General features: G+C 62.3%; 84 protein-coding genes. 45 read left to right on the top strand and 39 right to left on the bottom strand.

Going from position 1 to position 95,034, the window contains the following annotated elements:
* On the bottom strand, positions 1-236 hold a 236-nt coding region (locus QM649_RS07415), incomplete at its 3' end, for an OsmC family protein (RefSeq protein WP_415198385.1).
* Between the two features lie 70 nt (positions 237-306).
* On the bottom strand, positions 307-1,467 hold the full coding sequence (locus tag QM649_RS07410; protein WP_415198384.1) for an MFS transporter: 1,161 nt from the start codon (positions 1,465-1,467) through the stop codon (positions 307-309).
* A 69-nt stretch (positions 1,468-1,536) separates the two neighbouring features.
* Here QM649_RS07410 and QM649_RS07405 point away from each other — a divergent pair, with 69 nt between their 5' ends.
* Positions 1,537-2,430, top strand: a complete 894-nt coding sequence (locus QM649_RS07405) for a LysR family transcriptional regulator (RefSeq protein WP_415198383.1) — start codon at positions 1,537-1,539, stop codon at positions 2,428-2,430.
* Between the two features lie 24 nt (positions 2,431-2,454).
* On the opposite strand, the gene QM649_RS07400 is transcribed toward QM649_RS07405, so the two are convergent.
* The 5 genes from QM649_RS07400 to QM649_RS07380 form a co-directional block, all read right to left on the bottom strand.
* Positions 2,455-3,297, bottom strand: coding sequence for a sugar phosphate isomerase/epimerase family protein (locus QM649_RS07400; protein ID WP_415198382.1), 843 nt, complete (start codon positions 3,295-3,297; stop codon positions 2,455-2,457).
* A gap of 283 nt (positions 3,298-3,580) precedes the next feature.
* Positions 3,581-3,967: a hypothetical protein gene (locus QM649_RS07395; RefSeq protein ID WP_415198381.1), complete on the bottom strand. Its 387-nt coding sequence runs from the start codon at positions 3,965-3,967 to the stop codon at positions 3,581-3,583.
* Positions 3,952-5,073, bottom strand: a complete 1,122-nt coding sequence (locus tag QM649_RS07390) for an alkaline phosphatase family protein (protein WP_415198380.1) — start codon at positions 5,071-5,073, stop codon at positions 3,952-3,954. Before QM649_RS07390 ends, QM649_RS07395 begins: the two co-directional genes overlap by 16 nt.
* Positions 5,074-5,234: 161 nt before the next feature.
* Positions 5,235-5,837 carry a cupin gene (locus tag QM649_RS07385; protein WP_415198379.1) on the bottom strand — a complete coding sequence of 201 codons (603 nt, stop codon included), beginning with the start codon at positions 5,835-5,837 and terminating at the stop codon, positions 5,235-5,237.
* Between the two features lie 43 nt (positions 5,838-5,880).
* Positions 5,881-6,477: a TetR/AcrR family transcriptional regulator gene (locus tag QM649_RS07380; protein WP_415198378.1), complete on the bottom strand. Its 597-nt coding sequence runs from the start codon at positions 6,475-6,477 to the stop codon at positions 5,881-5,883.
* A 121-nt stretch (positions 6,478-6,598) separates the two neighbouring features.
* Between QM649_RS07380 and QM649_RS07375 the strand changes: the two genes are divergently transcribed.
* The 11 genes from QM649_RS07375 to purK all read left to right on the top strand — a co-directional run bounded on the left by QM649_RS07375 (position 6,599) and on the right by purK (position 17,248).
* Positions 6,599-7,348 carry an SDR family NAD(P)-dependent oxidoreductase gene (locus QM649_RS07375; RefSeq protein WP_415198377.1) on the top strand — a complete coding sequence of 250 codons (750 nt, stop codon included), beginning with the start codon at positions 6,599-6,601 and terminating at the stop codon, positions 7,346-7,348.
* Positions 7,349-7,432: 84 nt separating this feature from the next.
* Positions 7,433-8,803 carry a bifunctional folylpolyglutamate synthase/dihydrofolate synthase gene (locus tag QM649_RS07370; RefSeq protein ID WP_415198376.1) on the top strand — a complete coding sequence of 457 codons (1,371 nt, stop codon included), beginning with the start codon at positions 7,433-7,435 and terminating at the stop codon, positions 8,801-8,803.
* A gap of 11 nt (positions 8,804-8,814) precedes the next feature.
* Positions 8,815-9,639, top strand: coding sequence for a lysophospholipid acyltransferase family protein (locus tag QM649_RS07365; RefSeq protein ID WP_415198375.1), 825 nt, complete (start codon positions 8,815-8,817; stop codon positions 9,637-9,639).
* Positions 9,636-10,412 carry a gamma-glutamyl-gamma-aminobutyrate hydrolase family protein gene (locus QM649_RS07360; protein WP_415198374.1) on the top strand — a complete coding sequence of 259 codons (777 nt, stop codon included), beginning with the start codon at positions 9,636-9,638 and terminating at the stop codon, positions 10,410-10,412. Before QM649_RS07365 ends, QM649_RS07360 begins: the two co-directional genes overlap by 4 nt.
* A complete protein-coding gene (gene rsmG / locus QM649_RS07355; protein WP_415198373.1) occupies positions 10,409-11,068 on the top strand; it encodes a 16S rRNA (guanine(527)-N(7))-methyltransferase RsmG in 660 nt (219 codons plus the stop codon). Before QM649_RS07360 ends, rsmG begins: the two co-directional genes overlap by 4 nt.
* A gap of 352 nt (positions 11,069-11,420) precedes the next feature.
* Positions 11,421-12,290: a ParA family protein gene (locus QM649_RS07350; RefSeq protein WP_415198372.1), complete on the top strand. Its 870-nt coding sequence runs from the start codon at positions 11,421-11,423 to the stop codon at positions 12,288-12,290.
* 68 nt (positions 12,291-12,358) lie between these two features.
* Entirely contained in the window at positions 12,359-13,288 is a 930-nt protein-coding gene (locus tag QM649_RS07345; RefSeq protein WP_415198371.1) for a ParB/RepB/Spo0J family partition protein, read from the top strand.
* Positions 13,289-13,350: 62 nt separating this feature from the next.
* Positions 13,351-14,424: an energy transducer TonB gene (locus QM649_RS07340; RefSeq protein ID WP_415198370.1), complete on the top strand. Its 1,074-nt coding sequence runs from the start codon at positions 13,351-13,353 to the stop codon at positions 14,422-14,424.
* A complete protein-coding gene (gene murQ, locus QM649_RS07335; protein WP_415198369.1) occupies positions 14,421-15,320 on the top strand; it encodes an N-acetylmuramic acid 6-phosphate etherase in 900 nt (299 codons plus the stop codon). The genes QM649_RS07340 and murQ overlap by 4 nt, the downstream gene beginning before the upstream one ends.
* 306 nt (positions 15,321-15,626) lie before the next feature.
* Positions 15,627-16,088, top strand: coding sequence for a 5-(carboxyamino)imidazole ribonucleotide mutase (gene purE / locus QM649_RS07330; RefSeq protein ID WP_415198388.1), 462 nt, complete (start codon positions 15,627-15,629; stop codon positions 16,086-16,088).
* On the top strand, positions 16,085-17,248 hold the full coding sequence (purK, locus tag QM649_RS07325) for a 5-(carboxyamino)imidazole ribonucleotide synthase (RefSeq protein WP_415198368.1): 1,164 nt from the start codon (positions 16,085-16,087) through the stop codon (positions 17,246-17,248). Before purE ends, purK begins: the two co-directional genes overlap by 4 nt.
* 192 nt (positions 17,249-17,440) lie before the next feature.
* Here the strand turns inward: purK and QM649_RS07320 are convergent, their stop codons facing one another.
* Complete coding sequence (locus QM649_RS07320) at positions 17,441-18,001, bottom strand: hypothetical protein (RefSeq protein ID WP_415198367.1); 561 nt, start codon at positions 17,999-18,001, stop codon at positions 17,441-17,443.
* A 232-nt stretch (positions 18,002-18,233) separates the two neighbouring features.
* Complete coding sequence (gene sucB, locus QM649_RS07315) at positions 18,234-19,898, bottom strand: 2-oxoglutarate dehydrogenase, E2 component, dihydrolipoamide succinyltransferase (protein ID WP_415198366.1); 1,665 nt, start codon at positions 19,896-19,898, stop codon at positions 18,234-18,236.
* A gap of 276 nt (positions 19,899-20,174) precedes the next feature.
* Between sucB and QM649_RS07310 the strand changes: the two genes are divergently transcribed.
* Both QM649_RS07310 and QM649_RS07305 read left to right on the top strand, forming a co-directional pair.
* A complete protein-coding gene (locus QM649_RS07310; protein WP_415198365.1) occupies positions 20,175-21,794 on the top strand; it encodes a Na+/H+ antiporter in 1,620 nt (539 codons plus the stop codon).
* Between the two features lie 181 nt (positions 21,795-21,975).
* On the top strand, positions 21,976-22,212 hold the full coding sequence (locus tag QM649_RS07305) for a hypothetical protein (RefSeq protein WP_415198364.1): 237 nt from the start codon (positions 21,976-21,978) through the stop codon (positions 22,210-22,212).
* 450 nt (positions 22,213-22,662) lie between these two features.
* On the opposite strand, the gene QM649_RS07300 is transcribed toward QM649_RS07305, so the two are convergent.
* The 3 genes from QM649_RS07300 to QM649_RS07290 all read right to left on the bottom strand — a co-directional run bounded on the left by QM649_RS07300 (position 22,663) and on the right by QM649_RS07290 (position 26,509).
* Positions 22,663-23,301 (bottom strand): AAA family ATPase, encoded by a 639-nt coding sequence (locus tag QM649_RS07300; protein ID WP_415198363.1) that lies wholly within the window; start codon positions 23,299-23,301, stop codon positions 22,663-22,665.
* A 134-nt stretch (positions 23,302-23,435) separates the two neighbouring features.
* Positions 23,436-23,741, bottom strand: a complete 306-nt coding sequence (locus tag QM649_RS07295; RefSeq protein ID WP_415198362.1) for a hypothetical protein — start codon at positions 23,739-23,741, stop codon at positions 23,436-23,438.
* A 272-nt stretch (positions 23,742-24,013) separates the two neighbouring features.
* A complete protein-coding gene (locus QM649_RS07290; protein ID WP_415198361.1) occupies positions 24,014-26,509 on the bottom strand; it encodes an endonuclease MutS2 in 2,496 nt (831 codons plus the stop codon).
* Between the two features lie 107 nt (positions 26,510-26,616).
* Between QM649_RS07290 and QM649_RS07285 the strand changes: the two genes are divergently transcribed.
* From QM649_RS07285 to QM649_RS07270, 4 genes are all read left to right on the top strand, one after another.
* A complete protein-coding gene (locus tag QM649_RS07285; protein ID WP_415198360.1) occupies positions 26,617-27,192 on the top strand; it encodes a zinc ribbon domain-containing protein in 576 nt (191 codons plus the stop codon).
* A gap of 160 nt (positions 27,193-27,352) precedes the next feature.
* Positions 27,353-28,342 (top strand): porphobilinogen synthase, encoded by a 990-nt coding sequence (hemB, locus tag QM649_RS07280; RefSeq protein ID WP_415198359.1) that lies wholly within the window; start codon positions 27,353-27,355, stop codon positions 28,340-28,342.
* A gap of 362 nt (positions 28,343-28,704) precedes the next feature.
* The gene (locus QM649_RS07275; protein WP_415198358.1) at positions 28,705-29,139 is read left to right on the top strand and encodes an antitoxin Xre/MbcA/ParS toxin-binding domain-containing protein; all 435 of its coding nucleotides are present in this window, start codon (positions 28,705-28,707) and stop codon (positions 29,137-29,139) included.
* Positions 29,139-29,606 (top strand): RES family NAD+ phosphorylase, encoded by a 468-nt coding sequence (locus QM649_RS07270; protein WP_415198357.1) that lies wholly within the window; start codon positions 29,139-29,141, stop codon positions 29,604-29,606. The genes QM649_RS07275 and QM649_RS07270 overlap by 1 nt, the downstream gene beginning before the upstream one ends.
* Here QM649_RS07270 and QM649_RS07265 read toward each other — a convergent pair.
* Positions 29,603-30,133 carry a Uma2 family endonuclease gene (locus QM649_RS07265; RefSeq protein ID WP_415198356.1) on the bottom strand — a complete coding sequence of 177 codons (531 nt, stop codon included), beginning with the start codon at positions 30,131-30,133 and terminating at the stop codon, positions 29,603-29,605. The genes QM649_RS07270 and QM649_RS07265 overlap by 4 nt on opposite strands.
* Before the next feature lie 122 nt (positions 30,134-30,255).
* On the opposite strand from QM649_RS07265, the gene lpdA reads away from it, so the two are divergent.
* On the top strand, positions 30,256-31,686 hold the full coding sequence (gene lpdA, locus QM649_RS07260; protein ID WP_415198355.1) for a dihydrolipoyl dehydrogenase: 1,431 nt from the start codon (positions 30,256-30,258) through the stop codon (positions 31,684-31,686).
* A 55-nt stretch (positions 31,687-31,741) separates the two neighbouring features.
* Positions 31,742-32,485, top strand: coding sequence for a lipoyl(octanoyl) transferase LipB (lipB, locus tag QM649_RS07255; protein WP_415198354.1), 744 nt, complete (start codon positions 31,742-31,744; stop codon positions 32,483-32,485).
* Between the two features lie 4 nt (positions 32,486-32,489).
* On the opposite strand, the gene QM649_RS07250 is transcribed toward lipB, so the two are convergent.
* Genes QM649_RS07250 through QM649_RS07235 form a run of 4 tightly spaced genes read right to left on the bottom strand, consistent with a single transcriptional unit; the run spans position 32,490 to position 40,942 of the window.
* Positions 32,490-35,162 carry an ADOP family duplicated permease gene (locus tag QM649_RS07250; RefSeq protein WP_415198353.1) on the bottom strand — a complete coding sequence of 891 codons (2,673 nt, stop codon included), beginning with the start codon at positions 35,160-35,162 and terminating at the stop codon, positions 32,490-32,492.
* A gap of 22 nt (positions 35,163-35,184) precedes the next feature.
* Positions 35,185-37,866, bottom strand: a complete 2,682-nt coding sequence (locus QM649_RS07245) for an ABC transporter permease (protein WP_415198352.1) — start codon at positions 37,864-37,866, stop codon at positions 35,185-35,187.
* Positions 37,867-37,870: 4 nt separating this feature from the next.
* A complete protein-coding gene (locus QM649_RS07240; protein WP_415198351.1) occupies positions 37,871-40,540 on the bottom strand; it encodes an ADOP family duplicated permease in 2,670 nt (889 codons plus the stop codon).
* Positions 40,541-40,585: 45 nt separating this feature from the next.
* Complete coding sequence (locus QM649_RS07235; protein ID WP_415198387.1) at positions 40,586-40,942, bottom strand: PadR family transcriptional regulator; 357 nt, start codon at positions 40,940-40,942, stop codon at positions 40,586-40,588.
* Between the two features lie 239 nt (positions 40,943-41,181).
* Between QM649_RS07235 and QM649_RS07230 the strand changes: the two genes are divergently transcribed.
* Both QM649_RS07230 and QM649_RS07225 read left to right on the top strand, forming a co-directional pair.
* The gene (locus QM649_RS07230; protein ID WP_415198350.1) at positions 41,182-42,276 is read left to right on the top strand and encodes a YXWGXW repeat-containing protein; all 1,095 of its coding nucleotides are present in this window, start codon (positions 41,182-41,184) and stop codon (positions 42,274-42,276) included.
* Positions 42,277-42,381: 105 nt separating this feature from the next.
* Positions 42,382-42,696 (top strand): hypothetical protein, encoded by a 315-nt coding sequence (locus QM649_RS07225; RefSeq protein ID WP_415198349.1) that lies wholly within the window; start codon positions 42,382-42,384, stop codon positions 42,694-42,696.
* Positions 42,697-42,775: 79 nt separating this feature from the next.
* Here the strand turns inward: QM649_RS07225 and dnaN are convergent, their stop codons facing one another.
* The 5 genes from dnaN to QM649_RS07200 form a co-directional block, all read right to left on the bottom strand.
* On the bottom strand, positions 42,776-43,969 hold the full coding sequence (gene dnaN, locus QM649_RS07220) for a DNA polymerase III subunit beta (protein WP_415198348.1): 1,194 nt from the start codon (positions 43,967-43,969) through the stop codon (positions 42,776-42,778).
* Positions 43,970-44,444: 475 nt separating this feature from the next.
* Entirely contained in the window at positions 44,445-44,669 is a 225-nt protein-coding gene (locus tag QM649_RS07215; protein ID WP_415198347.1) for a hypothetical protein, read from the bottom strand.
* Positions 44,670-44,695: 26 nt separating this feature from the next.
* Entirely contained in the window at positions 44,696-45,442 is a 747-nt protein-coding gene (locus tag QM649_RS07210) for a DUF4397 domain-containing protein (protein WP_415198346.1), read from the bottom strand.
* A gap of 250 nt (positions 45,443-45,692) precedes the next feature.
* The gene (locus tag QM649_RS07205; protein ID WP_415198345.1) at positions 45,693-47,003 is read right to left on the bottom strand and encodes an NCS2 family permease; all 1,311 of its coding nucleotides are present in this window, start codon (positions 47,001-47,003) and stop codon (positions 45,693-45,695) included.
* A gap of 182 nt (positions 47,004-47,185) precedes the next feature.
* Complete coding sequence (locus tag QM649_RS07200) at positions 47,186-47,452, bottom strand: hypothetical protein (protein WP_415198344.1); 267 nt, start codon at positions 47,450-47,452, stop codon at positions 47,186-47,188.
* Positions 47,453-47,612: 160 nt separating this feature from the next.
* Here QM649_RS07200 and hisS point away from each other — a divergent pair, with 160 nt between their 5' ends.
* Positions 47,613-48,878: a histidine--tRNA ligase gene (gene hisS, locus QM649_RS07195; RefSeq protein ID WP_415198343.1), complete on the top strand. Its 1,266-nt coding sequence runs from the start codon at positions 47,613-47,615 to the stop codon at positions 48,876-48,878.
* 74 nt (positions 48,879-48,952) lie between these two features.
* On the opposite strand, the gene QM649_RS07190 is transcribed toward hisS, so the two are convergent.
* Together QM649_RS07190 and QM649_RS07185 are read right to left on the bottom strand one after the other, a co-directional pair.
* Positions 48,953-51,682, bottom strand: coding sequence for an ADOP family duplicated permease (locus QM649_RS07190; RefSeq protein ID WP_415198342.1), 2,730 nt, complete (start codon positions 51,680-51,682; stop codon positions 48,953-48,955).
* A gap of 12 nt (positions 51,683-51,694) precedes the next feature.
* The gene (locus QM649_RS07185) at positions 51,695-52,039 is read right to left on the bottom strand and encodes a PadR family transcriptional regulator (protein ID WP_415198341.1); all 345 of its coding nucleotides are present in this window, start codon (positions 52,037-52,039) and stop codon (positions 51,695-51,697) included.
* A gap of 126 nt (positions 52,040-52,165) precedes the next feature.
* Between QM649_RS07185 and QM649_RS07180 the strand changes: the two genes are divergently transcribed.
* Positions 52,166-53,878: a M1 family metallopeptidase gene (locus QM649_RS07180; RefSeq protein ID WP_415198340.1), complete on the top strand. Its 1,713-nt coding sequence runs from the start codon at positions 52,166-52,168 to the stop codon at positions 53,876-53,878.
* Between the two features lie 65 nt (positions 53,879-53,943).
* Here QM649_RS07180 and QM649_RS07175 read toward each other — a convergent pair whose 3' ends face one another.
* The 3 genes from QM649_RS07175 to QM649_RS07165 are packed head-to-tail and all read right to left on the bottom strand — an operon-like array spanning position 53,944 to position 58,222.
* Positions 53,944-54,945: an aldo/keto reductase gene (locus QM649_RS07175; protein ID WP_415198339.1), complete on the bottom strand. Its 1,002-nt coding sequence runs from the start codon at positions 54,943-54,945 to the stop codon at positions 53,944-53,946.
* On the bottom strand, positions 54,942-55,727 hold the full coding sequence (locus QM649_RS07170) for an SDR family NAD(P)-dependent oxidoreductase (RefSeq protein WP_415198338.1): 786 nt from the start codon (positions 55,725-55,727) through the stop codon (positions 54,942-54,944). The genes QM649_RS07175 and QM649_RS07170 overlap by 4 nt, the downstream gene beginning before the upstream one ends.
* Before the next feature lie 35 nt (positions 55,728-55,762).
* On the bottom strand, positions 55,763-58,222 hold the full coding sequence (locus QM649_RS07165) for an ABC transporter permease (RefSeq protein WP_415198337.1): 2,460 nt from the start codon (positions 58,220-58,222) through the stop codon (positions 55,763-55,765).
* 260 nt (positions 58,223-58,482) lie between these two features.
* Between QM649_RS07165 and QM649_RS07160 the strand changes: the two genes are divergently transcribed.
* Together QM649_RS07160 and QM649_RS07155 are read left to right on the top strand one after the other, a co-directional pair.
* Entirely contained in the window at positions 58,483-58,938 is a 456-nt protein-coding gene (locus tag QM649_RS07160; protein ID WP_415198336.1) for an antitoxin Xre/MbcA/ParS toxin-binding domain-containing protein, read from the top strand.
* The gene (locus QM649_RS07155; protein ID WP_415198335.1) at positions 58,938-59,684 is read left to right on the top strand and encodes an RES family NAD+ phosphorylase; all 747 of its coding nucleotides are present in this window, start codon (positions 58,938-58,940) and stop codon (positions 59,682-59,684) included. Before QM649_RS07160 ends, QM649_RS07155 begins: the two co-directional genes overlap by 1 nt.
* 584 nt (positions 59,685-60,268) lie before the next feature.
* On the opposite strand, the gene QM649_RS07150 is transcribed toward QM649_RS07155, so the two are convergent.
* The gene (locus tag QM649_RS07150; protein WP_415198334.1) at positions 60,269-60,754 is read right to left on the bottom strand and encodes a DUF3455 domain-containing protein; all 486 of its coding nucleotides are present in this window, start codon (positions 60,752-60,754) and stop codon (positions 60,269-60,271) included.
* Positions 60,755-60,903: 149 nt separating this feature from the next.
* Here QM649_RS07150 and QM649_RS07145 point away from each other — a divergent pair, with 149 nt between their 5' ends.
* From QM649_RS07145 to QM649_RS07135, 3 genes are all read left to right on the top strand, one after another.
* The gene (locus QM649_RS07145) at positions 60,904-61,683 is read left to right on the top strand and encodes a DUF2461 domain-containing protein (protein ID WP_415198333.1); all 780 of its coding nucleotides are present in this window, start codon (positions 60,904-60,906) and stop codon (positions 61,681-61,683) included.
* A 19-nt stretch (positions 61,684-61,702) separates the two neighbouring features.
* Entirely contained in the window at positions 61,703-61,912 is a 210-nt protein-coding gene (locus tag QM649_RS07140) for a hypothetical protein (protein ID WP_415198332.1), read from the top strand.
* A gap of 138 nt (positions 61,913-62,050) precedes the next feature.
* Positions 62,051-62,347, top strand: a complete 297-nt coding sequence (locus tag QM649_RS07135) for an HU family DNA-binding protein (RefSeq protein ID WP_415198331.1) — start codon at positions 62,051-62,053, stop codon at positions 62,345-62,347.
* A gap of 97 nt (positions 62,348-62,444) precedes the next feature.
* Here the strand turns inward: QM649_RS07135 and QM649_RS07130 are convergent, their stop codons facing one another.
* The 3 genes from QM649_RS07130 to QM649_RS07120 all read right to left on the bottom strand — a co-directional run bounded on the left by QM649_RS07130 (position 62,445) and on the right by QM649_RS07120 (position 66,673).
* Positions 62,445-63,164, bottom strand: a complete 720-nt coding sequence (locus QM649_RS07130) for a methyltransferase family protein (RefSeq protein ID WP_415198330.1) — start codon at positions 63,162-63,164, stop codon at positions 62,445-62,447.
* A 72-nt stretch (positions 63,165-63,236) separates the two neighbouring features.
* Positions 63,237-64,904, bottom strand: a complete 1,668-nt coding sequence (locus tag QM649_RS07125) for a metallopeptidase TldD-related protein (protein ID WP_415198329.1) — start codon at positions 64,902-64,904, stop codon at positions 63,237-63,239.
* On the bottom strand, positions 64,904-66,673 hold the full coding sequence (locus QM649_RS07120) for a TldD/PmbA family protein (protein ID WP_415198328.1): 1,770 nt from the start codon (positions 66,671-66,673) through the stop codon (positions 64,904-64,906). The genes QM649_RS07125 and QM649_RS07120 overlap by 1 nt, the downstream gene beginning before the upstream one ends.
* Positions 66,674-66,796: 123 nt before the next feature.
* Here QM649_RS07120 and QM649_RS07115 point away from each other — a divergent pair, with 123 nt between their 5' ends.
* Positions 66,797-68,011, top strand: coding sequence for a M48 family metallopeptidase (locus QM649_RS07115; protein WP_415198327.1), 1,215 nt, complete (start codon positions 66,797-66,799; stop codon positions 68,009-68,011).
* Positions 68,012-68,033: 22 nt separating this feature from the next.
* Positions 68,034-68,384 carry a histidine triad nucleotide-binding protein gene (locus tag QM649_RS07110; protein WP_415198326.1) on the top strand — a complete coding sequence of 117 codons (351 nt, stop codon included), beginning with the start codon at positions 68,034-68,036 and terminating at the stop codon, positions 68,382-68,384.
* Positions 68,385-68,387: 3 nt separating this feature from the next.
* On the opposite strand, the gene QM649_RS07105 is transcribed toward QM649_RS07110, so the two are convergent.
* Positions 68,388-69,746, bottom strand: a complete 1,359-nt coding sequence (locus QM649_RS07105) for an EAL and HDOD domain-containing protein (RefSeq protein WP_415198325.1) — start codon at positions 69,744-69,746, stop codon at positions 68,388-68,390.
* 210 nt (positions 69,747-69,956) lie between these two features.
* Between QM649_RS07105 and QM649_RS07100 the strand changes: the two genes are divergently transcribed.
* Together QM649_RS07100 and QM649_RS07095 are read left to right on the top strand one after the other, a co-directional pair.
* Positions 69,957-70,721 (top strand): ABC transporter ATP-binding protein, encoded by a 765-nt coding sequence (locus QM649_RS07100; RefSeq protein ID WP_415198324.1) that lies wholly within the window; start codon positions 69,957-69,959, stop codon positions 70,719-70,721.
* On the top strand, positions 70,714-72,411 hold the full coding sequence (locus tag QM649_RS07095) for a hypothetical protein (RefSeq protein ID WP_415198323.1): 1,698 nt from the start codon (positions 70,714-70,716) through the stop codon (positions 72,409-72,411). The genes QM649_RS07100 and QM649_RS07095 overlap by 8 nt, the downstream gene beginning before the upstream one ends.
* Before the next feature lie 244 nt (positions 72,412-72,655).
* Here QM649_RS07095 and QM649_RS07090 read toward each other — a convergent pair whose 3' ends face one another.
* Positions 72,656-74,509 (bottom strand): coagulation factor 5/8 type domain-containing protein, encoded by a 1,854-nt coding sequence (locus tag QM649_RS07090; protein WP_415198322.1) that lies wholly within the window; start codon positions 74,507-74,509, stop codon positions 72,656-72,658.
* A gap of 88 nt (positions 74,510-74,597) precedes the next feature.
* Positions 74,598-75,323, bottom strand: coding sequence for a polysaccharide deacetylase family protein (locus QM649_RS07085; RefSeq protein ID WP_415198321.1), 726 nt, complete (start codon positions 75,321-75,323; stop codon positions 74,598-74,600).
* 108 nt (positions 75,324-75,431) lie between these two features.
* Between QM649_RS07085 and QM649_RS07080 the strand changes: the two genes are divergently transcribed.
* Positions 75,432-76,106 carry a deoxynucleoside kinase gene (locus QM649_RS07080; protein ID WP_415198320.1) on the top strand — a complete coding sequence of 225 codons (675 nt, stop codon included), beginning with the start codon at positions 75,432-75,434 and terminating at the stop codon, positions 76,104-76,106.
* Positions 76,107-76,242: 136 nt separating this feature from the next.
* Here QM649_RS07080 and QM649_RS07075 read toward each other — a convergent pair whose 3' ends face one another.
* Positions 76,243-77,229 (bottom strand): energy transducer TonB, encoded by a 987-nt coding sequence (locus tag QM649_RS07075; protein WP_415198319.1) that lies wholly within the window; start codon positions 77,227-77,229, stop codon positions 76,243-76,245.
* A gap of 17 nt (positions 77,230-77,246) precedes the next feature.
* Positions 77,247-77,735: an RNA polymerase sigma factor gene (locus tag QM649_RS07070; protein ID WP_415198386.1), complete on the bottom strand. Its 489-nt coding sequence runs from the start codon at positions 77,733-77,735 to the stop codon at positions 77,247-77,249.
* A 170-nt stretch (positions 77,736-77,905) separates the two neighbouring features.
* On the opposite strand from QM649_RS07070, the gene QM649_RS07065 reads away from it, so the two are divergent.
* From QM649_RS07065 to QM649_RS07055, 3 genes are all read left to right on the top strand, one after another.
* Complete coding sequence (locus QM649_RS07065; RefSeq protein WP_415198318.1) at positions 77,906-78,235, top strand: PadR family transcriptional regulator; 330 nt, start codon at positions 77,906-77,908, stop codon at positions 78,233-78,235.
* A gap of 27 nt (positions 78,236-78,262) precedes the next feature.
* On the top strand, positions 78,263-80,938 hold the full coding sequence (locus tag QM649_RS07060) for an ADOP family duplicated permease (protein WP_415198317.1): 2,676 nt from the start codon (positions 78,263-78,265) through the stop codon (positions 80,936-80,938).
* Between the two features lie 502 nt (positions 80,939-81,440).
* Positions 81,441-83,315, top strand: coding sequence for a 30S ribosomal protein S1 (locus QM649_RS07055; protein ID WP_415198316.1), 1,875 nt, complete (start codon positions 81,441-81,443; stop codon positions 83,313-83,315).
* 324 nt (positions 83,316-83,639) lie between these two features.
* Here the strand turns inward: QM649_RS07055 and QM649_RS07050 are convergent, their stop codons facing one another.
* Complete coding sequence (locus QM649_RS07050) at positions 83,640-83,990, bottom strand: carboxypeptidase-like regulatory domain-containing protein (protein ID WP_415198315.1); 351 nt, start codon at positions 83,988-83,990, stop codon at positions 83,640-83,642.
* Entirely contained in the window at positions 83,991-84,194 is a 204-nt protein-coding gene (locus tag QM649_RS07045; protein WP_415198314.1) for a hypothetical protein, read from the bottom strand.
* A gap of 133 nt (positions 84,195-84,327) precedes the next feature.
* Between QM649_RS07045 and QM649_RS07040 the strand changes: the two genes are divergently transcribed.
* The 4 genes from QM649_RS07040 (at position 84,328) to QM649_RS07025 (ending at position 89,036) form a co-directional block, all read left to right on the top strand.
* Positions 84,328-85,920 (top strand): M20/M25/M40 family metallo-hydrolase, encoded by a 1,593-nt coding sequence (locus QM649_RS07040; protein ID WP_415198313.1) that lies wholly within the window; start codon positions 84,328-84,330, stop codon positions 85,918-85,920.
* Between the two features lie 214 nt (positions 85,921-86,134).
* Positions 86,135-87,169: a VTT domain-containing protein gene (locus tag QM649_RS07035; RefSeq protein ID WP_415198312.1), complete on the top strand. Its 1,035-nt coding sequence runs from the start codon at positions 86,135-86,137 to the stop codon at positions 87,167-87,169.
* Between the two features lie 73 nt (positions 87,170-87,242).
* The gene (locus tag QM649_RS07030; RefSeq protein WP_415198311.1) at positions 87,243-88,061 is read left to right on the top strand and encodes a rhomboid family intramembrane serine protease; all 819 of its coding nucleotides are present in this window, start codon (positions 87,243-87,245) and stop codon (positions 88,059-88,061) included.
* A 315-nt stretch (positions 88,062-88,376) separates the two neighbouring features.
* The gene (locus QM649_RS07025; RefSeq protein WP_415198310.1) at positions 88,377-89,036 is read left to right on the top strand and encodes a hypothetical protein; all 660 of its coding nucleotides are present in this window, start codon (positions 88,377-88,379) and stop codon (positions 89,034-89,036) included.
* Positions 89,037-89,438: 402 nt separating this feature from the next.
* On the opposite strand, the gene aspS is transcribed toward QM649_RS07025, so the two are convergent.
* Positions 89,439-91,313: an aspartate--tRNA ligase gene (aspS, locus tag QM649_RS07020; protein WP_415198309.1), complete on the bottom strand. Its 1,875-nt coding sequence runs from the start codon at positions 91,311-91,313 to the stop codon at positions 89,439-89,441.
* Positions 91,314-91,466: 153 nt separating this feature from the next.
* On the opposite strand from aspS, the gene tilS reads away from it, so the two are divergent.
* From tilS to QM649_RS07000, 4 genes are all read left to right on the top strand, one after another.
* Positions 91,467-92,531, top strand: coding sequence for a tRNA lysidine(34) synthetase TilS (tilS, locus tag QM649_RS07015; RefSeq protein WP_415198308.1), 1,065 nt, complete (start codon positions 91,467-91,469; stop codon positions 92,529-92,531).
* Between the two features lie 570 nt (positions 92,532-93,101).
* A complete protein-coding gene (locus QM649_RS07010) occupies positions 93,102-93,632 on the top strand; it encodes an RNA polymerase sigma factor (RefSeq protein ID WP_415198307.1) in 531 nt (176 codons plus the stop codon).
* A complete protein-coding gene (locus QM649_RS07005) occupies positions 93,629-94,111 on the top strand; it encodes a hypothetical protein (protein ID WP_415198306.1) in 483 nt (160 codons plus the stop codon). Before QM649_RS07010 ends, QM649_RS07005 begins: the two co-directional genes overlap by 4 nt.
* Positions 94,098-94,784 (top strand): Spy/CpxP family protein refolding chaperone, encoded by a 687-nt coding sequence (locus tag QM649_RS07000; protein WP_415198305.1) that lies wholly within the window; start codon positions 94,098-94,100, stop codon positions 94,782-94,784. The genes QM649_RS07005 and QM649_RS07000 overlap by 14 nt, the downstream gene beginning before the upstream one ends.
* Positions 94,785-95,034: the final 250 nt, after the last annotated feature.

Raw genomic sequence — 95,034 nt, 5'->3', positions numbered from 1 at the left:
GTCTTCTCGACGTTCGCCGTCGCGCCTGCGATCTCCACGTTCAGCGTGCGCGCCATGATGCCCATCACGGTGAGCATGCAGCTGCCCAGCGCCGTCGCCACCAGGTCCGTGGGAGAAAAGCTCTCTCCTCGACCCTGGTTATCCTTCGGCGCATCCGTGGTCAGCTCGTTCCCGCTCGGACCGTGCACCGCCTTACAGTGCAGCTCGCCCTGATACTCAACAGCAATCGAAACCATTTCTATCTCCATCCGGCGCGATCACAAGCTGCGCCGTGTCTTGTCTATTATCGCGAACGCGGCTCTGGCATTACGCCACCGGCACCGCGTCCTGTTCGCGATCGCGATTCCGCGCCATCATCAGTGGCCCGCAGGCCACAGCCACACCGGAGAGCACCACAAGCCACAGCGCATATTCGAGGCCCACATGCACCGCGGCCCAGCCGATGAGCGGAGGTCCAGCCAGCAATCCGAAATAACCGACTGTCGCCACGGCTGAGATGGCAGGTCCCACCGCGCCGCGCGTCGTCTGCGCCACCGCGGTGAAAACCACCGGAACAATATTCGCCATGCCGAAGCCGGTGAGCGCGAGGCCTACCAGGGCGGCCGGCCAGCTATGCAGCGAGACCGCGCCACAGAAGCCCAGCGCCAGCACGCCGCCGCTCGCCAGCAATGCCTGCTTTGGCGACAGCCAGCGCAGCAGCCAGTGTCCCGAGAAGCGCGCCGCCGTCATCGCGATCGCGTAAGTCGCATAACCCGCGGCCGCCAGTGAGAGGCTTACCTTCAGGTTCGAGCGCAGAAAGACCGCGGCCCAGTCACCCACCGCACCTTCGGCAAAGAGTCCGAAGAAGGCGATCAGCGCCAGACGCAGCGTACTCGCATCCGGCAACCGGAACTTGCCTTCCTCCGAGCCGCCAGCCGTCTCGGTGATGATCCACGGTAGCGCCAGCAGCGCAGCCAGAACCATCAGCGATCCACCGCCGGTAAGATCGAACGTCAAAGACGCGCCGTGGCGCAGCGAGAGACTCGAACCGCTCGCGCCGACAAGGCCTCCCAGGCTCCAGCAACCCTGCAGCGGGCTCATGATCGACTTGCCGAAGTGGCGTTCGACGGAGATGGCCTGCGTGTTGATGGTGACGTCGAAGGCGCCCTTCATCGCGCCGAAGAGAATGGCGCAGACCAGCAGCATTGCGTAGGAGTCGACGAAGCCCATGGCCGCGATGACGAGGCTGTAGCCCAGCGCGACCACACGCGCCACCGGGCGGCTGCCCACACGCGCAATAAGCTGACCGATGAGCGGCATGCTGATGATGGAGCCCACCACCAGCCCAAAAAGCACGATGCTCAGTGCGCCGTTACTCAGCGCCAGCTTCTGTTTAAAGACCGGCACGTGCACTGCCCAGAGGCCAAAGCCGAAGCCGTCGACGATGAACAGCAGTGCCAGCGCAAATTTTGCTGCATTTTCCCGCATACTCTATTGGAACCGATTCGACCTGTGCAGGATCATGAATTTCCGTCGCCGCCTTGATAACCTTTGTGCATGAGCTTCTCGCTCGATGCGCTGCGGGCCTTCGCCATCCTTGCCGAAGAACTGCACTTCGGCCGCGCCGCCATTCGTCTGCACCTGTCACAGCCGGCACTCACGCGCCAGATCCAGCGCCTGGAAGATGACATCGGCGGACGTCTCTTCGAGCGCACCACCGGCCTCGTGCGCCTTTCACCCGCCGGCGAGGCGCTGCTAGAGCGAGCGCGCTCGCTGGTCCGCGAGAGCACAGCCTTTGAGGCACTTGCGTACCAGGCCGCGCGCGGCGAGGCCGGGAGTCTGCGTATCGGCTTTGGCATGGCGGCGCTGGGCGCATTGCTGCCGACCGCCATTCTTGCATTCCGCAAGGCGTTCCCGAATGTGCTGCTGGAGATGCGCGACCTGGGCACGACACGGCAGATCGATGAACTGGTGCAGGGCACGCTGGACGTAGGCTTCATCCGCCTGCCGAGTCCGTCTGAACAGATTGAGACGATCCCGGTGCTGGAGGAAGAGATGCTGCTGGTTGCTGCCCAATCCCGCCTTGCCAGTGCGAGGCTGCGCCTGCGGGATTTTCGCGAAGACCCTTTCGTACTCGTCTCACGCAGTGTTTCCAGTACCTATTACGACCACGCGATGCGGCTCTGCCATGCCGCAGGCTTCAATCCGCATGTGGTGCAGGAGGTGAACGAATGGTTCACCGGGCTGAACCTGGTGCGTGCCGGTATGGGCGTGAGCCTCGCCCCGGCCAGCACGCAGCGCATGCGCATTCCCGGCATCCGCTATCGCTCACTCGAAGACCCGCGCGCACGCTGGCGTGTCGGCATCGCGTGGCGGAAAGATCGCTGGCCGCTGGTAGAGCGGTTTGTAGAGATCGTGCGTGCCCTGCCGGGAAAGAGCACGCACGCATAATTGCGAAGTGAAATATCGGCGGCGCTACACTGCCGCCAGCGCAGCCTCGATACCGCGCTTTGACCGCTCCACCACGTCATCGAGGTTCTGCGACCACAGCGAATCGGGAACACCCTCCGAGAAGATTTCGACGACCAGCGGTCCGCGATAACCGAGAGCCTTCACACGGCGCAGGAAGTCGGTGAGCGGAATCCTGCCCTCGCCCGGCACGCGGCGATCGTGGAAGTTACGCGGCCGCTTCCAATCGGCAACATGCACGAGGAACAGCTTGTCTCCACACAGTGACACCTGATCGAGCGCACTGCTCTCCCACAGGTTGTAGGCATCCGCCGTCAGGCCGAAGTTGGGATGATTCACCTCGTGCACCATCTCAAGCGCCACTTCGATATTGCTCACCGTGGTGCTTCGATTCATCAACGATGCACCCAGCGGCTCGAAGGCTACCTTCACATCGCGCTTCGCGGCATAGTCGGCCAGTCGCTTATAGACTTCCACGCTGGTTCGCCACACCAGGTCCTCATTCCCGCTCGGGTCCGCACCTGTGTTCGTCGGAAAGGCCTTGCCGCGCAGCACGCTCTGAAAACGATCGATAGTGCGGCACATTAAACCCACACGCTCCTGCGGGTCCTTCGGTTCGAGGACGGACATGGAAGGAAACACCGTGAGCACATACGGCTGCACAGAACTCACCGCAATGCCCTGCTCCTCCACCCATGCCAACTCGCGGGCGTAATTGTCCTGGCTGAATTTCGATTCCCAGAGCTCGATGCCGACGCCGTTCCGCTTGTAGCCTTCCACATCCTGCCGCAATGTCCACGGCTTAGTGGTGATCTCGCTGATGCAGATTTTCGGCTCGTTTGTCGTCATTGTCTTCTCCGGGCTCCTCGTTGTTGCAGCCAGACTCGCCGGGCCGGCCGCAAGCGCCAGTCCGGTGAGCTGTATAAAGTCACGTCGATTGGTAATCATCTCTCTTGTCTGTCTGCCTGCTGCATATCCAGATAAAGAGATGTAAAGGAAGAGGCGCGTGTCGGACGTGATTTGTGATGGCTGCGATCAATTGCGCCTATCGATGGCGACGCGGAGGACAAGACAGCTTAGAGAATTCGCCCCGACAGGCAACAACAAAACCCGTCGGGGCGTGGTTCGGTCTTTACTTTTCTTTGAGATTCGCGGGCAGCGTCCATCCCTGCACGTTCTCTGACTTCAACAGCAGATAGAAGTCATACGTCTCGTTGTCTTCACCGTTGTTATGCTTGGCCTGCGCGACGGCCATTGCCTTCTGCGTATTCACCACGGTGCGAGGCGAACTGACCTGCGCAGCTGCGTTGCTCGTCGCAGTAGCAGTAGTCGTGCTGGTGCTCTTCGTGTCCAGCGATTCGAAGATATCGTCGAGCGTGCATGGATCGAGAGGCGGCTCCGCAATGACAGGTAATGTGGGCAGCGTCGTATCCTGCTGCGAGAAATTCAGCGCCAGCGCAAGATTTGCCACCTCATCCGAGGCATCGCGCGAGGTAAGCGGGCTCAGCCCCAGCGCCATTCGATCATCTTCAGCACCGAGGTGTGATCGTAGAGCAGCGAGTTGATTCTCGGCTTGGCAGCATTGCCTTTGGTAAACGGAGAGACCACGATCGTCGGTACACGGCAGCCCAGCAGAGCCTGACCATTCACGAGATCCGTGTCCACCGTATTCGGCGCAATCACACGCGGCGGCACCACGTGATCGAAGAATCCGCCCCATTCATCGCGATTGATCACCAGCACCGTGTTCTTCCATTGTGGACTCGCCGCCAGCGTGGTCACAATCTCACGCAGAAAGATCTCTCCCTTGCGCAGATCTGCGTGCGGATGGTCATCATTTCCGAGGCCATCGTCGAGAATCGTGAACCATGGATCGACGAAGGAGACCGCAGGCAGATTGCCGAGTGTCGCATCGGAGAGAAACTGCGCATACAGGCTCGAAATGCCCGTGTACTTCAATCCCCACAAGGCGAGGAACGGCACGTTCGAGTAGTAATAGCGGCAGCTCACGCCCGCTTCCTGTAACTTGTCCCAGATCGTCGGTAGCGTGGAGATATCGAGTGTGTTGCTCAGACGATCGGTCTGCGCGGCATGCTGAAAAACGCGATTCGGAAATGTCGACGAGAGGATCGATGCAAAGTAGTTGTTCAGCGTCGTGTAATTGCGCGCCAGCGTGCCGAAGAGCGGCAGGTCCGCTTCCTCGTAATAGCCGATGCAGAAGCTGTCGTTCGTGCTTGTGCGCAGCCAGCCGTCCATCTTGCCGTTGTCGTACTCTGACCGGCCACCCGCGTAGGAGTGATCCGGATCGGGATGCTCACAGCCCACGTAATAGTTGAGTCGATGCGTGGACTGCGGATTGCCGTTGTTATCGAGATACGTAAGCCCGGCCTGGCGTCCATTCGCGTTCGGCATCCATCCCAGCAAATGGTCAAAGCTGCGGTTCTCCATCATGACGACGACGATGTGCTCGATGCCTGAGCTGTCCGGCGATGGCAGCAGCTCTGTTGCGGCCTGAATGTCGGTTTGAGCTTTCGTGTCCGTAGCGGTGCTGGCAAGAACAGCAGCGGACAGGCTGGCTGCGCTGCGCAGAAAGGACCTGCGGTCTACGCTGGTTGCTGGGCTCATCGGCGGGGCTCCGTTAAGCAGATTCCGGCAGCAATCTGTCCTCACTACCTGCCCACGCTTATAGAAGTCCCGCGCTGAGACACGTCTCAATATCGTTTGAAAAAACGGTGAAAAGCCACATTCCCGTGCGCGTCATGAAAGCGCATTAAAGTGCACTCAATCTAAGTCCACAGACGCGGCAGCACGCCGTTCGCGCCCGTCACCGGATCACTTTTCGGATAGGGAAGATGCGACATGCGCTCGATGGCGGATGCATCCGGAGCGGCGCGGCAGATATCCCACTGCTGATCAGGCGGATAGGCACCGACGACAAGAAAGTCGTCGCTGGCCCATACCCGGCAATGCCCGGTGCCTGTCGGCAGTACTGCTACGTCTCCAGCCTCGACGCTGACCTCGTGTCCGCCCTCACCGCCCAGCATGATCCGTGCGCGTCCCGCAGCAAAGCCGAGCACCTCATGCGCAGTAGAGTGATAGTGATGAAAGCTGTAAACACCATTGCGCCACTGCGGAGGCCAGCCATTCCGCGTGAAGGCTGCTTCAAAAAGCGATGCCGGATCTTCCCCGCCTGCCGCGATCACGTTGCGGTAGAGCAGCACCGGCAGGTGTTCGTTGTTCGGCATCCATCCACTGCGCGAGAGGCGCAGCTGCTGCGGGTCGCTGACACCGCCGCTTGCGCCGGAGATCTCGCCCTCGGCGATCACTCGCCCTGCAATGGGAGCCAGCCCCATCGCCGTAAGCACCTGCCCGAATCTGCGCCGTGTCATGCTCATGGTGATAAGGATGTCACGCAACGCGCTCGCGATGTCCTTATTTCGGCCACGCGGCCAGCGCCACCTCCGCGACTCCCTCAAGCTCTTTGCGCGAAGCTCCTGAAGCAGCCTGCACCGTGATGCCGTTCGCCACGGTAGTGAAGTATTTTGCCAGTCGCGCCACGTCGCAGCTGGCAGGCAGCTCGCCCGCCTTTTGTCCCTCGCGCAGCCGCGCCCGGAGCCGTCCTTCGGAAGCCTGCCGCCGTGCGGCCATCTTCTCCCGCACCTCCTCGTTTTCCGGACTGCAGGCAAGTGCGGCATGGGTCTGCAGACAGCCCTTCGGGAAACCGCGGCGCGTCGTAACGTCGATGATGCCGCGCAGGGCCGCTGCAACAGCTTCCTTCGCTGTCGGTAACGCGAGCGCCTTTGGCCCGAAGCTGAGCGGTCCTTCCGCATATTTCTCTACCGCCGCGTCGAAAAGCCCGCGCTTATCGCCGAAGAATGCATAGAGGCTGGGCTTGTTGATGCCCATCGCCGCGGTGAGCTCATGCATCGAAGCGCCCTCATAGCCGCGCGCCCAGAAAACCTCCATGGCCCGCTCGGCCGCGAAGTCCGGATCGAACTCTCTCGGTCTGCCACCTTTTGCCGTACTCATTTTTGATTCCTCTGCTTTAATTCTATAACTTTCGGTACAAAATACTGCATCGCCTGCCCTCGGCAAGCCATCTCTTTGACGCAACCATAACAAACGGTACAAAACATCAAGGAGTTCAAGCATGGGAAAGCTCACCGGAAAGATTGCCCTCGTCACCGGAGCCAACAGCGGCCTCGGTTTTGCCACAGCGAAGGAATTTGCCGCCGAAGGCGCACATGTCTTTCTCACCGCCCGCAGGAAAGACAAGCTGGATGAGGCCGTCGCGAAGATCGGCCCTGACGCCACCGCCATTCAGGCCGATGTCTCGAAGCTTGAGGACCTCGATCGCATCTTCGAACAGATCCAGAGAGAAAAAGGCCGCCTCGACATCGTTGTCGCCAATGCCGGCATCGCCCGCTACGGCGTCCTCGGAACCATCACCGAGAAAGACTATTACGACATGTTCGATACCAATGTGAAGGGCACTCTCTTTACCGTCCAAAAAGCGCTGCCGCTGCTTCCGGAAGGCGCGTCGATCATCGTCCTCGGTTCTGTTGTAGGCAGCAAGGGTTCGGGATCCAACAGTGTGTACGCCTCGACCAAGGCGGCGATCCGATCCTTTGCACGCACATGGACCACCGATCTGAAGGCCCGTCAGATTCGCGTGAACACCATCAGCCCTGGTCCTATCGACACCGAAGGATTGCGCGGTCTCTTCGAATCGGCCCCTGCGGGCGAGGCGAGGCGAAACAGCATCTCCGCCACCGTGCCACTCGGCCGCCTCGGTCAGCCGCAGGAGATAGCAAAGGCTGCGGTGTATCTTGCTTCCAATGACAGCAGCTATGTCACCGGCATCGAGCTCTTCGTCGACGGCGGTTACGCGCAGGTCTGATCCAGCGTGGTTGGCGCTCTGCTGCCGAAAATGAGCCGAGCGCCAACGCCTGGACTGCCACTCCCCTCCTACTAAAATTGAGGTATGTCCTACGCAGCCGCTATTGAGGGCCTCTACGCACTTGCGGGAGAGCTCCATGCACCCGCGCCGGGCCAGCCGCGCCGCAAGTTTGAGCTCGACCAGATGCGGACTCTTGCTGCTGCGCTCGGCCATCCCGAAAAAACTTTCCCATCCGTGCTCGTTGCTGGCACAAATGGCAAAGGCTCGACCTCATCCACACTGGCCAGCATCCTCGCGGCTTCGGGACTGCGAGTCGGCCTCTACACCTCGCCGCACCTCACCCGTGTGAACGAGCGTATCCAGATCCTCGCTCCCGGCCAGGCATCTGCAGAAATATCGGACGATGCCTTCGCTCGGCGCTATTTCCAGGTGGACGACACCGCTCGCCGCCTCGTTGCCGAGCGTGCGCTACCCGGCTATCCCAGCTTTTTCGAAGCGATGACTGCCCTCGCTTTCCTCAGCTTCTCTGAGGAAAGTGTGGACATCGCCATCCTCGAAGTCGGCATGGGCGGCCGTCTCGATGCCACGAATATCGTTGAGCCGCTGGTCTCCGTCATCACCGACATCTCTCTCGACCATACCGAGTGGCTTGGCCCTACGATCACCGACATTACCCGCGAGAAGGCTGGCATCCTGCGTGAAAACGGCACCCTCGTCACGCTGCCGCAGCATCCCGAGGCGAATCAGGCCATCGGCGAGATTGCTGTCGCACGCAACGTTGAAGGAGTGAACGCAGCCGACTACATCCCGTCGCGCACCACCGAGAGCGGCACTTATCCGGTTCGCGTACTGGATGAGACCATCGAGGTCGCTTCGCCGCTTCCCGGGGCGCACCAGCAGCGCAACGTCGCGCTAGCCATTGCGACAGCGGTAGCGATTCGTAACCGTATCAGTGACAATTTAGGGAACAAATTCAGGATCACCCCCGCTTCCATTGCGGAAGGCATCCGCAAGACAAACTGGCCCGGACGTCTCGAGCAGATCGGCCGCCTACTCTTCGATGTCGCGCACAATCCCGCGGGCGCCTGGGCGCTGCGTGCCGCGATTTCGCGTCTCGATCCTGAGCCGCGGCCGCTGGTTGCCGTCTTCGGATGCCTCCGAGACAAGGCCATCGCAGAAATTGCGCAGGTACTTTTCCCTCTTTTCGACAGGGTTATCCTCACCGAGGTTCCTTCCCCGCGTACGGCCACGCTCGCCGAGCTCTCTGCTGCCGCAGCTACAACCGGAACCATCGCGGAAACCGCTTCAAGTCCCCGGGAGGCACTCGAGAGAGCCTATGCCCTGGCCGGGGAATCCGGTCTTGCCGTAATCACCGGCAGCGTCTACCTCGTAGGCGAACTCCGCCCTGCTGCTCTCGCGCACCTCACAGCCCCGGAAGCCAATCCGGAGGCCTGAAAGATACCTATATGCCTCGCTCGCTCCAGCCTCGTCCCAGTCCGGTGCCATTTGGCACGTGGCTCTTCAGCTATGCCTTCCGCGCCCCGGCTTTCTTTCTGAGCACGGGATTCTTCGGAAGTCTGTCCCTCCTTTCCTCGCTCTGGGATAAATCCGGCCGTCAGCAGCACGCCATCGCCCAGAGCTGGGGACGCGTCATCACCCGGATCAGCGGGGCAAAGGTCCGAATCCTGAATCCGGAAAATCTGGATGGACGCATCGCCGTCTATTGCGCGAACCACCTGTCCTATATGGATACGCCGGTCATCTTCGGTTCGCTGCCCTTCCAGTTCCGCATCGTTGCCCGGCATGAGCTCTTTGGCCTGCCTTTCATCGGCTGGCACCTCACCCGCTCCGGACAGGTACCCGTCAATATCAGCAATCCCCGTGCCTCCATCGGTAGCCTCAGCTCCGCGGTCCGCACCCTGAAGTCCGGCCTGCCGCTCTTTATTTTCCCCGAGGGAGGCCGCTCCGAGTCCGGACATACGGATGAGTTCCTGAACGGCCCTGCCTTCATGGCTCTGAAAGCGAAGGCTCCCCTCATTCCCATGGCTCTTATCGGGACCTGGGAGCTTCTACCCATGCACAACAAGGTCTTCTTCCCGGTGGAAGTCATACTGGCCGTGGGAGAGCCGATCGAGACAACCGGCTATTCCGTCCGGGAACTGGATAAGCTTACGGCCCATCTCCGGGCGGAGATTAGCCGCCTTTATTATCAGCACTCCTGGCTCGAGGCCCCCGCCCTCCCCGCAGAGGCCCAGTTTGAGACCATCACCCTCGAAGGAACCGAACAATGAGCACCCCCCGCATCGCCATCCCTGTTCCGCACAGCTCGGACGCTGAATACAACAGCCGCGCCCTGCCTCAGTATCTCCACGCCATCGAGGCCGCCGGCGGAATTCCGGTCGAAATCCCACTCTCGGCCTCCCCTGTCGAGGTCGCGCGCCTTGTTGCCTCCTGCCAGGGAGTGCTTCTTCCGGGTTCGAAGGCGGATATCGATCCTGAAAAATACGGCCATCCCCGCATTTCGGCCTGCAATGAGGCTGATTCTTCCCGGGAAGCCGTTGACGAGTTGTTGATCCAGGACGCGGCGAACCTCGACAAGCCGATTCTTGGTATCTGCTACGGTCTGCAGTCGTGGAACGTATGGCGGGGCGGCTCGCTGATCCAGGATGTCCCGACGCAACACCCGACAACGATCAACCATGCCCCGGGGCGGACCGTGGTTGACGCACACACGGTCACAGTGGAATCCGGAAGCCGGCTGGCAGCGATTCTGGGCCTCAGCGGCGCCGAAACGCCTCTGACGGTCAACAGCAGCCACCATCAGGCCATCGATCAGCCCGGAGATCGTCTCCGCGTCGCTGCGCGGAGCACCGAGGACGGCATTCTTGAGTCCCTCGAAGGCACTGGAGATACGTTTGTGCTTGCCGTGCAATGGCATCCCGAACGCACCTACGACATTGACGCCGCTTCCCGGGCGATTTTTGCCGCGTTTATCGAGGCTTCCGCCTCATGGCAACCCCGCGCGATTCGAGAGTCCGTCGCGCCCCAGGCCTCTGCCCAGTGAATACTCCTACAAACTGGGCTGAGAGGCTCACCGAGGCTGTCCGAGAGGCCGGCCTCGAATCCCTTCCCGACGGCGCTTCTGCACAATTCGCCGCGTATCTCGAACTCCTCCTCAAGTGGAACTCCAGGCTGAACCTCACCGCGATCCGGAATCCCGAAGAGATCCTGCGCCGCCATTTCCTCGAGTCCATCGAGTGTGCCCTTGCGCTTCCCGCCGTAGCCGAACTTCCCGCCGCTACGGTGCTCGATCTTGGCTCAGGGGCAGGTTTTCCCGGAATACCGGTCGCTATCCTCAGACCGGAGATCACCGTAACCCTCGCCGAGTCCCAGGCAAAGAAGTCGTCCTTCCTCCGGGAGGTTGTCCGCACCCTCGGCCTCAACGCCCGGGTGCATGACGGCCGCATCGAGACGATGCCGGAGGCCCAATATTTTGGCGCGGTGACCCTCCGCGCTGTCGACAAGATGGTGGAAGCCACGTCTTTGGCCGCGAAGCGGGTAGCAAGCGGCGGATACCTGGTGCTGTTCGCCACGGAGACGACCCAGGCAGCGGTAAAAGAGGCCGTCTCGGCTGTTCAGCCCGGCCTTATCTGGCTTGAGAATTTGCCCATCCGCAGCAGTGGGCACGGATTTCTCCTCAAAGGCCATCTGCCAGCCTGATTCCACCGTGTTCCACGTGGAACATGGCTTTTTTGAGCCTACCTCTGGCTTGAGCGTTCCATGTGGAGCAAATCGGCTTTCGATTCCTATCCCAAATGTTCCACGTGGAACATCCTCCAACACAGCCTGCACCCCTCCAATGTTCCACGTGGAACACGCCACGATTTCCACCGATTCCGGTGCACTTACCCACAACCACCCCGAAGCGGCGAAAATCTTGCAAACCCGCTCCAGACGCGCACTCCACGCACTCTCCCTTGTGCATGCCTGAAAACTTTCCACAATTTTCCTCCGCTTTCGCACAGCCTTTCCCGTTGCACCCCAGGCCTTCGGATCGATACCCTTTTTCTTCATGGCAGACGCCCCAGCAACCAGCACAACCACCGTCCTCGCTGTCGTCAATCAAAAAGGCGGCGTCGGCAAATCCACCACCGCTATCAATCTGTCGGCAGCACTGGCCCTCGAAGGCCTTCGCGTCCTTCTGATTGACTGCGACCCGCAGGCCAATTCGACCGGCGGCTATGGCTTTCCTCGCGATGATGAGCGGAAATCGACCTATGACGTCCTCGTCGGCGAAGCCACCATCGCTGAGGCGCTGCAGGCCACCGAAATTGACACGCTGAAGCTCGTTCCATCCAGCAAGCACCTCATCGGTGCCAATGTGGAACTTATCGAGCATGAGCGCCGTGCCTATCGCCTGCGCGAGGCTATCAATGCCGTCCGCGCCGACTACGACTATGTCGTGCTCGATTGCCCGCCGGCCCTCGACCTGCTCACCTTAAACGCGCTGGTGGCTGCGGACCGCCTTCTGGTGCCCATGCAGGCCGAATACTTCGCCCTGGAGGGCATCAGCGAGCTGATGCATACGCTGGAACGCGTCCAGGGCTCGCTCAACCCCGAGCTCCAGATCGAAGGCGTGCTGCTCACCATGTACGACGACCGCACGAACCTTGCCCAGCAGGTCACGGAAAATCTGCGCGAATTCTTCAAGGACAAGCTCTTTAAGACCACGATCCCGCGCAATATTCGCCTTGCTGAGGCTCCGAGCTACGGAAAGCCTGTCCTTACCTATGACCCACGCTCACGCGGCGCTGAGAGCTATGCCGAGCTGGCGGAGGAGATCCTGGGGCGCCACAAGCGCGTAAGCCCAAAGGCAAAGGAACGCAAGGCAGCAGCAGCGCAAAAGCCCGCGGCCAAGGTCCGCTTCTGGCCCTACGGATGAGGCGCTAGCGCCAAGCCAGCCTCACCGCCCGCAACCCCAAATGACTCCCCCGCTCGAAGGATCTGCTCATGCCGCCAGCCGCCCCAAAAGATGCCCCTAAGCGCCGCGCCCTTGGCCGCGGACTCGACACCCTGCTGCCCCGCGCCGCCGCACCGGCACCCGCCAAGCCGGAACCCGAGCCCGAGGCAAAACCGCAGGTCATCGAAGGCACGCCGCGTGAGGTTCCTGTTGGCGATATCGATCGCAACCCCTACCAGACCCGCACGCGCTTCGATGAGGCCCAGCTCAATGAACTGGCCGCCTCTGTCGCCGCCACTGGTGTCGTGCAGCCGATTCTGGTCCGTCCCCTGCCCAATGGCCGCTTCCAGCTGATCGCGGGCGAGCGCCGCTGGTTGGCATCGCAACGCGCCGGCAAGGAAACCATCCCTGCCATCCTGCGCACCGTGTCGGATGAGCAGGCGATGGAGATGACCATCGTCGAAAACCTGCAGCGCACCGACCTGAACCCGATGGAACAGGCTCGCGCGTATGATCGCCTGGCAGGCGAGTTCAAGATGACGCAGGAACAGATGGCCAAGCGCACCGGCAAGGATCGCGCCTCGGTCTCGAACTTCCTCCGCCTGCTGCGCCTGCCGGAGGCGATCCAGACCCGCGTGGAAGCTGGCGAGCTCAGCTTTGGCCATGCCCGCGCCCTGCTTGCGCTGGAGAACCCGGAGACCATCCTCTCTGCCGCGCAAAAGGTCATGGCGCTCTCCATGTCCGTTCGGCAGACGGAAAGCTATGTACAGGGCATCCTGAACCCGGAAAAGAAAGAAAAGGGCAAGGAGAAAGAGAATCGCCAGGCCGGCGACCCCAATGTGCGAGAGGCCGAGCTGCGCCTGCAGCGCGCCCTTGGCCTGAAGGTTCGTATCGAAGACAAGAAGGGCCGTGGCCGCGTCATCATTGAATATGCGCGTCTGGAAGACTTCGACACGCTCTTCGAGCACTTCGTCGACTAACTCCTAAGCGTCACAAATTCCCTTCGGGGAGCGGTTCCCTATCGCATAGCATGGCTCTATCCATGCACGCCCGCTCCCTTTCTGCTCTCCTCGGCTTTGCGTTATTGACTGCCTACGCCGCACCAGCACAAACTCCCGCCGCAACTTCTTCGACGCAGGATATTTCGATACCGAAGGATCCTAAAGAGCTGCTGTCGCTTGCTCGTGAGGTCAACGGCCTGTCCTCCTCGGACATGAAGCCCTGGCACATCAAGTACAGCTACCAGACCTTCGACAGCGACGGAAAACAGGTAAACCAGGGTACCTTCGAGGAGTGGTGGGTCGCGCCGGATAAGTACAAGCGCGAGTGGGTCAGTACTCACTTGAATCAGACCGAATATCACACCCGGGATGGCTATTTTCGCGTTGGAGATGAGGGTTCACCATCCGTTGCCGAGCTCACCGTTCTGAATAAGGTCGTCACGCAGATTCCGCCAGAGGCAAAGCTCGCCGACTATACGATCCAGCACCGCGATAATCCCTACCCTCACGCCAATCTCACCTGCGTTGAAACGGCAGGACACCTGGATCACATCATTCCGGGTGCGCCGGAAGGCATCTTCCCTTTCTACTGCTTTGACCAGGATAAGCCGATTCTTCGTTCCGCAGGCTCCTACGGCAGCCACACTGCTCTCTACCAGCGCATCGGTAGCCTCGGAGGTCATTACATCCCTATCGATCTGCAGATCATGGATGCAGGCAAGAACTACGCCACGGCTCACCTTGAAGAGGGTAACCTCATCCCGACAGTCAATGAGACAGCCTTTCAACCACCTGCCGATGCGGTTCCGGAATCAAAAATCAAGATGATTGCCGCCAGCGCGGCGGTTTTGAAAGGGTCGAGAGTAGGCGGCGCTCAGCCGATCTATCCGGTAGGGTCGAAGCAGGACCGCATCCAGGGCAAGGTCATCCTGCCTGCCCTCATCGAGGAAGATGGCTCCGTACAACAACTTGAGGTGCTTACCGCACCCGACTATCGGCTAGCGATCGCAGCGATTATCGCCGTACACAGCTGGAAGTACCAGCCCTACCTGCTCAACGGCAAGCCGGTCAGCGTAGAGACACAGATCAACGTGATCTATACGCTAGGAGGATGATCGAGAACCTCGCCGCCCTCACCACGGAAGCCCGCAACCCGGCCACTGCCGACCTCGACAGCCGTTCGACCGCTGACCTTGTCCGTGCGCTTCACGTCTGTGATCAGGAAGCGGTGGAGGCTGTCGGGCGCGAGTCGGATCGCATTGCCGCCGCCATCGATGCCATTGCCGCACGGCTGGGACGCGGTGGGCGGCTCTTCTACTCCGGCGCAGGCACCTCGGGGCGGCTGGGCGTGCTCGACGCCTCCGAATGCCCTCCGACCTACAACACCCCGCCGGAAATGGTTCAGGGACTGATTGCAGGCGGCGACCATGCCCTGCGCCACCCCGTGGAAGGCGCGGAAGACGATGAGCAGCAGGGGCAGCGCGACCTTGAGGCGCGAAGCTTCTCCGCTAAGGATGTACTGGTCGGCATTGCCGCCAGCGGGCGCACGCCGTATGTTCTCGGCGGCATCGCCTACGCCCGCCGGCTCGGAGCCCTTACCGTCGGCCTCAGCTGCGTGGCAGGCTCGCGCGTCGCGCAGGCTGCGGAACTGGAGATCACGCCCGTCACCGGCCCCGAAGCAGTCACCGGCTCCACGCGCATGAAGGCCGGGACCGCGACCAAGCTGGTGCTGAATATGCTCTCCACCGGCGCGCTGGTGCGCCTCGGCTACGTCTACGGCAACCTGATGGTGAACGTGCAGCCGACCAACGCCAAGCTGCGCGACCGGTCGGCCCGCATCGTCTCAACCCTGACCGGCCTTGATACCCCGGAAGCGGCGGCTCTGATTGAGCAGGCCGGTGCAGTAAAAACGGCAGTCGTCATGCACCGGCTCAAACTCGACCGGGCTGCCGCCGAAGCTCACCTCCGAAAAGCGAACGGAAATCTGCGGCTCGCGCTCGGAAGCGCCTAAAGGAAGGCTCGCAAACCCCTATTATTCCTAAACAAAACTCATTTCGTAACCGATACAGATACATATGGATCGATTTCCGTCGAATACGTAATAGTTACAGTTACGATATATACCGATTTTGCGCTTGATCCAATAAACACGCGGCCATGCACGCCGCTCACACCAAAATCCCCGTTTCGATTACCCTGAAGGGTTGATCAAAGCTACGGAGCGCCGTCTCTCTTGAAGAAACAATCGAATCTGAAGAAAACCACCACCGCGCCGAAGGCGCGGAAAACGGAAAGCCCAGTCCTCATCGGCATCGTGATGGGCTCGAAGAGCGACTATGACGTGATGGCTCCGGCCGTCGAGATCCTGAAGGAACTCGGCATTGCGCATGAAGCCCGCGTCGTCTCGGCCCACCGCACGCCCGACTGGCTCTTCGAGTACGCCGAACAGGCGGAAGGCCGCGGCCTGCGTGCCATCATTGCCGGAGCCGGCGGCGCGGCGCACCTGCCAGGTATGCTCGCAGCCAAAACGACCGTGCCGGTCCTCGGCGTGCCCGTGCCTGCCACGCTGCTCAACGGCCTCGACTCGCTGCTCTCCATCGTGCAGATGCCCAAGGGCATTCCCGTGGGCACGCTGGCCATCGGCAAGCCGGGAGCCGCCAACGCCGCGCTCTTCGCCGCGCAGATGCTGGCCACCACCGATCCCGAACTCCGCGCAAAGCTGAAGGCCTGGCGCGAAGCCCGTCGCGACGAAGTGCTTGCGCAGGAGCTGCCCCAGTGACTCTGAAGACTGCCAACCCCATTCTTCCCGGCGCGACCATCGGTATCCTCGGCGGCGGCCAGCTGGGCCGCATGATGGCCATGGCTGCGCGCTCGCTCGGCTACCGCGTGCAGGTGATGGACCCCGATCCCTCCTGTCCGGCGCGCTTCGTTGTGGATGCATGTTTCGAAGGCGGATGGAACGATGCCCGCGCCGCAGCCGACCTCGCGCGCGGCTCGGACGTTATCACCCTTGAGATCGAACAGGTTTCGCTCGCCTGCCTGGACGCCGCGCAGAAGTATGCACCTGTGCGCCCTGGCCGCGCACTGATGGGTACCATCCAGGACCGCATCCTGCAGAAGACGTGGCTTGCTGAGCACGGCTTCCCGATCGGCGCATGGCGTGCGATCGAGTCCGAAGAAGATCTCGTCAAGGCAGTGGCAGAAATCGGTCCGCGTCTCTTCGTGAAGAGCGCACGCGGCGGCTATGACGGCCGCAGCCAGGTGAAGCTCGGCTTTGGAGACGCGACCCCCCCCGCAGAAGCCTGGAAGCTGCTCGGCGGAAAGCCGTGCGTTGCAGAGCAGGCCGTCGATCTCGACAAGGAGATCTCGGTGATGGTGGCGCGCGCGCCCAACGGCGAGACGAAGAGCTTCTCGTCCGCGATGAACCACCACGAGAACCAGATCCTCGCGTGGAGCGTGATTCCTTCGTCCATCCCTGCTGATCTTGAGAACAAGGCTCAGGGCATCGCTGCACGCATCGCGAAGGAGTTCGAGCTTGAGGGCCTAATCGCGGTCGAATTGTTCATGACGAAGTCCGGCGAGCTGCTGGTGAACGAGCTCGCGCCGCGCCCGCACAACAGCTATCACGCGAGCGAGCGCGCCTGCGTCACCAGCCAGTTCGAGCAGGCGATCCGCGCGGCGTGCGACCTGCCGCTGGGCGATGTGTCGGTGGTGCAGCCTGCAGCGATCTCGAACCTGCTCGGGGACCTTTGGTTCGACGAGGACGGTAACTGCCGCGAGCCTCGCTGGGATGCGGCACTCGCGGTTACCGGAGTTAGATTGCACTTATACGAGAAGCACAGTGCGCGTCCGGGAAGAAAGATGGGGCACTTATCGGCGGTGGGTGCAACGCCGGAAGAAGCTGTTGCGCGAGTGCTGGAGGCTCAGGATAAGTTATAACTTCAGCGAGTCTTTCAGGAGCTGGCAAGCTAGCAAGCCAGCGGTCGGGCACAAAGACGGTTAGTGATGAAGCGGCCAGCTGGGAATGTCTCCCTTCTGGCCGCTTTACTTAACCTATCAACAAACAGATTGTCATCCCGACCGGAGCGCAGCGAAGTGGAGGGACCTGCAGTTCTTATTAAGCAGCCTCTTTCAATAGATATCTCGCTTCGGCACTTCGAGACCAGCTAAATCAAATACCATCTCCCAACCGAGTTCGCGCGCAACACCGCTCTTTGGCGACCATCGATCCACGATGTGATACCTGCCATTCTTAACGCCCTCGATAATCCATTGCGATCCATCCAGGCCGCCTTGATCGCTAATAGGATTCGGCGTCGTCCAAAAACCCTTCGCCTCCACCTGAGCCAAGAACGCTTTCACATCAGCTTCCTTCATAGGCCAAGTATCATTCTCTAGCAACGCACCGGGTGGGTAGCCTCCAGCACCTCCTCCAATCTTTAGAGCCAACATCCATTGCTTCTTTTCGTTGCGAAATAAACGCACGGAGACTGGGTGATTGAAGGAGCGCAGCCAGAGAAACCGATAGCACTCCGCATCGTGATCTTTGGCCAGAGGATAGATCGGACCTTCCTGCAGCGCATGAAGGCTACCCGAATACCATTGGTTTTTGAATGCATCCAGATCGCTTTTTGCACTCAGCGATCCCACAGGAAACATCTGTGCCTGACCAAGACAAACAGGACTCATCAATGCCAGGGCTCTTCACTCTTCCTCCGGATATAAGCCTTCACGTTGTCTCGATACGAACTTAGACACCAGAGCCATATCTAAGTTCCAGGCATATCCGAGCTGCGTGAGATAAGAAGAACCGCAGGTCCCTCCACTTCGCTGCGCTTCGGTCGGGATGACATGGGTTAAAAAAAGACGGCCAACAGGAGCAACCTCCCGCTGGCCGTCTTTATGACTAACTGCTAACCGCGAACTAACCGATATCTTCCGACCAGTTCTCTAGCGTCTTCTTCACTTCCGACATGAACTTACCCGCGTCGGCGCCGTCGATAGTGCGGTGATCGAAGCCGAGGGTCAGGTGCAGGAAGTGGCGGATGGCGATCGACTCGGTGCCGTCCGGAGCGGTGACGACCGCGGGCTCCTTGAAGAGACCGCCGACGCCGAGGATGGCGCTCTCCGGCTGGTTGATGATCGGCGTACCGAACTGCTCGCCGAAGATGCCGGGGTTGGTGATGGTGAAGGTGCCACCGCTCACTTCATCCGGCTTCAGCTTCTTGCCGCGTGCGCGCTCCGCCAGGTCGGCGATGGAGCGGGCGATACCCAGGAAGCTCTTCTCCTCTGCCTGCTTGATGACAGGCACGATGAGTCCCCACTCGAGCGCGACCGCGATGCCCACGTTAATGTTCGCGGGGTAGCGGATCGCATCGCCTTCCATCTGCGCGTTGATGATCGGCAGCTTTTTCAGGTTGGCGATGACGGCGCGAGTGATGAACGGCATGTAGGTGAGCTTCACGCCGTTACGCTGCTCGTACTTGCTCTTTTCCTTCTCGCGGAGCTTCACGATCTTGGTGAAGTCGATCTTGAAGACGGTGTGGACGTGCGGGCTGGTGCGCTTGGAATCGACCATACGCTGCGCGATGATGGAGCGCATCTTCGAGAGCGGAACCAGTTCGCCCGGCGTGGGAGCAGGCGCGGCCGGTGCGGCCTTCGGCGCAGCAGCGGGAGCCGGTGCGGCAGGCGCGGCGGCAATAGGTGCCGGGGCAGCCACCGGAGCCGCGGCAGCAGCCGGCTTCGCCAGGTAAGCTTCCACGTCTTCCTTGGTGATGCGTCCGCCCGCGCCGGTGCCCGTCACCTTGCTCAGGTCGATGTTCTTGTCCTTGGCGATCTTGCGGACCAGCGGCGAGGTGCGGCCGTACTCGGCCGAGCCAGCGGCCTCGTCTTCCTCGGCGGCAGCGGTGGAAGCAGCAGCCGGAACCGGCGCACCGGGGGCAGCAGGGGCAGCCGTCGAAGGCGCCGGAGCTGCAGCAGCCGGGGCCGAAGCGCCAGCCGCGCCGCCGATGGTCGCGACCACAGTGTTGATCTGCACCGTCTTGCCCGCCTCGACCTTGATTGCCGTCAGCGTGCCGGCCGTGGGCGAGGGGATTTCGGCATCGACCTTATCGGTAGAGATTTCAAAGAGCGGCTCATCGCGCTCCACCTTGTCACCTACCTGCTTGAGCCACTTGGTGATGGTGCCCTCGAAGATGGACTCGCCCATCTGCGGCATCACCACGTCGGTCGCCGGACCGGCGGCAGGAGCCGCGGGGGCTGCAGGAGCGGCCTGAGCCGGAGCAGCAGCGGCGGGCGCAGGAGCCGATGCCGCGGGAGCAGCCGCAGCAGGAGCGGGAGCCGATGCACCGCCCTCCTCCTCGATCACCGCGACCACGGTGTTGATTTGCACCGTCGCGCCGCCCTCGACCTTGATCTCCTTCAGGGTGCCAGCCGCAGGCGAGGGAATCTCCGCGTCCACCTTATCGGTGGAGATTTCAAAGAGCGGCTCGTCGCGCTCCACCTTGTCGCCCGGCTTCTTGAGCCACTTGGTAATCGTTCCCTCGAAAATCGACTCGCCCATCTGGGGCATCAGTACATCGGTCGGCATGGATTTCCTTTCGATCGCGAAGCTGAAAAATGAGATACGGTGTGATGATCCGACCCACGCAACGCCCAGGCTCGAACCACAATGTGAACTGCGTGCGCAAACCCCTCGCTCCCAGCCGGTCCGAGAAAAACACGCGTCCCGGCTGCCGAGGCAGCCAAACACATTAGTCTAATCCACGCCGGGTACACTTGGCATCGCACAGGCCGCAAAGCCTTTCCAGTCAACCGAAAACGGCCCGCAAGCCGTCTCATCACCAACCGCCCCTGAGGAGATACGTTGGGCTCACGGATTCACAGCACCGAACTCACCCTGCTCATCCTGGTCGTCCTGGTGGCGGCACTGGCAGCGCTCGCCCAGCGGTTGCGTACGCCTTACCCCATCGTTCTCGTCCTCAGCGGACTGGTGCTCAGCTTTTTCCCGCTCATCCCGCACGTCTCCATCAATCCGACCTTCGTCTTCCTGGTCGTGCTGCCGCCGCTGCTCTTTGCCAGCACGCTGAACACAGCCTGGCGCGAGTTTCGCTTCAACCTGCTGACTGTCTCCACCCTGGGCATCGGCCTGGTGGGCTTTACCGTTCTGGGCGTGTCGCTGATCGCCCACCTCTTCATGCCGGAGTTTGACTGGCGCATCGGCGCGCTCCTCGGAGCCGTCGTCTCCACCACCGACGCCATTGCTGTCGGGGCCATCGCCACGAAAGTTGGCCTGCCCGCCGAAGTCCTCGAAATCATCGAAGGCGAAAGCCTGCTGAATGACGCAGCCGGCCTGCTCGCCCTGCAGTTCACCATCGCGCTGGTCACCGATAACGAGATCCCCACCATCCGCGGCGGCGTCTCCGAATTCCTGTGGCTGATGCTGGGCGGCATCGTAGCCGGTCTCATCATCGGCTTCTTCGTCCTGCGCTTCGAGCGGTTCATCATCCGCCACTTCCCCCGCCAGAGCGAGGTGCCGCTGCTGGTCACCATCGCCACGCCATACTTCGCCTATCTCCTCGGCGAAGCGATCCATGCCTCCGGTGTGCTCGCGACGGTCGTCTGCGGACTCTACCTCGGCCGCGCTACCTCGGAGACCTTCAGCATCCAGGCGCGCCTCGATGCGCGCACCGTGTGGAGGACCATCGACTTCGTCCTCAACGGGCTGGTCTTCATCGTCATCGGTCTGCAGCTGCCCACGGTGCTCAACGCCATGCGCGGACCCGGCGGACGCCTGCCCTGGGCCCACATGATCGCCGGCGCTGCGCTGGTTTCGGCTGTGGTCATCGCCGTGCGCATGATCTTCATCTTTCCGGGAGCGCGCATCTCCTGGTATATCCGCACGCGCCTGCTCGACCACCACATCGTCAAGCCGGGACGCAACGAGTTGCTCGTCATGGGCTGGAGCGGCATGCGCGGCGTGCTCACGCTGGCCGCGGCGCTCTCGCTGCCGGAGTACATCTCGAACGGAGACGCCTTCCCGCAGCGCGGGCGGATCATCTTCTACGCCTTCGCCGTCATCCTCGTCACGCTGGTCGGCCAGGGACTCACACTGCCGGCCATGATCCGCAAGCTCGGTGTAGTCGAATCGCAGGAAAGCCTCGACCAGGAGCGCCGCGCCCGCGCCGTCCTGCTCAAGGCCGCGCTCAAGGAGCTGCGGTCGCTGCAGAACGGCGACGAGGAAGGGGAGAACAGCCCCAATGCCATCCTGACGCGTTACTACCGCCAGCGTCTCGAAGATCTGAAGCCGCGCGATGGGCAGACCGAGCCCACGCATCTGCGGCGCTATCAGGAGCTGGCCGCACGCATACGCCGCGTCGAGCGCGATCAGATTCTCAAACTAAGAGCGCAGGGGGCCTTCCGCGAATCCACGCTACGCGATCTGGAGCGCGAACTGGACCTGCTGGATCTGCGGTGGGAGGGATAAGGGTGAAGCCGGAGCTTGGGACTTCACGCGGCTCTGCGGAGGAGTATTCGACGTTAGCAGCTCCTCACGCGGGTGCCCCATGTCTCGCAGAGACGTGGGCAGCACGATGCCGAGTCAGCCGAAGAGATTGGGTCGAGATCGACTGATCCCATGTCTCAAGAGCGAGACATGAAGCACCCGATTGGCAAAAGCAGCGTTGGGTATGATCGAACCGGAAAAGGCTAAGATGAGAACGCTCAAGCAGATATCTATCGTCGTCTTCTTAATTTTAGTTCTGCCCTTTTTCCTAATACTCCTCCTTTTGGGCTGGCGCCCGCAGGGGCAGAACACGATTCAGTCTCTTTTCCCCCGTGAGCCTGAAGGCTTTGCGATTGTGACCTCCGAGCAAAGCGAGGGGAACCCTACGCTTATGTTCTAGTCAATGACGACGGTAGTGCGCGTGAACTTCACAAAACAGAACGAGAGTATTTAGAGACGCCATTCTTGGGATCTGACAGCGGAAGGCCGTATGTGAAATGGCGTTACGGCCAGAAAAATGGGTGGGGAGCATTAGGTGGTTTTCTAAAGAGAACTAGGCTGCCAAAGCGCGTCCACATTGCCCCCGCTCCCCTTGAAGAACGGAAACAAGATGCAAAGGGGGAGATGATCCGGCGAGCGCGTGAGATGGGGTGCGACATCATTGAGAACGCCAATGGTGGCTACACGATCGTGCCGTCGAAAATGTTCCGGTCTGATTTTTAACATCTGAAGACTATCGCGGTGCCGCGACTTTATTGCACACAGGTTGAGTAGTAATGAGAGACGCCGATCGCACCGCTGGACAAGAACACGGCACATTTTCAACTGAAGCTCAACCCCTTAAGAAAAGCTAAGCGGAGCGAACAGCAGCCGGCGTCGCCAGTCCCGCGCCATCCGTCACCGCACGCATCATCGCCTCAAAGCCCATGCAGGAGTTGATCATCATGTGGTACAGCCGGCGATCGCCCCAGTCCTGATCGTAGTAGCGGCGGATGTAGGCCGCACGCCGGCGGTCCGCTGTCGCCAGTTCATGTTCGGCCTCGGCGGCACGCTCGGGGAAGCTCTCCTCAAACCACTTGATCTTGCGCCATTCCGAGGCAAAGACAAAGACGTGGAAGGCGCCGGGAGCCCGCGCCAGCATGCAGGCCGCGCCACGGCCGACAATCACCGCGCCGCCCTCGCGGGCGACCTGTTCCAGGTATTTCTGTACGAAGCTTTGCATGCTCTCGCTGTCGAAGACCTCGGTCTCCGGAGGTGCGGGGAGCCGTTCGACGGAACCATGCCAGAAGGCTTTACTGATGCGGTAGTACCAGGGGTCCAGGCGCTCGTCGCAACGCTCGACCAGCGTTTGCGTCACACCTGCCTTTCGGGCCACTTCTTCCACGAGGCACTGGTCGACCAGCTTCCAGCCCAGGTGCTCCGCCAGGTGATGCGCGAACTCTGCGCCCCGGCTGCCATATTCCCGCTCTACCGTGATCACCCGGATCATGGCCGATCCTCCCTTTGGGGGAAACGTGCGGACTATACGGCTGGGCGCAATCGGCCGTCAATGACTATTGCCGGGACTATCGCCAGTGACTCTTGCCAGATCAACACTCCCGGGTTGAGATTCCCGGGTTGCAGCTATTCCCACATCGCCGGGAATTCGAATTCGCTCTCCGCCTTCGGCAATGCTTTGCCCTGGATCCGGGCAGTCAGGCTGACTGCGCCTTTGCGCACGGCCCAGCCGAGCAGAAAGACCAGACCGACAACCATGCCGGGAATCGCCAGTAATGCCATCCCGACGCATAGCGCGCGCGAGATCATCCGGGAAACCCAGGTCTCCTTGTGCAGCTGAACCAGATCGGACTTCGGAAGACGAGGCAGGGACATCTGCGGGAGAGTGCCTGCGGTGCTGGCATGACGTACGGAGAAGGCAGAGGTGTGCATGGTGTTTCCTTTCAACGAATCCTGCTGACACTCTCCGTGCGGAACACGTTCCAAACCTTCGAGCGGCGTCTTACAGAACTCTTAACAACGTGAATCCTGCTCCTCTCTGCCCTCTACTGGCAATGGCATCAAAGTACTCCCTGAGTCACATCTTGGTAACAGTGACCAATTCCAGTACAGGGGTAATCCCGAAACAGGCCACGGCATGGGAATGGCTCCTCCCACCTTCGTGGGAGGCTTTCGTCATATCTACTGATTTTTGGGAATATTTCCTATTGTTTGAACTCGACTACGGTAGCCCCGGCCCCGCCTTCGTTCTGCCCCGGCTCGGTTACCGATGCGACCTGCGGATGCCGCTGGAGCCATGCGCGCAGTGTCCGCCGCAGCACGCCCATGCCCGTCCCGTGAACGATCCGCACGCGAGGCAGACCATTCAGGAACGCCCGGTCGATGAACTTCTCCACCTCGTCCTGCGCCTCGTCGGCCGTGCGTCCAATCACATTGATCTCCCAGCTGATCGCCGCATCGGGCTCGGCCATGGCTACGCGCACGCCGCTCTGCTTCTTCACCGCCATCAGCGGTGACGTCCTGCCCCCCGCCGTGTTCCCCGGCGCATGGATCACCTCGGCGATCTCGTCACGCGAGACGCGCATCTTCATCGGCCCGATAGCGACCTCAAAGGTGCGTTCGTCCACCTGCCGCTGCACGATCGCCGTTTTGCCCAGCGTCTTCAGCTTCACCGTGTCGCCAGCCGAAACGTTCTTCGCCACGTGCGGTTGCGCGTTGGCGTCGCCTTTATCAGCGCCCGTATGCCGCGCCACCACATGCGAGTTGAAACTCTCCTCGAACTCGCGCCGCAGCCGCGCAATGCGCCGCTCCGATTCCTTCGAGAGCTTCTGCTGCGCGGCCTTGTCGTCGATGGCCTTGATCGTCTCGCGCGCCTGATACTCGAAGTCCTTGAGCAGAGAGGTGAGCTGCTGCTCCATCTCGCGGACCTTTACGCGCCACTCCTTCATGCCCTCGGTTTCGAGCCGGTGCCGCTCACGCCGCAGCTCCGCTTCGAGCTGATGGATCTTCAGCCGCTCTGCGCTCACTTCGCGAATCTGCTCGTGCAGCCGGTCGAGAAAGCGCCCGATGTCGAGCGTCTGCGAGCTCAAGCGTCCGCGCGCCGAGGCAACGATCTCCGGCAGCAGTCCCAGCCGCGAGGCGATGTTGATGCCCGCCGACGCGCCCGGCACGCCCTGCCGCAGTTCATAGGTGGGCGCGAGCGTCTGCTCGTTGAAGCCGACCGCCGCGTTGATGACGCCGTCCGTCGTCTCGGCATAGACCTTCAACGAAGTGTGGTGCGTCGAGATGATCGACCAAGCCCGCGCATGCAGGAAGTGCTCGGCAATGGCCACGGCGAGCGCCGCACCCTCTTCGGGATCAGTGGCCGAACCCAGCTCGTCGAGCAGCACCAGCGATGCGGCATCCGCGCGCGCCGCGATGCGATTCAGGTTGACGATGTGCGCGGAGAAGGTCGAGAGGTTCTGCTCGATCGACTGCGCATCGCCGATATCGGCGAGAAAGGCGTCGAAGATGGGGAAGACAGCCTCGTCCGCCGGCACAGGCACGCCGCTCTGCGCCATCATCGCCAGCAGCCCCGTCGTTTTGAGGCCGACGGTTTTGCCGCCCGTGTTGGGGCCACTGATGATGAGCTGCCGCTCGGCATCGCTGAGCGCGATGCTCACCGGCACGACGCGCCCACCTTCGCCGCGCAGCCGCTTTTCGAGCAGTGGGTGCCGCGCGTTCCTGAGGAGAAGCTCAGGGGCTCCAGCCTCGGCAAAGCGAGGCGCCGCACAGGCGTACTCCCGCGCGAAGCGAGCCCGCGCCTGCAGCGTATCGACCTCGGCGAGCACTTCAGAGCCTTTCTGGATTTCGCCCGCAAACTGGCCAATCTGCCGCGTCATCTGCATGAAGATGCGGTGGATCTCCGCCGTTTCTTCTTCGAAGAGGCGGACAAGATCGTTGTTCAGCTCGATGGTCTCGAGCGGCTCCACGTAGACCGTCTGCCCGCTGGAGCTGGAGCCGTGCACGACGCCGGGCACGCGCCGCTTCCACTCGGCTTTGACGGGGATCACGAAGCGTTCGCCGCGGATGGTGACTACATCCTCTTGGGTCGATCCGCCTTCGGAGTAGCGCCGCAGCGCCGAGCGCAGGCTGTCTTCGATCGCACGCTGTTGCCGCTCCATCTCGCGGCGGATGCGCCGCAGCTCGGGAGAAGCGTCGTCGGTGAGCGAGCCGTCGGGTAGCAGGCGCGATCGCATGGATTCGACCAGCGGGACCAGCGAGACAGTCAGTAGCTCACCGGCCATCGCCCGCAGCCCGTCGAGGCCGTCAGCGAGCGCCTGCGGAGGCGCATTCAGCAATGTGCTCCATGCGGCCACGTCCTCGGCCAGGTTCACCACGCGGCGAATCTCGTCGGCTTCAAGCGCCGCGCCTTCGATGCGCGACTTGGCCAGCAGCATCGAGGCGTCGAACAGAGAGCCGATCGTCGGTCGCGCGCCCTCGCCCAGCAAAAGCTCCATCTCGACGACCAGCGCCAGTTGACCGTCGATCCAGGCGCGGTCCGTCGACGGCGCCAGCTGCTCCAGCCAGCCGCGCCCCATCGAAGACTGGGCGTAGCCAGCCAGAAGGCCGAGAAAACGATCCCATTCGAGAGCCGCAGGGCTACAATCGCTCACGACAGAAGGCACGGAAGACGCGGGGTTCCAAACACTCGCAGACACAGCTTCATCCTACTGCTTTGCCGCTGTCCGGAACCGGACGGCCTGTGTCTGCGTATTCCATACCAGCGCATCTGTTTCCGTGCATTTGCCGCGAAAGGAGATCTCCTATGTTTTGCAGCGCATGTGGTCAGCCCATCAGCCCCGGTCAAGGCTTTTGCACCCGGTGCGGACGACCTGCCGTAGCCGCGGCTGCCGGAACTCCGCCTGCCAACTGGCAGGCCGCGCAAGCGTATGCGGCCCAGCCGTATCCCACGCAGGCTGGCGTCATCCTCGGCCGTGTTCAGCGTCACCTGCAATCGCTCTCGGTGCTATGGATCGCCTATGCCGTCTGGACCCTCTTCCAGTGGGGCATCGCCATGTCCTTCTTCGGAGGGTTCTTCGGAAACTACTTCGGCCACTGGCACCACGGACCCTTCGGCGACATGCCGATGGCGCACATGGCCTGGCTCGGCCCGGTCATCTCCATCACGCTCTTCGGACGCGCCGTTCTGTACGTGGTCACCGGCATCGGCCTCTCGCGCCGCGCACCCTGGGCAAGGGTGCTGGCCATCGTCACTGCGTTTCTGACGATCTGGAAGCTCTTCCTCGGCACGGCGCTGGCCATCTACACACTTTGGGCACTGATGCCCTCGGCCTCGGGCGAGGAATACCGGCAGATCGAATCGCACCAGCCGGTGCTGTGAGCTGGCGATAAGTAGTGAGTCACAAAGACGGTTAGGGATAAAGCGGCTAAGCAGGGTATCGCCCTGCTGGCCGTTTTTGTGACTGCATGCTGGCACGGACACGAAGCGCCGTGCGCACTCGCGCAGTGAAGCCGCGCCGCTGACTCGCTAAACTAGACAGATGGACTTCCCTGTTACCCGCCTGCGCCGTCTCCGCCGCACGGAAGCGATGCGTCGCTTCGTCCGCGAAACCTCCCTCGAGCCCGGCGCGCTGGTGTATCCGCTGTTTCTCTGCCCTGGGGAGGGCGTCCGCCGCGAGATTTCGTCCATGCCCGGCGTCTTCAATCTCTCCATCGACGAAGCCGTGAAGGAAGCCGAAGAGGCCGCATCGCTCGGCATCGGAGGCCTGCTGCTCTTCGGTCTGCCCGAGTCCAAGGACGAACAGGCCACCGGCGCATGGGACAACAACGGCATCGTGCAGCAGGGTCTGCGCGCGCTCAAGCAGAGCCGTTCGGCCAAGGATCTGCTGCTCATCGCCGATGTTTGCCTCTGCGAGTACACCTCGCACGGACACTGCGGCATCGTGCACCAGAACGGCGACGAATACGAGATCGAGAACGACGCGAGCGTGAACCTGATCGCGAAGACCGCGGCTTCGCTGGCCGAGGCCGGAGCGGATATCGTCGCCCCCAGTGACATGATGGACGGCCGCGTCGAGGCCATTCGCGACGAGCTCGATGCCGCCGGCAAGGAGCAGACGCCGATCCTGTCCTATGCCGCCAAGTTCGCCTCGGCCTTCTACGGACCCTTCCGCGAAGCCGCCGACTCGGCGCCGCAATTCGGCGACCGGCGCAGCTACCAGATGGATGGAGCGAACCTGCGAGAGGCCATGCGCGAGATCGAGCAGGACCTTGGCGAGGGCGCGGATATGATCCTGATGAAGCCCGCCATGCCGTATCTCGACGTGATCCGTGCGGCCCGCGAGCGCTTCGATGTGCCCATCGGCGCCTACCAGGTGTCGGGGGAGTACTCGATGCTGCACGCCGCCTTCGCCAAGGGCTGGCTCGAACCCGAGCGCGCCATGATGGAGTCGCTGCTGTCCATCCGCCGCGCCGGCGCAGGGTTCATCGTGACGTATTTTGCCAAGGACGCGGCGAAGGTGCTGGCTTAGGGTCAATCATGTACGAGGAAGACTGGAAGGAATACCGAAGATATCGCCGTGATTTCTGGGTGGCCTTCCTCGGCTATGTTCCAGTTATGTCCACGATAGCCATGCTTTCCTTTTGGCTTTTCCACTCATACACACCCGCTTTTGCTGCCGCGATCTTGTACATGCTCCTATTCGTCGGCGCAGGCATCAGGGCCAGTAGCTTTTCCTGCCCTCGCTGTGGCGAATGCTTTGCTGGCCGAGGATGGTACAACCTCGGCTTTTTTGCGCGAAAGTGCCAGCATTGCGAGCTGAGAAAGTTCGATTTGCAGTAGTCATCTTGCGTGTCGCGCCAAATGGCGCAAAAATATAGCCAGGTGGCCCCTATGTCGATCGCTGAAATTGCCGAGGTTCTGGGCGGAGCGAAGATCTTCAAACGCGCCGTGGAACATCAGGATGAACTTGCATCCTCGATCCGCGCCGGTCTGCCCACAGATACGATCAATATCCTGGCTAACCGGCTCACTATGCCACGCACCGATGTCGCTGCACGCCTCGGCATCCCGCAGCGCACCCTGACGCGCCGTCTTTCTCAGCACGCACGCCTTACGGCGGAAGAATCCGACCGGGCCGCGCGCATGGCCCGCGTCATCGCCCTCGCTTCCGAGGTCCTGGGCTCCGACGAAAAAGCTTCTTCCTGGCTGAACACGCCAAACCGTGCTCTTCGTGCGAAGGCTCCTATCGACGAGATCGGCACCGACCCCGGCTATCGCGCCGTCGAAGAAGTGCTCTACGCCATCGCCTACGGCATGTACAGCTGATGCAGGTTTTCCGTCTTTCGAGCGGGCGCTACGCCGAGCAGGCATTCTCCGGCGTGGGCGGGATGTTCGCCGCTCGCCGCTGGAACGAGAAGGGCCACCTCATCGTCTACACCGCAACGTCGCAAGCGCTCGCAGCGGTCGAATATTTCGTCAATCTCGAACCGAATCAGGCTCCGGAGGATCTCGTCATGCTCGAAGCTTTCGTGCCCGACGATCAGGTCGAAGAGCTCGATCTCAACGCATTGCCTCAAAACTGGTTCGAGCTCGATAGCCGCAAATGCCGGGCCATTGGGACAGACTGGCTCAAGAGCCGACGGTCTCTGGCGCTGAAGGTGCCGTCTGTGCCAGTGCGCGGCGACTGGAATGTGCTGCTCAATCCGGCATATCCTGATTTTTCAACGACCAAGATCGTGGCGCGAGAACCATTTTTCTACGACGAGCGTATGTTTTTGCCTCGCGGCCGTTAAACCTCGTCCAACTCAACAAACAGCTCGCTAAGTGCCACTGCAATCTCGGAGCCGGGGATGGCCAGCACGCCATTCTCCGGTTCCTCAAAGCCGCGCGACGAGCAGACATAGCCCTTACGCAGCGCCGGGTCGATGACCCAGACATGCGCGGTGCCCATCGCCAGGTAGTCGTCCACCCGCTGGCGGATGCGGGCCATGGTGTCTTCGGGCGAAAGAATCTCAACACACAGCAGCGGAGCCTCGCGCAGAATCCGCTCCCACTTCAGGCCTGCGCGGGTCACCGTGATATCCGGCACACGGAAGCGGTGCGGGTTCACCTGCACGCGCAACTCCGGATAGACCTCGACCTGCCACCGCTTCCGATTCTGGCGAAACAGGAAGTAAAAGGCGCCCTGCAGTATGGAATGCTCTTTTTCGCCTAAGTTGCGCTCCTCGATCACCCCGTCCACGTAATCGCAGTCGGGTCGGAAGGACGAGGCTAGATACTCCTCCACCGGAACCTTCACGGGCTGGGGAATCGCGCTCACGCCACCAGTATCCGCCCAAACGCAGCACAATCCAAGCCCTCCCCTCCCTCGCTTACAATGGAATGTTCGGGCCCGGCCGATGCCGTGTCCATCAGTTGGTCACCCTCAGAACGGAGCTAGCTTTGGCAGAGACCATTTACGACGTAGCCGTCATCGGCGGAGGACCCGCCGGATACACCGCAGCCATCCGCGCCGGCCAGTACGGCCTCAAGGTCGCCCTTATCGAAAAGGACAAGGCCCTTGGCGGCACCTGTCTGCTGGTCGGCTGCATCCCGACCAAGGCCCTGCTCTTCAATGCCGAGGTCTATGACCACCTGAAACACGCCAAGGAATACGGCATCGATGGCCTGGGCGAAGGCAAGCTGAACTGGAAGGCCATCCTCGAGCGCAAGAACGGTGTCGTGACGCGCCACACTAAGGGCCTCGACTTCCTGATGCGCAAGAACAAGGTCACGGTCGTCCCCGGCTGGGGCAAGCTCACCGGCGCAGCCAAGGACGGCATCCACACCGTCGAAGTAGCTCCGCGCGAAGGCGAGAAGACCGCGCCGACCGCCGTCAAGGCGAAGAACATCATCCTGGCGACCGGCTCCACCGCCCGTATGCTGCCCGGCCTCACTCCCAGCGACCGCATTCTGACCAACATCGAGATCCTCTCGATGGAGAGCATTCCCAAGTCGCTCATCGTCATCGGCGCAGGCGCCGTGGGCGTCGAATTCGCCTCCATCTTCAAGAGTTTCGGCACCGATGTCTCGATCGTCGAGTATCTCCCGCGCCTGGTTCCGGTCGAAGACGAAGAAGTCAGCAAGGAGCTGACCCGCTCCTTCAAGAAGCGCGGCATCGACATCAACACCGGCGCCAAGGTCGAGAAGGTCGAGACCACGAAGGACGGCGTGAAGGTCACCTTCACCGATTCGAACGGCAAGACCGTCGTGAAGGAAGCCGACCGCGTCCTCGTCGCCGTCGGCCGCGCACCGCGCACCGAAGGCATCGGACTTGAGAAGACCAAGATCGCTCCCGACCGCGGCTTCATCAAGGTGAACGAGTACATGCAGACCGATGAGCCGGGCGTTTACGCCATTGGCGACATCGTCGCCGGCATGCCGCAGCTGGCGCACTCGGGTTCGATGGCCGGCCTGGTCGCAACCGCGAAGATCGCCGGCAAGTACGCGCGCCCCATCAAGCGCAACCGCATCCCCGGCTGCACCTACACCGAGCCGCAGATCGGCTCCGTGGGCCTGACGGAAGCCAAGGCGAAGGAGCTCGGCCACAAGGTGAAGGTCGGCAAGTTCCCGTTCGTCGGCAACTCCAAGGCCACGATCCTCGACGCGCACGACGGCTTCATCAAGGTCGTGTCCGACGAGCAGTACGGCGAAATCCTCGGCGTGCACATCATCGGCCCGCAGGCGACGGAAATCATCGCCGAAGCCGTGACCGCGATCGAGCTCGAAGCCACCATCGACGACATGATGTGGATCATCCACGCTCATCCCACCCTCGCCGAGGCCATGTTTGACGGCTTCGCCAGCGTGGAAGGCAAGGCGATCAACGTTTAACCGCACCAACAGCGAAGCCCGGCCTCTGCGCCGGGCTTCCTGCATTTGAAATGCCATGATCCTCAATCTCGTCCATCTCGGCCGCATCGACTACGCCTCCGCGCTTCGCATCCAGCAGCAGCTCGTCGAGGCGCGCCACCAGCAGCGCATCGGCAATACCCTGCTGCTGCTCGAGCACCCACCTGTGCTCACGCTTGGCCGCAATTCGCATCGCTCGAATGTCATCGCATCCGATGAATTCCTCGCTTCTCGTGGCGTCGAGCTGCATGAGATCAATCGCGGCGGCGACGTGACTTATCACGGCCCCGGGCAGCTTGTTGGCTACCCGATCATGGACCTGCGCAGCTTCACCGTCGGCGGCTCGGAGAAGCGCCTCGGCGCGGTCGATTATGTCCGCCTGCTCGAAGAGGCGTTGATCCGCGCCTGCGCCGACTACGCCGTCCGCACCGAGCGCGTGGCCGGGCGCACCGGCGTCTGGACACTCCCCGGCGGCTCCATCCCCGAGAAGAAGATCGCCGCCATCGGTGTGCACATCTCGCGCGGCATCACCTCGCACGGCTTCGCGTGGAATATCACCACCGACCTGCGCGACTTCCAGCTCATCGTGCCCTGCGGCATCACCGATCGCGATGTCACCAGCCTCGAACTCGAAGCCGATGAAGACCATCGGCCCGCTCCGACCATGGAGAACGCTGTGAACTCCATCGCACGGCACTTCGGCCGCATCTTCGAGCACCAGGTGCTGTGGATCGAATCGATCGAAGAGCTGCTCGCCACACCGCAGCCCTCCGCGATCTAATTTTTTACTCTGCTCGCAGTGCTGTCATCGGATCGATTGACGCAGCGCGACGCGCAGGCAGGAAGCCTGCCAGTATCGACGCTCCAGTCAGCAGCAATACGACCGTGCATAACGTCACCGGATCGTAAGCCTTCACTCCAAAGAGATAGCTGCTCAACACGCGCCCCACGCCCAGTGCGGCGACTACACCCAGCGCAGCGCCCACGGCGGCAAGGCGCAGGATGCGCGTCAGAATGATCTGAAAGACACCCGAACGCGATGAGCCCAACGCCATGCGGATACCGATCTCGCGCGTCTGCTGCGTCACCGAGTAGGACACCAGTCCGAAGATACCTACCGCTGCAAGCAGCAGCGCGAGCCCTCCAAAGAAGCCGAGCGTCAGCATGGAGAACCTTTCACTCGCAGAAGCGCTGCTTTCGAGAGTCGAGAGCGTCGTCACCTTTGCCATCGGCAACCCCGCGTCGAGCGAGCGCAACGCAACGCGCATGCCACCAATGACCGAGGCTGGATCGGACTGCGTGCGAATCACTACCTGCATCCTCGCCATCGACGGCCACACGTTCTGCGTATAAGGCTCGAACATCTCCGGCTCAGGAACTTCGCGCAGCGAGGTACGCTTCACATCCGCAACCACGCCGACGACCGTAGCCGGCACGCGCTGCGAAGGCACGATCACCTGTTTCCCCAACGCACTCTCGTGCGGCCATAGATGCTCTGCCATCGCGTGATTCACGATCGTTACCTGCGGCGCCGTAAGCGTGTCAGAGTCCAGGAACTCGCGTCCCGCAAGCAGAGGCGTACCCATCGCGGCAAACAGCTCCGGAGAGCCGATCGTGTAGTTCACGATCGGATAACTCGTGCCTTTCTTCGGAGCCGGCCTGCCCACCACGCGGATCACCGTCGACTCCGTTGCTCCACCCATCGGCACAGCCTCCGTGATGCCGAGCGCGCGCACACCTGGCACCGCGCGCAGCTGCGGCAGCGCCTTCTGGTAGAAGCGTGCGATCGCGTCGCGAGCCGAATAACCGCTCGTCGGCAGCGAAAGCGAGAAAGTCAGCACATGCTCCGGCCGGAAACCCGGATCGGTCGCGAGCAGCAGTGAAAAGCTCCGCACCAGCAGGCCTGCCGAGAAGACCAGCACAAGCGCAAGCGCCATCTGTGAGACCACCAACAGGCCACGCAGATGCGATTGCTTCGCGCCGGCACCCTGTCGTTGGCCACCGTCCTTCAACCCTCCTGCAAGATCCACACGCGTCGCTCCCAGCGCAGGAGCGAATCCGAAGATGATCCCGGTCAGCAGCGTCAGAGCTGCTGCAAAGCTCAGCACATGCAGATCGAGCGAGACCTCATGAAGACGCGGCAACTGCTGCGGACCGAGCCTCTTGATCGCCTCGATACCCAGCGCGGCCACAGCCACACCTAGCCCTCCACCGAGGAAGGCGAGCAGCAGACTTTCGACAAGCATCTGCTTCAGCAGCCTCGTCCGCCTTGCGCCCAATGCAGTGCGCAGCGTAAACTCGCGGCTCCGCGCAATGCCCCGCGCCAGCAGCAGCCCTGCAATGTTGAAGCACACCACCAGAAGAACCACGCCCACTGCGCCCAGAATCAGCAACAATGGCCGGCGCGCATCGCCTGCTATCTGCTGTTGCATCGGTGTCACCCGCGACTGCGACCATCCCTTCATCACCGGCCATGCGCGATCGATACGCCCGGCGAAGAGATTCATCGCGGCCTGCGCCTGCGGCACGGACACACCGCGCTGCAGGCGCCCCACAAAAGCCAGCTCGGAGGGAGTGTACGGGGGAGTCACAGCGGGCATCGCCATCGGCACCCATAGCTCACTCTCGGCGCCGAAGTCATAGAGAGCCGGCATCTCGCTGGCTCGAGGAAAACCGAACCCAGCCGGCATCACACCCACGACCGTATACGGCGCACCGTCCAGAGCGATGGTCTTGCCGACAACCGAGGCAGCCCCGCCGAAGCGACTGCGCCACACCGCATCGCTCAGCACCACCTCGCGCGCATTGCCGGGAGTATCCTCCTGCTGCGTGAACGTGCGTCCCAGCTCCGGCTTTACGCCAAGCGCGGGAAAGAACTCCCACGTCACCAGCGCGCCCTCAAGCGTTAATGGATCACCGTTGCCCGTAAGGTTGAAACGAGCTCCCTGGAACGCCGACAGGTACTTGTAGGTCGCCCGTTCCTTCTCCATCCAGCGAAAGTGATTCTGACCCCACGGATACACATCGAAACCACCTACATCGACACCCGCAGGAGGAATATTCCACGGGATCACCAGTGAGGCAGTATCTGGGTACGGCAGCGGCTTGAGCAGAACGGCGTTCACCAGGCTGAAGACGGCTGTCGTTGCGCCGATGCCCAGCCCCAGCAACAGGACCACCGTCACGGCAAAGCCCGGTGACGAGCGCATCTGTCGCGCTGCATACTTCACATCGGCAAGTATTTCTTCGAGCGTCCTCCATTGCCATACCTCGCGGCTGCGTTCTGCTGCCAGCGTGGCATTGCCGAAGGCTCTTCGTGCGCGCAGCTCAGCCTCTTCGCGACTCATGCCTTCCTCGCGCATAAGCTGCTCGCCGCGTTCCTCCATATGCTGCCGTATCTCTTCGGCAAGATCCTCTTCCACAAAACGGCGCTTCAGAAAAGCTGGAATCCTGAACATCGCAACCTCCGCAACAATGGGATTATTCGGAACGCAAAGCCCTCATCGGATCCACGCGTAGCGCCCGCAGTCCAGGCACAATCAGCGCCAGCACCGCAACCAGCAGGATCATCCCTGCCGCCAGCAGAGCGCGCCCCATGCCGAGCGGGGACTGCGTCGCGAGCATTCTCGCAATCGCACGGCCCAGCAGCGTCGCGCCCACTGCGCCTGCCGCAAGCCCGGCCAGCACTTCCAGCACAGTCCGACGCCCCAGCGCAATCAGGATCGACCCGCGCTGCGCGCCCAGAGCCACACGAATACCGATCTCCCGCGTACGCAGCGTCACCGCACGCATCACCAATCCGTAGAGACCGAGCGCCGTCAGCAGCAACGCCAGCATGGAGAATCCTCCCGAGAGCCACACCAGCATGCGCTCGCGGCTCAGGTCGTCGTCCGCGCGTGCGGCAAAGCTTCTGGCATTCACCACTGCTGTCGCTGGCAATACGTCCGTCGCAGCGCGATGCACGGCTTGCAGCGCCAGCTGCGTCGAAGACGCACGCACCAGCAGATCCGCATCCGTCGAAGGCGCATAGTCGGACAACGCATTGAGCCGAAAAAGCTCATAGAGCACGGGCGTCATCGGGCGACGCAGCGATACATATTTCGCATCTTCCGCAACGCCCACCACGCGGCACGATGCCTTCGGATCGAGCACCGTTCCATCCGGCTTGCCTTGCGTCGCGAAGTACACCACCCGCCCAAGCGCGTCCTCATCGGGAAAGAAGAACCTGGCAAGAGATTCACCCAATACGCAGACCCGCGCATCGCTCAGCATTTTTGGAGATTCTCCTTCGAGGAGCCGCGTGCCTGCCGCCGCAAAGTATCCCGGCGTCACGCTGGCGAAGAACATACTTCCGTCGCTGTGCACCGCTCCATGTCCATCCAGAGAGAAGGTGCGGCTCACTGTGTAGTGGCTCGCCAGCGGCAGCATGCCTGTGAATCCCACGGATTGCACTCCGGGCTGAGCCTCCAGCGCCGCCGCAAATCGCTGGAGAAATGCGTTCCCCTGCACGTCGGTCAGTTGCAGCGGTGTAAGATCCACCGTCACAGCCGCAGTGTTCTCGAAGACGAATCCCGGATGGCCCATCGTCAGCCGCATCAGCGTGCGCCCCAACAGCATCGCCGTGCTCAGCAGGCACAGGCTCAATGCCACCTGCAATGGGATAGCCCATCCTCCGGTTTGTCCACGGGATACGGTGCGGCTGGTCATCTGTGTCTCTGTCGCCGGCTCTGCGCCCGCGGCACGCACTGCAGGAATCAGTCCTGCCCCCAGTGCGACCAGGAGTGCGGCGCCCACATTCACCGCAACGATCACGGCGTTCGGCCGCAGCGCCAGTTCCTGCGGCCCGCCATTGCTCGACAGCATGCCGCTCAGCGCGTGGGCTCCAAGCCAGCCCGGCAGCACCCCGCCAGCCAGCCCGGGAGCGATCAGCAGCAGCGTCTCCACCAGCACCTGCTGCACGATGCGCCCACGCCGCGCTCCCAGCACCATGCGAAGCGCATATTCCTGCTGCCGCCCACTCACGCGCGCCAGCATCACCAGCGCGGTGTTGATCGAACACAACAGTAAGAGCAGGACCACCAGCAGCTCCAGCACAAACAGCGGGCTTCGGTACGTCGTCTTCATCCAGGAGAAGCCGCTGCTGCCGTCCTCGACTGCCAACCGCAGCATTTTGAAGAACTGCGCGAGATAGGTTCCGGCAGGATCGGCATCCTTTCGAAGCTGCGGCTCGAGCGCCGCCAGCTCCGCCTGCGCCTGCCTCAGCGATGCGCTGGGCTTCAGCCTGCCCATCACATAGAAGCCGAAGTGCTCGGGCCACACTCTCGTGGTGTCGTCCTTCTCCCAAAGCTGGTTGGCAAAATCGAACGGAACATACACTGCGGGGTGCGTGTTTGCCGTCAGCCCCTGGAAGACCGCAGGCATCACACCTACGATCGTCACCACGTGTCCGCTTACGTTCAGCGTCTTGCCGATCACGTCCTCGCGCGCGCCGAAGCGGCTGCGCCAGTAGGCATCGCTCACGAGTGCGACTGGCCTCTGCGCATCCTGTGCGGAAAATGCACGCCCCAGCTGAGGCTGGAGACCCAGCATGCCGAAGCTGTTGACCGTGAGCAGCTGCAGCCGCTCCAGGCTGGTCTGCCCATTCCTGGAGACCGGAACCTTTGCGTAGTCGGTCCACGCCAGCATATCCGTGCTGGTCTTCTGGCGCGCGCGCAGCAGTGTATAGAGCGGACCGCTCAGCCCGTGTACGGTATCGCCGTTGCGTAGCTCATAGACCACCAGCCGCCCGGGATCGCGCACCGGCAGGCCGCGCAGCACAATGTTCCACGTCAGCGTGAAGATCGCCGTGTTCGCGCCGATGCCGAGCGCCAGCGTCAACACCGCAACCAGCGTAATGCCGGGAGACTTCGCCAGCTGCCGCAGCGCATACTTCACATCGGCAAGCAATTGCTCCGTGCGCGGCCACTGCCAATGCTCGCGGCTGCGCTCCGCCGTAAGCGCAGCGTTCCCGAAGGCCCTCCGCGCACGCAGCTCAGCCTCTTCGCGCGAAAGACCTTCGCTCCGCATCAACTGCTCGGCGCGCTCTTCCACGTGGAGCCGCATCTCTTCGGCGAGCTCGCGTTCCATGCGCTTTCTTCCAAAGATCCGGCCCCAGATATTCATCGCCTTACTCCGACCTGAGCGCCCGCATCGGATCCACGCTCGCCGCGCGCAGCGCCGGCAGCAGCGATGCGAAAAAGGCAATCAGGCACAACGCCGCGAGCGCCGCCAGCAGCACCCATGGATCACGCGCGGAGGTGCCATAGAGGAATATCGCGATGGCCTTCGATGAAAGCACGGCCGCAATCAGACCAGCCACGCACCCTGCGCCCGCCACCCACGCATTCTCCTGGAAGACCAGCCGGATGACATTGCCTCGCGCCGCACCCAGCGCCATGCGGATGCCAATCTCGCTCGTCCGCCGCGCTGTGGCATATGCCAGCACGCCGTAAAGTCCGATACCCGTCACCAGCAACGCGCACACACCGAAGAAGCCAGCGAGCGTAGCTGTTGCACGCTGTGCCTGCGAGGCCTCGGACACCACCTCTTCCATCGAATTGAATTCCTCGACCGGAACTCCAGGAGCCACGGACCGGAGCACATCGCGAATCGCTGCGGCCAGCGGACCCACCGGCCCCGTGTAGCGAACCATTAGCGTAAAGTCAGGCTTCTTGAATGCGCCGTCTGCATTGATCGGCGAGTACACCATGGGAGGAGACGGTGCATTAAGGAGCGCATACTTCGCGTCTTCCACCAAGCCGACGATCGTTTGATGGCTCTCACTCTTACCCGTCCCTGAGAACAGCATCTTGCCCAGTGCATCCTGCCCCGGGAAAAACATCTGTGCCGCGGTCTGATTGATCAGGACATTCGTGTTCTTGCCGTTTAGTTCATCGGCTTGAAAGTCGCGTCCTTCGAGGATGCGTGTGCCCATCGCGGCAAAATATCCCGGCCCAATCGAATTCGTATAGTCATCACGATCGCCGCCACCGGGAGCGCGGTTCGTGCCCATCATCATGGTGCCGGAGAGAGGAGGCACGTTGGTATAGCCCACATGCCGCACCCCGGGGAGCACAGCGACCCTCGCCGAGATCTCGTCATAGAGATGCATCAGCGACGCTCCTTGGAGCGGCTGCTTATCGACACTCAACGTTACCTCGAGCAGGTTGTGAGGATTGAATCCCAGCCCGGTATGCACCATGCGATAAAGGCTCGTCCCCAGCAGGCCCGCGCCCGTCACCAGCACCATCGCCAGCGCGACCTCGAAGGTCAGCAGCACCTTGGGCAGCAGGCTGCTGCGCTCGCGCTTACCAGTACCCTTGGCGCCGTCTTTCATATGCTGCATCAGGTCGCCTGCCGTTGCCTGGAAGGCCGGAAGCAGCCCCACGAGCAACGTGGAGACCAGCGCACACCCCACAGCGAAGGCCGCCACACGCCAATCCAGGCTTGCATCCAGATGTACGCCCTTTCGCGCAAACAGATGCACCAGGGAGTGCCCAGCAAGCGGTGCAACAGCCAGCCCTGCCGCGCCTCCCAGCACTGCCAGCAAAAGGCTGTCTGCCATCAGTTGCTGCACAAGCCGCATGCGTGATGCGCCGATCGCCAGCCGTGTCGCAATCTCACGTTCCCGCGCCGTAGAGCGCGCCAGCAGCAGGCTTGCAAGGTTCACACAGGCGAGCACCAGCACCAGCAGACACAGCGCGAAAATCATCATCAAAGGGGCACGATATTCCGTGCGGAGCATCGAGAAGCCACCCGCGCCCGGCTCGATCAGGATGCGCATGGAACTCCGCGTCAACTTGAAAATCATCACGTCCGCAGGAATGGCTTCAGCAATCGCCGAAGCCGAGATGCTGCCCATCGCCGCGTCGGCCTTTGCGAAACTCACGCCCGGCTGCAGGCGCGCTCCCATGCGGATCCACCAGGTGCTAGCGCCACCCGTTATACCATCGAACGGCGCATCGATCAGCGATTCCGCGGTAATCGGCACATAGATCTCAGGCCGCTGCGAGGGATCCGCTCCGATGAAGGAAGCAGGCATCACTCCCACAACCGTGAATGTCACATCGTTGAGAATCATGTGCCGCCCCAGCACATAAGGGTCTTGCCCGAGGCGAGTCTTCCAGAATCCATCGCTGACAACGGCCGGATAGCCACTCTCGTGACCGTCCTTGCGATCGTCGTTCGGAGTCAGCGTACGGCCAAGCTCCGGCGCGACACCCATCGCGTGGAAGAACTGTCCACTCACCAGCGTGCTCTCCACTCGCGCGGTGGCCGAACCGTCACGGTATTTCAAATCACGCTTTGAGAAACCGAACACATCGCTGAAGACCTCGTGCCGCTTCTCCAGCGCCCGCAACAACGGTGCGCAGAAGCTGTACTTGAGCTGGTCGCCATTCAGCTTGAAAAGCACCAGCCTATTCGCCTCCGGCACCGGCAGCGGCTTCAGCAACAGCCCATTCAGCAGGCTGAAGACCGCCATATTCGCGCCGATGCCGAGCGTCAGCGTCAGCAGCGCAACAGCCGTAAACCCCGGCGTGCGGCGCAGCAGCCGCGCCGAGTAGCTCAGGTCGCGCAGCAGGTTCTCGATGCCCGGCCACTGCCAGGCCTCGCGCCCGCGCTCTTCGATCAGCGTGGCATTGCCGAAAGCCCGGCGTGCGCGCTGCTCCGCTTCTTCGCGAGAAATCCCATCATCACGCATCAGTTGCTCCGCGCGTTCTTCCAGGTGCGAACGCAGTTCTTCGGAATAATCGGCATAAATACCGCGGCGGCGAAATATACGTGAGAACCAGCTCATGCTCGCACCCTTGCTCTTTCTTAAAAAAAACTGTCACAGTTACAGTTACGAATTTGCGTTGCCGACTGTACCCAGAACCAGCGCGATGCCTTCGAACATCCGTTCAAAGCTCGTCCGTTCCTGCTCCAGATGTTTCAGTCCTGCGGCGGTAATGGTGTAGGTCCGCACCCGGCGGTTGGTCGACGAGATGCCCCACTCCGCCTTCACCAGCTTGTCTTTCAGGAGCCGCTGGAGAGCCGGGTACAGCGATCCCTCCTCGACCTGCAGGATCTGGTTCGAACGTTGCTGAATATGCTGCACCAGCGCATAGCCATGCGCCGGCTGCCGCCGAAGCGACTCGAGAATCATCATCTCGAGTGCGCCAGGAAAAAGATCACGGGAAGGTCGCTTCTTCGAAAACATAGGCATGGTGATAGTAGGCATAGACTAAAAAGGGGTAAGAAAGCTGTCAAGGTGACAATTTTGCGACCACCGGAGGCAACCACTCCGTCGCAGCCCAACTCCGAGTAATCGCTACCCGCAGCCCGTCCCCTGTTCTCCCGTCGTAGCAAGGATTTAGCATTCGCTGCACATTGTTTCGAGCTGCGAGACCATTTGTCCGCAGCCGTGTTTACCGGAAGGCAGTCGAAAAGGATACCCACATGAAAACCCTCCGCCGTCTCCTCCGCACCGCGGCCCTCGCACTCTCTGCTGCCGGGCTTCTTGCCGTGCATGCTGCGCCCGCACAGGCGCAGATCGGTATCTCGATCACCATTGCGCCGCCCGTGCTGCCCGTCTACGAGCAGCCCATCTGCCCAGAGCCGAACTACATCTGGACACCCGGCTACTGGGCCTGGGGACCCATCGGCTACTACTGGGTGCCGGGAACATGGGTCCTCGCGCCTTCACCCGGCCTGCTCTGGACGCCCGGCTACTGGGGATGGGGCAGTAACGCCTACATCTGGCACGCCGGCTACTGGGGACCGACGGTCGGCTTCTACGGCGGTGTGAACTACGGCTTCGGCTATCCGGGCACCGGCTTCTACGGCGGACGCTGGAACGGCGGCTATTTCAGCTACAACACCGCAATCGTGCGGGTGAACACCACCATCATCCGCAACACCTACATCGACCGCACGGTCATCGTGAACAATAACAACAACCGGGTCAGCTTCAACGGAGGACGCGGCGGCATCCAGATACGGCCCAACGCCGACCAGATGCGCGCCGAGCAGCAGCGCCGCTTCGGACCCACTGGCGCACAGAGCAACCAGGAGCGTTTCGCCCGCGATAACAAGGCCAACTGGGCCTCACAGAATCACGGACGACCCGCCGTTGCCGCGCTTGATCGCCCGGCCAACTCCGCTGCCGAATTCAACCGCGCGCGCCCTGGGGGCAATCCCGGAGTAAACCGGCCGGGAAATGCAGCACGCCCAGGAAATGAAGCGCGGCCCGGCAACAATGCCCGGCCCACCCCTGGAAACAACAACAACCGGCCGGGGAATGAACGTCCGGGTGGCGCTGTCCATCCGGCTCCGGGAAGCGGCGGCACACAACGCCCCGCACCGGGAGGCACAGCCAACCGGCCAGCACAGCGGCCCGCTCAGCCGCAGGAACGGCCACAACAGCAAACCAGACCTGCACAACAGCAGGCTCGGCCCGCTCAGCCGGCTGCCCGGCCTCAGCAACAGGCCCGGCCGCAACAGCAGGCAAAACCCCAGGAGCAGCGGCCTGAAGAGAACCGTCGTCCCCAGTAACTCGCTCGCAGTCCTAACCAGAAGCCCCGGCCACCAGCTGGGGCTTTCTGTTCGCGCGCGATCTCTCCTGCATCTCACTTCCTATCGACATCGAGGAGAGAGCCCGTGTTTTCAAAGAAGTCGCTCGTTATCAAGATTGCCTGCCTGTCCGTCTTCACCGTTGCACTGAGCCACGCGCAGCAGAGCACCCCACCCAGCAGCGATACCTCCGCCGCTCCGGCCCAGTCATCCCAATCCCAGCCGATGAGCAAGGACCAGCTCAAGGCGCAGAAGAAGCAGCAAAAGACGGAAGAAAATGCAGCCAAGCAGAACGCGAAGGCCGCAAAGAGCGCCGCAAAGGCCAAGGAAGCTCAGGACAAGGCAACACAGGAGCAGGAAAAGGCCGACCAGGCGAATAAAGCCGCTGCCCCGCAAAAGTAAATCAGAGACAGAAATGAAAACAGGCATCCAGGAGAAGCTGGATGCCTATTGTTTTGTTCTTTAAGCCTGATCTGTGCGATCAGATACGCATCGGCATGATGATGTAGCGGTAGCGATACTCGTCTTCCGCATCTTCCGGCCGGATCTGTCCTGCCGACTGAGCATCCTTAAACTCGAGCCGCACCTCGCCCGTGTTACCGATTGCCCGCAGAAAATCGATCAGGTAGGAGGAATTGAAGCCCACCACCAGCGGATCGAAGGCATACGGCGATTCGATGACGTCTTCCGATTCGCCCGAATCCGTCGACGAGGACGAGAGCTTCAGCTCATTCTGCTCGAGCCGCAGCTTGACCGCGCCCGAACGCTCATCGGCAAATTGCGCCACGCGCTGGATCGAGCCCATCAGGTCTTCGCTGCGCACGATCACGAACTTCGTATTCTCGCGCGGCATCACCGCTTCGTAATTCGGAAACTGCCCGGTCAGCTTGCGACTGGTCAGCACGCGGTGTCCTACGCGGAAGAAGAGCGTGTGGTCATCCTCGGCAAACTCGATCGTCTCAGCCTCCGTGTTCGAGAGCAGCGACTGCAGCTCGGCAAGAGCCTTGCGCGGAATCAGAGTCTTGCGCTCACCCGACACATTCGAAAGGGTTTCGCCGCCTTTTTCAATGAAAGAGAGACGATGTCCGTCGGTCGCAACCATCGCCAGCGATTCGGCCTTGAGGATCATCAGCGCGCCATTCAAGGTGTAGCGCGACTCCTCATTCGAGATGGCGAATATCGTCTTGGCAATACAGTTCTTGAGCGACGCGGCAGGGATGCTGGTCGCCGCGGTCTGCGGAAACTCCGGCACCTGGGGGAAGTTTGCGCGCGCCATGCCCACCATCTTGGTGTTCGAGCGGCCGGAGCGGATCTGCACCCAATGGTTGTCCATCAGTTTGATGGAGATGTCGCCGTCGCCGAGCAGCTTGATGTAGTCATACAGCTTGCGCGCCGGGATGGTGCACGAACCGGGCTTCTTCACCTTGGCCTTGCATGAGGTCTTCATGCTCTGGTCCAGGTCGGTCGCCGTGATGGTGATCTGGTCCTCGTCGGCCTCGATCAGAAAGTTCGAGAGGATCGGAATCGTCGTCTTGCGCTCAACAACGCTCTGCGTCGCGGTCAATTCCCGCAGCAGATCCTGACGGCTGATGCTGATCTCCATATTGGCACCCTGGCCGGTCACCGGCACTGAATTTTCGCTCTCGATACCCAGTCCTGTCGCTGCGCCTGACATACGGAACCCCCTCTGCGATTGCGCCCACTCTACACCACCCAGGGATGCCGCCGAAGCAGCTTCTGCCAAATGGGGCTGGCCACGGCTTCATTCTAGTAACAAACCGCTTTTCACCGCCCGGTGGAAAACTCGCTTTCAATCAGGAAATACAGACACTTTCCCGAACCGCCCTTCAGCGGATTCCGCCTTTCTCGCTGCCCGCCCGGAAACGGCTACGGGTACTACGAGTTTTTAGGGATATTTCCTCCGCAGTAACAGCAGATTGGCTAGGAAAAGTGGAAATTCAGGCCAAACCACGTTTCTGCACGCAGATAGGTTCGGTACAAGTTTTCCAAAACTCGTCTGGAAATTTCGCAAAAGCGGGAAGACCGGGTGGAAACCCTTCACACCCTCCCCGGGTTTTCCTTCTTCCACACAGGCCAGTTTGAAAATCGCGTGGAAAAACCTGTGGGTATCGTGGAAAACTCTCAAATCGTCAGATTTCATGCACGTTGCGGATATCCACTTCTTCCACAGAAAACGCCTTATCCGAACCTTTCACAGCCACCTGTGGGATCTTTGGAAAAATTTCCCCCGCTTCGCGGGAAAGCAAACCCAAAAAATCCAAAAAAAATCGCCCGGACCTAAAATCAGGTCCGGGCGATGGATCCAGCCTCGCCATTCCTAAGGCGGCGGCAAGGCTATTTCTTTTGGATTGCACTACTTCCAGTGCATCTATTTGGCGGCCTAATCCACGTCGTCCGCAATCACCGTGGTCATCTTGGAGGTGCTGGTGGCTGAGGCATTTGCCACCAGCATCGTGCGGACCGCACCGCTCGAAAAGGTAGTCGAGCTGATGGTGTAGGCCTTGGTAAGGTCGGTCACGCCTGTCGGCTCGATCACGATTTCGTAGGTTCCTGCTGGCTCATCCGTATACGCCATGGTGGAACCGGCTCCCAGGTCGGTCACCAGCGGCGTCAGGTCAGCCAGAGTGGTGGTCGTAGTGGTGGAGGTGGAAGTCGTGGTGGAAAGTGTTCCCGGCGTTACCAGGTAGACGTCCACGCCGCCCACGGCGCTGGCCTCCTGCACAATTCTTAGTGCAAAATCGCTGGAGGGAGCCGTTGCTGTCTGGTCGGTCAGCAGCGTGGCCGTCTCTCCTGTACCGTTGTCGGTCAGCAGCAGAGAATACTGCCCGCCTGCGGCCAGCGTGCCCGTCACCTGCGCATCCACGGGCGTGGTCTTGCCCGTGGGATAGACCTTGATCGTCGTCGAGCCCGAGGCCACATCGCCGTAGTTCGAAATTCCGGGTGCGCCCTGATTGCTGACAATCTCCGTGCCGTTGACGTACATGTCCACGCCCTGGGCGTTTGTGCTGGCATCGATCATGCGCAGCAGCGTCGACTGGGAGGTTGTCTGGACCGATTCGCATCCGGCGAGCGCCATCGCGCCCACTGTCGCCAGCACCGCTGCTGCCTGCCTCGTTGTTCTGCTCATCCGCACCGCGCGCCAGCTCCCGGAAAAGAAAGTCCTCCCCGGCAGCCTTTGGCCTTTGGAAGGACCGGCATTTCGGGGTTGCGCGCTTATGTTACCGAAGTTTCCAGCGAAGAGATATTCCCAACTTGGGGGATGAGGCGAAGAGCCTTGTGCGCGATCAAAATCAAGCAAAATCAACCGATTCCGCTCGCATGAGCAGGTGCTGGCATAGCTCAAACCTTGCACCGAAGTAACTTCTTCTGCCGAGTGCTTAAGCCGCGTTGGCCATGTAGACGAACCGCGCCAGGAAGAGCACGGCCAGCAGGTAAAGCAGCCAGTCCTGTTTGCGGAAACGCCCCGTGAGCAGATGGACGCAGGCATAGGCGATAACCCCGAAGCCCAGCCCGTTCGCGATCGAGGCCGAGAGCGGGATCATGATCAGCGTCAGGAAGGCGGGAATCGCGGCCAGGGGATCGGTCCATTCGATCTCGGTGACCGTCGCCAACATCAGGCTGCCCACGATGATGAGCGCGGGCGCCGTCGCCGCCGTAGGTATGATGCCGACCAGCGGCGCAGCTCCCAGCGCCAGCAGGAAGAGCAGCCCGGTTACAATGGCCGTCACGCCGCTGCGTCCACCCGCAGCCACACCCGCGCTAGACTCCACATAGCTGGTCACGGTCGAGGTCCCCGTCAGCGAGCCCAGGACCGTCGCCGCCGCATCGGCAAAGAGGATGCGGTTCAGCCGCGGAATCGAGCCGTCTTTTTCGATCAGCTCGGCCTTCTTCGCCACCGCCACCAGCGTGCCAAGGTTGTCGAAGAGGTCCACGAAGAAGAAGACGAAGATGATCTCAAGCAGTCCCACGTGCAGCGCCGAACGGATATCGAGGCGAAAGGCGGTCAGGGTCAGCGCCGAGAGTTTGTATGAGGACACCTTCCAGTGCACGAGATGGAAGGGTACCGCGGCGATGGTGATCGCCAGCACGCCAATCAGGATAGCCCCGCGCACCCGCCACACCTGCAGTACGCCGATCACGACAACGCCGATCAATGCCAGCGCTGTCTGCGGATCGCGCACGTTGCCCAGAGTTACCAGCGTCGCCGGAGCCGCAGTGATGATGCCTGCGTTGTGCAGTCCGATAAAGGCAATGAATAGCCCGATGCCGCCAGCGACCGCCGCGTACAGCTCCTTGGGAATGCTGCGCAGGATGAGCTGCCGGATGCCGACCGCCGTGAGCAGAAGGAAGGCGATGCCCGAGATGAAGACCGCGCCCAGCGCCGTCTGCCATGGGACGCCCATCTTCAGGACTACCGTGTAAGTGAAGTAGGCGTTTAGTCCCATGCCCGGCGCGAGCGCCACCGGGTAGCGCGCGATGATGCCCATCAGCAGGCATCCGAAGGCCGCTGAGAGGCAGGTGGCCGCGGTCACCGCGGGCAGCGGGATACCCGCCTGGGCGAGAATCGCCGGGTTCACCAGGATGATGTACGCCATGGTGACGAAGGTCGTCAGACCGGCAAAGAACTCTGTCCGCCAGTTCGTCCCCAGGCGGGAAAACTCAAAATAGCGTTCGAGAGCAGCGCGCATGGGCTTCAATAAGGCCCATCAGAACACAGCGGGGAGGAAATCCAATGCGGAATTCTTATCCTGAAGATCTGTCATTCCGACCAGCGTGAGCAGCGTGAGCAGCGCGAGCAAAGCGGGGAACCTGCTGTTCTCCTGCATCCACAAGGATGAATATGCTCATCCAGGCTCCGCTTGGGCGTGAACTAAAACCCCGCCCGCCCCAGCAGCCGCTGGTTATAGCGATGCGCGGCCCACGCGCCCCAGATCATCGAAACCGGCCAGATGATGAACCCCGCATGCCCCAGCGTGATCACGAACAGGGGAATCGAAACGATGATCATGAGGATGGCGCCGGGGATAGTGCTGTAGAGCATCCCCAGCGGGCCAAGGAAGAAAGTCAGCACCAGGCTCAGCGCCACGCTTTTGGTGCGCGCCACAATCACCGGCGGATACGGCGGAATCTGGCTCATGCAAGCTCCTGCGGGTAAGAGTACCGCAGACTCGTGCCGGTTGCCGCAACTCATCGCTTATCGCGACCAGTGGGTGCGGGCGCCAATGGCGAATGGCCTGGACAGCCAGTCCCGCGCCATGCGCAGTGGCTGGTAACCTTGAAACAAGGCCTTTTATCGAATGAGCACATTGAAAGCCGTGCGCGGCACACGCGATCTCCTGCCGCCGGAAACCGAACTCTGGAACCACGTCGAAGCCACTGCCCGCCGCGTCTTCGGCCACTATAACTTCGGCGAAATCCGCACCCCTCTCTTCGAGGACACGAGCCTCTTCGCCCGCGGCGTGGGCGAGGAGACGGACATCGTCTCGAAGGAGATGTACACCTGGGAGGACCGCGCGCGTGCGCAATCGGAAAAGGCGCAGTCGCTCACGCTGCGTCCCGAGAACACTGCCGGCGTGGTCCGCGCCTACATCGAGCACAAGCTCGGCGATACGGGCCTGCTGCAGAAGCTCTTCTACATCGGACCGCAGTTCCGCCGCGAGCGCCCGCAGAAGGGCCGCTATCGCCAGTTCTGGCAGATCGGCGCCGAGGTTATCGGCCCCATCAGCGCCGGTTCCGAATCGCCGCTGCGCGATGCCGAGGTCCTCGAAATGCTCGCGACCTTCCTGAACGAGCTGGGCATCGAGGGATGGACGCTCGAGATCAACTCCGTCGGCTCAGCCACTGATCGCCCGCGCTACATCGCAGCGCTGCGCGAGGCGCTTGCGCCGGTCAAGCACCTGATGTGCGAGGACAACCAGCGCCGCGCCGAGACGAATCCCCTGCGCGTGCTCGATTCGAAGGACCCGAACGATCAGGAGCTCATCAACAACCTGCCCAAGATCGCCGACTATCTCGATGAGGAGTCAAAGGCGCACTTCGAGCAGGTGCTGGCCGCGCTCGACGCCTGCGGCGTGCCGTACCGCGTAAATCCGCGCCTGGTGCGCGGCCTCGACTACTACACGCGCACGACATTTGAGTTCACGCACGGTGGCCTCGGCGCGCAGAATGCGCTGCTTGGCGGCGGACGCTATGACGGGCTATCCGAGAACATCGGCGGACCGAAGGCTCCGGGCATCGGCTTCGCTATGGGCGAGGACCGGCTGATTCTCACACTGCAGGCAGAGCGGCAACAGACCGCGACGCTCGCCGACTACTACATCGCGCCGCTCTCCATCGCGCAGAACCCCGCAGCGCTGGAACTCGCGCGCGAGCTGCGCCGCAAAGGCCTGCGCATCGAGATCGGCGATGGCAGCTTCCGCCTGAAGAAATCCTTCGAACTGGCCAACAAGCTGGCAAAGAAGATCATCCTCCTCGGCGAAGATGAAGCCAGCACCGGCATTCTCACGGTGAAGGATTTTGCGACGGCGGAGCAGACAAAGGTGGCACGCGCGGAGATTGTCTAAGAGAACGAATGTTGTGACACAAAGCAAACGGCGGAGCCAAGAGGCTCCGCCGTTGTGTTTGTCCACGCAAGCCCTCACTCACACCGGATCGCCCGTATCGGATTGATCCGCGCGGCCCGCACCGCCGGCACCAGCGATGCCGCAGCGGCCACGATGGCCAGCGCCAGCACGGCCAACGCCAGCACCATGGGATCGTGCGCGCTGGTGGCGAAGAGAAAGTTCAGGTGCGTGAGTACCCGCGCCGCAAACAATGCCAGCAGGAGGCCCGCAGCCACACCGGTCAGTGCGAGCATCGCGTTCTCACGGAAGATCAGGGCCACTACCCGCTCCCTCTGCGCGCCCAGCGCGATCCGGATGCCGATCTCGCTCGTGCGCCGCGCGGTCGCGTAGGCCAGTGTGCCGTAGAGCCCAATACCTGTAACCAGCAGAGCTACAGCGGCGAAGTAAAGCGCCAGCAGCACCATCACGCGCTCGGTGGCGAGAGCGTTGTCCACCGTCTGGTACAGCGAGGTCAGCGTGGGCGCTGCAATATCCGGTGCCACGCGCCGCGTCACATCGCGGGCCGCGGCCAGCAGCGGTCCCAGCGGAGCCTTCGTGTCGGCCATCCTCACCATGGCGTTGTACGAGCTGAAGGGGTCGATATTCTGCGCGATCGTCAGGTACACCGTTGCCGGAGCAGGCGCATGCACGTCGTTGTACTTCGCATTCCCCACCACAGCGATCACCTCGTACGCAAGCATCTTGTCGCTGTGGGCGTCTTTGCGCGTGATGTGCAGTCCGATTGGATTGCGATTCGGAAAGAGCAGCTTTGCTGCCTCCTGGTTGATCACCGCTTTCAGGCTGGAAGAAGCGCTGTCCGAAGCCGAGAAGTCATGCCCGGTAAGCATCGCGATACCCGAGGTCGAAAAATAACCCGGAGCCACCACGTTCATCCAGATGTCCTTCTCTGTTTTCTCGCCCTGCGGAGTGAATCCCTGGTCCCAGCTCATCCCCATGAAAGGCGAAATCAGAACGAAGCTCACGCTACGGACACCCGGCTGCCGCGAGAGTCCTTCGCCGATCTCCTGGTATCGTCGCGCCAGCGCGTCTCCGTGCAGCTTCTCCGTCTCCATGTTGAAGCTGAGCAGCTCGAGTCCCTTCGGGTCGTAACCGATGCCTGAGCGATAGAGCCGTACCAGGCTCGCCGCCAGCAGTCCTGCGCCGATCAGCAGGATCAAAGCAAGGCCGACCTCCGAGGCCATCAACATCTTTGGCAACAGCGCTCGCCGCGTGTAATCGCGCGATGCATGCTGGCCTTCTTTCAGATGTTCGTTCACGCTGCCGCCAGTCGCTCGCAGTGCCGGCAACAGGCCGGTCAAAAGCGTCAGCACCGCCACCAGTAGCACCGCGAAGGCGAAGACTCGCAGGTCGAGCGAGGTATCGAGATGCGGAGCCGCAATGGAATTGTTCGCCAACAGGATGGCAGAGAGCGAGTGGCTGACCAGGGGTGCGAAAGCCAGGCCGATCGTCGTGCCCGCGATGCCCAGCAGCAGGCTCTCGATCAACATCTGCTGCACAAGCCGTATGCGCGCCGCGCCCAGCGCCAGCCGCGTGGCCAGCTCACGCTCGCGCGAGGCGCCGCGTGCCAACAGCAGGCTTGCAAGGTTCAGGCATGCCAGCAGCAGGATGCCGCCGCACATGGCGAAGACGACGTAAAGCGGATTTGCGAACTGCAGACGCATGTAGGTGAATCCGCGATTGCCGGCTTCCGCATTAAATTGGAAATGGTCTTTCAGAGACTGCTTGATCCACCCCGCATCCGGCACACCTTCGCGAAGAATAGGCTCTGTCTCGGTCTGCAGTGCCGCACTCGCCTGTTGCAGAGTGACGTTTGGCTGACGACGCCCCATCACCGAGAGCCACCACCCGTGATAGCCGGCCTTTGTCATGCTGTTTTCCGGGTTGAATAGCGGCTCGGTCGCCAGTGGGATAAAGAAGGCCGGCCGGTCCGTCGGGTCCGCGCCATAAAAGCCCTTCGGCATCACGCCTACGATGGTGAACATGAGTTTGCTCACTTCGAGCGTCTGTCCAAGCACGGCAGGGTTGCCACCGAAGCGCTGCTGCCATGTGTCGTAGCTCAATACGAGAGCCTGCACCGGTGCGCCCGGAGTGTCATCCTGCGGTGTAAGTGCGCGGCCCAGCACAGGCCGCACCTCGAGGCCGGAAAAATACTCTCCGCCTACCATCTGTCCCGGCATCGCTTCGATGCCGCCGTGCATGCGTACATTAAACGGATAACGGCTGAAGGCGAAGACCTGCTGGAACACGTCATGCCGGCGCTCCAGGCTGCGGAAGAACGGCGATGCAAGGCTGTACTGTGGCCCTTCGTCCCGCGGTCCCGCATCGATGCGAATCACCGCCAGCTCGTCGCTATGCGGCACTGGCAGCGGGCGCAGCAGCAGTGCGTTAATCATGGAAAAAATGGCCATGTTTGCGCCGATGCCCAGCGCCAGTGTCAGCACGGCCACGGTCGTGAAGACGGGTGACTTCCGGAGCAGCCGCAGCGAGAAGACCACATCCCGCTTGAGCTGTTCGAAGCTGCGAAACTGCCAGAGTTCGCGCAGCCGCTCGTGCCAGCGTGCCTCGCTGCCGAAGCTGCGCCGTGTTGCGGCCTCGGCAGCGCCCGGCGGCACGCCTTCGCGCAGCATCTTCTCGCGCATCATCGTCTGGTGAAAGGCAAGTTCTTCAGCCATATCCCGATCCATACGCTGCTTATGGAAGAGCGCCTTGAGCCTGAGACGGAATCCGTGCATGCCGTGGGACATGGTGATCTCTCCTTAGGAAGCCTGCATGACAAACGCAACAGCCGCGGAAAGCCTTGCCCAGCGCTGCGTCTCCGCATCGAGCCGCTTCTTTCCCTCTGCCGTCAGCTGGTAGAACTTTGCCCGCCGGTTGTTTTCCGATGTGCCCCACTTCGCCGCGAGAAGCCCGCGCAGCTCCAGGCGATGCAGCGCCGGATACAGCGCGCCCTCTTCCACGCGCAGCACCTGCTGGGAAGTGTTGTGAATCCACTCGGCGACTGCGTATCCGTGTTGTGGGCCGCGTATCAGCGCTCGCAGCACGAGCATTTCGAGCGTGCCCTGGATGAGTTGTCCAGCGTCGGTATCTTTTTCCCTAAACATATTAGGGGTGAGAGTAGGGCGGAAGCCCACGGCATGTCAATAGACTTTTGTTTCCCGCCGGTAGAGAGACCGCTGTGACGGCTGCCATGGCGCTCGTTTACGCTTAATGGCATGTTCCCGTCCGCCTTGTCTTTGCGTGCCCTGCTCGCCTCTTTTCTTGTTCTCGGATCGTCCGCATTTGCGCGGGCCCAGAATGCTCCCGCGAACGCGCCGTCCGCCGCCGCGTCTTCCGGCCAGACGGCTGCCATGCCGCCCGCAAAGCCTCGCAAGAGCGAAGGCCCGCCGGCTCCCGTCACCCGCGCGGACATTCTGCGCGGGATGTACGGTCCTTATCGTGCAAACAACGACCTCATCTCCTATCACCTCGACATTCGCGTCGATCCCGATAAGCAGACGGTCAGCGGCAAGAACACCATCACCTTCCGCATGCTCTCGGACGGCAACCGCATCCAGCTCGACCTGCACCAGGCGATGAACGTCGACAAAATTTTGCTGGGCACGACGGAACTGAAGTACGAGCGTGATTCAGGCGCCGTCTTCATCGATTTCCCCGAGACGCTGCACCAGGGCGCGACCTACTCCATCGACTTCTATTACTCCGGCCATCCGCTCAAGACCGGCCGCTTCGGTGGATTCGTCTTCGACAAGGACCCTACCGGCAAGCCCTGGATTTATACCTCCTGTGAGGACGAGGGCGCGAGCCTCTGGTGGCCGAACAAAGATCAGTGGCGCGATGAGGTCGAGAACATGGAGATCAGTGTCGCGGTGCCGAACAACCTCGTCGATATCTCAAACGGCCGCATGCTCGGCCACAAGGATCTGGGCGACGGCTACACGCGCTGGGACTGGGTCGTCCACTACCCCATCAACAACTACGATGTGGCGCTGAACATCGGCGATTATCAGCACTTCGGCGAGCGCCTTGGCGGCCTTACGCTCGATTTCTACGCGCTCCCCGGCGATCTCGAAAAGGCACAGAAGCAGTTTGCGCAGTCGGGAGAAATGCTCAACGCCTACGCGCACTACTTCGGCCCTTATCCTTTCATTGAAGACGGCTATAAGCTCATCGAAGTGCCCTACTCCGGCATGGAGCACCAGAGCGCCGTTGCTTACGGCAATCACTTCGAGAATGGTTATCTTGGTAAGGATTGGACGGGTGTCGGCATCAGCCCGAAGTTCGACTTCATCATCATCCACGAGAGCGGCCACGAGTGGTTCGGCAATGCCGTTTCTGCGGCCGATCGCTCCGATATGTGGATCCATGAAGGATGGACGACGTACCTCGAGGCGCTCTATGTCGAATACCGCTGGGGACGCGACGATGCGATCCGCTACATCAACGGCATGAAGCCAAAGATCTTCAACGAGCGGCCCATCATCACCGAGCGCGGCGTCAATGGCAACCCCACAGAGGACCAGTACTTCAAGGGCGCGCTCATGCTCAACACGCTGCGCTCTGTTGTCGATAACGATGACAAGTGGTGGCCGCTGCTCTACAACTTCTTCCAGGAGTTCAAGTACCACAACATCATGACGGAAGATGTGGTGACGTACTTCAACCACGAGACCGGCATGAATCTCACTCCAATCTTCAACCAGTACCTGCGCCATGCCGACATCCCCACGCTTGAACTCTTCTTCGATCCTTCGCAGGGCACGGTCAGCTACAAATGGCGCGTCGACGAAGCAGACTTCGCCATGCCCATCCTCGTTGGCGAAAAGGGCAAGTGGCAGCGCATCACGCCCACCGAGCAGTGGCAGACGATGAAGACCTCGCTCACGAAGGATCAGTTCGATGTCGCGACCGATCTCTTCTATGTGAACGTCGCCAAGTACTGACGCATCGCTGGTAAAAAAAGAAGGGCCGTCTTCACGACGGCCCTTCTTCTGCGCAGAGTAGGTATTTACCAGTTGCGCGCCCAGCTATGGCGTTCGAGGATCGCGATCTGCTCCGGTGTAAGCGGAGGCAGATCGCTGATGGCACAGTTGCGCTCGGCATTGCGCGGCGAGCGCATTCCGGGAATCGTCGCCGTGACCGCAGGATGCGCCAGCGCAAACTGCAACGCGATGCGCGGCAGTTCCGCCAGCGTGATGCTCTCATCAGTCGCGTGCAGATCGTTCACGATTGCCGCGCAGCGCTCGGCAACCTCACGCTTGCGCTCCCCCTGAAAATAGCCTGTGCGGAAGTCGCCCTCGGGGAAAGCAGTCTCTGCGGTGATGGTGCCGGTGAGGCCGCCTTCGTCGAGCGGCACGCGCGCCAGCACGCCAACATTCCGCTCAAGGCATAGCGGAAACAGCCGCGTCACCGCGCGTTGGTCGAAGATGTTGTAGATCACCTGCACCGCATCCACCTGGCCGCTCTCGATCAGCGCGACGCCATTCTCCGGATTGCTGCGCAGGATCGAAATGCCGAAGGCGCGGATCTTGCCCTGCTCGCGCAGCCGCGCGATCGCTTCGAAGAGCGCATCGCGTTCGGCTGTGCTCGCGAGCCATGCATCATGCCAAAGATGCAGCTGCTGCAACTCCAATGTCTCGCGGCGCAGATTGCGCAGGCTCTCTTCCGTTGCGGCGATCACATGCTCCGGAGGAAAGGCCGCGGAGAGCGGCGTCTCCGGCGAGCGCGCATTCTGGAACCCGTTCTTCGGCGGAATCTTCGAGGCGACCATCACCTGCGCGTCCGGCTTTGCCGCCAGCGCCGCGCCGATCAGCCGCTCGCTATGCCCTTCGCCGTAAGAAAGCGCCGTGTCGATAAAGTTTAGTCCCAGGTCAAGTGCGCGATGGATGGCAGCCGTGCAGGTCGCGTCGTCCGCGCCATGCCAGCCGGTAACCGCGCCGCCCATGCCCCATGTGCCCAGTCCAATTCCGGAGATGCGCAGCCCGCTGCGCCCCAGCGTGCGCAGCTTCATCGCGATCCTCCCTCGGCCGCGTTGCCGCGCTTGCTCAATCGCAGGCGCTCCCAGCTCGCATCGGCTGTCCAGCCTCCGTCGACGACCAGTGTGTGCCCGTTCACGAAGCCGCTCCTACGGCTATCGGCGAGATACGCAATCGCCTGCGCAATGTCTTCCGGCGTTGCGAAGCGGCCCATCGGCACACGCTGCGAGATGTCCTCATCGGAGTAGCTGCCGCCTGCCTGGTCGGCCTCGTCCATCTCCGTCTTCACCCAGCCCGGACATACCGCATTCACGCGCACTCCACGTCCGCCCCACTCGGCAGCCAGCGTGCGCGTGAGCCCGATCAGCCCATGCTTCGATGCGTTGTACGCGGCGCGATCGCCAACACCGGCGATACCTGCGATCGAGGCTACATTCACGATCGACCCGCTGCCCGCATCGAGCATCTGCTCGCCGAATTCCTTCGCCAGTAGAAACGGCGCGACGAGGTTCACCTCGAGCACGCGCCGGTAGTCCGCGGCGGAGATCGTTTCTGCCGGTGCGATGTGGCTGATGCCGGCGTTGTTCACCAGTACATCCGCACGCCCGTAGCGCGTGAAGACGGCATCGACGAAGGCCTCGACCGTGGCTTCCTGCGTAATGTTGCCAAGGTAAAGCAGCACATCGCTCGAGAAGGCGTGCGCGGGTGCGTGCAGGTCGATGACCGCTATCCGATAGCCTTCAGCAGCCAGCAGATCGGCGGTGCGTCGGCCGATGCCCTGCGCGGCCCCGGTGATCACAGCAACAGGTTCGCTCATGCCACGATGCTATCGCGGCCGCGTGACGTTGTCGTTTACTCCACGCGCAATGCCTGCATCGGGTCCAGCCTGGAGGCGCGGGTGGCCGGCATCCACACTGCGGCCAGAGCCACCAGCGTTAAGATCACCGGCACAGTTACAAATACGGCTGGATCGTAGACCTTTACTCCGAAGAGGAAGCTGGCCAGCAGCCGTGTAAGGCCGAAGGCCGCGCCTACGCCGATCACGACGCCCGCCAGCGTCAGTCGCATGCCGTGCCACACCACCAGATTGCGGATACGCGCACGGTCCGCGCCCAGTGCCATGCGGATGCCCATCTCCTGCGTGCGCTGTTGCACCGAGTAGGCCATCAGGCCGTAGATGCCGATTGCCGCCAGCAGCAGCGCTGAAGTGCCGAAGATCGTCAGCAGCAGCATGTTAAAGTCCTCGCGCGCCGTCGATCGCACCACGACCTCATCCATCGTGCGCACCCGCGCCACCGGGAAGCCGCCGCTCGCCTGGCGCAGTTGTTCGACGATGGCCGAGGAAAGCTGGTGCGGATCTCCCTGCGTGCGCATCACCCATACAATCGGCCCGATGGTGGCGTTGAGCGCGGTCATGCCGTCCGTCACCTGTGCCTGTGGCACGATCATCATCGGGTCGGGATCGCGGTTCAGGCCATGGTCGTGAATATCGCCGACAATACCGATGATCTGTCGCGCTGGTTCTTCGAACTGCGGCCCCACACCCTTGCCAATGATGATCTGCTGGCCCACCGGGTTTTCCTTCTGCCAGAACTGCTTTGCCATCGCCTGGTTGATGAGCACCACGCCCGGTGCGTCAGCGGTGTCCTGATCGGTGAAGTCGCGCCCCCGCAGAATCGGTATCTTGAAGGTCGAAAAGTATCCGGGCGATGCGCTCATCCAGCCTCCGCCGCCGGTCTGCTGATCCTTGCCGAGCGGCCGCCCCACGACAATAAACGGCAGCCCGAAGCCGCCCTCGAGCGGCAGGCAGCAGGTCGAGGCCGATGCCTCGACGCCGGGGATCGCATTCACCCGCTCGCGCCCGTTGCGCACCAGCTGCGCGATCGCCGCCGTCTTCGAGAAGCGGTCGCCTGTCACCGACATCTCCATCGTCAGCACGTGATGCGTGTCGAAACCCGGCTGCACGCTGCGTGTCGCCACATAGGTGCGGATCAGCAGCGCTGCGCCGATCAGCAGCACCAGCGCCAGCGAGACCTCGCTCACCACCAGCAGCGAGCGCGCCACGCCCTGCCGGAAGCCAGTGCCTGAGCGGTTGCTGCTCTCCTTGAGCGTGGTGTTCAGATCGGGCCGGGCCGCGCCGATCGCTGGAAACAGCCCAAAGAGAATGCCTGTCAGCAGTGAGATGCCCAGCGTGAATGCCAGCACCCGCCAGTCGAGCCCGAGCTCCGAGCCGCCTTCACCCACGCGCGGCAGATCCGCCGGGCTGATGGCCAGCAGCGCGCGCACACCTACGTAGCCAAGGATGAGTCCCAGCACACCGCCTGCCGTCGCCAGCAGCACACTTTCTGTCAGCAGTTGAAGCACGATCCTGCCGCGCCCGGCGCCCATCGCCGCACGGATCGCAAACTCCCGCCTGCGCCCCGTGGCACGCACCAGCAGCAGGTTCGCCACGTTCGCGCAGGCGATCAGCAGCACAAAGCCCACCGCGCCCAGCAGGATGAACAGCGACGACCGCACTCCGCTCACAATCGTGTCCCGCAGCGGCTCGGCGGTAAAGGTGACCTGCGGCTCCATCGCGCCCGGATACCGCCGCCGGAACGTATCGGCGACCACCTTCAGCTGTGCGTTAACCTGCGCCAGCGTGATGCCCGGCTTCATCCGCGCCGAGGCCTGAAAGTAGTGCCCCTGGTTAGTGCTCTGCGGATCGAGCTGGAAGGGCACGAAAAGCTCCGCCTCAGGATCGGATTGGAAGCTCTGCCCCAGCACGCCCACCACCGTGTACGGCTCATTGCCCAGCGAAATCGACCGTCCCACGATCTGCGGATCGCCGCCATAGCGCTTCTGCCACAGCCCGTAGCTCAGCACCACCACCTTGCCGCCGTTCGGAGAGTCTTCCTGTGGTGTGAAGGTTCGTCCCAGCATCACCGGCGCGCCAAAGAGCCGGAAAAAGGCCTCGCTCGCGTGGATGCCGTGGACCTGCTCCGGATGGTCGCCCGTCAGGTTAAAGCCAGGTCCGCCGAAGTCGTAAGCGGCCATGTCCTGCAGCACTGAGCCGGTCTCCGTGCGCCACATGTTGTATTTTGTCGGCGAGGCGGCCCACCCGCTGCCGTCCGGCCCTTTCTGCATCATGTGCACAATGCGGTCGGAGTCCGGATAGGTGAGCGGCTTCAGCAGCACTGCGTTCACCACGCTGAAGATGGCGGTATTCGCCCCGATGCCCAGCGCCAGCGCGCCCACGGCCGCCAGGGCGAAGCCCGGACTCTTCACAAACATGCGGAGCGCGTGGCGGAGATCGCCAAGAAAAGTGCCCACAGGATCCACCTCGATGCAGACTATGTCGACAATCCGGCCCGGCGGCCGCGCAACGGCCTCTGTCCTCGTGCGTGCGCCTCTTGGCCTGACGATAGTACGCCCGCAGCGCAGCCCGCGTTCCGTCAGACGGAATCGGGCTGGAGCTGGTGAGCACTGTGTCTCAAAAAGAACGAGGGATAGCTCCATTCACAAAAAAGCGTGGAAAAGCGAGGATTCATCAAATATGATTTCTATGGAATTCAAATTTGGAGAGTATCGGTATGGCAGCATCCCTGGCTTTGCCGAATGTTCCTGGCTATCGCAGCGAAGTAGCGGCGGATCTTTCCGACCCAGCCGTGCGCCGCAGACTGAGCCCGGCCGCGGTCAAAGGCTTCCTCGCTATCGTTGAAAAATGGGCTCTGAAAGACCCCGAAGCCCGCGCCCTGCTTGGCGGAATCTCGACCGGCTCGTATTACAGCTGGAAGAAGGATGCGAAAACCCGCTCCCTGGCGCGCTCGCTCGATCAGGACATGCTTACACGTATTTCGATCCTGGTCGGCATCTTCAAGGCGCTCAACATCCTCTATAGCCGCAAGCTGGCCGACTCCTGGATCACGCTGCCGAATACGAACCCTATGTTCCGCGGTTCGACGCCTCTGGCCTACATCATTCAGCGGGGCCAGCCCGGCATGCTCCATGTGCGGCAGCTTCTCGACGCGCGGCGCGGCGGTCAGTAATGGCAGAAGCCATCCCCCTGCCTCTGCCTCCATTGTTACCCCCGGTCGATACCGTTCGCCTCCGTAATACGCATCGGCTCATCCCTTCAAAATTCAGCGAGAGCGGCTCCGTCCTCTCGCGGCTCTCCGACGATGACGCGGATATCGCCGATCTGTTGGAACTCGACAGCGCCACCAATGACCGTCTTCTCGGCGAGGAGGGTCTGCTGCCCGGCATCAGCGTGCTGGAGTTGGTCTATGGCGTCGACTACGCGCACATCGTCAACGCCGCCTTCACGCATGCTTCGCCCGACGGTGGCCGCTTCAATGGACCGGACCGTGGCGCCTGGTACGCGGGTCTCACCCGGGAGACCTCGCTTGCCGAGGTCGGCTTCCATAAGCTGCGCCAGCTGGAAGAGGTGAACTGGCCCGAGCCCGAGGTCTCCACCTTCGATGACTATCTGGCCGATTTCTCGATGCCGGCGTACGACCTCACCGGCGGTCAGCCGGCGGTACAGAAGTATCTCGAGAAGGAGCCGATCCCGGAGTGCTATGCCGAGCCGCAACGCCTGGCGGACACACTCCTCGCGCAGGGCGGAAACGGCATCCTGTACCCTAGCGCACGGCTTTCGCGCGGAACCTGTGTGGTCTGTTTTCGTCCCGCGCTCGTCTATCACGTGCGGCGTGGAGCGCGTCTGGAACTCACACTGCGCGCCGGTGAGAAATTTTCACCCCGACAGGCGCGGGAAATCACTCCGGAAGACTAGCGGGACGCATTTTGTGGGCTATCTGTTGTGTGGTGGTTACCATTTACGTTTTGACATCATTAGGTGGTTGCTTTATCACAACAAGAGCGATTTCCGGTGACGCGTGGAATACCACGAAAGTGGTGCATCATAGTTATCAGGAAATACCAGAGCGCAAAGTGATTAACACTTCTGCCGGCACATCCTCCGGTGCAACCCACGCTGCGGATGAGCTCACTTCCGCGCTTCTCCATGGATAGATAAGAAGACCGGCCAGACCGAAGAGCCGGAACCCCACATTGCCCAGTGGAGTAAAAAACGCATGATCTCCCCCGAACGTGGTTTGCGCGATTCGCGCTATGCTTCGTTTTTCTGTGTCCTGGCAGGTGCTCTCTTGTGGTTGGCCTCTGTCCCGCTTGTTCTCTCCCACAGCCTGCGCTGGGCCGGAGCGCTGAGTTTCGTCTGCGGCCTCGTGTTCATTTTGCGCTGGCAGATTGCCTGTGGCCCCAGGATCGCCGTCAAGTGGTCGGCTCCCCCGGCCGGAATTTCGGTCCGCGAGTAGAGACGGCTTCTCGATCGAGAAGCCGTGTCCTCAAGCGACAGGACTACCGGGAATAAAAACTGTAATTTGCAGAGTAAGAGATAGGCATCGTACCGCTGCTGCAAGCTGCGGTGGGTGCCTTTCCTCCCTTTGTCTCCGTCCTTCGGATCCACGCCACGGTGGCCAACTGGCCTGATCCCGAGCCGGGCACGGCTTCCAGCAGCAGCCAGGGAACGGAATCCGCATCCGGCGAAGCTTGCGAGCCCACTGCCTTGCCCTTCACTTCACTGCCATCCGTCAGCTTCCATGTGGGTCCGGCAAAGTGTGTGCCGATCTGCGTTCCATGCGCATCGAGGAGCTTGGCATCCGGCGCCTTCAGCGTCCAGTGCCCATCGACGCAGGTATACACCTGCGAGCCTTCACCATGCGCGCTGAGCACGAGATGCGCTCCCTCTGGAACATCGATCGAAGCAGACGCGGGGGACTGTGCCAGGGCCTGGCCTGCGCAGACAAATGCGCACAGGGCCAGAAGCGTGCGGTGAGCGGACATCGGAAAGCCTCCACGGTGAAACTGAGAGCCACACCTCATACAAACGGCTTCAGTCTATACCCCTGTCATCACAGGACTGTGAGCGCTGGATGCGTCGCCATAAGCGTTCTAAGAAAATCCACCGCCGCTCTCCGCATACAATCACCCGCATGTGTGCTCAGGCTGCAAAGAAGACAGCGCGGAAAAAGTCCGCTGCGCAATCGGAAGCAAAGGCTCCGGCCGTACCCTATCTCCGCGAAGCGGGGATGAAGTTCCTGCGCGACTTGAAACGCAATAACCGTCGCGAGTGGTTTGAGGCGCGCCGCGATCTTTACGAGCAGGAGCTGAAGCAGCCCATGCTCGCGCTCATCGAACGGCTCACCAGCGGCATGATGGACTACGCGCCGGGCCACATCCGCCCCGCGCACAAAAGCCTCTTCCGCATCTATCGCGATACACGTTTCTCCTCGGACAAGACGCCGTACAAGACGCATGTCGCCGCCTGGTGGTCGCGCGACGGACTCGAGAAGGTGTCCGGCGGGGGCTACTACGTGCAGATCTCACAGGAGAGCGTGCTGATCGCAGCCGGCGTCTATCTGCCACAGAAGGAGCAGCTCTTCGCCATTCGCACGCATCTGCTCACGCATCATGAGCGCTTCCGCGAACTCATCGAGGACAAGAAACTGCGGCGCTCTCTCGATGTGTACGAGTCGCTGCCGCTTACACGTTCGCCGAAAGGTTTCCCCGCCGAACATCCTGGCCTCGAGTGGATTCGCTGGCGGCAATGGGGCGTCGCGGTCGAACTGCCCGCTGCGGCAGCCTTCGAACCGAATCTGTCGAAGGTGATCGAGAAGCACTTTCGCCTCGCTACGCCTCTGGTCGACTTCCTCAACGAGCCTCTGCTGGCGGCAGCGCAGCCGAAGCGAAAACCACTCTTCGGCTTCTCCTAGAACAGAGAAGGAAGAGGGAATGGAATCGCTCGCGCCCGCTGTTTATCGCATGTTTCGCAACCTTCGCGCCGGGCGCGCGTTCGTATCGGACAAGGTGTTTTTTACAAAATCGGTTACGAAAGGCGTCAAAATCGGGCAAAAACTGCAAAATGCAGCCAAAAACCCACAAAAACCTGTGGAAACCGGGGTTTTGCTGTTGACAACGCCCCCGGAAAAGCCGCAAGGTTAACGGCGGTAGGTCTCTCGGACCCGCATAAACAAAGGACGAACGCAGTTCCGGCGAGCGGGGATGGAGATCGGCAAGGCGTTTGGAGAGCGCGCAAAAACCTCTCCACTCGCGATTAAAGAAATCTGAGGAGGAAACACAATGGCAGCAGCTCTTACCAAGACCGCGCTCGTCCGCCTGCTGGCGGAGAAGCTCGAACTGACCAACAAGCAGGCGGCGGCCTTCCTGGATCTGCTCGCGGAGACCGCGGTTAAGGAGACCAAGAAGAACGGCGTGTTCGTGATCCCCGGTCTCGGCCGTCTCGTCAAGGCTGAGCGCAAGGCTCGCATCGGCCGCAACCCGCAGACCGGTGAGCAGATCAAGATCAAGGCAAAGACCGTGGTGAAGTTCCGCGTGGCCAAGGCCGCCAAGGACACCATCGCTCCGCCGAAGAAGTAGTTTTTGCATTGCAGGCAGCCGCCGCCTGAAAAAAACACGACGCGGCAATCAACTAATTAGGGAGAGGGAGACGGATCTGAGGCCCGTCTCCCTTTTTTCATGCTTTGCGGACGAACAGCGCACGCACCACCAGCGAAAGCCCGAAGCACACCAGGAGTGCCTGGGTCAGCAGCTGTGCGTTGTAGCGCCATGCCAGCGCCAGGAAAGCCAGCGCCATCGCGAGATAGAAGCTCTCTGCCACAGCAGCCTGTGGCCATGCCGGATGCAGCGCTGAGGCCTCCAGGCGCGCCCTAAGGCTCGGTAGGAAGCGCGGCACACGCGCACGGTAGTCCAGGTAAGCCTGTCCCTGCTGCTCGGCGAGGTAGGGTTCTTCGCGCAGGATCAGCCGCAGCACCTGCACCAGGCTCAGCACGATGAATACGAGTGCGCCGCTCGCAGGCATCAGGATGGCGACGCCTGCACCAAAGAGCCATGCTCCAAAGTAAAGCGGATTGCGCACGTGGCGATATGGACCGCCGGCGACCACGGCGCGCGCATGCATCGTCGCCGACTGCACAACAGAGCCCCCGAGGTAAGCCGTGCCCCACAGGCGAAACGCCGCACCCGCCAGCAGGCATACCAGTGCTGCCAGCGTCACGGTCAGCGACGCGGCCTCAAGCGGCATCACGCGGCCCAGCTCACCGGAGAGTTCGAGCCACGCCGTGGTCGCGTGCCCTGCTTCACGCCCATAGCGCAGCCATGGCGCCCAAAAGCCGAGGACATAGATCAAAAATCCGATCCAGATACGAAAGCGAAATTCGAAGCCGGTTGCTTTCATGCGTGCGATTCTCTCGCTTTCGTCGTCGCTGCGATTCCGGATTCTCCTGCGCCCACCTGCTTCTGCAGAGACCTATTGCGGCGGAGGATAGTACGGCAGCTTATCGTTCCGCTGCTCTGCCTTCTTCACCGTTACATCGTCGAAGAGCACGGGGGGCGCAATTACGGAGCTCGGAATATCGCCAAAGGTGTTCGCGACATACGGATTATTGCCTACCGCCAGAATGCCCGAGCGCAGCAGCCGCAGGTCCACGTCGCCCAGCTGCGCGCCGCGCACCAGCTCACGTGAGCCGTCCGCCACTTTGATGCGATAGAGGGTGCGTGGCCGTTCCGTGCCGCTGAGCGTATCGACGAGATACACCGAGTCGAGTCCCTGGTCCTTGCCCATCGCCACCAGTTTTTTTTCGAGCTCATCTGGCGCAACGGTCTCGGATGACTCGACGTGCAGCACGCCCACACGCGGCGCGGCAGCGCCTGCTGTGGCCGCGCGCGCATGTCCGTTCGACACAGCGAAATCGCGGATCGGCTCACGTCCCATCAGGTAGCTCTGCAGGCGGCCGCTATCCACGACTGTCACCGCCTGTGCAGGCACGCCTTCATCGTCAACCGCATATGCGCCCAGCAGCGGCTTGCCGTCGAAGCTCGCGAGTGAGGGATCGTCAGTCACCTTCATAAAGTCCGGCAGCACGCGCGTGTGATAACTCGAAGCGAATGGCCCAACCGTGCGCGCCGAAGATCCAAGCTCCGGCCGATGCGCTGCAAGCGCCCGCGCGAACAGCTCGTCGAAGACATGCGCCGAAGCATTGCCTGAGAGCAGTACCGGCCCGTGATACTCGTCCGCTATTACCGGAGCCTGCCGCAGGTCGTTCAGTCCGGTCAGCATGCGCACGATGCCGTTATGGAAATGCTCCGCGGTGCCGAGATCGGCATTCGTCTCGCCGCTCACGCTGTATGAGCGCTCGAGGCGCATGCCGTCGGTCGCCTGTGCCTGCGCCTGCACCTCGGCGCGATACTCCACGCCGCTCTTGCGCACGATCGTGCCTTCGGTGTTCACCAGATATTCCGTGCGCAGACGCGATTGCAGCGAGCCTTCGCTGGTCTGGACCTCCGCGGCAAAGGCTTTCGTCTTCGCGTCGCTCTGGTAAAGGCCCGTAGCCTCTACTGTAAGCTGCTTCCACGCTTCGCGATCGAGATCGGAGTGCGCCAGTGCCGCGATGGAAACCACCGGCTTTTCGTGCGAGAAGTCATCGGCCTGCGGCGGAGTCTGCACGGACTTCAGGGTGGCTTGCTTGGCCGTCAGGTTATTGAGCGCATTCTTGTACGCCGCATCGGTCGCCGCCCACAGCGCGTAGCGCAAGGCCATCGGATCGTTATCGAGCGCCGCGATCTGTAGAGACGCATCTCCACGCTCGCCCGAGGAGTCGAACTTGTAATCGCCGACTCGCACCGTCACACGCGCCACGCGGCGATGTGTCTCATGCTCTCCGACCAGCGCGCCGTAGCCCGCAGTCGCCTCGTACTGCGTCACGTCGTCGATGCGATATTCGATGAAATATGGTTTGTCGAAGCTCTGTAACTGAAGTTGTGACGCATTGCGATGAAGTTCCGCGAGCATCGCGGCCAGCACCGGGTCCTTCTGGGCATCGGCGGCATTGGAGGAGGGCTGCGGTACCTGTGCTGATGCGAAAACCGGCAGCGCAAGCGTTGCACCAAGCAGGCCATATGTAAGTGTCCGGATCATTACCGCACCTCCTGCGTGGTGGCGGCGGAAGGAGCCGAGGAGGCTGCAGTCGGCGGTGGCAGAATCGGCGGTCGTGCCGTGCCCTGTTGCTGGCGCTGTGTCTCGATCTCGCTCACCAGCATGGCCGGCGCAATGGCTGAGACCGGAATGCTGCCTGACTCGGCGCCGCAATCGCCGTTGAAGATCTCCGGATGATTGCCCGTGGCTACGATGCGCGTGAGCGCGGCCTGCGGCGTGCCCACGATACTTACGCCGCGCACCAGCTCATCCGGACGTCCGTCGGTATACACGCGATACACCACCAGCGGAATCACCTGAAAGGCCTGCGGTGCGGCGCGGTTTGTCACCGCGAAGCCCGAAGAGATGTCGTCGAAGTAGAGGCCGTAAGGCTTGTTCTGCTTCTTCGCTTCCTCGATCAGCATCTGCCGCAGCTCCTTGTCCGAGACCGTCTTCGTCGAGGTCACGATCAGGTTGCCCTGTCGTCCCGTAGGCATCAGCCCGATCTGCGCGCGCCCGTGGCCGTTCGAATTGGCGAAGCTGGCGATGGGAAGACGCGACATCAGGAAGGTCTTCAGCACGCCGTCCTGGATGAGCGCCACCCGCTCCGCGCGCTGTCCTTCATCGTCATAGGTGTAATAGCCGCTCAGGTAGGTGCCATCGAAGGTCGCCATCGTGGGATCGTCCGCGACCGACAAAAACGGCGGCAGGATCGGTTTGCCGATGTCCTTGGTGAAGGTCTGTCCCTCCTGGTCGCCGCGCTGCCGCTGGCCTTCCAGTCGATGTCCCAGCACTTCGTGGAAGAACACCGCCGCTGCACGTCCCGAGAGCAACGCTGGCCCATCGTAGGGCTGCGTCACCGGAGCCTTGCGCAGGTCCTCGAGGCTTGCGCCAAGCTTACGGATCGCAGATTCGAGCTCCTTCTGCGACGGCAGATCCGCAACCGTGCGCGCTTCGAAGGTCTGCGCACGGAAGAGATCCATGCCGTCATCGGCGCGTGTGCTGGCAAACACGATGACGCGCGCCAGCTGATGCGGCGTCACCACCTTCGCGCCATCGGAGGAAACGAAGTATCCCGTCTCGTTCTGTGCCGTCAGCATCACGATGTTCGAGTACACATGCGGATATTCGCGGAAGATCGCCGAGAGTGCCCGCATCCGCTCGCTCCATGCAGCGCGGTCCACCGTCAGCGACGGGGCCGGAGAAGTGAGCTCGGTCTGCGCCGCGTCTTTCGAGAAGTCCGGAGACTTGTCCTCCTCGGCTGCGCGCACACCGGTCTCTGTCTTCACCTGCAGATAAGTCTGGAGCGCCTTGCCGTAGCCCGCATTCGTTGCGTACCAGAGCGACCGCGCCAGCGCGATCTTGTCGTCGGCCAGCGGCAACGGCACCGTGGTGATCGCAGACGAGCGGTACTGCCCGTGGGTGTTGTCGAGCGACGGGCTGCCGACGCGGATCACTACATCGACCACGCGGTTGTGCTCGGCATCGTCGCCCAGCAGTGCGCCCTGCTGCGCCGTGATCGACACACTCGAAACATCGTGCGCGTCATAGCTCAGGAAGTACGGTGCAGGCTGCGTGCCGTCATCCGTCTTACCCGGCGTGCTCGTCCCCAGGCCCGTCACTGCCCGATGCAGCTCCGTGGTCATGGCGTCGAGCAGGGGCGAATCCGGTGGCGGTGCAGGGGCAGCCGGCGCCGCAAACAGCGGCGAGGCAAGCAGAAGCGTGGAGGCGAGAGCAACAGGCGGGAGCAGACGGCGCGAACGAAGCAGCATGCGGAAAGATGCCCAACACAGACCGGGTCAGAGATGGGCCTGAGTGTCGCCAGTGTACTTGCCCGCATACACCAAAGCAAAGTGCATTCCCCGCGCCCATCCGGCAGGCTCTATGCTGGCGTTATGCCGAGCTTCCCCACCGTCTATACCCTCCCGCCGGACAAGCTGCTCAAGGCCGAAGCACTTGGCCACGCCCGCACCCTCGCGCACTTCGGCGGCACCGCGTGGACGCTCATTGCTCTCTGGCTGCTGGTGCAGTCCGGCCTGGGGGCGCGCATCGCTGGCTGGGCTGCTCGCATCACGCCGCGCCGCTGGCTGCAGGGGATTCTCGTCGCACCGCTATGGCTCCTCGTGCTCACCGCGCTCGATCTACCGGCATCGCTCTACCTCCACCTCCAGTACCGGCTCTACGGCATCTCGGTGGAGAGCTGGCAGCTCTGGCTCAGCGACTTCGCCAAATCCACCGCGCTCACGCTCATTGTCGGTACGGCCGCGCTCGCTGTGCTCTATGCGCTGTTTCGCAAATCGCCGCGGCGCTGGTGGCTCTGGTTCTGGATCCTCGCCATCCCCTGCGAAATCGCAGCTGTCTTCGTCGTGCCCATCACGATCGATCCACTCTTCGATCACTTCTCGCCGCTCGCGCAAAACAACCCTGCGCTCGTTCGCTCGCTCGGCCGCGTTGTGCAGCGTGGCGGCCTCCAGATCCCGCCTTCGCGCATGTTCGTCATGGATGCCAGCCGCAAGGTCGCCGCGCCCAACGCCTACGTCACCGGCTTCGGAGCGTCGAAGCGCATCGTTGTCTGGGATACCTCGCTCACCATGGAGACGCCCGACGAGATCCTCTCCATGTATGCGCATGAGCAGGGGCATTACGTCCTGCACCACATCTATCTCGGCATGCTCTACTCGTTCGCCGTCATGCTGGTGTTCTTCTGGATCGGTGCGCGTCTGCTGGCCTGGGCAAGCGCACGATTCGGCGCGCGCTGGCGCATCCGCTCGCTCGATGACTGGTCATCGCTCGGCCTGTTGTTCCTCGCCATGTCCTTGTTGGGATTTGTAGCGGAGCCGGTTGCAAATGCCTTCAGCCGATGGGAAGAGCACGCCGCGGACGTCTATGGGCAGGAGGCTCTGCATGGCATTGTCGCCGATCCGCAGGCTGTCACCGCGGAGAGCTTCCAGCGTCTGGGTGAGCTATGGCTCGAAGACCCGGCTCCGAATCCCCTTGTCGGCTGGTGGACGGACAGCCATCCATCCGTCGCTGAGCGGGTGCGCTTTGCCGCGCACTACGATCCCTGGCAGCCCGGCAGCCACCCGCGCTACTTTCCGCCCTCGCCGTAGCGTAGGGATGCTGCCGCGTGGCATGCTGGTGTCCATGGACTGCATCTTCTGCAAAATTGCGGCGGGAGAAATTCCGTCGAAGCAGCTCTACTCGGATGAGGCGGTCTACGCCTTCGCCGACATCGACCCCAAGGCGCCTTTTCACGCGCTCATCATTCCGCGCGAGCACCTCACGTCGCTGGCTGATGCCGCGGAGCATCACAAGGCCGTGCTGGGGCATATGCATTACACGGCAGCCGAGCTTGCCCGCAAGCACGGCCTCGACAACGGCTATCGCGTTGTCATCAACACCGGTGCCGATGGCGGCCAGACTGTCTCGCACCTGCATCTGCACCTGTTGGGTGGGCGGCTCATGGCCTGGCCCCCAGGCTAGAATTCAACTCGCTGCATACACGGGCGGAGGCTCGAGCGTCGACGATTTCTCCGCCCACATCAGCGATTGCCGGTAGATATCGCTTAGCATCTCCTCGCGTAGGCCCAGGCTCGCGCATTCTTTCAGGCAGTACATCCAGTCCGTATCGCGATAATGCTCGAAGAGCCGTAGCGCAGTGCCCGCGGGATGCGGATCGCCGCGCAGTGCCGCGCGCAATTCCCGCCGCAGCGGCAGCTCCAGCAGCAAATCCTCCACTGGCTGATCCAGCAGCACATCCATCAGCGAGAGCAATCCCAGCAGATACTGCTCGGCTGGGTCCTCATGCGTCCACTCCGCCATCATCTCCAGGAACTGCGCGCGGTGCAGCACCTGGATCAGCAGCTCCGAGCAGCGGTTGCGGCAGCTCTCCGTCGCGATCGCGTTGATCAGCAGCTTGCGGAACTGGTCTTCGCCGGCCAGCATCAGCGCGTCCTCTAGTGACCGTACCTCTCGGTTCACACCGTATCCTGCCGAGTTCACCAGTTGCAGCAGCTGATAGCTCAGCGAGACCTCCGAGCGCAGCAGCAGCGCAATGCGCGAGATGTGGAAGTCTCCCTGACAGAGCGCCGAAAGCAGGTAAAGGTAATTCGCGCCGTTGGTCGGCATGCGCCGCTTGGAGAACATCGTCGGGCGGCAGAAAAAGTAGCCCTGGAAGAGCGAGAAACCTTCGTCCAGCGCGGAGGAAAACTGCGCCTGGGTCTCGATCTTCTCTGCCAGCATCGTGACATTAAGTCCCTTCAACGATGCGAAAATGTGCCGCCGCTCGCGCGCATCGGAAAGAGTGAAATCCACCTTGATGAAATCCGCCAGCGCGATCAGCCCGTGCATTCCCTCGCTCATGCGAAAGTCATCGAGAGCCAGCCGGTAGCCCATCGCTTTATACCGCATGCAGGCCTCCAGCACCTGGCGGTCCCCCGGCACGGTCTCCAGAATCTCCAGTACAGTCGTGCGTGGCAGCAGTGTCACCAGCCCGTTCACCAGGGACTCATGCGTGCAGTTCACAAACGCTGGCGTGCCATGGGTCAGGTCGTGAAAGCCATAAAGCGCGCCATCGGCGATCATCTTCCGCGTAGCGTCGTTCAGGTCGCCGGAGAAAGAGTTCGCCCACCCCGAGCGGAAGAGAAGTTCGTAGCCGAAGACGCGTCGTTCACGGTCAAGAATCGACTGCCGCGCTACGAAACGGCGCGTGGTTCCCGCGTCCGTGCTGCTGTCCAGGCCCGCGTTCAGGCCCGGTACCTTCAAGGGCGTCGCTCGCACGGCTGCCGTCTGCTCCTCACGATCCTGCTGCCTGCGCCAGATGGAACTCAGAATTCCAAGATGCATATCACCCTGCGTTTCCAAAGCAAGAGACTCCGAAGCAGTAATGCTCAGTGGCTGTATCGGCAGCGGCAGCCGGCTCTTCTCGCTAACAGCATCGCTCTACCGGTGACCTCGGTGCCGTGATGTATGTCAACGGCACCCTGAGGCGCTGGCATCATGGCCGAAAACGCGACACTTGACATTTCTATAAGAAGTACACTACATAGGGTAGCCATGCTGGAACTTCGCCACCTCGCCAAACGCTACGGAGGCATCACCGCCGTCGAAGATGTCAGCTTCACCGCCCACCCCGGCCGCGTCACCGGCTATCTCGGTGCCAATGGATCGGGCAAATCCACCACGATGAAGATCGTCACCGGCCTGCTTGCGCCGAGCAGCGGCCATGTGCTGTTTGCGGGCAGGCCCATTGAGGAAGATATTCGTGGCTGGCGTGCACGCTTCGGCTACGTGCCCGAAGAGCCGCATCTCTACACCCACTTAAGTGGCCTCGAGTATCTGGTGATGGTGGGACAGCTGCGAGGACTCACCGGCCGTCGCGGAGCCGAGCGCATCGATGGACTACTGCGCTTGCTCAATCTTCATGGCGACCGTCACGTGACCATCTCGTCTTATTCGAAGGGCATGCGGCAGAAGATCCTGCTCGCCTCGGCATTGCTGCACAATCCCGAGGTCGTACTGCTCGATGAGCCGTTCTCCGGCCTCGATATCGGCTCGGCGCTCATCCTGCGTCACCTCATCGCGGAGCTCGCCGCAAGGGGCAAGACGGTCCTCTTCAGCTCGCATGAGCTCGACACCGTCGAGCGCATCGCGACGCACATCGTCATCCTGCATCGCGGCCGCATCGTTGCGGACGACTCCATCGCCAACCTGCGCTCGCTGATGCAGCGCTCCTCGCTCGAGGAGATCTTCTCCGAGCTCGCCGTCGAGCAGGACACCGCCGCAGTCGCGCGGCAGCTCGTGGACCTCATTCATGCCTGACACTCCCATGCCTGCCTCGCCCTTCCGCGTGCTCTTTCGGGTCTTCTACGAGCGCTCCATCGCCGTCGAATCGCTCTCCGCCACCGGCGACTCTCAGCGCATGATGGGCCAGCTCGCATCCATCCTGCTCACGCTAAGCATGCTGCTTACCGTCGAGATCATGTTCGTGCCGCGGGTGCCGGATCCATCCTTTCTCTGGAAGACCCAGCACATGCTGCTGTCTCTGAATCTGCTCGTCGCGGGGCTGCTGGCCGTCTTCCAGTGGGAGGCCGCGCTGCCCGACCGCAGCGACCTGCTGATCCTCATGCCGCTGCCCGTGCGCACGCGGATTCTCTTTCAGGCCAGGCTCGCCGCGCTTGCTACCGTGGCGGGCATCGCCTGCTTCATGCTGAACATGCTCACCGGCATCGGCTGGCCTTTTCTCTTTACGCCGATCAGTTCGGGCTTTCTCGGGATACTGCGCTCTTTTGCCGCGTACTGGCTCAGCATGGCTCTCGTCTCGTTCTTCCCTATGTGCGCGGTCATCGCCGTGCAGGGGCTCGCCGCGCTGCTGCTGCCCTGGCAGATCTTCCTGCGAGCCTCGTCACTGCTGCAAAGCGCCGCATTCGTGCTCGTCGTCGGATCGTTCCTCTTCGAGCCCTCGCTCTCTGATCCCGCGCGACAGCCCGCGCTGCTCTGGTTTCCGTCGTGGTGGTTCTTCGGCTTCTATCAGGAGATCAACGGTTCGGCGCAGCCGTGGTCGCACGCGCTGGCCCTGCGCGGCGCAGTGGCGATCGTCGGAGCCCTGCTCCTTGCGGTCCTTGCGCTGCTGGTGTCCTATCTTCGTACGTCCCGCCGCACGCTTGAGCAGCCGGATCTCCTCCCGTTGCGTCTCCCCACGTGGCTCAACGCCGGACAGCGCGACAGGCATCCTGCATCGTTGCGGGGCGGACTGGCCTTTGCCCTTACGCGCTTCACCTGGCGGAGCCTGCTGCGTAGCCGCCAGCATCGCATCCTGCTTTGTGCCTGCGTGGGCATCGGGCTTGCGGCCATGGGAGGCATGGTCTTCAACCCCTTCGCGACGCATGGGCCTACGCTGCTGCAGGCTGCCTCGCAGCTCGCGCAGCCGATGCTTGCGATCGGCATCCTGCTCGTTGCGTTGATGGCCGCAGGCGTGCGCGTCGTTGCATCTCTGCCTATTCTGCTGCGCGCCAACTGGCTCTTCCGCGTCGCGGAGACGCAGCATATCGATGCCTTCCGCCACGCCGTGCGTGTTGCCTTGTTTGTCGTGGGAGTGCTGCCGCCTCTACTGCTGCTGGCCGCGCTCTTTCTTGCGAAGAGCCCATCGTGGAGAGCTGCCGGCTACCTGCTGTTGCTTGCAGCCGAGGGCGCACTGCTCGTCGAGTTCGGTGTAGCCGCCACGCTGAAGATTCCCTTCACCTGTGCATGGCGTCCGGGCAAAGTACAGCTGGCCTTTGCCGCATGGGCCGTCGGCCTGCTCTCGCTCATCTGCGCGCTGTGGCTGGCGGGGTGGGAGTCGGAGGCGCTGCAGGCGATGCCACGCTTTCTGGGAGCGCTCGGCATCGCCGGACTCGCATGGCTTGCAGTGAATCGCATCTCCGCGCTCACCCGCCCATCCACGGAGGAGGTAGCCTTCACTGACGAAGAGCCGGAACCGATGGTCTCGCTCCGCCTCAGCGGCGGAGCCTGACCGTCACTGAGGCTTCATGCACAAACAGCAAATCTCTGGGTGGCCCATTCAAGCCCAAAGTTGGCTTGAGGAGGTTCAAAAAACTCCACCCGACAAAATCTGTCATCCCGACCGAAGCGACCGAAGTGAGCGCAGTGGAGGGACCTGCGGTCTGCCCACATCCGTACCATGCAGATCGCGACCAAAAGGAGCGGGTGCCGAAGGCGCAGAGTCTGGACGGCCGGTCCTCTCCTGAGCGAAGCAGCTATGGGTAGTCCGTAACCTTCGGCGTCACCCGCGGTTGGATCGACGTTGCCGCGCCCTTGTCGTTGATCACATGCTGAATCTGCCCCTGGTTCCCGAGCGCCACGGTGATCATGTGGTGGAATCGCACGCCCGGCTTCTGCGGCGCCTCGATCGCGCGCGCCAGGTTTACATCGGGATGGCGGAATACGCTGTAGATGCCGAGGCCCCACGCCTCGTGTGTCGTTACCGAGTTCGCTACCTTGTAGGAAGCCCAGCCCGGCACGCCGTCCGCGCTCTCCCACAGATACTCGTGCGGCGGATCGTACGGGATCTCCGACTGGTAGAAGTAGGTGCGCCCGCGATCGCCGTTCCACAACACCTGGAACTCCTGGTGATGCTCGACGAAGAGGCCGTAGGCAGTCACATCGTCGGCGTTCACTACGAGGCCGTTTGCGCTCACATTGCTCATCCATCCCACGTTCTTGCCATGGTCTGCGCGCCAGATCCAGGTATGGTCGATGATCGTGTCGTTGCTGTTGATCTCGAGGTTGCCTTCGGTGCGGCCCACGCCTGCGCCGCCATCGCGGAAGAAGACATCTGATACCTCGATCGGGTTGCGCTCATGGCGCAGCAGGTTCTTCTTCGGAGGAGCCTTCTTGGTTTCGTCAGCCTTCTTTGGTGCAGTAGCCTGTGCCAACGGCGCAAAGAGCGGCCGCATCTCGTGCTCTCCGGCAGGTGCGGGGCCAATTTGTAACAAATCTGGTGACTTATCCTGCCCCGCATCGAAGAGAATGCCTGCGATGCTGATGCCGTCCACGTCCGCCGTAATCATCGCCGGAGTGCCCTTCACCGGTTGTAGCGTGGCGAAGCCGAGGCCGAGCACCACAGTATCGGGCCGCGTCACGTTGATCGCCTCGTCCAGAGCATAGGTCCCCGGCGTCAGCAGCAGGTTCTTGCCTGCCTTCAATGCGGCGTTGATCGTCGTCGCTGTGTCCTTGCCCGCGTGCGCAATGTAGAAGCGGCTCAATGGAGTCAGCCGCCCCGCGTCGCCAGTGTGATGCCAGCTCACACCCGTGCTGTCATGCCGCAGCGGAGGCACACGCACCGCCCATGCGCCCGTGCGCTGCACTTCGAGATATGGCTTCTCGCGGACCACCGGCGTTGTCGCAATCTTTGTATAGGGAGGTTCGGGCCATTCGCCTGCCGGGGCCTGCGGCACGCCGACGAAGACCATGTTCCAGTTCGAGCCTGTCCACTGGCCCCACTCACTGTTGCGCGCGATCCACTGCTGCTGTGTGCCCGAGGCCACGGTGCCGTCCACCACCGAGTCGGACATCCATCCGCCCGAGGCCCAGCCGTTGTGCTGGTTCAGCACCATGTTGCCGCGCACGTGCATGCGCCGAAAGGGCACCGCCTGCGATACGGCCCACTGCATCGTGCCGCCGGTCGGCGTCACCGAAAAGTTCTCCGCCGCGCGCCAGAAGGTCGTCGTCGCGTTGTTGTTCGGCGCGCTCGCATCGGCGTGCACGTTGCCGGTAATCTGCACGTCATCCGGTGACGCGCCCAGGCCCTCGACCTCGGTGTAAAAGCCCACCGGCACATCCACGTGATAGCTGCCCGGCAGGAAGAGCAGCGCATAACGCCCGTCGCCAAACTCGCTCAGCTGCTGTTGGCGATAGATCGCGTCAATCTGCGCCTGGATAGCAGCCGCCGACATTTCGGGCGAAAACACCTTCACATTTGGCCCCAGGTTTGGAACCGAAGCGGGGTTGTGAGCAGGATTGTGCGATTGGGCAAAGCCGGCCTGTGAACAGGCCAGAGGGCAGAGTGCGGCAAGCAGCGCGGAGAGAAGCAGGCGGGAATAGTGCGGCATCGGTCAGGATCCTTCGAGAACTTCGCCAGCCATCCTACCGGCGAAGGCAGTCAGTAGACAAACGATGGTCTAATTGGTGATCGGCGGCTCAGGCCTGCCAGGCGTCCACGGTCACAAAACGCACCCGGCCGCGCTCGCGCTCCAGCAGCATTTCGGTCGCGCGCACGCTCGCCTTGCGGTCCTGCCCGATCGACGCCTGTCCGCCGTCATGCAGCAGCAGGTTCGATCCGCGCCCACGCCGCTGATTGCGCGCGATACTGCGGTCGAGATTCGCGAGGATCGCGTCGCCGGTTGTCGGCTTCCAGTCATAGCCCATTGCATTCCAAAGCACCGGAGTAAGGCCCATCTCGCGCGCCGCGCGCAGTACATCGGGCCGCCGTGCTCCATGCGGCGGACGGAAATGCGTCACCCGCTCGCCCAGCGCATCTTCGAGTGCGGCATTGGTCGAAGCCAGCTCTTCGCGCACCTTCGCATGCTTCTCAAACAGCAGCACAGGATGCGTAAAGGTGTGGTTCGCTACCAGGTGCCCGGCCGCGCGCACCCGCCGCACCAGCGCCCCGCGCTCACGCACAAACCGTCCGATCATGAAAAACGTCGCTCGCACTTCGTGCCGAGCCAGGATCTCCAGCAGCTCTTCGGTGCAGCGATCGTTCGGCCCATCGTCGTAGGTCAGTGCAAATTCGGCAGGATCATGGCCGGCCACGACCGCGCGGCCAAAAATCTGCGAAGTGGGCCACATGCCGGCATAAAAATATCCACCCACGCCCAGCCCGATGGCGGCAGCGGCGGAGGCAGCAGTGAGGGGGACGTTCATGGCTCTAGTGTAGTTGGGGTTGCCGGATGTGGTTCCGCTGGTTCGTTTTTTCTTCGCCTGCGGGTTAGCATGGTCGGCATGACGGGTAACGACTCGATAGCGTCCTCCATGACATCCCCCATGGGATCGTGGACGGACTGGCGTTTTCTCGCAGTGGAAGGTCCGCTGCGGGTCGGCAAGTCGACACTGGCACGCATGCTCGCCGAGGATTTCGGCGCAAGGCACGTTGCCGAGCCTGAGAGCAATCCCTTCCTCGACGGCTTTTACCGCGCCGAGCCGGGCACGGCCTTCGCCGCGCAGATGTGGTTCCTCCGCGCCCGCCAGGAGCAGATGCGAGGTGTGCTCACGGGCGCCGGCAGCACGATTGCCGACCGAGTCATCTCCGATTACGTCTTCGAGAAGGACAAGCTCTTCGCCTACGTAAACCTCGGGGATGCCGAGCTCGAGCTCTACAACCGCTATTACCAGGAGGCGCGCGCCGAGGCTCCCTCACCGCAGCTAGTCATCTACCTGCAGGCCACGCCGGAAGTATTGAAGCAGCGGCTCAAGCGTAAGGGCATGCCCGGCGAGCGCGACATCAGCGATGCCTACATCGAGCAAATCGCCGCGGCCTACGATCACTTCTTCTTCCACTACACGGCCAGCAACCTGCTCGTCGTCGACACCACGGAGATCGACTTCGTGCGCAATCCCGCGGACTTTGCCCTGCTGCGCAAGCGGCTGGAAGAGCCGGTGCAGGGCACAGAGTACTTTCATCCGGTTGGCGAGGCGGTACGCAGCTAGAGCCGCGACTGTGGCAGGAATGCGGGTCGTTTCACATCGTAAATATCTGTCATCCCGACCGAAGCGAACGAAGTGAGCGCAGCGGAGGGACCTGCGGTTCTCACTCATGCCGGAAGCCCCGGTGGGGGACATACCGCTACATAATCCGGAAGTTCACCAGCACCCGCACGCGCACAGCTACCGGATGCCCGTGATACATCGCCGGCTTCCAGCGATATTGCTCCACGGCCTCGATCGCCTTCTCTTCGAGGCCATAGCCAAGCGGCTGCTCGATCGTGATGTGCGTCGGCATGCCGTTGGCGTCAACAATCACGTCCACTACGCAGATGCCCTGGGCCTTCTCGCGCCGCGCCTCATCGGAAAACTCCGGCTCCACCGAGTGATACAGCTGTGGCGCGATGACACCCGGCCCCGGCCCCATCACATCGCCGCCGCCGTAGCCTCCGTTTGCACCCGGTCCCACGCCGGGTCCCGATCCTGATCCCACGCCGCCCTGGCTGCCCACGCCAAAACCCGATCCGCTCCCCGGCCCCTGCGAAGCCAGCGCCACCTGCGGGGATTGCGGCATGCCCAGGTTCGGCAGGTTGGAATCCGGCACCTGCATCGGCGGCATCACCACGGTCGCTTCCACCGGCAGCTTCGGCGCGTCATTGCGGACGATCTGCGGCGGCACCTTCTGCTCATCGGAGAACTTCGGCAGACGCCCGCGCATCGCCTCGACCGCATCATGCGCGCCACCACCACCCCCGCCGCCGGTTTTCCCGCTGTCGTGCGTGGTCATCGTGAGGAACGGCTGTATCTCTACCCGCGTCATCGCCAGCTTCGCGGGCTTGACGACTGTCCGGCCTTCGGCCAGCACCACCAGCACGACCAACGCGATTGCTGCCGCATGCGCGCCCGCCGACCAGAAGGTCGTCCATCTGCTGCGTACGCCCGTGCTCAGTGTCTGAAAACTTGGGGTCTCAAAGCCCGGCGTTGCAACGGCCGTCTGTGCCGCCTCCCGCTCCAGCAAGCGAAGCTCTACGTCCGCCATCAGGCCCGGCGGTGCCGCTTCCCGAACCAGTGCCGCACGCAGCATCTGCTCCAGTTCGGCGTCGAGTTGTGTCACGTCCTGCTCGCTCATCTCCGGCCTCGTTTGGTTCAGTACTGGCGTTCCAGCGGTCGTTCCACCCGCGCTGCCTTCTCACGAAGCAGTCGCAGACTCCGCTGCAAATGGCTCTTCACCGTCGCTACCGGCATCTGGAGCGCCGCGGCAATCTCCTCCGGGCCCATCTCCTCCTGGTAGCGGAGCACCACAATGCTTCTCGGCACCGCCGGCAGGGATGCGACCAGCTGCTGCAGCTGCCCGTTCCATCCGTCCTCATCCACAGGCTGGGTCCGGTCGGGGATCTCCGGCAGCTCGTGCCAGTCCATCGGTGTCTCCGGCCGGCTCCTGCGCCGCCTTAGCGCGTCGATCGCCCGGTGCGTCGTTACCCGCCGCAGCCAGAACAGCACGTGCTCCGCCGACTCCAGCTCCGGCAGCCGCGTATGCAGCTCCAGGAAGACGTCCTGGGCTACCTCCTCGGCCATACCGCGATCCGCGAGCATCCGGAGCGCAATGCTGAAGACCATCGACTGGTGCTCCAGCATCAGGAGACGAAACGACTGCGGGTCCACTCTCAAAAGGCGCGCATGGGAAGCGTTGAGCTTGCCCCTCCATTCGCTTATACGGAGCAAACTCCAAAAGGGAATGCAGAAAGTTTTCCCGCCCGGAAACAATACCTTGACGGTCTACAACACGAAGTGTAGATAGTCATAGTATGGGAAAACCAAGCGATCTCGTTCAGGGCACGCTCGACCTGCTGATCCTGCGCACGCTCGTCACTGAGTCGCGCCACGGCTGGGCTATTGCCAAGCGCATCCAGCAGATTTCTGGCGAAGTGCTGCAGGTGCAGCAGGGCTCGCTCTACCCGGCGCTCCATCGCCTCGAGCAGCAGGGATGGATCAAGGCGAAGTGGGCGGAGAGCGAGACCGGTCGACAGGCCAAGTTCTATGCGCTTACCGCTACCGGGCGCGAGCAGCTCGAGAAGGAAACCGAAAGCTGGAAGCGGCTCTCGGGAGCCATCAACCTGGTAGTGCAGGAAGGCTGAAACCCGTAAGGCTGAGGAGGCTTGGCTGTGCCCGATTCTCGCGTTCCCGATTCGCGTATGTTCGATCGTTTCCGGCTGCCGTTTGCCATGATCTTCGGCCGTCGCCGCGCCGCGGAGGCGCTCGACGACGAGCTGGCCTTCCACCTCGAGCAGCAGATCGCCGAGAACCGCGCCGCCGGCATGAACGCGCGGGAAGCCCGTGAGGCTGCGCTTCGCCTCTTCGGCAACCCTGCCGCACTGCGCGATCAGGCCCGCGAGACATGGATGTGGAGCGGGCTCGAAGAGCTCTGGCGGGATATCCGGCAGAGCATAAGAGCACTGCGCCGCACGCCGGGCTTCGCCCTCGTCTCCATATTGGTGCTGGCGCTGGGCATCGGTGCAAACGTCGCACTGTTCACGCTGGTGCACGGCGTGCTGCTCAAGCCTTATCCGTTTCCCCACCCGGACCAGCTGGTGCGCATTTATGAGGCCGATGCGCAGGGCCGCTTTCAGGACAACGTGGTCTCGGGCGGCGATTTAGCCGACTGGAAGGCCCAGGCAAAGAGCTTCAGTGACCTGGCTGCGGAACGCCCCACGCGCTACGGGCTCTCCGGCACACAGGGCCAGCTGCCCGAAATCGTCAACGGGCAGCAGACCTCCTGGAATCTCTTCCCCATGCTCAGTGTGGGGCCCGCGGTGGGCCGGCTCTTTTCGGCCTCGGACGATCGTCCCGGGGCCGAGCCGACCGTCGTGCTGAGCTGGGGTCTGTGGAAGCGGCGCTTCGGAGGCAGCTCCGCGGCGATCGGCTCGAAGATCCTGCTCGAAGCGCGCCCGTATACCGTCATCGGCGTGCTCCCGGCGTGGTTCACCTATCCAAATGCACAAACGCAGCTCTGGACTGCCATTTACCGCGAGCGCTCCCCCGAGGTGATGAGCGTGCATGACGCTCATAACCTGAACGTGGTGGGGCGGCTGCTTCCGGGCGTGACCCCGGGACAGGCGCAGGCTGAAGTCTCCGGTATACAGGCGGGCATACGGCGCAGGTATCCGAATGGCGCTGTCAACAGCGCGGCCAACATCCGTCCGCTCGTCGACTCCGAGACGCACACCGTGAAATCGGGCTTCTATGCGCTCTTTGCAGCGACCGCATGCCTGCTCCTGATCGCCTGCCTGAACATCGCGAACCTGCTCGTGGCGCGGGCGGCGACAAAGCAGAAGGAAGCCGCCATCCGCGCGGCGCTGGGTGGCTCGCGCTGGAGGCTGCTGCGCGGGCAGCTGATGGAGAGCGTGCTGCTGGCGGCGGGGGGAGGCGTGCTCGGACTGATCCTCGCTTATGGCGGACTCAAATGGTTGGCTGTGGCAAGACCGGATGTGCCGCGGCTTGAGGCCGTGCATCTTGACGGCTGGGCGCTGCTCTTTGCGCTCGGAGTGGTCGCCGTCTGCGGCCTCATCGCTGGGCTGATCGCTGCCGGTTCCTCCCGCGACGACAGAATCCTCGAAACCCTGCAGGAGTCCTCGCGTTCGCAGGGCGGCTCGCGGAGCAAGGTGCGCCTGCGCCGCACGCTCCTGGCGCTCGAAGTCGGCCTTACGGTGGTACTGCTCATCGGAGCCGGTCTACTGCTCGAAACCTATCAGCACCTGCGGTCGATATCTCTCGGCTATGACGCAAACAGGCTGCTCACCATGACCATCCGCCTGCCCAAGGGCAGCTACCACGATGCGCCGAGCATCGTGAACTTCTACGACGCCCTGCTTACGCAGGTGCGGCAGTTACCCGGTGTGCGCGGCGTCGGCATGACCAATACCCTGCCCGGCCACGGTCGCGATGAAGACGACGATTATTCGGTCAAGGAGCATCCGCCGCTGCCCCAGGGGGAAGTGCTCGATTCGTCCACGATCTTTGTCGATCCCGGCTACTTCGCGGCCATGAAGATTCCGCTCCTCCGCGGTGAGATCTTCAGCGATGCGAACCGCCTCGACCATGCGAATGACATCCTGATCTCGCAACAGCTTGCCCGGGATGTCTTTCCCAATGAAGAGCCTATCGGCAGGCATATCGTTGCCCCGTACGTGCTGGGTGCGGATCGCCCGATGCGGATCGTGGGCGTGGTTGGCGACGCGTTCCTCTCGCCGATCGAGCCGCTTTATCCCGCGGTCTACTATCCACTGCTGAGCGGCGACCAGCGCGATGTGAGCCTGGTGGTGAGGACGGCGGGCGATCCGGCCCTGCTGGCAACGTCGGTGGAAAAGGTCATCTCCGGGCTGGACCGCGATCTGCCCGTGGCCGACGTGCTCACCATGGATCAGGTGCAGGACGGCGCCCTGGCCTCACAGAGCCTGGATGCGTTGCTGCTCACCGGCTTCGGCGCGCTGTCGCTGGTGCTCGCCGGGGTAGGACTCTTTGGGGTCTTGAGCTACGTGGTGGCGCAGCGGACGACTGAGATCGGCATCCGCATGGCGCTTGGGGCGCAGCGCGGGCAGCTGGTGCGGCAGTTTCTCTCGGATGGCCTGCGGCCGGCGGTCTGGGGACTCGTACTCGGGCTCGCCGTGAGCGCCGGCGTCACACGTTGGATGAGCACGCTCCTCTATGGAACGCATCCGGTCGAGCCGGGCGTATATCTGCTGGTAAGCCTCGGATTGCTCGCCGTTGCCGCCGGAGCCTGCCTGGCTCCGGCCTGGCGCGCCGCCCGCCTGGACCCGCTCGAAGCGCTCCGCCGCGAGTAGTTGAAAGCAGCTCTGTACGTTTCGGGATATATGTCCGATAGAGACCCGGGGAGTGTTTGGGCGGCGCAGGATTGGCAAAATCCTTGTAAAAGTTCGTTAACAGCCGGTGGAGATTGGCCTTATACCCCGCCAGTATCATTGACATCACGAAACGGCAAGTCCTATAGTGAAAGCGTAGGTTCCTGATCTGGATTCACCCAGGGGCCTGCGATCGCCGCTCCTCAATCCTTCCAGTCCGACGGCTGCTCCATCTGGGAGATCGACGCTTACCGGCCACGCTGCACGGCCGCTCTTAGCGCCTCCCGGACCGACCTTCGCCGGGATTACGGGAAGACAGGACTACGATCCCCGAATCTTCGCGGATCAGCCAGGAATCTAAGCTACCAGCGAAGAAATCTGCAGTGTGCTGACACTGACCGGACCCCATCCAGCCAGTTGACAGCGCCTCCTGCAGGGCGGTCCGTCGGGAACCGTCGACCAAGAATCCCCGGAGCTGGCAGTGATGGCAGACGTCCTTAATCCTGAACAAATCGAGAGCACTCCTCTGAACACCGAATTAGAAACCCCAACGCTTGAAGCCGCGGCGGATCACGTAGATTCGTCGATCGAAACCACCCCTAACCCGGAAACCTCCTCCCCGGTGCCCGTCCAGGCAGTCGCTGCCGAGCAGGTTGAGTCGAATGAGGATCTCGACTTCGCCAGCATGGAAGACTTCGCCGCCGCCCTCGAGTCCTTTGACCGTGAGCAGGCCGCCGAAGCCGCAGCCCAGGCCTTCGATGACACGAATATCGTTACCGGAACCGTCATCAACATCACTGACAAGCACGTTGTCGTCGACGTAGGCATGAAGTCCGAAGGACTCATCCCCGTCGAGCAGGTGCTCGACCACACGGGTCAGCCCAAGCTGAAGGCCGGCGATACCGTGGAAGTGGTGATTGAGCGGGAAGAGGCCGAGGGCGGCTACGTTCTCAGCTATGAGAAGGCGCTGCGCCACCGTGTGTGGGATTCGATCGAAAAGGCTGCCAACGAGAAGACCCCGGTCACCGGTACGGTCCTCGGTCGCGTCAAGGGTGGTCTTACGGTGGACATCGGTATCAAGGCGTTCCTGCCGGGCTCGCAGCTCGAGATCCGTCCGGTCCGCAACCTCGATGCCTACATCGGCCAGCCGATCGAAGTCCGCGTCATCAAGCTGAACAAGAAGCGCGGCAACGTGGTCGTCTCCCGCAAGGAGATCCTCGAGGAAGAGCAGACCGCTCGCCGCTCGACCACGCTTGAGCACCTGGAAGAGGGCAGCATCCTCACCGGCACCGTCAAGAACCTGACCGACTACGGCGCATTCGTCGACCTCGGTGGCATCGACGGCCTGCTGCACATCACTGACATGTCGTGGGGCCGTCTGACGCACCCCCGCGATCTGGTGAACGTCGGCGACGAGATCCAGGTCAAGGTCCTCAAGTTCGACAAGGATAAGCAGCGCGTTTCGCTCGGCTTCAAGCAGCTCACGCCTGATCCGTGGCTCGATGCCGTCGAGCGTTACCCCATCGGTGCCCGCGTTCGTGGCCGTGTTCTCTCGGTCACCGACTACGGTTCCTTCGTCGAGCTCGAGCAGGGCATCGAAGGCCTGGTGCACGTCTCCGAAATGACCTGGTCCAAGCGGATGAAGCATCCGTCGAAGCTGGTCAAGCCGGGTGACGAAGTCGAGACGGTTGTCCTCAGCGTCAATCCCTCCGACCGCCGCATCTCGCTGGGCATGAAGCAGCTGCAGGAGAATCCGTGGGAGCACCTGTCGGCCCGCTATCCGATGGGCACCAACGTCGAAGGTCGCGTCCGCAACCTCACCGACTTCGGCGCCTTCATCGAGATCGAGGACGGCATCGACGGCCTGGTCCACGTTTCGAACCTCAGCTGGACCAAGCGCGTGAAGCATCCTTCGGAAGTCCTGAAGAAGGGCGAGAAGGTCAAGGCTGTCGTTCTGGGTGTTGAGCCCGAGAACCGCCGCCTGTCGCTCGGCATCAAGCAGCTCCAGCCCGATGTGTGGGATACCTTCTTCGAGCAGCATCGCGTTGGCGATGTCGTGCACGGTAAGGTTCTGCGCACCGCCCAGTTCGGCGCTTTCGTGGAAATCGCCGAGGGTGTCGAGGGTCTCTGCCACATCTCCGAAGCCACCGAGGGTGACGGTTCGCCGGTCAAGCTCGAGCAGGGCCAGGAGCATGACTTCAAGATCATCAAGATGAGCCCCGAGGAGAAGAAGGTCGGCCTCAGCCTCCGCGCCGTAGGCGAGGAAGCCAGCCGTGCGGATGTCGAAGCCTACAAGGCCCCGGTCTCCAGCTCGACGACCACCCTGGGCGACCTGATGAACTGGAAGCGCGAGCAGTAAGCGCAGCAGCAACCAGCAGCAAGTCACAAAACGGCCAGTGGGGGCTCAGCTCCTGCTGGCCGTTTTGCGTTGGAAGAACCGCGTACCCGACCCGTGCAGCGTCCGGCAAAAGAAGACCTGTCATCCCGACCGAAGCGAAGCGCAGTGGAGGGACCTGCGTTTCTCCTGCTTCGATAAGAACTCCCTGCATGGTCGGGTGCCCACGCAAGACGATGTCGCCCTGCTGAGTCCATACAAGCTCGCCCGCTGGCGGAAAACAAAACGGCCAGCAGGAGCAGAGCCCCACTGGCCGTTTCACGATCTGTTCTTACGACGGACGGCTGACTACTTGTCCGCCTTGATGTGGAAGTCGTAATTCAACGCCTTCTTCGAGTCGAACGAGCTGATGTTCTTCGTCCCACTCTTCTCGCCCTTGTACTGGGCCCACACGGTGTAGTCGATATCGGACGAGATCTGGCCGAAGCGATAGCTGCCATCCGCCGTCGTGATGAACGTGCGGATGCTGTTGTCTTTTGAAGACTGCAGATACACAATGGCTCCGGTCAGCGGCTGGCTGGAGCCGCCGTAGACCTTGCCTTCAAGAACCTTGGACGCAGTACCCTGGGCCCACCCCGGGGCAGCCAGGAAAAATACCAGCAGCGCCGCTAGTCCCGCAGCGGCCAGAATTTTCTTCATTTACTCCTCTTCCTCTTCCTCTTCGACCTCTTCGTCGTCTTCATCGTCGTCTTCGTAGTCTTCCTCGACCTTGGTCAGTTCCAGGGGCTCGGTGCTGACTACTTCAAACTCGCTGCCGCACTCGTCGCAAACGACAACGTCGCCTTCGTCCACATCTTCTTCTTCGAAGTCGAGCGCGCTCTCACATTCCGGGCAAATCGCCATATCTTATCTCCAGGGAGTGTTGTTTCAGGATAGCGTTCCTGCGTTGACTTGGTTAGTTTTGAGTAGAACTATTCAGCGCGTCAAGCCGACCAGCCGCAATTTCGCAGACTTCTCTCATACTGGAGCCACTGCCTTGAATCGCAGCAAGATCCACAGCAAATACAGCCCACTTCTGACTGCACTCTCCCGCTGCACGATGGCTGTCGCCTTGTTCGGCTGCACACTTTCGATGCAGTCGGCCGTCGCTGAGCATTCTGTTTCCTCTGACGATGGAAATGCCCTTTCGGATGCAAACCCTTTCGCGATTGCTCCATCTGTGGTGCATCCGCCGGCATCCGGAATTCTTCCTGCCCCACCAGACGCGAAGATCGCGGCGGCGCTCAACCGCATTACGCCCGCGGAAATCGAAGCCACCATCACCAGGCTGGTGACCTTCCGCAATCGCAGCACCATCTCCAGCATGGAAACAGACCTGCCGCCCGGCACCGGCGTGACCGCTGCGGCCGAGTGGATCGAGTCTCAGCTCAATGCTTTTTCGGCTGAGTGTGGCGGCTGTCTCGAAGTGAAGCACGATACCTTCACCGAACCGCCGCAGACGGGCGCGCATCCCCGTATTTCCCGCCCCACCACCATCACCAATGTCTACGCGGTCCTGCGCGGTTCTGATCCGGCTCAGGCCGCCCGCATGATCCTCGTCACCGGTCACTACGACTCGCGCGACACCGACGTGATGGATACCCACGGCTTCGCTCCCGGCGCCAATGACGATGCCAGCGGCGTCGCCGTCAGCCTCGCCTGCGCGCACGCACTCTCCCATGCCTACGCTTCCGGACTGAAACTGCCCGCCACGCTGGTCTTCGCCGCCGTCGCTGGAGAAGAGCAGGGCCTGAACGGCAGCGCTCACCTGGCGAAGCTCGCGAAGAGCGAGGGCTGGCAGCTCGAAGCCGTGCTGAACAACGACATCGTCGGCGGCAACACCACTCCCGGTGACACGCTCCAGGACAAGTCCGCCGTCCGTGTCTTCTCCGAAAGCATTCCTCTCAGCGCCACGCCCGAGGAGACGAAGACGCTCCTGCGCCTCGGCTATGAGAGCGACTCACCCTCGCGCGAAGAGGCAAGAGCTATCGCTGACATCGCCCGCACGTATGAGCACACGTTCGGTCCGGTAAAGGAGACCGCGAAGCCGGACTTCCACCCCGTTCTCGAGTTCCGCCTCGACCGCTTCCTGCGCGGCGGCGACCACTCCTCTTTCAATCTCGAAGGTTTCCCCGCTGTCCGCTTCACCGAGTGGCGTGAGGACTTCAACCACCAGCACCAGAATGTCCGCACCGAGAACGGTATCGAGTACGGCGATCTGCTCAAGTTCGTCGATCTCGGCTACGTCGCCCGTGTCGCGCGCCTGAATGCCGCTGCCATGGCGACGCTCGCCGCCGCACCGCCGCCTCCGGTCTCCGTGCAGGTCGTCGTCAGGGATCTCGACAACAACAGCACCCTGCAGTGGAAGCCTGGTGCTGGCGCGCCCGCGGATACCGGCTACGAAGTCGTCTGGCGTCCGCTCGCCGCTGCGGACTGGGAGCAAGCCGCGCCGGTGCCTGCGTCCGATAACCACGAAGGCCAATGGTCCATCACGCTGCCCGTCTCGAAGGACAACGTCATCTTCGGCATCCGCGCCGTCGACACCGCCGGCCATCGCAGCCTCGCCGTCGTGCCGTTCCCCGCGCGCTAAAGTGAGATTGCACTGGCAGGTGAAGTAACAGGTCTGTCATCCCGACCGAGCGACCGCAGGAAGCGCAGTGGAGGGAACCTGCGGTTTCTCAGCGAGGAAGAGCGCCAATCCGTGGCTGGCGGAAGCGCGTGCCGAAAGCGAACCGCCTGCGTGCTGGTCACAGAAAATCTGCGACACACGCGCAGTGTCATCGATCTTAGTGTTGGAAGCCCGCATGAATTACTACCTGGTCCACACCACCTACCTGGTGGTATTTCTCTCGGTCTTCGCGCGGCAGCTCAGCCTGCCCGTGCCCGCCATCCTCTTTCTGCTTTCCGGAGGAGCTCTCGCGGGTGCGGATCGCCTCAGCTTTCCCGGCCTGCTCGCCGTCTCTGTCCTCGGCTGCGTCCTCGGCGATCTCGCCTGGTTTGAGGCCGGCCGTCTGCGCGGCAAGCGGGTGCTGCGCCTGCTCTGTGCTCTCGCCAGTGATCCCAGCCTTTGCATTCGCCGCTCCCGCACCACCTTCGCGGCCCGAGGATTGCCGCTGCTACTCGTCGCCAAATTCATCCCCGGTCTTGACGGCATCACGCCGCCGTTGGCCGGCATTGCCGGTACCCCGCGCTCGCGCTTCATCCTTTTTGACGCCGGGGGCTCGGCGCTCTGGTCGATGGCCTATCTTGGCGCTGGCTTTCTCTTCGCCGCCAGCCTCGATCGCGCCGCCCACCTCATCTCCGTGGTCGCGAACGTGCTGGTCGTCGTCTTCGGCATTCCGCTGGTCGCCTTCTTCCTCTGGAAAGCCCTGCGCATGGTGCGCATGTTCCGGCTTCTGCAGCCGCTCACCATCACGCCGCTCGAACTGCGCCGCCGCCTCGACTCCGGCGCGCGCACCGGCGTGCTCGACCTGCTCCGCTTCGAGGACGATCCCGAGAATATCCCTGGCATCCCCGGCGCTGTCCGCGTGCGCCCGTCGGAGATGCGCCGCCGCCGCTCGATCGGCATCCCGGACGACGTGATCCTGGTGCTCTACTGCAACCGCAAAAACCGTTTCGTGAGCACCCGTGTCGCCGCCCAGATGTGGAAGCGCAAGGTGCGGAACATTCGCGTGCTCCACGGCGGCCTCCAGGCCTGGCAGGATGCCGGCTATCCCGTCACCTGCGATCTGGCCGATCCCGTGGCCGAAATGCAGCGCCTCGGCGTCATCCTCGTTCCTCCGTTGGAAGCTACCTCTGTCGATACATCCGAGGAGCAGCGTTCCGCGAGCCGGAAATAGAACAGGAGTCACCGGCGTGGTACTCCCGTCCATGGTGAAACCGCATCGGACCTGAGACAATAAGGCTGCGCCTATGCGACGTTCGACTGGCACGCTCGCCTTTCCTGACTTCCGCGGCTTCACGCGCACCCTCGTGCTCTGGAACCTCGGCGTCTTCTTCGCGCTGCTGGTGCTCAACGTAGCCTCGGGCCCCTTGGCCGGACGGCTTACCGCGTTGCTGGGCCTCTCGCCCGTCGCGGTGCTCCACGGAGCCATCTGGCAGCTGGTCACCTACAGCTTTATCCATGTCGGCGTGCTCAACACGCTCTTCGAGCTGATGTCCCTGTGGTTCCTGGGCAGCTTCCTCGAGGCCAACCATGGCTCCCGCTGGCTCGCCGAGATTTATTTCATCTCCGTCCTCGGCGCGGCGCTCGCGGCCATCGGGCTCTTTTTCGCCATGCCCGCCACGGGCTTCCTCACGCTGCTCACCGGCTGCTATGGCGGACTTTTCGGCCTGCTGATCGCCTTCGGTGTCCTCTACGCGGACATGCAGTTCATGATGTTCCCGCTGCCTGTGGCCATCAAGGCCAAGTATCTGGTCGCGGTCTACATGCTGATCGCCATTGCAATGCTCTTCTCCGAAGAGCGCGCCTACGCCTTCTCGCAGCTCGGCGGAGCCCTGGCCGGCTTCCTCTACATCCGCCTCGCCCCGCGCCGCGGCTTTGCCAAAGCTTCGAGCGAGCGCTATTTTGGCTTCCGCAACGCCTTCTACCGCTGGAAGCGCCGCCGCGCCGCGCGCAAGTTCGAGGTCTACATGCGCAAGCAGAACCGCGAGGTCCGCTTCGACAAGGATGGCCGCTACATCGACCCCGACCAGAATCGCGACCCTAACGACCGTCGCTGGATGAATTAAGGGAAGCCAGGAAGTGGTCGGCAGTCAGCCACAAAAACGGCCAGCGGGGATTTCTGCCCTGCTGGCTGCCTTCTTTTTGCCCCGAAAATCGGGTGCCCCGTCCAGGCTCGGTCTGGTCGGAAAGCTCGAACCCTCGCCATCTGCCGGATATCACTCTGACTGGCCGCTTTATCCCAGGCCGTCTTTATGACGGACGGCTGGCAAGCCGCGTCGCTTCGCTGTCCAAAGCCCATTCCGCGCGTCCAATCATGTATCGTTGATCTTTGGTGGTCCAGTGACCGCCGACCGCTTCATTGTGTGAGGTATAGGATTCGCGTGAAAGCCGTTGTCCGTTCGATTTTGGCCGTTCTCCCTCTGCTTGCCATGGTGTCTGTTTCTTCGTCCGCGCACGGGCAGGTGACGGCGACCGCCCCGGTCAGTGAGAATCCCACCTACACCAACCGCTGGGACGTGGACGGCGGCTTCCAGTACTCCCACTTCAATCCCAGTCCGGGCCGCAACATCAACGCGACCAACCTCTTTGGCTGGACCGGCGGCGCCACCGCCTGGATGCGTCCTGTCTGGGGTATTGAATCCAGCGTCCGCGGCGTCTACGGCAATATGAACATCCCGGAAAACTCCTACAACGTGCCCACCAGCGCGAAGATGTCCGAGACGCTTTTCCTCTTCGGACCCACCTTCCGCCTCATGCGGCATGAAAAGTATGCCGCCGGCATGCACGTGCTCATCGGCGCCGCCTACGGCTCCTTTGACAAGGATTTCCCTTCCGGCGTCCAGCCCAATACGCTGGATATCTACAACAACAAGCTGGCTTTCGGTGCGGCCGTCGGTGGCTGGTATGACCACAACCTCTCGCAGAAGCTCGCCGTCCGTCTGACCACGGATTGGCAGCCCACCCGCTACGGCTACTCCGAGCAGAACGAGTTTGCCGGCTCCGTCGGCATCGTCTACCGCCTCGGCAGCCTGACGAAGTAAGACAGCGAGTCAGTGCGCCTTCAGCGCAAGCAAGTCAGCATTTAGGCTCAAAAACGGCCAGTGAGGGATCTTTCTCTGCTGGCCGTTTTACTTTTGAGGCACTCCGTCCCGGAACGCTCGACGGTGGCCCATACAAGCCCGTAGTTGGCTTGTGTGGGGAACAAAGGAATTAGATAGGAGCCCCTGTCATTCCGACCGAAGCGAGACGTTTTTCGTCTCGCGCAGTGGAGGAACCTGCAGCTCTCGCTCGCACCGGCAGAAATCCGGGTGCCCCACGTCTCGCCTCTGAGACGTGGGATAAAAGAACCAAACAAAGTAAAACGGCCAGCAGAGAAAGATCCCCCACTGGCCGTCTTTATGCCTGACTGCTGACTCGCTTGCGGCGAAGCCGAGCCAACCCGCTTAAGACTGCTTCGTCGGCCGGATGTACAGCTCGCGCAGCTGCTGCTCACTCACCGGCGTCGGCGCGTCCACCATCAGGTCGATGGCCTTGGCCGTCTTCGGGAACGCGATCACCTCGCGCAGGCTCGAAGCGCCCGCGAGGATCATGACGATACGATCCAGACCGAGCGCGATGCCGCCATGCGGAGGCGTGCCGTACTGCAGTGCCTCCAGGAAGAACCCGAAGCGTGCCTTGGCCTCTTCGTCCGACATGCCGATGGAGCGGAAGATCTCTGCCTGCACGTCCTGGCGATGAATACGGATCGATCCCGAACCCAGCTCGAGGCCGTTCATGGCCACGTCATAGTAGCGGGCACGCACGCTCGCCGGGTCGGAGACCAGCCGGTCCATGTCCTCTTCATGCGGCGAGGTGAAGGGGTGGTGCGAAGGCATCCACTTCTTCGTCTCCTCGTCGAACTCGAACATCGGGAAGTCGGTGACCCAGATTGGACGAAACGCCTGCGAGCCATCGGCCAGGCCGGTCTCGCGCTCCGGCGAGTTCACGACTGCATCCGTGATCGCAAAGATGCCGTGGCGATCGGCGTACTTCTTCGCCAGCTCCACGCGGAAGTTGCCCGCCGTCGAGTAGATCGCAATCTCGCGCTCCGAGAGGCGGCCTTCGCTCTTCGTATCTGAAGCATGGATGTGTACCGCCGCGTCGCCCGCGACAATCACCAGCAGGTCTTCGGCCTCGCCTCCGGCCAGCTCGCGCACCTTGGCCGTCGCCTCGGGGAAGCCCTTTTCGAGGCGCTTGAGGTCGTCGATGTACTTCGCGCCCTTGCGATAGTCGAAGAGGGGCTTGTTGTCGTCGCGCTCCTTGCGGGAGAGCTCGCCGACCTTGGGAATGCGCAGTGCCACCACCGGCAGGTTCGGGTCGATCTGCAGTGCCGTCAGGTTCTCTTCGGTGAAGGCCGACTTTACGTCGGTCAGACCGGGCAGTCGAAGATCCGGCTTGTCGATGCCGTAGTTGCGCATCGCCTCGTCGTAGGTGATCTGCGGAAACGGCGTCGGCAGGTGGATGCCCACGGCCTTGAACGCCTCCGACAGGAAGCCTTCCACCACGCGGAAGATGGTCTCCTGTTGTGGGAAGGTCATCTCCAGATCGATCTGCGTGAATTCAGGCTGGCGATCGGCGCGCAGGTCCTCGTCGCGGAAGCAGCGCGCGATCTGGAAGTAGCGGTCCATGCCCGAGACCATCAGGATCTGCTTGAAGAGCTGCGGCGACTGCGGCAGCGCGTAGAAGTTGCCGGGATGCACGCGGCTGGGCACGAGGTAGTCGCGCGCGCCTTCCGGAGTCGAACGCGTCATGAACGGCGTCTCGATCTCGTAGAAGCCCTGTCCCGAAAGATACTGACGCACCGCCAGCGCGACCTTGTGGCGCACCAGGAAGTTGTGCTGCATCTCCGGGCGGCGCAGGTCGAGATAGCGGTACTTGAGGCGCACTTCCTCGTTCGCGATCGCGTCCTCGGCGGGCGAGAACGGCGGCACCTTGGCGTCATTCAGAATGCGCAGCTCGTCGGCGACGATCTCGATCTCGCCGGTGTCCATCTTGGGATTGATCACGCTCGCGTCGCGCAGGCGGACCTTGCCGACGGCGGCGATCACGTACTCGGAGCGGGCCTGCTCGGCCTTCGCGTGCGCTTCCTCGCCCAGGTCCTTATCGAGGACCACCTGCGAGATGCCGTACCGGTCGCGCAGATCGAGGAAGATCAGGTTGCCATGGTCGCGGCGGCGGTTGACCCAGCCAAGAATAACGACGGACTTGCCCGCGTCCGAAGCGCGGAGCTCTCCACAGGTATGCGTGCGTTGAAGACTGCCAAGAAAATCGAGTGTCACGGTAGAACCATTGTACTTGTGGAAACCGGCACGAAAGCGGGTGCCCCACGTCTCGCTTCTGAGACGTGGGAAAGCACAAACTCAGACCCGCGACCAGCGGGAGCGAGTGCCGAAGGCGATCCGCCCCGCGCAGCAGCAGCTAGCATGGAGAGGATGCCTGCCACACCCGCGCCTTCCCTCGATCGCCGCAACCTGCGCCCCGGCCTGCGCCTTGCCGTCGCCGTCTCCGGAGGAGCCGACTCCGTCGCCCTGCTGCGCGCCTTGGCTCTCGCTGCGCCCGAAATCGGCATGGTCCTCTCCGTGGTCCACGTCCATCACGGCATTCGCGGTGAAGAAGCCGACACCGATGCCGCCTTCGTCGCCGCGCTCGCCGAAGCCCATGGGCTTACGCTCTATCGCCGCGACGTCGATACCCCAGCCGTCGCCGGCTCCAACAAAGAGACTATCGAGGAGGCTGCCCGCAACCTCCGCTATGCCTTCTTCCGCGAGCTGCTCGCCGCAGGCACGGTCGATGCCGTGGCCACCGCGCACACCCTCGACGACCAGGCCGAGACCGTCCTGCATAAGCTGCTGCGCGGCGGCTGGACCGAGGGCCTGTCCGGTATCCATCCCCAGCTCACAGAACAGAGCGGCGCGATTCTCCGCCCATTCCTCGGCGTCCGCCGCAGCGAGATCGAAGCCTGGCTGCGCTCGCTCGGTCAGGACTGGCGCGAGGACTCGACCAACGCCGACACCGTTTACACCCGCAACCGCCTGCGCCACGAGCTGCTGCCCACCCTCGTCGGCTATAACCCGCAGATTCATACCCAGCTCGCTGCCGTCGCCACCATCGCCCGCGACGAGGAGGCATACTGGCAGGCCGAGCTCGCCCGCCTGCTTCCGCAGATCCTGCTGCCCGGCAAGCCGGTGCGCGGTGGAGGCCGCTCCGCCTCCACGCACCCGGACGAAGCCTCGCTGGCCATCGAAATCGAGCGGCTGCCTGCGGCGCCTGCCCTGCGCCGCCGCATCCTGCGCGCTGCCGCAAAACAGCTCGGCGCAGGACTTAACTATGAGCAAACAGAGCGTTTACTTGCCATGTGCAGTTCTTCCTCCGGCTTGAACTCCGGCACGGGCAAACCGCCAGCCCGCCGTCAGGAGCTGGGCAACGGCCTCCTCGCCGAGCGCTCCCCCCGCGAGCTGCGGCTCGTCCGGAAGCAGGGTGCAGAGGATAGGGGATAAGTCCCTGTCTTCTGGGCCACGCGCCCGCTTCGTAGGTTGGCCATCTCACGCAAGAAATTGTCATTCCGACCGGAGCGTAGCGAAGTGGAGGAACCTGCGGTTCTTTCGAACAAGCGAGGATAAGGGTGCCCCGTCCAAGCTACGCTTGGGCGGGAGGCACGATCCCTCTGTGCTCTTGTTATAAAAGGGGATAAGTCCTACACCCAAGCCAACGTCGAGCTTGAGTGGGCCACCGGCCATCCAGGCTTTCGCTTTCAATTTGCGCTTGAGTGAAAGAACCGCAGGTTCCTCCACTCCGCGAGACAAAACCGTCTCGCTCCGGTCGGAATGACAGCTGCTTCGCGCAGGGCGGCTTGCCTCCGGTCTCCGCTCCCTTTGGTCGCGCTCCTGCTGATGCACCTATCTGCGCCCTGAGCCCTATTTCGGTACACCCGCGATATCACCATTGAGGCCGGGATGTAAACTCGTGGCGGCAGACCCCGTCTATTCCAGTGCATGGGAAATCTGGCATCCACGGATCTCGCTCCACTCGCCGCCGTAGCACCGGCCGGTCTGTCACAGGAGCAGTACGTGTCCGAACTCGCCGACTTTGATGAGGTGGTCCGGCTCTACAGGCCGCGGATCTTCCGCTTCCTCATGTCTTCGCTCGGCGACCGCGACACCGCCGAGTCGCTTGCCCAGGACTGCTTCCTCAAGGCGTACAACGCCCGCCATCAGTTCCGGGGCGAGTCGAGCCTGAGCACCTGGCTGACGCGCATCGCCCTGAACCTGGTTCGCGATCACCTGCGCAGCCGCCGCATCCGCTTCTGGCAGAAGACCCGCGATACCGCCCTCGACCTGGTCGACATCTCCGACTGGCTCCCCGACGGCAACGCCACCCCCGAGGCGCGCTGCCTGCAGCAGGAGCAGGTCAAGACCCTCTGGGCCGCTGTCGAACAGCTCTCGAAGCAGCAAAAAACCGTCTTCCTCCTCCGCTTTGTCGAGGAGATGGAGCTGGCCGAGATCGCCGACACCGCCGGCATGAACGCCAGCACCGTGAAATCCCACCTCTACCGCGCCCTTCGCATCGTCCGCGAGCGCATGGGAGGAAATGCTCAATGACCGAACTTCGCCGTACGCCTGAATCCGAAACCGACGCCGCCGAGATGAGTCCGCAGCTGGCTGAATCCATTCGCCTGCTCCGCACCTCTCTTACCCTTTATTCCGAGAGCCGTCCGCAACAGCCGTTCTCGCCTGAATGGCTTGCCCCGGCCCGCAGCCGCGAACGCACCGCGCATCGTCGCATGGCCTTCGGCTGGAGCCTCGCCGGAAGCCTCGCCGCAGGCGCGCTCTGCTTCGCCATGCTGCCGCTCGGTCACCATGCCCTTCCGCAGCACGAGGCGCAGATGCATGCCGTGGCCCCGGCTGCCGAGGCCGCGCAGCCCTCGGATACTGCTTTGCTCGAACAGGTGGACGAAGCCATCGATCAGCCTGTCCCCTCCCCCCTTGCACCACTGACAGAAATGGATAGCTGGAACTCAACCACATCGCAGGATCAAAATTCGCCTTCCCGCACGGAGAACGCCCATGTTTCGCAATAACCTGAAGAGCCTCGCTCAGTTTTCGCTCGCCGCAGCGCTCTGCATCGCACCAGCTGCCCTCTACGCCCAGGGCCACGACACGTCCGGTCCAGATGGCGGCCCCGGCCCCGGCTTCGGCCAGGGCGCCGGTCAGGACTGGCACGACCACGGTCCGGATCGTGGTCCCGATGAACGTCGTCCCATGGAGCGCTTTCACGAGGCCGGTCCTCACTTCTGGTCGAATCCCCGCATCGCAGCCGCGATCGGTCTGACCGACGACCAGAAGAAGAAGATGGATGCGATCGCCCAGGAGCATCGCCTCAAGCTCATCGACCTGAACGCCAATCTCGAGAAGCAGGAAGCCATCATGCATCCGCTCATCGAGGCCGATCAGCAGGATGAGACCAAGATCCTCGCCCAGATCGACGCCGTGGCCCAGGCCCGCGCCGAGCTCGAAAAGGATCGCGCCCGCATGCTCTTCAGCCTCCGCCAGGTCCTTACCCCGGACCAGTGGAAGAAGCTCAAGACTGTGGCCCATGAAGGTCCTGGCGGCTTCGGCCGTCCCGGTGGCCCCGGCGGTCCTGACGGCAAGCAGTGGCGTCGCGGCCCCAACGGCGGACCCGATGGCCAGGGCAAAGGCGCGAACGGTCAGCCCCCGGCGCCCAGCGGCGATCAGCCCGGCGGCCCTCAGTAAGTTACTCCTCGACCCCACTCCAACTGCCCGCGGACTCACCTCCGCGGGCTTTCTTTTGTCGGCGCCGCTCTCAGAACAATGTCATCCCGACCGGAGCGACCGCAGGAAGCGCAGTGGAGGGACCTGCGGTTTCTCCTCCACGGCCAGAAAGCGGGCGCCCCGTCCAGGTTCCGCTTGGGCGGGAAGCATCCAACTCCCGCTGACCCGCTGACCCGCTGACCCGCTGACCCGCTGACCCGCTGACCCGCTG

Origin of the sequence: Silvibacterium sp., from assembly GCF_047605705.1 — a bacterium.
In the GTDB taxonomy this organism is placed as follows: domain Bacteria; phylum Acidobacteriota; class Terriglobia; order Terriglobales; family Acidobacteriaceae; genus Silvibacterium.
Note: the sequence above shows the minus strand (reverse complement) of the source record. Positions and strands in the feature narration are given on the sequence as shown.

Coding starts and splice junctions, on each gene's coding strand:
- QM649_RS07410 (WP_415198384.1), bottom strand. CDS start 1,467: ATGCGGGAAAATGCAGCAAAATTTGCGCTGGCACTGCTGTTCATCGTC.
- QM649_RS07405 (WP_415198383.1), top strand. CDS start 1,537: ATGAGCTTCTCGCTCGATGCGCTGCGGGCCTTCGCCATCCTTGCCGAA.
- QM649_RS07400 (WP_415198382.1), bottom strand. CDS start 3,297: ATGACGACAAACGAGCCGAAAATCTGCATCAGCGAGATCACCACTAAG.
- QM649_RS07395 (WP_415198381.1), bottom strand. CDS start 3,967: ATGGCGCTGGGGCTGAGCCCGCTTACCTCGCGCGATGCCTCGGATGAG.
- QM649_RS07390 (WP_415198380.1), bottom strand. CDS start 5,073: ATGAGCCCAGCAACCAGCGTAGACCGCAGGTCCTTTCTGCGCAGCGCA.
- QM649_RS07385 (WP_415198379.1), bottom strand. CDS start 5,837: ATGACACGGCGCAGATTCGGGCAGGTGCTTACGGCGATGGGGCTGGCT.
- QM649_RS07380 (WP_415198378.1), bottom strand. CDS start 6,477: ATGAGTACGGCAAAAGGTGGCAGACCGAGAGAGTTCGATCCGGACTTC.
- QM649_RS07375 (WP_415198377.1), top strand. CDS start 6,599: ATGGGAAAGCTCACCGGAAAGATTGCCCTCGTCACCGGAGCCAACAGC.
- QM649_RS07370 (WP_415198376.1), top strand. CDS start 7,433: ATGTCCTACGCAGCCGCTATTGAGGGCCTCTACGCACTTGCGGGAGAG.
- QM649_RS07365 (WP_415198375.1), top strand. CDS start 8,815: ATGCCTCGCTCGCTCCAGCCTCGTCCCAGTCCGGTGCCATTTGGCACG.
- QM649_RS07360 (WP_415198374.1), top strand. CDS start 9,636: ATGAGCACCCCCCGCATCGCCATCCCTGTTCCGCACAGCTCGGACGCT.
- QM649_RS07350 (WP_415198372.1), top strand. CDS start 11,421: ATGGCAGACGCCCCAGCAACCAGCACAACCACCGTCCTCGCTGTCGTC.
- QM649_RS07345 (WP_415198371.1), top strand. CDS start 12,359: ATGCCGCCAGCCGCCCCAAAAGATGCCCCTAAGCGCCGCGCCCTTGGC.
- QM649_RS07340 (WP_415198370.1), top strand. CDS start 13,351: ATGCACGCCCGCTCCCTTTCTGCTCTCCTCGGCTTTGCGTTATTGACT.
- murQ (WP_415198369.1), top strand. CDS start 14,421: ATGATCGAGAACCTCGCCGCCCTCACCACGGAAGCCCGCAACCCGGCC.
- purE (WP_415198388.1), top strand. CDS start 15,627: ATGGGCTCGAAGAGCGACTATGACGTGATGGCTCCGGCCGTCGAGATC.
- sucB (WP_415198366.1), bottom strand. CDS start 19,898: ATGCCGACCGATGTACTGATGCCCCAGATGGGCGAGTCGATTTTCGAG.
- QM649_RS07300 (WP_415198363.1), bottom strand. CDS start 23,301: ATGATCCGGGTGATCACGGTAGAGCGGGAATATGGCAGCCGGGGCGCA.
- QM649_RS07295 (WP_415198362.1), bottom strand. CDS start 23,741: ATGCACACCTCTGCCTTCTCCGTACGTCATGCCAGCACCGCAGGCACT.
- QM649_RS07285 (WP_415198360.1), top strand. CDS start 26,617: ATGTTTTGCAGCGCATGTGGTCAGCCCATCAGCCCCGGTCAAGGCTTT.
- hemB (WP_415198359.1), top strand. CDS start 27,353: ATGGACTTCCCTGTTACCCGCCTGCGCCGTCTCCGCCGCACGGAAGCG.
- QM649_RS07275 (WP_415198358.1), top strand. CDS start 28,705: ATGTCGATCGCTGAAATTGCCGAGGTTCTGGGCGGAGCGAAGATCTTC.
- QM649_RS07270 (WP_415198357.1), top strand. CDS start 29,139: ATGCAGGTTTTCCGTCTTTCGAGCGGGCGCTACGCCGAGCAGGCATTC.
- lipB (WP_415198354.1), top strand. CDS start 31,742: ATGATCCTCAATCTCGTCCATCTCGGCCGCATCGACTACGCCTCCGCG.
- QM649_RS07250 (WP_415198353.1), bottom strand. CDS start 35,162: ATGTTCAGGATTCCAGCTTTTCTGAAGCGCCGTTTTGTGGAAGAGGAT.
- QM649_RS07245 (WP_415198352.1), bottom strand. CDS start 37,866: ATGAATATCTGGGGCCGGATCTTTGGAAGAAAGCGCATGGAACGCGAG.
- QM649_RS07240 (WP_415198351.1), bottom strand. CDS start 40,540: ATGAGCTGGTTCTCACGTATATTTCGCCGCCGCGGTATTTATGCCGAT.
- QM649_RS07235 (WP_415198387.1), bottom strand. CDS start 40,942: ATGTTTTCGAAGAAGCGACCTTCCCGTGATCTTTTTCCTGGCGCACTC.
- QM649_RS07230 (WP_415198350.1), top strand. CDS start 41,182: ATGAAAACCCTCCGCCGTCTCCTCCGCACCGCGGCCCTCGCACTCTCT.
- dnaN (WP_415198348.1), bottom strand. CDS start 43,969: ATGTCAGGCGCAGCGACAGGACTGGGTATCGAGAGCGAAAATTCAGTG.
- QM649_RS07210 (WP_415198346.1), bottom strand. CDS start 45,442: ATGAGCAGAACAACGAGGCAGGCAGCAGCGGTGCTGGCGACAGTGGGC.
- QM649_RS07205 (WP_415198345.1), bottom strand. CDS start 47,003: ATGCGCGCTGCTCTCGAACGCTATTTTGAGTTTTCCCGCCTGGGGACG.
- QM649_RS07200 (WP_415198344.1), bottom strand. CDS start 47,452: ATGAGCCAGATTCCGCCGTATCCGCCGGTGATTGTGGCGCGCACCAAA.
- hisS (WP_415198343.1), top strand. CDS start 47,613: ATGAGCACATTGAAAGCCGTGCGCGGCACACGCGATCTCCTGCCGCCG.
- QM649_RS07190 (WP_415198342.1), bottom strand. CDS start 51,682: ATGTCCCACGGCATGCACGGATTCCGTCTCAGGCTCAAGGCGCTCTTC.
- QM649_RS07185 (WP_415198341.1), bottom strand. CDS start 52,039: ATGTTTAGGGAAAAAGATACCGACGCTGGACAACTCATCCAGGGCACG.
- QM649_RS07175 (WP_415198339.1), bottom strand. CDS start 54,945: ATGAAGCTGCGCACGCTGGGGCGCAGCGGGCTGCGCATCTCCGGAATT.
- QM649_RS07170 (WP_415198338.1), bottom strand. CDS start 55,727: ATGAGCGAACCTGTTGCTGTGATCACCGGGGCCGCGCAGGGCATCGGC.
- QM649_RS07160 (WP_415198336.1), top strand. CDS start 58,483: ATGGCAGCATCCCTGGCTTTGCCGAATGTTCCTGGCTATCGCAGCGAA.
- QM649_RS07155 (WP_415198335.1), top strand. CDS start 58,938: ATGGCAGAAGCCATCCCCCTGCCTCTGCCTCCATTGTTACCCCCGGTC.
- QM649_RS07150 (WP_415198334.1), bottom strand. CDS start 60,754: ATGTCCGCTCACCGCACGCTTCTGGCCCTGTGCGCATTTGTCTGCGCA.
- QM649_RS07145 (WP_415198333.1), top strand. CDS start 60,904: ATGTGTGCTCAGGCTGCAAAGAAGACAGCGCGGAAAAAGTCCGCTGCG.
- QM649_RS07140 (WP_415198332.1), top strand. CDS start 61,703: ATGGAATCGCTCGCGCCCGCTGTTTATCGCATGTTTCGCAACCTTCGC.
- QM649_RS07135 (WP_415198331.1), top strand. CDS start 62,051: ATGGCAGCAGCTCTTACCAAGACCGCGCTCGTCCGCCTGCTGGCGGAG.
- QM649_RS07130 (WP_415198330.1), bottom strand. CDS start 63,164: ATGAAAGCAACCGGCTTCGAATTTCGCTTTCGTATCTGGATCGGATTT.
- QM649_RS07125 (WP_415198329.1), bottom strand. CDS start 64,904: ATGATCCGGACACTTACATATGGCCTGCTTGGTGCAACGCTTGCGCTG.
- QM649_RS07120 (WP_415198328.1), bottom strand. CDS start 66,673: ATGCTGCTTCGTTCGCGCCGTCTGCTCCCGCCTGTTGCTCTCGCCTCC.
- QM649_RS07115 (WP_415198327.1), top strand. CDS start 66,797: ATGCCGAGCTTCCCCACCGTCTATACCCTCCCGCCGGACAAGCTGCTC.
- QM649_RS07110 (WP_415198326.1), top strand. CDS start 68,034: ATGCTGGTGTCCATGGACTGCATCTTCTGCAAAATTGCGGCGGGAGAA.
- QM649_RS07105 (WP_415198325.1), bottom strand. CDS start 69,746: ATGCATCTTGGAATTCTGAGTTCCATCTGGCGCAGGCAGCAGGATCGT.
- QM649_RS07100 (WP_415198324.1), top strand. CDS start 69,957: ATGCTGGAACTTCGCCACCTCGCCAAACGCTACGGAGGCATCACCGCC.
- QM649_RS07095 (WP_415198323.1), top strand. CDS start 70,714: ATGCCTGACACTCCCATGCCTGCCTCGCCCTTCCGCGTGCTCTTTCGG.
- QM649_RS07090 (WP_415198322.1), bottom strand. CDS start 74,509: ATGCCGCACTATTCCCGCCTGCTTCTCTCCGCGCTGCTTGCCGCACTC.
- QM649_RS07085 (WP_415198321.1), bottom strand. CDS start 75,323: ATGAACGTCCCCCTCACTGCTGCCTCCGCCGCTGCCGCCATCGGGCTG.
- QM649_RS07080 (WP_415198320.1), top strand. CDS start 75,432: ATGACATCCCCCATGGGATCGTGGACGGACTGGCGTTTTCTCGCAGTG.
- QM649_RS07075 (WP_415198319.1), bottom strand. CDS start 77,229: ATGAGCGAGCAGGACGTGACACAACTCGACGCCGAACTGGAGCAGATG.
- QM649_RS07070 (WP_415198386.1), bottom strand. CDS start 77,735: ATGCTGGAGCACCAGTCGATGGTCTTCAGCATTGCGCTCCGGATGCTC.
- QM649_RS07065 (WP_415198318.1), top strand. CDS start 77,906: ATGGGAAAACCAAGCGATCTCGTTCAGGGCACGCTCGACCTGCTGATC.
- QM649_RS07055 (WP_415198316.1), top strand. CDS start 81,441: ATGGCAGACGTCCTTAATCCTGAACAAATCGAGAGCACTCCTCTGAAC.
- QM649_RS07050 (WP_415198315.1), bottom strand. CDS start 83,990: ATGAAGAAAATTCTGGCCGCTGCGGGACTAGCGGCGCTGCTGGTATTT.
- QM649_RS07045 (WP_415198314.1), bottom strand. CDS start 84,194: ATGGCGATTTGCCCGGAATGTGAGAGCGCGCTCGACTTCGAAGAAGAA.
- QM649_RS07035 (WP_415198312.1), top strand. CDS start 86,135: ATGAATTACTACCTGGTCCACACCACCTACCTGGTGGTATTTCTCTCG.
- QM649_RS07030 (WP_415198311.1), top strand. CDS start 87,243: ATGCGACGTTCGACTGGCACGCTCGCCTTTCCTGACTTCCGCGGCTTC.
- tilS (WP_415198308.1), top strand. CDS start 91,467: ATGCCTGCCACACCCGCGCCTTCCCTCGATCGCCGCAACCTGCGCCCC.
- QM649_RS07005 (WP_415198306.1), top strand. CDS start 93,629: ATGACCGAACTTCGCCGTACGCCTGAATCCGAAACCGACGCCGCCGAG.
- QM649_RS07000 (WP_415198305.1), top strand. CDS start 94,098: ATGTTTCGCAATAACCTGAAGAGCCTCGCTCAGTTTTCGCTCGCCGCA.